This window comes from Vibrio sp. 1F263, assembly GCF_041439035.1.
Taxonomy (GTDB): Bacteria; Pseudomonadota; Gammaproteobacteria; order Enterobacterales; family Vibrionaceae; genus Vibrio; species Vibrio tasmaniensis_A.
On sequence record NZ_JBGONI010000008.1, the window covers coordinates 115,343 to 200,095 of the forward strand.

The following is an 84,753-nucleotide window of genomic DNA, read 5'->3' on the forward strand; positions in this document are numbered from 1 at the left end:
TGGGCGTGATTTTAGCTTCGAACCTCAATACTATTTTAGAGGCGATGGGTGTTGCTCTGTTTTCATTTGGTGGACAGTTGCCAATTTTAATTAACCCAATTCAAATCGCCGTTGTTGTGGTTCTGGCTATTGCACTTAGCTTGATTGCCACTGTCTTCCCTTCTTATCGTGCATCGTCTGTGAAACCTGCTGAGGCCCTTCGTTATGAGTAATTTCCTTCAATGTAATGATATCCGTAAAACGTACCGTGAAGGCTCGTTAGATACTGAGGTTCTCAAGGGCGTCAGCTTCGAAATAGAAAAGGGTGAGCTAGTAGCAATCATTGGTACCTCCGGTTCAGGTAAAAGTACGCTATTGCATATTTTAGGGGCGTTGGATGATGCTTCTGATGGTAGTGTCAGCTTTCTCGGACAAGACTTAGCGTCTTTGAGTTCGAATAAGCAGGCTAAGCTTCGCAACCAGCATCTTGGCTTTGTTTATCAATTCCATCATCTTCTTTCTGATTTCTCAGCGTTAGAAAACGTAGCAATGCCGTTGTTGATAGGTGGAGAGAAGCCAGCGAAAGCTAAACAAGAAGCACAGTTGCTACTTGATAAAGTGGGGCTAAGTCATCGTGTTGACCACCGACCTTCAGAACTTTCAGGTGGTGAGAGGCAACGAGTGGCAATTGCTCGTGCATTGGTGAACAAGCCTGCGCTAGTGTTGGCGGATGAGCCGACTGGTAACCTAGACCACAACACAGCACTTTCTATTTACGACTTAATGCGCGAACTGAACCGTGAGTACGATACTGCCTTTTTGGTTGTGACTCACGATGGTGAACTTGCCGGTAAGATGGATCGTCAACTTCACATGCAAGATGGCTTACTGGTCAACGTAGAAAAAGAGGAGAGCTAAGTGTTTTCTTCTTTATCTCTATTGATAGGTGGCCGATTTAGCCGGGCGAAACAACGAGACAAAATGGTGTCGTTCATCTCCTTGTCTTCGACAATTGGTATTGCTGTTGGTGTCGCGGTAATCATCATTGGTTTGTCGGCCATGAATGGTTTTGAGCGAGAGCTTCAATCACGAGTGCTTTCTGTCATTCCTCATGGTGAGTTTGAGGGCGTGAATAAACCAGTAACTCGCTGGGAGCACGTGATTGAGGAGTCGGTAAAGCACGATAAAGTCGTTGCTGCAGCCCCTTATGTGAAAATTACCGCGCTTGCCGAAAAAGGCAAAGAGCTGAAAGCAATTGAAGTTCGCGGTGTTGATCCACAACTTGAGCAACAAGTATCGAGCCTATCGAGTTTTATCGATAAGCAAGCCTGGAGCGATTTTAAAGCAGGGCAACAACAGATTATCTTGGGCTCTGGTGTGGCTAATGTACTCGGCGCGAAAGTGGGTGATTACTTAACTCTGATGATCCCAACGGTGAATGGGTCAGTGAAAGTTCAAGCACCTAAACGTGTTCGAGTCAAAGTCGTTGGCTTGTTGACGCTTAATGGCCAAATAGACCACAGCTTGGCTCTAATCCCGATTGGCGATGCGCAAGTTTACGCTAACTTAGGCGAGGCAGTGACAGGGGTTTCTTTAAAAGTGACCGATGTTCTGAATGCAAACTCAATTGTACGTGAAGTTGGCAATCAGCTTGATGTGTACGTGTATCTACGAAGCTGGCAACAGAAGTTTGGTTTCCTGTATCGAGATATCCAGTTGGTTCGCACCATCATGTACCTAGTGATGGTACTGGTTATTGGCGTGGCTTGTTTCAATATTGTCTCGACGCTAATGATGGCAGTAAAAGACAGAGCATCAGAGATCGCGATTTTAAGAACCATGGGCGCATCGGACGGCCTTGTGAAACGCATTTTCGTTTGGCAGGGCGTATTCTCAGGCGTGTTAGGTAGTTTGGTGGGCAGTGCAATAGGTGTGTTAGTCGCGCTTAATCTCACGACACTTATCAAAGGGCTTGAAAAGTTGGTCGATCACCAGTTCTTGTCCGGTGATATCTACTTTGTCGACTTCTTGCCTTCGCAACTCGATATGACGGATGTTGTTGTAGTTTCTGGTACTGCTATTGTTCTGAGCTTACTTGCTACGTGGTACCCAGCATCACGAGCAGCCAAGTTAAACCCTGCCTCGGTGCTTAGCTCGAAGTAATGCGCTGAGTAATACGTCATGTAGCATGATAGACAAATGGCATACACAAAAAAGGATCCCTGATGGGATCCTTTTTTTTGAATTCAATCTGCATTCTTTACGACTGTGGTTACATCCCAATATTGCAGAGTTCTGTGGTCCATCTGACTTTAACTTGTGTGCGGTTTAAGTGAAGCGCATACAAAGATAGATTGAACGACAAGGAAAAGTTGTCAGTACCTTGCTTGACGCTTCTTCCAACTTCTTACTACTGAGTAACGCCATAACCCACGAATACCAAAGTAGCCAATCATTGCTGAAACCACGCCACAAATCAGGCAACCCAGTAAGAAAGGAGGCCCGATCGTATTCATTTGCGCCAAGATGAAGTCCCAAGACAATTCGAAATGGAAGGCTTGAGGTGGTACATGCATAACAAACGCCCCAACTTTATAAGCAAAGTAGAAGAGAACGGGCATAGTGACCGGGTTACTGATCCAAACAAGTGCGACAGCCAAAGGTAGGTTAACGCCACATGCGACAGCAAGGCCTGCAGACATAATCATTTGGCTTGGTAGAGGGACAAACGCCATGAATAACCCAACAGCGAATGCGCCAGCCGCAGAGCGACGATTAAGGCACCATAAGTTGGGGTTGTACAAAACATTGCCAAAAACTTTCAATGCTTTCTGACGCTTGATTAGCTCATGGTCAGGCATAAATCGTTTGATAAACTTTCTTGGCATAGGAGGAAGCTACTCTCTTGTTTAACACTTGGTTCTTGATTTCATTTGCTGCGACAGTTGTGTCTGCCAGCTTCTGGCCTGTGATGCCTCATTGGGTTTGGGCACCATTGATGCTGTTGTTACTACTAGCATCAACAAAGTATAGCGTTTTCCGGAGTGCAAGAGGTCTAGCAACAGCATTGATACTAGTTATCTGCCTAGGGAATGTAATTGAAATACAAACGAGTCGCTTATTTCAATCAGGGCAGAATACTACCATAAATGCTTCGGTTGTTAGCCTTTTTAGTGAAAATAGCCACGGTTTTGAAAGCGTAATAGTAGCTAGATCAATTGGCGGCGAAAAATTAATCTTTCCTCAATTAATAAAATTACGTTTGTTTACTCCTTTTAAGTTAACACTCGGAGATGATGTCAATTTATCTGTGTATATAAAGCCTGTATGGGGCAAACTCAATGAAGCAGGCTTTGATTTAGAAAAGTATCTGTTTAGCGCAGGTGTGGTTGCCAATGCAATTTACAGATCTAATACAAAGTATCGCATTCATACCAATAGCAACTTACGGTCCTATTGGTTTGAAAACAGTCTTGAAAGGTTAAGTCAACTGGCAAATCAAGACCTCATTATGGCTTTGAGTTTTGGTTATCGAGACCTTATTCACTCTCAGCGTTGGGACTTACTTAAAAGCAGTGGTTTGATTCACTTGATGGCTATTTCGGGGCTGCATATTGGGATTGCCTTTGGTATCGGCTATCAAGTAGGAAAGGTATTCAGGTTACTATCATCTTCACTTCTTTGGTTGCCCACAATATTCGGAGTCGGCTTAGCCTATTTCTACAGTTGGTTTGCTGGGTTCACGCTGCCCACCTTGAGAGCTTTGGTGATGTGTATTATCGCCAGCTATTTCTTGTGGCGTGGGCAAAATATCAGTTTGTTTCGGTATGTCGCCTTAAGTCTGTGCGTGGTTCTGCTAACTTGGCCATTTTCAGCATTGTCGAGTAGCTTCTGGTTGTCTTTTGGTGCGTTAGGTGCCGTTCTTTACATTGCGTTAAATAGTCAGTCATCCGATTCAAACTCAACATTTATCGACCGAGCACTGCAGCTCTTCAAGATTCAGTTAATGCTGACATTCCTGATTGCTCCCTTTTCGATGCTGTTCTTTAATGGGGTCAGCTTAGTCTCTGTTTTCTACAACTTGCTCCTTTTACCTTGGGTGTCGATGGTGGTTATTCCACTATTGTTCCTGGCAATGTTCTTTAGCTTAATATTGGCGCCAGTATCAGGTGGCGTTGGCTTAACTACATTCAACAATGGTTTGTCTGAACAATTATGGATGTTGGTCGACTTATCGCTTGAGCCTCTCGTATTTAGTCTTCCTTTCTCTGAACGATTTTGGTTTCAAGTGGATAATCACACGATTGAGTTGTCTGTATTCCTCATCTTGTTTTTCGGTTTTGTCAGTCGATATTTCAAGCGAGCACTATCTATATTGATTATTACCGTGTTTGTACTGTGGTGGGAGTTCGGCAAGCCTCAACAAGACAAACTAACTATCGATATCTTGGATGTTGGTCACGGGTTGTCTTTGCTCTTAGAAAAGAACAATCAGATTGTTGTTTACGATCTTGGTAACGCATGGCCAGGAGGTTCCATTGTCGAATCCTTACTTATTCCTACTTTGAATCAGAGGGGAATTCATGAGTTGGAGGGTGTAATAGTGAGTCATTTCGATTCTGACCACGCTGGTGGCTATCCGTCGTTACTTGAAAATTACAACCCTAAGTGGGTAAGAGCCAGTCAGAATATCAGTCAACAAGGACAATCTACGATTCAAGAATCGTCAAATATTCGAGCATGTATTTTAGGAGAAGTATGGACTTGGCAAGGGGTTGCTTTTGAGGTCTTGTGGCCTCCCAAACAAGTGAAGAGGGCGTATAACCCACATTCGTGCGTGGTCAGGCTTTTTGACCCCGATCTAGAGTTCTCGATGTTACTTACTGGTGATATTGAATTGGTCAGTGAGTGGTTACTTGCACGCGAAGGCGAACGGCTTCGAAGTGACGTAATGCTTGTTCCTCATCATGGTAGCAATACGTCTTCGATCGCCAGTTTTATTGAGGCCGTTTCACCTCAGTTAGCGATCGCTTCTTTGGCCAAAGGCAATCAATGGGGGATGCCGAGTGAATCCGTTATTGAACGTTATCACGACGCAGGGAGTGCTTGGCTTGATACTGGAGAAAGCGGCCAAATAACCATCAGTATTGGTCAAGAAGGTTGGCAATATCATGAGATTAGAGAACAACAAGGCAGACAGTGGTATAGGCAGATGCTTCGTAAGGGAGTAGAATAGGAAGATTATTGTGAGAAAATTAAGCGATTCTATGTCAACACAAACAGATGAAACTACCTGGGTCACATTTAAAAGACTTTGGACTTATATTCGACTATATAAGGCCGGCCTTGGTGTTGCGGTTATTGCGCTTATTATAAATGCTGTCACTGATACCTACATGATTTCCTTACTAAAGCCGTTACTTGATGAAGGCTTTGGTAATGCAGAATCTGACTTTTTACGTACGCTCCCTCTCATTATCTTTGTCATGATGTTCGTTCGTGGCATCAGTGGCTTTGTTTCAACTTATTGTTTGAGCTGGGTTTCAGGCAATGTGGTCATGGAAATTCGACGTAAAATATTCAGCCATTTTATGCATATGCCAGTTTCTTTTTTTGATAAAGAGCAGACTGGTGCGCTGCTATCTCGAATTACTTACGATTCAGAGCAAGTCTCTGCGGCAACCAGTAAAGCACTAGTCAGTATTGTCCGTGAAGGCGCAAGTATTATTGGCCTGTTGACGCTGATGTTCTGGAATAGTTGGCAGTTGTCTTTGGTGTTGTTCGCTGTCGCCCCTCTTGTCGCGTGGGCAATCAGTATCGTATCGAAGCGATTCAGAAAGATCTCTAAGAACATGCAAACCAGTATGGGTCACGTCGCCTCTTCTGCAGAACAAATGCTGAAAGGACATAAAGTCGTTCTAACGTATGGCGGACAAGATCTAGAAAAACACCGCTTTGACCAAGTTAGTAACCAAATGCGCCAACAAAGCATGAAGCTAATCACTGCTCAAGCGGCCGCTAACCCAATTATTCAGATGATTGCATCACTTGCAATCGTAGTTGTTCTATTTCTTGCTAGTGTTGATTCAATTAAAGCAGAGCTTACTCCTGGTACGTTCACTGTTGTGTTCTCGGCGATGTTTGGTTTACTACGCCCACTAAAAGCTCTGACTAACGTAACGTCTGAATTCCAACGTGGTATGGCAGCGAGTACGACCCTATTTGGTTTGATGGATCTAGATACGGAACAAAATAAAGGTACGTTGAAGCCTGAAACCGTAGCGGGTGAAGTTGAAGTAAAAGATGTGACATTTACTTACCAAGGAGCAGAGAAAGCAGCGCTTGATAAGGTCAGTTTTAATATACCGAAAGGCAAGACAGTCGCACTTGTCGGCCGTTCAGGTTCGGGTAAGAGTACCATTGCGAACCTGTTTACTCGCTTTTATGACGTAGACTCTGGCTCTATTGAGCTTGATGGTCACGACATTCGTGATTATGAATTAAGAAATCTACGTGAGCACTTCGCTCTTGTTTCCCAGAATGTGCACCTATTTAACGATACGGTTGCGAACAACATCGCTTACGCAGCTGAAGAACAGTATTCACGTGAACAGATCGAACACGCGGCTAAACTTGCGCATGCAAGCGAGTTTATCGAAGGCATGGAAAATGGCATCGATACGGTTGTTGGCGAAAATGGCGCGAGCCTGTCTGGCGGTCAAAGACAGCGTATCGCGATTGCACGTGCTCTATTGAGAGATGCACCTGTTCTGATCCTTGATGAGGCGACATCTGCATTGGATACCGAGTCAGAAAGAGCGATTCAATCTGCGTTAGAAGAGCTGCAGAAAGACAAAACAGTACTTGTTATCGCACACCGACTATCTACTATCGAGCAAGCTGATGAGATTCTGGTGGTTGATGATGGGCATATTGTAGAAAGAGGTGCACATGCCGAGCTCATCGCCCTTGATGGCGCTTATGCACAACTACACCGAATTCAGTTCAGCGGATAAGATTAGGTCTTGTTGTGATCGAAAAAATTTGGTTTAACAATCACCCATTAAAATACTTTCTCTGGCCGCTATTGTGGCCATTGAGTCTGCTGTTCAAAATGATCAGCGGTCAACGTCGTGATGCTTATCTATCGGGGAAAAAAGAGACCTATCGCCCGCCTTTACCCGTGATTGTTGTTGGTAATATTACCGCTGGCGGCAATGGCAAAACACCGGTTGTGATTTGGTTGGTAGAGATGCTTCAGGCTCACGGCTTTAAGCCAGGTGTTGTTTCTCGAGGTTATGGGGCGAAAGCACCAAACTATCCGTTAGTGTTGGATGAAAACACGCCAGCAGAGCACTCTGGTGATGAGCCTCGTTTGATTCGTAAGCGAACTGGTGCGCCTGTAGCGGTTGACCCTGTGCGCGCAAACGCAGTAAAGGCTTTGCTGAGCGAAGGGGTTAATGTCATCATCACTGACGACGGCCTTCAGCATTATGCACTTGAACGCGATATTGAATTTGCTGTTATCGACGGTGCGAGACGCTTTGGTAGTGAGTGCCTAATTCCTTTGGGCCCATTAAGAGAGCCTATATCTCGTTTAGATGACGTAGACTTTTTGGTTAATAATGGCGGTAAAGCGCACGGGCGAGAGTTCTCGATGTCTTTGCTTCCAAGCCAAGCGGTTAACCTGAAGACGGGTCAGAAAAGGTCTGTGGCAGAATTACAGAAGCTGGTGGCTTTTGCTGGTATCGGTCACCCACCACGCTTTTTCAAAACATTGGAAAACCTTGATGGTGACGTGGTTTACACGCAGGGCTTCGCTGACCATCAAGATTTTGATAAAGATGAACTTCATGCCTTGGCAAAAAAAGGTATGAATATGATTATGACAGAAAAAGACGCTGTAAAATGCGAAGAATATGCGCAAGATAACTGGTGGTATCTTCCAGTTTCTGCGCAGTTTGATGAAGATTCGCAACAGCAAATTTTAAAAAGAATAAAAGAGGTTATGGAATACTATGGATCACCGTCTACTTGAGATCGTTGCTTGCCCTGTATGTAAAGGTAAACTAACTTTTGACAAGGATAAGCAAGAGCTTGTTTGTAAAATTGATCGCCTTGCTTACCCAATTAAAGAGGGTATTCCTGTTCTTTTGGAACCTGAAGCTCGCACCGTTTCAATGGATGAGGGTAAGTAATGTCTTATACGGTTGTTATACCTGCGAGATACCAATCGAGCCGTTTACCAGGGAAGCCACTGGCTGACATTGGTGGAAAGCCGATGATTCAATGGGTATACGAACAGTCAATGAAGGCGGGTGCCGATAACGTTATTATCGCTACCGACGACGCTCGAGTTGAAAAAGCGGCCAAAGCATTTGGCGCGACCGTTTGTATGACATCACCGAATCATGAATCAGGCACTGAGCGCCTCGCTGAAGTGATTGAAGTTATGAAGATTCCAGATGATCATATTATCGTGAATGTTCAAGGTGATGAGCCACTGATTCCACCTGCGATCATTAATCAGGTTGCGAATAACCTTGCGAACAGTACAGCGCCGATGGCAACACTCGGTGTGGAAATTACTCATGCTGACGAAGTGTTTAATCCTAACGCCGTAAAAGTTGTGACCGACAAAGATGGGTATGCCCTGTACTTTAGCCGAGCTACTATTCCTTGGGATCGTGATGCTTACGCGAACAATGGTACAGCTGCTGAATCTCCACTGCTTCGTCACATTGGCATTTACGCTTACCGTGCGGGTTTTATTAATACCTATATCAATTGGGAACCAAGTACCCTTGAGCGTATTGAGTGCCTAGAGCAGCTACGTGTACTCTGGTACGGTGAAAAAATCCATGTAGACGTTGCGGCAGAAGCACCTGCAGCTGGTGTTGATACGCCAGAAGACCTAGAAGCGGTTCGAGCTATTATTGGCTAAGCGTCTTTTAGCGACTACTTCTTTGCTCTACAAAAATGCAAAATCATGAGCCTTGCTTATCGCGAGGCTTTTTTATGCCTAAAGAGAAGCGGATGACAGCCTTATTTATCTAAGTTAACGGATATTGAGTTGGTTGCATGGGTTTCTGTAGCATCACCCCGGAATTATCTGAGATTTACCTCGCTCGACTTGCAAATTTTCTCTATAATATGCCGCCTATAAAGTAGTGGCGAATCGCTAGTACAGAATAAAACTTACGACAAAACGTGGAGTAAAAGATGCCTTCTCAAAGCCCAGTGATTACGGTTGATGGACCAAGTGGTGCAGGTAAAGGTACCCTGTGTATGTTACTAGCAGATAAGCTAGGCTTTCATCTTCTAGACTCAGGCGCGATCTATCGCGTATTGGCTTTAGCGGCAATTCACCATGGCGTGGATACTGAATCAGAAGATGCTTTAGTACCGCTTGCAACTCACTTAGATGTTCAGTTTATCGCTGAAGGTGAGCTAGTGAAGGTTATCTTAGAAGGCGAAGATGTGTCTGGTGAACTTCGTAAAGAAGAGACGGGCATGGCGGCTTCAAAAGTCGCTGCTTTACCTCGCGTTCGTGAAGCACTGTTACGTCGTCAACGTGCTTTTAGCGCAGCTCCTGGTTTAGTTGCAGACGGTCGTGACATGGGAACCGTTGTATTTGTTGAAGCTGAAGCGAAAATATTTTTAGATGCAAGTGCTGAAGAGCGCGCGAGTCGTCGCCTTAAACAGTTGCAACAGAAGGGGTTAGATGTTAAATTTGACGACCTTTTGAGCGAGATCCAAGAGCGAGACGATCGAGATCGTAATCGCCCAGTGGCGCCACTTCGCCCTGCAGAGGATGCTCTAGTGCTTGATTCCACCTCAATGAATATTGAGCAGGTAGTCGAAAAAGCACTACACTATATTGAATCGAAACTGGCTGGGTAATTTCGCCGAGCTAGTACGAACGTTGGTCGCAAGGATGATGACCGGCGAATTTATCAACCCCATGCGGTAGGATACCCATGGACGTTTAATTATTGAAGATTAAATAATGACTGAATCTTTTGCTCAACTCTTTGAAGAGTTTCTATCTGAAACTGAATTCCAACAAGGCAGCATCGTTAAAGGTACTGTAGTAGCTATCGAGAACGGTTACGTTCTTGTAGACGCTGGTCTTAAGTCTGAATCTGCTATCCCTGCTGAACAATTCAAGAACGCTGCTGGCGAACTTGAAGTTGAAGTTGGTGCTGAAGTAGACGTAGCTCTAGACGCTGTTGAAGATGGTTTCGGTGAAACTCAACTTTCTCGTGAGAAAGCTAAGCGTCACGAAGCTTGGATCGTACTTGAGAAAGCTTGTGAAGAAGCTGAAACTGTTGTTGGTATCATCAACGGTAAAGTTAAAGGCGGTTTCACTGTTGAACTTAACGGTATCCGTGCTTTCCTTCCAGGTTCTCTAGTAGACGTACGTCCTATCCGTGACACTGCTCACCTAGAAAACAAAGAGCTAGAGTTCAAAGTAATCAAGCTAGACCAGAAGCGTAACAACGTTGTTGTTTCTCGTCGTGCTGTTATCGAATCTGAAAACAGTGTTGAGCGTGACGAACTTCTTGAAACTCTACAAGAAGGTACTGAAGTTAAAGGTATCGTTAAGAACCTTACTGACTACGGTGCATTCGTTGATCTTGGCGGTGTTGACGGTCTTCTACATATCACAGATATGGCTTGGAAGCGCGTTAAGCACCCATCAGAGATCGTTAACGTTGGTGACGAAATCCTAGTTAAAGTTCTTAAGTTCGATCGTGAGCGCACTCGTGTTTCACTAGGTCTTAAGCAACTAGGCGAAGATCCATGGGTAGCAATCGCTAAGCGTTACCCAGAAGGTCACAAGCTTTCTGGTCGTGTTACAAACCTAACTGACTACGGCTGCTTCGTTGAAATCGAAGAAGGCGTTGAAGGTCTAGTACACGTTTCTGAAATGGATTGGACTAACAAGAACATCCACCCTTCTAAAGTTGTTAATGTTGGCGACGAAGTTGAGGTTATGGTTCTTGATATCGACGAAGAACGTCGTCGTATCTCTCTAGGTCTGAAACAGTGTAAAGCTAACCCATGGCAGTCATTTGCAGAAATGCAAGCTAAGGGCGACAAAGTTACTGGTAAGATCAAGTCTATCACTGACTTTGGTATCTTCATCGGTCTAGAAGGCGGTATCGACGGTCTTGTACACCTATCTGACATTTCTTGGAACGCTGCCGGCGAAGAAGCTGTACGTGAATACAAGAAAGGCGACGAAATCTCTGCTGTTGTTCTAGCAGTAGATGCAGAGCGTGAGCGTATTTCTCTTGGCGTTAAGCAAATGGAAAACGACCCGTTCAACGCATACGTTGCTGACAACAAGAAAGGTGTTCTTGTAAACGGTACTGTAACTGCAGTTGACGCTAAAGGCGCTACTATCGAGCTAATCGAAGGCGTTGAAGGCTACCTACGTGCTTCTGAAGTTTCTCGTGACCGTATCGAAGATGCATCTCTAATCCTAAGCGTTGGCGACAGCGTTGAAGCGAAGTTCACTGGTGTAGACCGTAAGAACCGCGTAATCAACCTATCTATCAAAGCTAAAGATGAAGCTGATGAGCAAGAAGCAATGGCTTCACTGAACAAGTCTGATGAAGGCGCGTTCGGTAACGCAATGGCAGACGCATTCAAAGCTGCTAAAGGCGAATAATAGCTTCTCATTAAGAGAATTATAGCTATCTAGCCAAGAAAGGAGCCGTAAGGCTCCTTTTTTTTTGCTTATTTTTCCTATAGGTCTATAATTTCTAAAAAGAAAACCAACGAGGGTAACTATGACTAAGTCTGAATTGATTGAAAGACTGTGCGCTGAGCAAACGCATCTTTCTGCAAAAGAAATTGAAGACGCTGTAAAAGACATTTTAGAGCACATGGCTTCAACACTAGAAAGTGGTGATCGAATCGAAATTCGCGGCTTTGGCAGCTTTTCTCTGCATTACCGTGAACCTCGTGTTGGACGTAATCCTAAAACTGGTGACAAGGTTGAGTTGGAAGGTAAATACGTTCCTCACTTCAAACCAGGTAAAGAGCTACGCGAACGAGTAAACTCAGGGTTGTAGGCTACTTATCGGAATTAAGAAAAGCGGCATACTATAATGTATGCCGCTTTTTTATGACCATAATATGGTGGTCTGATTAGTAATTTTCCTGCATAATCGTACAGCTAACTAATCAATGAGTGATGAACTATGAAAATTATAAAAATAGTCGCTGTTATCGCACTTTTCCTAATGGCACTGGCTTTAGGCTCTCAAAACCAAACAATTGTGAATTTCAATTATTTGCTAGCGCAAGGTGACTTCCACCTGTCAAGCTTGCTAGGTGTTGTATTCGTTTCAGGTTTTGCTCTTGCTTGGTTAGTCTTTGGAAATATGCACATGCGATCTCAACTAAAAATTCATCGCTTGAAGAAGCAACTCAATAAGCAATCAAAGCAGGTCGCTGCTGAAACTAAAGCTTAAAGGCCATATTTGATGTTAGAGTTACTGTTCTTACTTTTGCCCATCGCAGCCGCTTATGGTTGGTATATGGGTAATCGTAATGCTCAGCAAGAAAAACAAAAGCAATCACACCAGATCTCCCGCCAATACGTGACGGGTTTGAACCTATTACTGTCAGACCAATCTGACAAAGCGGTTGATCACTTCATTGAGTTACTTCAAGTAGACAATGAAACCATCGATACTCACTTGGCTTTGGGCAACTTGTTCCGCTCAAGAGGCGAAGTCGACCGCGCTATTCGTATTCACCAAAATCTTATCTCTCGGTCTGGGCTTACTCTCGATCAAAAAAACCTCGCATTGCAACAATTAGCTAAAGACTATACGGTCTCAGGCTTTCTTGATCGCGCAGAGAAAATTTTTGAACAGCTTGTAGAAGAGCCTGATCATAAAGAAGGCGCTTTACAGCAGTTGGTTGCCATTTATCAGCAAACGCGTGAGTGGAATAAAGCGATTCATTACGGGAATATCTTAGTTAAGCTGAGCAAGAAGAAAATGAAGACGCGTGCGATGGTTGCACACTTCTGGTGTGAGCTTGCGATGCAAGAACAAGCCGACGGCAACCGCCCTAAAGCGCTTCAGCACTTCAAGAAGGCCCTTTCAGAAGACCCTAAATGTGTTCGAGCCAGTATTGCTTTAGGAAAATTCTATTTAGCCAATGAAGATTATCACAAGACAATTACTTATTTAGAGTCAGTTCTCGAGCAAGATATCGACTTCATTAGTGAAGTCCTGCCAACGCTTGCTGAGTGTTACCACAAACTTGGACAAGAAGCGCAGTTGGTCGAGTTCCTTAAAGCGTGTATTCAGAAGAAAGCCGGTGTTTCCGCTGAGTTGATGCTGGCTCAACTCGTTGCCGACCATGAAGATGTTGGCTCTGCTCAAGAGCTACTGACAAAGCAGCTTGTTAAAAACCCAACCATGAAAGGTTTTTATCGATTAATTGATTATCACCTAGAGGAAGCGGAAGAAGGTAGAGCCAAAGACAGCTTAACAACGCTTCAATCTATGGTTGGTGAACAACTCAAGGTTAAGCCTCATTACCGATGCCGTCAGTGTGGTTTCTCAACTCACTCAATGTATTGGCACTGCCCTTCATGTAAGGGGTGGGGAACGATCAAGCCTATTCGTGGGCTTGATGGTGAATAGATTTGTGGTCATTTTAAGACCAAATTATTAATTGCAGCTTTCGGGCTGCATTTTTATGACTGTTATTTATGGCCTGATTGGTATAAATATTTTGTAGAAAGTTAACTGCGTTAGGAGATGAAATGAACGACCAAAAAATCATTGTAGCATTGGATTATGATAACCAAGCGGATGCGTTAGCCTTTGTCGATCGTATTGACCCAGCATCTTGCCGCCTAAAAGTTGGCAAAGAGATGTTTACTCTGTTTGGCCCTGAATTTGTTCGTGAATTACATAAACGTGGTTTCTCTGTGTTTTTGGACCTTAAGTTCCACGATATCCCGAACACATGTTCAAAGGCGGTACGTGCTGCCGCTGAGATGGGCGTGTGGATGGTGAACGTGCACGCGAGTGGTGGCGAGCGTATGATGACGGCTTCTCGTGAAATTTTGGAACCATATGGTAAAGATCGTCCATTGTTAATCGGTGTGACGGTACTAACCAGTATGGAGCAATCTGACTTAGCGGGTATCGGTCTGGATCTAGAGCCACAGCAACAAGTGATGCGCTTAGCGTCTTTGACTAAAAACTCAGGCCTAGACGGTGTTGTATGTTCTGCACAAGAGGCTTCTTTGCTCAAAGGTGCACTTGGTCAGGAGTTCAAACTAGTAACTCCAGGTATTCGTCCTGTAGGAGCTGATGTTGGTGACCAGAAGCGTATCATGACGCCTTCTAAGGCGATTGAGTCAGGTTCTGACTATCTTGTTATCGGTCGTCCAATTACTCAAGCAGCAGACCCTGCATCAGTACTTGCTGAAATCAACGGCACGCTAGCTTAAGCTTATCATTAAGTCGTAATTCCAATAAAGAAGGCCAGCAATTTGCTGGCCTTCTTATAGGTGTACTAAATACAGAATTGGTCTGGAGTAGACTTGTTCTAAACGGCTTAAACCGGAGCGCCACTATGAAACTTAAAGTCGCTGTCTTCTGAAGTGATAAGTTCTGCTTCAACTTGCGCAAAATGAGCAATACGCTCAGAGATATCTTTACCGGCGATTTGTTCTGCGAGTTCAAGATAGTCTTGATAGTGACGAGCTTCTGAACGAAGTAGAGATACGTAAAACTTTTCCATGTCTTCTTCTAAGAAAGGAGCCAGTTTAGCAAAGCGTTCACAAGAGCGAGCTTCAATAAATGCACCAATAATAAGCTTATCAACCAGAGCATCAGGTTCGTAAGTTTTAACTTGCTTGATTAAACCTTTAGCGTAGCGGCCCGCCTCGATCGGTTGATAAGTCACGCCTTTTTTTACCATCAATTCCATCACTTGGTAGAAGTGATGCAGCTCTTCTTTGATCAGCAATACCATTTTATCGATCAAGTCAGCACCGTAATTACAGCCTTCTTTCGCTGTAATTTGCTTTGATACATTACTTTTACCACGTAGAGACTCCAAGTCTCCAATACGACGGTAAGCAAATTGCTCGTAGGGCAAAATCCACTCATTCAGTTGCTTCGCGCTTTCTTTATCTACCGCATATTTACGGATAAGGAACAAAGCACTTTGAGCTGCTTTAAGTTCACAAAGCATGTGATCGCGTAGAATGATATGAAGGTTTTCAGGCTTCTTGGCTTCATCTATCCATGAATCTGGCGTTTCAGCTTTAAGAAAAGAGTGTATAGGGGCTAATAATTCTTGATACATGGTAAGGGCAAGTTTGTTGATAATGCGGGATTTTATCACAGCTTAAGAGATCCCCCTATACGGAGAAAGGAAATTCCACAGGTACAAAAAAGGCCGCTAATTTAAATAGAGCGGCCTTTAAGTGTTGAGTTAGAGCGTTACCATTTTTTCTTCTGACCGAATAGAGCATCCATGTCATCTTCACGCTCTTTCGATTCCATCTGCTGTAAATCTTCTGCGTTTTTATTTAGGCGCTTCTGATCAAGATCGTCAAGCATCTGTTGTAGTTTGTCTTTCGCTTGATTGGAGTATGCGTCGTTTTTAGTGGCTAATGCATCGATGCCTTTGCGCAACAGTTGAATCGCTGTGCCAGGCTGTCCACGAGATATCGAGTCATTTGCACGTTTGATAACATTCTCGATGTTGATGCGAATTTGGATTGTTTCTAAGCGAGCGTTTTCAACCACAAAAGCTTGAGTATTAAAACGTCCTTTATTGTGCTCGTTACGAACCGTGTCACGCAAGCGTTTAACTAGCTTAAGCATCATGATTGCTTGTTTGTCACTACTAGGCATGCGAAAAGCGGTGCTTTCGCCCCCTTGGTGGTTCTCTTTAAGCTGCGTGATTTGTTGCTTTACGCTTTCGATGCGTTGGGCAAGCTGCTTATTTTTAGGATCGAGTTCATACATATTAACTAATGCATCAAGAATTCGATTGTTTAAGCATATAAGAAGATCTTGGCTAAACGGCATGTGGTGAGCATTGCCAATTAACTCTTCTGTTCCATCTATAATGGTTAGATAACGAGAAGCTTCCTGTTTCTTCGTTGTTTCTACCTTAACTTTGTATTGAAGCATGATGTTGTAGCCTAAAACCAACACCAAAAGCACGGCTACCAAGGCGATTATTAAACCAATATTCATATATTTGTGTCTGCTTATTGTTTTCTATAGCTAACTAGAGAGGATACACGATTCCATTGTGTATAGGCACTTGTAAATTACAATTTTTGATTATCTCTTGTTGAGCGCAATCGGCAATCAAAATTTACTAACTAATGTGTGAGAATGAGGAGTGGCTTACAAAGCGTCAGTGATATTTTTATTTGTTACGCTTTAAAAGCTCGATATTTCTGTCATTTTAGTTCTCGAAGCGTTATAACTATTAATTATATTACACGAGACTATAACGCTCTATTTGCAAATAAGTTAGCGCAGAAATGAGTAAAGGATTACGAGGTTAGATATGAAGTTACAGCAACTGAAGTACATTGTTGAGGTTCTAAACCATAACCTAAATGTTTCAGCGACAGCAGAGAGTTTGTACACATCTCAGCCCGGCATAAGTAAACAGGTTAGATTACTTGAAGACGAGCTAGGCATTCAAATATTTGAGCGTAGCGGTAAGCATTTAACTCAGGTTACACAAGCCGGTGAGGATATTATTCGTATCTCTCAAGAGATTTTGGCTCGTGTTGAGAGTATTAAAGCGGTTGCGGGTGAGCACACTCATCCTGAGATGGGCACATTGAATATTTCAACCACTCATACTCAAGCTCGTTATGCACTCCCTGATGTGATTAAAGGTTTCACGGCGCGTTATCCAAAAGTGTCGCTTCACATGCATCAAGGCACGCCAAGCCAGATGTCAGAAGCGGTAGCTAAGGGTACAGCGAACTTTGCGATTGCAACGGAAGCGCTACACCTTTATCAAGATGCAATTATGCTGCCTTGTTATCATTGGAACCGTTCGATCGTGGTAACGAAAGATCACCCTCTTGCACAGAAACGAAATATCTCGATTGAAGATCTTGCCGCTTATTCTCTCGTGACTTATGTATTTGGTTTTACTGGCCGTTCCGAGCTGGATACAGCATTTAACAAAGTAGGCTTAACACCGCGTGTTGTGTTTACCGCGACGGATGCTGATGTGATTAAAACTTATGTTCGGATGGGAATCGGGGTGGGTGTAATTGCAAGCATGGCGATTGACCACGAGCAAGATACAGACTTGGTTGCTATTGACGCGAGCCACTTGTTTGGTGCGAGTACCACAAGTATTGGCTTTAGAAAGGGTACTTTCTTACGTTCTTACATGTTCGATTTCATGGAGCGTTTTGCACCGCACTTAACTCGCCCAGTAGTTGAGCAAGCTATTTCTTTGAAATCGAATGAAGAGATCGAAGAGATGTTTAAAGACATCGACTTACCCGTTCGCTAAGGGTCATAGTCTTACCTAGATTCTCAATTCGGCCTGTTTACAGGCCGTTTTCATTTAAGCTCATTTGTGGTTTTATTGCTGGTAGGTTGTCTTTATACAACCTCAATTTGTAACCTTCCTTTCCATTTAGGCCTCTTACCCCTACAATCATCGCACCATAGGGGGAAGCATGCATTCACGATTCAAAATACTCGATTCATTTTTGCTAGAGCACCAGATTTACTGGCGTTCAGAGCCTTTTCACCTATGCCAAACTCACGATCAGCCATGGACAGACGTGAACCTTCCACTTGTCGATTGGTTAGATGGTTTGAGTATTGAACGCATTCAAACGCTAAAAGAACAGCCTCAAGTTCTGATTTCGGAACTTATGCGTTTTCTCCCAGAGTTAGGGAATGCCAATCAACACATCCAGTTTGATAATTCGGCTTTAGTTGGGCTTGATCTTCCGCGCGGTACTGCCGATGGTATCCCCGGCAGAAAGCTGCAACAAATTGTCGCGATGGGAGAGGCTTCATTAAAAGAGCATCATGGTAAAGAGTGGCTTGAATGGTGTTCTGGCAAAGGCTTTCTCGGTCGAATCTTATCTCAGCAATCAGATCAAAAGGTCACTAGCTTTGAGTGGCAACAGTCACTGTGTGAAAGCGGGCAAAAGATTGCAGATGACCAGAAACTAGAGATGGACTTTGTTCAAGGTGACGCGTTTTCAAAAGATGCAGATCGGGTGTTTAACTCAAACCAACATGCTGTTGCTCTTCATGCTTGTGGTGACCTTCATGTCGAATTAGTGAAAAAATCTGTTTCACATGGGCTTCCTGCAGTCACCATTTCTCCATGTTGCTACCACCTTATTCGCGATGAAAGCTACCAAGCGATGTCATCCGTTGCGAAAAGCTCAGCATTAACGTTGAGCAAGAGCGACTTAAGAATCCCGCTTCAAGAAACTGTCACTGGTGGTGAAAGAGTAAAAAGACACCGTCAGTTAGAAATGAGTTACCGATTAGGCTTTAGCCAACTACTTAAGGGTGAGCTTGGTGTCGACGAGTACATTCCTGTACCAAGCATCAAGAAATCGGAGCTATCCGCAGGCTTTGAATCATTTTGTTGCTGGGCATCTGAAGTGAAAGATATATCGCTGGGTTCAGATATTGATTTTGACTCTTATTTAATTCAAGGCGAAGCGCTTTTCTGGGAAATGGAAAAGCTGAGTTTAGTTCAACAAGTCTTTAGAAGACCTTTAGAGGTATGGTTGGCCTTGGATCGTGCCATTTATCTGCAAGAACAGGGTTATCAAGCTTCGATTGAAGAGTTCTGCGAACGTAGTGTAACGCCAAGAAACCTATTGATTCATGGGGTTAAGATCGAGCGCTAGCGGTAAACAGCACTGGTACGTGTTTTGACGATCTAGCATCATGAATGCAAAATAAAGTTATAAATACAAAAAAATGATAAATACAAAAAAGCCAGCGCGACATAATGTCGTACTGGCTTTTTGTTTAATGTGTCTGAATTAACTGAACGCTTCAACGAGAAGGTTATTGCGTTCAGTTAGCCATTACATCATTAGTTAAACATCGCGATTGCTTCTGCAGGCGCTACGTATTCTAGGTCAAAGCTTTCTGCAACTTCTTTACAAGTCACTTTACCGTGGATTACGTTTAGACCTTCTAGGAAACCTTCATCAGATAGAAGTGCTTCGCGGTAACCTTTGTTCGCTAGCTTAACAATGTAAGGAAGTGTTGCATTGTTTAGTGCGTAAGTAGAAGTACGAGCAACGGCACCTGGCATGTTAGCAACACAGTAGTGAACTACGTCATCAACGATGTAAGTTGGATCGGCATGAGTTGTCGCGTGTGAAGTTTCGAAACAACCACCTTGGTCGATTGCAACGTCAACAACTGCTGAACCTGGCTTCATCTTAGCGATGTGATCTTTTGTAACAAGTTTAGGAGCGGCTGCGCCTGGGATTAGTACTGCACCAATCACTAGGTCTGCTTCTAGAACATGCTTCTCAATAGCGTCTTCAGTAGAATAAACCACTTTTGCGCGACCTTGGAATTCTTCATCAAGACGACGAAGCGTATCTACGTTGCGATCAAGAATGGTTACGTCTGCACGAAGGCCAACAGCCATACGTGCTGCGTTAGCACCAACAACACCGCCGCCAACAACAACAACTTTTGCTGGCTCAACACCTGGAACGCCGCCAAGAAGAAGACCACAACCACCGTTAGATTTCTCTAGTGTTTGTGCACCTGCTTGAATAGACATGCGACCAGCGACTTCAGACATTGGTGCTAATAGTGGCAAGCGACCCATATTATCTGTTACAGTCTCATAGGCTACGCAGACAGCTTTGCTCTTGATTAGCTCTTCCGTTTGTGGAAAATCTGGTGCAAGGTGTAAATAGGTAAATAATATTTGCCCTTCGCGAAGCATAGCTCGCTCGACAGCTTGAGGTTCTTTAACCTTTACAATCATTTCTGCTTTCGCGAAAACGTCAGCAGCAGTAGGAAGAATGGATGCGCCTACAGCGATGTAATCATCGTCTGAAAAACCGATACCATTACCGGCATTGGTTTCTACAAAAACTTGGTGGCCGTGTGAGATTAGTTCTCTCACGCTAGCTGGGGTCATACCAACGCGGTATTCGTGGTTCTTGATTTCCTTAGGTACGCCAATGATCATCCTGACTCCTCATTTTATTTTGGTTGTTTTATCTATGTGTAGGGTAATTCTGTCGAATTAATATCTAGTATAGATATGTTTAAGTAAAATTTGATACTGAATATTAAAAAGTTGTAGTATATTTTTTTGCAAGGAAGTAATAAGGTGGAATAAAAAATGGCAGACAATTATAAGAAGCCGTCCAAGGAACTAGATCGTATTGACCGCAACATTCTTAATGAGTTGCAAAAAGACGGTCGTATCTCAAACGTTGAACTCTCAAAACGAGTAGGACTTTCTCCAACTCCATGTCTTGAGCGTGTTCGTCGTTTAGAGCGTCAAGGTTACATTACTGGGTACACAGCATTGCTGAACCCACAGTACCTTGATGCTTCACTTTTAGTGTTTGTTGAAATTACGTTGAACCGTGGTGCGCCAGATGTGTTCGAACAATTCAACACCGCTGTGCAGAAACTGGATGACATCCAAGAGTGTCATTTAGTGTCGGGTGATTTTGACTATCTTCTAAAAACACGTGTATCTGATATGGGTGCTTACCGTAAGCTACTGGGTGATACGTTACTTCGTCTACCAGGCGTAAACGACACTCGAACTTACGTTGTAATGGAAGAAGTGAAACAAACCAATCAACTTGTGATTAAAACTCGTTAATCACAATTGGTGAAATGAAAGAAAGCGGACATTTGTTCCGCTTTCTTGCTTTCTGGAATTGGGTTTTTCTGTTTGATATGGTTAAATCAACAGTAGTTTCATTGAAACGAGCGGCTATTGCCGCTCGAGATGTTTTTATCCCGTTTAATTATTAAGTTGGTTTATGTTCAAGCAGAGCAGTAATAAAGTAGAAACAATCATTAAAACGAGTGAAGAGCCTCAGTCTCCTCGTTTAAGTGGTTCTCAACGTCTAAAAGAGTGCAGCCTAATTCTAGGTGTTCTCTTCTCTATTCTACTTGCCGTTGCGTTATTAACTTTTAGCCCTGCTGACCCATCATGGTCGCAAACGGCTTGGGGTGGTGATATTCAAAATGCAGGAGGCTACGTAGGTGCATGGTTGGCGGATACGCTTTTCTTTGTGTTTGGTTCTTTAGCTTATCCTTTACCTATCTTGGTGACGGTTGCTGCGTGGGTATTATTCCGTAAACGTAATGAAGATGAGCAGATCGATTTCATGCTGTGGGGTACTCGTTTACTTGGACTGACTGTCCTTATTCTTACTAGCTGTGGTTTAGCGGATATCAACTTCGATGATATTTGGTACTTTTCATCTGGCGGTGTAGTCGGTGATGTATTAACAAGTCTTGCGCTTCCAACGCTGAACGTTCTGGGCAGTACGTTGGTTCTTCTTTTCTTATGGGGAGCTGGCTTTACCCTATTAACGGGCATTTCTTGGTTAAGTATTGTTGAATGGTTAGGCGAGTGTGCAATCAAATTCTTTACGTCAGCCGTTAATAAGGCGCGCGGCCAAGATCAAGAGCTGCTTGAACCTCAGTTAACAGAATCGGCAGACCGCGATTTAATCGAAGAACGTCATCAAGAGCCGAGTTACCGTGATGTTCCTGCTTTAGAAGATAACAAAGAATCAAAAGAGCATGATCTACTAGATCCTGCGATGAGCTTCTCAGCGACCAATGAGTCTTCAGATAAGACTGAAGAGTCGTTGGACAATACAGCAACACCGAAGCGCCATTATAATATTCATATGCCAATAGAAGCGGCCGTTAAGCAAGATGCTTCTGTTCATGAACAACCTCAGGTTCAGCCTCAAGCTATAATTGAGCCAGAACAGTCGATCTCGGCAGTTCCTACTTACCAACAGCCAGAAGAGCCTTTGGAAGAGGGTGTTGAGCGCTCGAAGCAGTTGAATGCAACGATAGAGCAGCTAGAAAATGCAGCAATGTATGAAGATGATCTAGCGGCTCAAGAGCAAGTTGACGCACATGAATCTCAGGTTGCGTATCAACAATACATGCAAAACGAACAAGCGGAAGTTAGTCCAACTCATAGTGACTTTGATAGTGCTGAAACAGCAACGGATAGTTCCTCTGAAGTCGAGGGTGAACTCGGTGCAGAAGACGTTCAGCCTGAATCTTTATATGCTTCGCCAGTGGATGAAACAGAAGAAACAATCGAAGACGATTCTTCTGTGCAAGCATCTCCGTTTGATATGGCGGAAGAGCAAGATGAACAAGCTTCAGTGTTCCAACCTGTATCGATTGAAGATGTTAATACTGAGCAACAAGAGCCTTTCTCTGCCCAACAAGGTAATGCTGAGTTTGAGCAAACTAACGAACAAGCTCAAGAGCAGGCTGTTGAGCTTCCATGGGAAGAGGTCACGGAAGATGAGTCTGTGCACCAAGACCAAGATGTAGCAGCATTCCAAAATCTGGTATCTGAAGCGCAAGCGAATATGGCGGCGACACAAAACCCGTTCTTGGTACAGCAAGATGTGAATTTGCCCAAACCTGCCGAGCCATTGCCAACACTTGAGCTGTTGTTCCACCCTGAAAAACGTGAAACCTTTATTGACCGCGATGCACTAGAGGCGATTGCTCGTCTTGTAGAATCGAAGCTAGCGGACTACAAGATAAAGGCAGATGTGGTTGATATCTTCCCTGGCCCTGTCATCACTCGATTCGAACTCGATCTGGCTCCTGGCGTGAAAGTGAGCCGTATTTCTGGTCTTTCTATGGACTTAGCGCGTTCACTTTCTGCATTGGCAGTACGTGTCGTAGAGGTAATACCGGGTAAACCTTATGTTGGTTTGGAATTGCCGAATATGAGCCGTCAAACCGTATTCTTCTCCGATGTGGTAGGTAGCCCTCAGTTCCAAGAAGCGACGTCACCAACGACCGTTGTTCTAGGACAAGATATTGCAGGTGAAGCGGTTATTGCTGATTTATCGAAGATGCCACACGTACTGGTTGCAGGTACCACCGGTTCTGGTAAGTCGGTGGGTGTGAACGTGATGATCTTGAGTATGCTTTACAAGGCATCGCCTGAAGACGTTCGTTTCATCATGATTGACCCGAAAATGTTGGAATTGTCTATCTATGAAGGTATTCCACATCTATTGTCTGAAGTCGTTACCGACATGAAAGATGCGTCTAACGCCCTTCGTTGGTGTGTTGGCGAAATGGAACGTCGTTATAAACTGATGTCGGCACTCGGTGTTCGTAACATTAAAGGCTACAACGACAAATTGAAGATGGCTGCGGAAGCGGGTCACCCAATTCATGATCCTCTGTGGAAACCGGGCGACAGCATGGACCCTGAAGCACCATTATTGGAAAAACTGCCTTACATCGTAGTTGTCGTCGATGAATTCGCCGATTTAATCATGGTAGTGGGTAAGAAAGTTGAAGAATTGATTGCTCGTTTGGCACAAAAAGCACGTGCGGCGGGTGTTCACTTGATCCTAGCGACTCAGCGCCCGTCAGTGGATGTTATTACGGGTCTTATTAAAGCCAATATCCCGACACGTGTAGCCTTTACTGTATCAACCAAAACGGACTCTCGAACGATTCTTGACCAAGGTGGTGCAGAATCATTATTGGGTATGGGTGATATGTTGTACTTGCCACCGGGTTCAAGCCACACAACTCGTGTACACGGCGCATTTGCATCTGATGATGATGTACATGCGGTCGTGAATAACTGGAAAGCACGCGGTAAGCCAAACTATATTGAAGAGATTACTAACGGCGACCAAACCCCAGAAACACTGTTACCAGGTGAGAAAATGGAAGGCGATGAAGAAGTCGATCCTCTGTTTGATCAAGTTGTCGAACACGTTGTCCATTCACGTCGTGGTTCAGTTTCTGGTGTGCAACGTCGATTTAAGATCGGCTACAACCGTGCCGCACGAATTGTTGAGCAATTAGAAGCTCAAGGTATTGTCAGTGCTCCAGGACATAACGGTAACCGAGAAGTCTTGGCGCCCGCGCCACCAAAAGATTAGTTCCAATAGGAACTCATAACTATTCAGTCGGTCAAAACCAAAACATAACCGACTTATGTTCTAACAGGATTATTGATGAAAAAAGTATTCGCACTTTTATTTATGAGCTTCTCAGTATTTGCTTCTCCGAAAGAAGAGTTGAGTAGCCGCTTGTCTCTGAATGCAGGTTTTAGCGCTGACTTTAAACAAGTTGTCACCAGCCCTGACGGTGATGTTGTGATGGAAGGCGAGGGCACAGTAGAGATTGCACGCCCTAGCTTGTTCCGTTGGGAAACGACTTTCCCTGATGAAAACCTATTGGTCTCTGATGGTCAAAGCTTGTGGTACTACAGTCCGTTCATTGAACAAGTGAGCATTTACTGGCAAGAACAAGCCACATCGCAAACGCCATTTGTATTGCTGACTCGTAACCAAGAAAGCGATTGGGACAACTACAACGTCGCGCAAACGGGTAACCAATTTACGCTAACGCCAACGGCTGTGGACTCTAATCAGGGCGATTTCCAGATTAACATCACCGAGAAAGGCATTGTTCAGGGCTTTAATGTGATTGAACAAGACGGCCAAAAAGGTGAGTTTACCTTTAACAATGTTGACTTAGGTAAACCTGCTGCTGACCGCTTTACTTTTGTGGCGCCGGAAGGTGTCGAGGTCGACGACCAAAGAAACTGATCCAAACTGGCAGATCGTTTGGTAGTAAGTCGATAGGTATTGATGCCATCAACGAATCAAGAGATTGCAATTGAGTAATTACAGCTTAGATTTTGCAGGGGACGAAGATTTTCGTCCCCTTGCTGCTCGTATGAGACCTGAAACTGTTGAACAGTATATTGGTCAGCAGCATATATTAGGTCCAGGTAAACCCCTTCGCAGAGCGTTGGAGGCGGGCCATATCCACTCCATGATTTTATGGGGGCCTCCGGGCACCGGTAAAACCACGCTGGCAGAAGTGGCAGCTAATTACGCCAATGCAGAAGTCGAGCGCGTGTCAGCAGTGACTTCGGGTGTAAAAGACATTCGTATCGCCATTGAAAAAGCGCGTGAGAACAAGCAAGCAGGGCGTAGAACGATTCTATTTGTGGACGAAGTCCATCGCTTTAATAAAAGTCAGCAAGATGCGTTCTTACCTCATATCGAAGATGGCACGGTTACGTTTATCGGCGCGACCACAGAAAACCCTTCTTTTGAGTTAAACAACGCTTTGTTATCACGTGCGCGTGTCTACAAACTGACTTCGCTTAATACTGAGGATATCTCCCTCGTCATTCGCCAAGCCATTGAAGATAAACAGCGTGGCTTGGGTGATGTGTCGGCTGATTTTGCTGATAACGTATTAGATCGTCTTGCGGAGCTGGTCAACGGTGATGCACGTATGTCGCTCAACTATCTAGAGCTGCTGTATGACATGGCGGAAGACAACGACAAAGGCGAGAAAGCGATAACATTGCAGTTGTTAGCTGAGGTGGCTGGTGAGAAGGTTGCTCGTTTCGATAACAAGGGTGATATTTGGTACGACCTAATCTCCGCCGTTCATAAGTCGATTCGAGGCTCTAATCCCGATGCTGCGTTGTATTGGTCGGCGCGAATGATTGCAGCGGGTTGTGACCCTTTGTATATAGTAAGACGCTTGCTGGCGATTGCTTCTGAAGATATTGGTAATGCTGATCCAAGAGCAATGCAGGTCGCAATGTCGGCTTGGGATTGCTTCACGCGTATTGGCCCAGCAGAAGGGGAGCGTGCGATTGCGCAGGCGGTTGTCTATCTAGCGTGTGCGCCAAAGAGTAACGCTGTTTACACGGCTTGGAAGCAAGCCTTAACGGATGCTCACAACCTTCCTGAATATGAAGTCCCTCATCATTTACGTAATGCACCCACAACTTTGATGAAGGACATGGGCTACGGGCAAGAATACCGTTATGCTCATGATGAACCAGGTGCCTACGCCGCTGGAGAAAAGTATTTGCCGCCTGAAATGGGCGAAACACAATACTATTTCCCAACAAAACGAGGCTTAGAGACCAAAATTGGCGAGAAGCTAGATTATCTGGCGGATTTGGACGCAAAAAGCCCACAAAAACGCTATGAAAAGTAGTCTTTTTTGGATATCGTTACCTAGTCATAAAAATTCAATTAAATCGTTACAAATTGGTCGAAATAGCACCAGTTTTAGGGGTTTAGCAGTGATTCAGTAGCAATCTACTGAATATTCAAATAACTAAAGCATAGGATTAGCAATGCTGGATTCTAAATTACTTCGAGCTGAGCTGGATGAAACAGCGGCAAAATTAGCACGTCGAGGCTTCACCCTTGATGTAGAGACAATTCGTGAACTTGAAGAAAAACGTAAGTCCCTTCAGATGAAAACTGAAGAGCTACAAGCGTTACGTAACTCTCGATCGAAGTCCATTGGTCAAGCGAAAGCAAAAGGCGACCATGAAGAAGCTGAGCGTATCCTTGCAGAAGTAGGCAACTTAGGCGCAGAACTAGACCAAGCTAAAGTAACATTGGCTGAGCTTCAATCTGAGCTAGAAACGATCACAATGTCGATTCCTAACCTACCTGACGCAGAAGTGCCAGATGGTAAAGATGAAGACGACAACGTAGAAGTTTCTCGTTGGGGTCAACCTAAGACTTACGACTTCGAAGTGAAAGATCACGTGGATCTTGGTGAAATGTCTGGCGGTCTTGATTTTGCTAGCGCAGTTAAAATCTCTGGTTCTCGTTTCATCGTGATGAAAGGCAAATTCGCGCGTCTACACCGTGCTATTGCTCAGTTCATGCTGGACCTTCACACTGATGAGCACGGCTACACAGAAATGTACGTACCGTACCTAGTGAATCACGATAGCCTATACGGTACTGGTCAACTTCCTAAGTTCGGCGAAGACTTGTTCCACACAAGCCCGCTAACTGAGCAAGTAAGTGATGTACCTCTTAAGACACTATCGCTTATCCCTACTGCGGAAGTACCGGTAACGAACATGGTTCGTTACACGATTACTGATGAAGCTGAACTGCCACTTAAGATGACAGCTCACACTCCATGTTTCCGTTCTGAAGCGGGTTCTTACGGTCGTGACACTCGTGGTCTTATCCGTATGCACCAATTCGACAAAGTTGAATTAGTACAAATTACTAAGCCAGAAGACTCAATGGCAGCGCTTGAAGAGCTAACAGGTCACGCTGAGAAAGTACTTCAACTTCTAGAGCTTCCTTACCGTAAAGTGATTCTATGTACGGGTGACATGGGCTTCGGTTCTGCGAAAACTTACGACTTAGAAGTCTGGGTTCCAGCACAAGAGACATACCGTGAAATTTCTTCTTGTTCAAACATGTGGGATTTCCAAGCGCGTCGTATGCAAGCTCGTTTCCGTCGTAAAGGCGAGAAGAAACCTGAACTTGTACACACACTTAACGGTTCTGGTCTTGCTGTTGGTCGTACTATGGTTGCTATTCTTGAGAACAACCAAGAAGCAGATGGCCGTATTGCTATCCCAACAGTACTTCAACCATACATGGGCGGCGTAACGCACATCGGTTAATACCAATTTAGGTTCATCGAATTTAGATTAGTCTATCTCGTTAGAATTGTTAAAAGGCTTTGCTGTAATGGCAAAGCCTTTTTTGTATGCGGACGTTGTTTAAATAGAAGCTACATATATGAGAAGGCAGCCTCGGAAGTATTGTTTGCTTGTTTCCAGGCCAAATCTGCTTGCTTACATGCCAGAAGCGCCTTTCGGTAATAGTTTTGATAGTTGTTTTGTGTCAGCTCATCAATCGTATAAAGCTGCGTGATCACTTCGTCACATTGCTTGATGATGGTTAGCACTTGTTTTGCACCCATTGAGTCAGGCCAAATAACAGAGAGCAGTTTTATCGTATTCATACATACGTTCTTGATCATCGGACATCGTTTATGAATATCTAAGTAAGTCACAAGCACCTGTTTGTAGTCTGACTTTGCTAGTTTGATGCCGATATTCTTCTCTTTGAGCCAGTTCATTTTTGCGGTGTTGCGATGTTTCAACTCAGTGCACATCGTTATCTGACTTGAAACCACTGTCTCGCTCGCTGTTTTCACTATCAACATGCTGCAACGGTTTTCCGCAATTTTAAACTCGTTTTCACAACTCATCCTATCCAATAACCATGCATGGTGATAAATCACAGGGAAGGCATCAAAGTCATTCTTGTCGTGCAATGCGGTTAGTATAGTGACTGCTTTTTGATATTGGTTAGCTTCCATCGCGATGTGAGCTGCGATAAGTGCTAAGTCAGTTTGAAGCCCTGATCTTGCCTCGGTAGGGATCTTCGAAATTAAGTAGTTGACGTGACCCAAATTTGCTTGCTTATCGATGCCATCTGAGGCGCAATAGAGCAAAAATCGTATATGATTTAGCTTCATATATAGGTTGTCTCGAAAGGTGTCCTTATTGATTTGCACATGGTTTTGGTAGTGGAATAGCGCTGTTTTAGTATCATTAACCGATAAGCATAGATTTGCGATTGCCAGTTCTCTCTCAGAGTTACCTGGTGTTAGTTTACTCGCTAACTTGAAGTGAGCAATGGCTGCCGGAACCTTATTGCTGATCAGGTTTACTTGAGCTGCTTGGTCTCGATACAAAGTGCAGGTTGGCGCAGAATTGATCAAACTTTCAATCATCGACTGTGCTTCGCTAAGCTGCCCCAAATTCGCAAGGCTGTTTGCTAATCCTGCTTGAGCCCAATCAAAACTGCCTTCATCTATCGCTTTCTGATAGACATTCTTGGCTTCCTCGTAGAGCTCTAGTTTTGATAGAAAGCTCCCTCGAAATTGCTGGATTGTTGCGAAGTATTCGGGATGAAACGCGGCAAGCCCTTCGCAATGCTCTAGGCCCGCTTCATAGTTATTTTCTCTCTCAGCCTTATAAATGTCTTGTAAAATCAGCTTCTTCCTTAAGGAACTGGTGATGCGCTGTTTTAGAGTTTCGCGGTTAAACGGTTTTAACAAATAGTTGTCAGGTCGTAGTTCAAGGATAGGGCGTATCGATAGAGCTGAATTTTCACCTGTAACAAGAATAAATATTCCGTCATCTTTTAATCTGTTGGCTTGCTTCAATTCTTCAAATAGCTGTTTGCCGTTGATCGTGTTACCAAAGTTGTAATCACAAATGATGACATCAAAAGTTGTGTCATTCGTGATGGTCATTGCAACACGAGGTGATTTCGCAATGGCAATCAAACGTTCTGAAAAACCAATATGAACCAGCATGTTACGAATAGTTGATAACACTATCGTTGAGTCATCAATGATAAGTGCATTTAGTTGGGTTAATTTCATGCTTACTTTAAATTATTTACTGACGTGAATTACGTAGCTATTGCGGATTGTCTTGATGTCTTGCACGACCGACAAAACAAGAAGCGTTAGGTTTCTACGAAGTTGATATAAGCCTTCGCTAGAATTGGATTCTTTTTTTGCGAATATTTTTATCTAATAGGAGTTAAAAATATTGGCTAATTTGATTCTGAGATGAACTCGAATAAGGAAGGTCATTCATTATATTCAGTACCAAAATGGCGCGTATTTTATGACGGCTTTTTACCCGATAGGTAACACTCTTTTGCTAATTGTTTTTATGGAGAGGATTAAATTTATTTGTGGGGTTTTTCGAGTTCAAATCAAAGATAAAACAATGGCTTGGGGTGTGTTTGTTGGCTGGTTTTTCACGTGAAGGATAAGCCGCCATTAGTATTTTATGGGCGGCTTATAGGTTTTCTAAATGATGTTTGTTAAATCAACTTGGTTTGAAGCAAGCAGATTGTTGGAGGGCTTTATCAATAGATGAAACAAGTTGTTCGATGTGCTCAGCCTTGCTAATGAAAGGAGGCATCATATAAATCAACTTCCCGAACGGACGTATCCAAACGCCTTGTTCAACAAAGTGAGCTTGGATGGTTTCCATATCGACAGGTGTGTGGGTTTCAACGACGCCAATAGCGCCCAACCAGCGAACATCTTTGACAAGAGCATGCTTGAGTAGAGGCGGTAGTAACTCAGAAAAGAGTTGTTCAATCTGATGAGTCTGATTTTGCCAATGACCTTGCTCTATGATGGACAAACTTGCCGCACCTACTGCACAAGCTAAAGGGTTGCCCATGAAGGTTGGCCCGTGCATAAAGCAGCCTGCTTCACCGCCACATACCGTGTCAGCAACTTCTTTACTCGCAAGCGTCGCTGACAATGTCATATAGCCACCAGTTAAAGCCTTGCCTACGCATAAGATGTCCGGTTTGACATCGGCATGCTCACAAGCGAACAGTTTCCCTGTGCGGCCAAACCCGGTTGCAATCTCATCCAAAATAAGTAATACGTTGAATTCATCACACAGTAGGCGAACTTGTTTTAGGAACTCAGGGTGGTAGATGCGCATGCCGCCAGCGCCTTGAACGATAGGCTCTAAGATTACGGCGGCAACCTCTTCATGATGGGCTGTGAGTTTCTCTCGAAAGCTATTGATGTCACTTGAATTCCAATCATCCCAAAAGCCTGTTTTTGGCGAATCAGCGAAAATATGTTCCGGTAAAAAGCCTTTGTAGAGGCTGTGCATCGAGTTGTCAGGGTCGGTCACTGACATCGCCGCAAAGGTATCACCGTGGTAGCCATCTCTTAGTGTGAGGAACTTTGAACGAGGTTGTCCTTTAGCGTGCCAATATTGCAGTGCCATCTTGAGACTAACCTCTACGGCTACTGAACCTGAATCAGCCAAGAATACGTGCTCGAGATTATTTGGTGCTAGGTTCAAAAGTTTCTTACATAAATCGATAGCAGGCTGGTGGGTGATACCTCCAAACATAACATGCGAAACCTTATCGATTTGGCTGTGAGCTGCAGCATTGAGCTCTGGATGATTGTAGCCGTGGATGGTTGACCACCAAGAGGACATACCATCAATAATTCGTTTTCCGCCCTCTAATTCTAGGTAAACGCCGTCTGCGTTAGTGACTGGGTAGCAGGTCAGAGGTGTCAACGTTGATGTATAAGGATGCCAGATATGCTGGCGGTCAAAGGCGAGATCCATAGTAACTTCCATTCTTGGTGCGGTTAAAAAATAACCACATGTAAACTTTTGATATTATCAATGTGTTGACAGTCTAAAGCTTGTCGGTAGACTATCCAAGCATAAATACAATCTCTATTGATAGAGATGTAACATCAAATAATAAAAAAGGATCGACACGTGGAAGTTCGTCATGACTGGACAGTTGCTGAAGTAAGAGCACTGCTTGAAAAACCGTTTATGGATTTAATGTTTGAAGCTCAAGTGGTTCATAGACAGTACCAAGAGCACAACCACGTGCAGGTGAGTACACTGTTATCGATTAAGACAGGTGCTTGTCCTGAAGACTGTAAGTACTGCCCTCAGAGTGCTCACTACCGAACGGATGTCGACAAAGAACGCTTAATGGAAGTCGAGCGTGTTTTGGATGCGGCGCAAAAAGCTAAGAACGCGGGCTCGACTCGCTTCTGTATGGGCGCGGCATGGAAAAACCCGAAAGAACGTGATATGCCTCACCTAACTGACATGATCAAAGGTGTGAAAGGCATGGGCCTAGAAACATGTATGACACTAGGCATGTTAACGCCTGATCAAGCAGGTGAGCTAGCGGACGCAGGTTTGGATTACTACAACCATAACCTTGATACGTCTCCGGAGTTCTACGGCAGTATTATCACCACTCGTACTTACCAAGACCGTTTAGATACGCTATCTCATGTGCGTGATGCCGGTATGAAGATCTGTTCTGGTGGTATTATTGGTATGGGCGAAAGTACTAATGACCGTGCAGGCCTGCTTGTAGAGCTTGCGAACCTTCCTGTTCACCCAGAAAGTGTACCAATCAACATGCTCGTAAAAGTCAAAGGCACACCGATGGAAAACGTCGATGATGTTGAGTCTTTCGACTTCGTCAAACTGATAGCGATTGCTCGTATCATGATGCCAATGTCTGCGGTTCGTTTATCAGCAGGCCGTGAGAACATGAACGAACAGATGCAAGCGATGTGTTTCATGGCGGGTGCGAATTCTATCTTCTACGGCTGTAAGCTACTGACTACGCCAAACCCAGATGAAGACACGGACATGCAGCTGTTTAAGAAGTTAGGTATCAACAGCCAACAGGTGGCTCAGAAGCCTGACGAAATTCAAGAAAATGAACTGTTAGATCAAGTGGTGGAGCGCGTTGCTGCTCGTCCAACGAAAGGTGACATGTTCTACGATGCCACTGTTTAAATCTCGCATCAAAAGTGCCCTTGCCCATCGTCGTGAGCAGGGGTTAACTCGTCAACTTAAGGTACTCGAAAACAGTAATGGCCCTTTGCTTACTAGCGAAGGTTCTAGCTTCATTAATTTTTCGAGTAATGACTATTTAGGTTTGGCAAACGATCCTGAACTGGTCGATGCATGGCAAACCGGACTTTCCCAATATGGTGCCGGCAGTGCGGCATCGCCATTGGTCACGGGTTTTAGTCCTGCTCATCAAAATTTAGAGGCTCAGCTGTGTGAATGGCTTGGCTTTGAACGCGCCATTCTCTTTAACTCTGGTTTCAGCGCTAACCAAGCCTTATTGTTTTCTCTGCTCGAAAAAGACGATTTTCTACTGCAAGATAAGCTCAACCACGCCTCTTTGATGGAAGCGGGGATGCTTTCACCTGCAACCATGAAACGCTTTAAGCATAACGACACGCAACATTTAGAGTCGCTATTGAGTCAAACTCCACAATCCTTGGTTGTGACTGAGGGTGTGTTCAGCATGGATGGTGATCAAGCGCCTCTCAGCCAGATATCTAGCCTGACTAATCAATACGACAGTTGGTTGGTGGTTGATGATGCCCACGGTATTGGCGTATTAGGTGATAACGGGGCAGGGAGTTGCAACGCCGCACAAATCTCACCTGATATCTTGGTGGTGACCTTTGGTAAAGCATTTGGCCTTTCTGGTGCTGCGATTCTTTGTTCGTCAGAAGTGGGTGATTATTTAACTCAGTGTGCGCGTCATCATGTGTATTCGACGGCAATGCCACCTTCACAAGCGGTGGCTTTGTCTCATGCATGCCAGATGATTCAAACGCAAGAGTGGCGTCGTGAGAAACTCACGGAGTTAGGCGCTCTCTATGCAGAGCAGATGAATGATGTGAAAGGTTTTATTGATACTCAGACGCCGATCAAGCCATTTTTAATCGGCGAAGCCCAAGCAGCACTATCTATTGCTGAAGAGTTAAAGCGCAACCAAGTTTGGGTAACGGCAATAAGGCCACCAACGGTGCCTATTGGGACTGCTCGTTTGCGTATTACCTTAACGGCGAACCACAGTCAGAAACAGATTCTTCAGTTAACTGACTCGTTGCTTCAAGCAATGGAGCGACACGACGAATTAAATATCAAACCAAGCTTAGAATCGAACTTTGAATTAAAGAAAGAGGCTCAGTAAATGTCACAAGAAGCAGTAGTGGATAATTACGTAGGCCAAGACAAGAGTGCGATTGCCGAAGCCTTCGGAAAAGCAGCAACAACCTATGACAAACATGCTGAATTCCAGCGCGATGTCGGCCACCGACTGCTGGGTAAGCTACCGAGTGACCTCTCTGGGTTAAAGGTGCTCGATCTAGGTTGTGGTACTGGCTATTTCTCACAGCAATTGGTGGAACGAGGCGCTGAAGTGGTATGCGCAGACCTTTCTATTGGAATGCTGCAAAAAGCCGAACAGCGCTGTGGCGCAATGATCTCTTTATATCGACAAGCTGATGCCGAGCTATTGCCATTCGAAGATGGGGCTTTTGATATTGTTTTCTCTAGCCTTGCGTTGCAATGGTGTGACGATTTATCGTCGCCTTTGAGGGAGATGAAGCGTGTCACCTCGCTTGGGGGACGCGTTATTTTCTCAACTTTGCTTGATGGGTCACTGTTTGAACTGAAAAAGTCATGGTCAAAAATTGACACACATCAACACGTTAACCATTTTATTACAATCAATCAGGTAAAAATTGCGTTAGCGCAATCTAGCTGTACTGCTCATCAACTAGACTTGCCCACCATCACCGTTTGGTACGACACTGCGTTTGAACTGATGCGCGACCTTAAAGGTATCGGCGCTAATCACGTAAGTGGTCGCTCACAAGGTTTAACAAGTCGCCGAATGTTGCGGCTTGTTGAGCGGGAATATAGAGAGTTTAAAAACCATCAAGGTTTCTTACCAGCAACATATCAAGTTTGTTTAGGGGTTATTCAATTATGATTGATGCATTATTCATTGCAGGTACGGATACCGAAGTGGGAAAAACTGTGGTTTCAAAAGCGATTCTTCAAGCTTTAGCCGCACAAGAGTTATCAACAATAGGCTACAAGCCAGTTGCCGCAGGGTGTGAACAATCCCCTGAGGGATTACGTAATAGTGATGCACTGCATCTTCAAGAAGCTGCGACGCAAGATATCGCCTACGAAGACGTTAACCCGTATGCGTTGTTGCTACCATCATCACCACACATTGCAGCAAAGCATGATGGTGTCGTGATTGATGAAACCGTATTATCAGCTAAGTTGGCAGAGCATAAGCGAAACTCTGACATCGTGTTAGTTGAAGGTGCTGGTGGTTGGCGTGTACCGGTTTCTGATGAAGAATATTTGTCTAGCTGGGTCAAAAAAGAGCAGCTGCCAGTGGTATTGACGGTCGGTATTAAGCTTGGCTGTTTGAGTCATGCACTGCTAACCGCAGAAGTAATTCGTGCTGATGGACTGAACCTAGTGGGTTGGGTTGCAAACCGCATTAACCCAGGTACTGAACATTACGCTGAAATTATAGCGATGCTTGAAGATAAGCTAGGTGCACCGAAGTTAGGTGAAATTCCGTATGTGCCAAGAGCAAAGTCTAAGAACATTGGTAAGTACATTGATGTGCAGCCTTTGCTTGCGCTTTAATTCTCACCTTGTGTACTAAATAAGAAAAGGGCTGCGATTGCAGCCCTTTTGCTATGTTAAGCCTTTTGGCCATAAGTTTATAAACAACTGGCCTTTGAACAAGTCGCTATGGGTTAGTGTTCTTTTGTAAGTCCCATTAGTGCTTGTTGTGTCTCTGTGATTTTTGTCTGTGCCGCTTGCGGTGTTAGGATCCCAATCTGCTTTTTTGCTTCTTCTTCAGTAATCCCTAGGTGACAGCACAGTAAATCGATAGCCATTTGAGTGTTAGTACCTTCAACCATGATTCTTCCCTTTTTGTACATGGACTAGCCAATAAATCATCTGAAGCCACTGTAAACGGATTGTTATACCGACACCATACGACTTAGGTCTAATAGACTGGAGGTGATTCGAATATGGTCTCGTAATCAAATGTTGCAATTTAATGCTTAACCTTGTTTTCTTAATCTAAGACTATATGTATAAGTAAGTATAAGTCTTCAAGGTTGGAATAAATTGCTGTCTGCCTTGTCTATAATAATAAGTTTTATAAAAACAGCTTTCATGCGGAGATAAGTAATGAAGCGAGTAATGTTGTTCCTTGCAACCAACCTAGCGGTTGTATTGGTACTAAGTGTTGTTCTTAACATTGTATACGCAGTTACAGGTATGCAACCTGGTAGCCTATCAGGCTTATTGGTGATGGCTGCAGTGTTTGGTTTTGGTGGCTCATTCATTTCATTGATGATGTCAAAGAAAATGGCGCTACGATCGGTAGGCGGTATGGTCATTGAAAGTCCACGTAACGAAACCGAACATTGGTTGATGGAGACAGTAAGCCGTCAGTCTCAACAAGTTGGTATTGGTATGCCAACGGTGGCGATTTACGATTCGCCAGACATCAACGCGTTTGCGACGGGCGCTAAGCGTAATGATTCATTAGTAGCAGTCTCTACGGGTCTGCTACACAACATGACGCGTGATGAAGCTGAAGCAGTGTTAGCGCATGAAGTGAGTCACATCGCGAACGGTGATATGGTGACCATGACGCTAATGCAGGGCGTGGTGAACACGTTCGTTATCTTCCTATCTCGTTTCATCGCCAACATTGTTGCGTCGAATGACAACGAAGAAGAGGGTGGCAGCAACATGATGGTGTACTTTGGTGTGTCTATGGTGCTGGAATTAGTATTTGGTTTCTTAGCAAGCTTCATTACGATGTGGTACAGCCGTCATCGTGAATTCCATGCCGATGCAGGTGCTGCGCACTTAGTAGGTAAAGAGAAGATGATAGCAGCGCTAGAGCGTCTTAAGGTGAGCCATGAGCCACAACTAGAAGGTTCTATGATGGCATTTGGTATCAACGGCAAGAAATCGCTTACTGAGCTTCTGATGAGCCACCCACCACTAGACAAGCGTATTGCGTCTCTACGTAACATGTAATCGCTACGTAATTCTCGTCGCTAGACGACAAGAGACCTTTGAAAGGCTTCCTTCGGGAGGCCTTTTTTGATCTTGGTATTCAAGACAGTAAGTATCCGAGGGATATGTGTCTGGTGATAGAGGGTTACTAGTGATGAAGCGTTGCAATATTTATTGGTTGATATCGCACGGACTGACATGTGTAGGGTAATTAGGAGGGGGGCTATGTTCTTTTGATAACAGCGCGTACTAAGCACACTTTCTTCCGCCCAACAAAAAGGCTTCCACATGGGAAGCCTTAGTCTATTCTGTGATTCGAAATTCGAATCTTACAGCTTGTCAGTTAGCTCGATAGCTTGACCGATGTAGTTCGCTGGAGTCATCTCTTTCAGACGAACTTTCTCGTCTGCAGGGATTTCAAGGCCGTCGATGAATGCACGCATGCCTTCGCCATCTACACGTTTACCACGAGTTAGCTCTTTTAGCTTCTCGTATGGCTTCTCGATGCCGTAACGGCGCATTACTGTTTGTACTGGTTCTGCTAGTACTTCCCAGTTCTTGTCTAGTTCAGCAAGTAGCGCTTCACGGTTAACTTCTAGCTTGCTAATACCTTTCAGAGTCGAAGTGTATGCAATGATAGCGTAGCCAACACCAACACCTAGGTTACGAAGAACCGTAGAGTCAGTAAGGTCACGCTGCCAGCGAGAAACTGGAAGTTTTTGTGCAAGGTGGCTGAATACTGCGTTTGCTAGACCAAGGTTGCCTTCAGAGTTTTCGAAGTCAATTGGGTTAACTTTATGCGGCATTGTAGAAGAACCGATTTCGCCAGCAATAGTCTTCTGCTTGAAGTGACCAAGAGCGATGTAGCCCCAAACGTCACGGTCGAAGTCTAGAAGGATAGTGTTGAAACGAGCAACAGCGTCGAATAGCTCAGCGATGTAATCGTGAGGTTCGATTTGAGTTGTGTACGGGTTCCAAGTTACGCCAAGAGATTCAGTGATGAACTCTTCGCTGAACTGGTGCCATTCAACTTCTGGGTATGCAGAAAGGTGTGCGTTGTAGTTACCTACAGCACCGTTGATTTTCGCTAGGATCTCAACGTTTTCGATTTGCTTGTATTGACGTTCCATACGGTACGCAACGTTAGCCATCTCTTTACCCATAGTAGAAGGAGAAGCAGGCTGACCGTGTGTACGAGACAGTAATGGAATGTCACGGTACTCGTTCGCAAGCGCTTTGATAGCATCAATTACGTTACGGATTTCTGGAAGAATCACTGTGTCACGAGCTTCTTTAAGCATAAGCGCGTGAGATGTGTTGTTGATGTCTTCAGAAGTACATGCAAAGTGAATAAATTCGTTTACAGCGTGAAGTTCAGGAACGCCAGCAACTTTCTCTTTCAAGAAGTACTCAACCGCTTTAACGTCGTGGTTAGTCGTGCGCTCGATCTCTTTGATACGTAGAGCATCTTCTTCACTGAAGTTAGCAGCTAGTTCATCAAGAAACTGGTTAGCTTCTGCACTGAACGCTGGTACTTCTTTGATTGCATCTGTAGCTGCAAGCTTTTGTAACCAACGAACTTCAACGATAGAGCGGTACTTTAGTAGGCCAAACTCACTAAAGATGCTGCGTAATGCAACAGTCTTGCTTCCGTAACGGCCGTCTACTGGTGAAACAGCAGTCAATGCTGACAGTTCCATGGTGTTCTCCTGAATTGAGTTTTCTAAATTTTGAGAGGTTTATACCAGTAACAATCTCAATTGTCACGCATATTGCGCAATCGTTTGCGTGAGAGTTGTGTTGGTACAAAAAACAAGCTCGCGACGAGGCGTGAGCTAATAAATCACATGCGAGCTAGCAGGATTTGAGCCTGCTCGATCATCTTCTTGCGACCGAAGATAAGGTGGCGACGTTTACCGCCAACTTGACGCCATAACACAGCGCTTCGAATTCCTGATAGCAGCAGGGCACGAACCTTATGCTGGCTCGATGTCTGTTGAAGTACAGCTGGCGTACCAGAAACCTGAATACGCGGGCCGATAGGGCTCACAACATCAAGGTAGATACTGGCTAGGTTGCTGATCATTTGCTCGTCAAACAGATCAAAGTGTTCAGTTTGACGTTCTGCAGTTTGAATACGATCGCCAAGCTGAGACATAGAGTCGTTACGAGAAGATAGCTTACGCTCAAGTGCCATCAAGCTGATGATGTAGCGAGTAATATCGCTACCAGCGGGAGTACTATCGATACCTTTTACTAAGCACTCAAGGCCAAGCTTTAGGTTCGCTTCACGTCCAAAGACACCCACGGTGTTCGCTGGATTGGTATTTAAAATGGCACTGAGTGAAGCTTCGAAGGCATCTTTATCACAATGGCCGTCTTTCGCTACTTGTTGAACCAAAGCCACAGCTTGGCAAATTCCAGCGAAAGCAATAGTACGGTCATAAAGTGTATTAGCCACGTAGTAACTCCTAGTTGTCTTCTATTGTTTGTCGTTCGATTATTGGTTAGATGCGCTTTTCAATGATACCACCACCAAGACATACGTTGTCTAGGTAGAACACTGCTGATTGACCTGGGGTCACCGCAATTTGTGGTTCGTCAAAAATAACCTTAATGTTCTCATCATCAATTGGGATGATTGTACAAGGAATATCGGTCTGACGGTAACGTGTTTTTACCGTGCACGTCATAACTTCAGTAATTGGTGTGCGATTAACCCAATGAAGCTGAGAAGCGATCAAACCTTCTGATTTTAAAAGAGGGTGGTCTTTACCTTGTACCGCGATCAGAACATTACGTTTAAGATCTTTTTCACCAACAAACCATGGTTCTTCATTACCGCCGCCACCTTTGGTGCCACCGATATGCAGGCCTTTACGTTGGCCTAGTGTGTGGTACATCAAGCCTTGGTGTTGCCCAATAACTTGGCCTTCAGGTGTCTCGATGTTACCTGGTTGAGCCGGTAGATATTTGCCAAGGAATTCTGTGAACTTACGCTCACCAATAAAGCAGATACCTGTTGAGTCTTTTTTCTTCGCTGTGATCAGGTCTTGCTCTTCAGCAATGCGTCGCACTTCAGGCTTCTCTAATTCACCAACTGGGAATAGGCTGCGTGCCACTTGATCTGAACTTAGCGTATATAGGAAATAGCTTTGGTCTTTGTTGCCGTCTAAGCCACGCAGCATTTCTGGTTTTACGCCAGCATCGAGCTCTTCTTGTGTTGGGAAAGTACGACGAACATAGTGACCCATCGCGATGTAGTCTGCGTCTAATACTTCATCCGCAAACTCTAAGAATGCTTTGAATTTGATTTCTTTGTTACAAAGGATATCTGGGTTCGGTGTACGACCCGCTTTGTATTCTTCAAGAAAGTACTCGAATACATTATCCCAGTACTCTGCTGCAAAGTTGATAGTGTGAAGGTGGATACCTAGTTTGTCACATACCGCTTGAGCATCAGCAAGGTCTTCAGCTGCCGTGCAGTATTCTTCGTTATCGTCTTCTTCCCAGTTTTTCATGAAAAGGCCTTCTACCTGATAGCCTTGTTGCTGAAGAAGATACGCCGATACTGACGAATCTACACCGCCGGACATACCGACAATTACTTTCTTTTCGCTGTTTCCAGAGCTGATATCTGACATGTCTAAACACCGTTACTATTACTTGGTCGCAGATTCTAACAGAAAGAGAAACACCGCGACAGATCCGAGACCGGAATCACAGTTTCATTTGCACAAATATTGCGCTGAATTCGTTAGAGAATCGCATGAACGCGAGGAGACTCGCTAGGATGTCAGATCTATATGTGGCATAGTCGCTCGAAATCCAAGACCTGAGATAAAAAATGTCTGAACAAAATGAGTTTATGCAAGAAGAACAGTTGATCGAGATTATCGAAAACCAACTTGAAGATGGCCAACCTGTGAAAGTGAAAGAGACGCTGATGCGTTTAATGATGACAGGAACTCCTCGTGAAGAGGCGATTGCGGCTATGGCATGTGCACTGGCTATTGAGGTATTTGATGTAATGAAAAACGGCGCTGAGTTTAATCAAAAACGTTACGCCGAGCATTTGGGTATGCTACCTGACTTAAGCTTTATGGAAGGCGAATAAAAAAATAGCCTCGCAAACGTTTGCTATAGTTTGAAAGATTGCCGCGTTAAATATAGCGCGGTAGAATCCGCCACCTATTTCCCCTTGACTTAGACTAGCCTTATGAAATTCCCTGGACAACGTAAATCAAAGCACTATTTTCCGGTTCACGCTCGTGATCCTTTAGTAAGCCAAGCTCAAACTAGCAAAAGAATGTCACGTACTCATATTATCGGTATTGACCAAACTTTGGTGGATATTGAAGCGAAAGTGAGTTCTGAGCTAATCGAAAAATACGGCCTAAGTAAGGGACACTCACTGGTTATCGGTGATGAAGCTGCTGAATCCTTATATCAAGAATTAAAAGAACAGTGCCTGATCACCAATGAATACGCTGGTGGTACGATCGGTAACACATTACACAATTACTCAGTATTGGCGGATGACCGTTCAACACTGTTAGGTGTAATGAGCCAAGATATTAAGATTGGTAGCTACGGTTACCGCTATTTATGTAATACATCAAGCAGAATGGATCTGAACCATTTACAAGGGGTAGATGGCGCAATTGGTCGTTGCTTTGCATTAATTACAGAAGATGGTGAACGTACTTTCGCAATTAGCGAAGGACAAATGAACCAATTAAAACCAGAAAGCATTCCTGAGAAAATCTTCAAAAGTGCTTCTGCTTTGGTATTAACAGCGTATCTAGTTCGTTGTAAGCCAGGCGACCCTATGCCTGAAGCAACAATGAAAGCTATTGAATACGCGAAGAAATACGATGTACCTGTTGTTTTAACACTTGGTACTAAATTCGTTATTCAAGATGACCCAGAGTTCTGGAAAGATTTCCTGGAACAGCACGTAACCGTTGTTGCAATGAATGAAGATGAAGCTGAAGCTTTAACAGGTGAAAGCGATCCTCTTGCTGCTTCAGACAAAGCACTAGAGTGGGTAGACTTGGTTCTATGTACGGCAGGCCCTGTTGGCTTATTTATGGCGGGTTATACTGAAGACGCGGTTAAGCGTGAAACTTCATTGCCGTTGTTACCAGGCTCGATTGCAGAATTTAACCGCTATGAGTTTAGCCGTCCTGCACATAAAGAGTTATGTGACAACCCAACGAAAATCTATTCGCATATCGCGCCTTACATGGGTGGTCCAGAAAAGATCAAGAATACCAATGGAGCAGGGGATGCGGCGCTGTCGGCTTTATTACATGATATGGCAGCAAATAAATATCATAAAGAAAATGTACCGAATTCTAGCAAGCACCAACATGCATTTTTAACGTATTCATCTTTCTCACAAGTTTGTAAATATTCAAACCGTGCAAGTTATGAAGTGTTGGTTCAGCACTCTCCTCGCTTGTCTCGCGGCCTTCCTGAAAGAGAAGATAGTCTAGAAGAAGCGTACTGGGAAAGATAAGATATTTTTATCTTTTTCATTTATATTTCTAATAGTGAAATATAAAAAAGGCTCCGAAAGGAGCCTTTTTTGTTTCTGAATATATTGAAGCCGTAAATAATACTTTAGTCGACTTAAATATTAATTCTATTGCTTAGTGGGTTATTGATTATTCACTTAGCAAACTCGATGCCTTAAAGAGCAAACTCTTCTAGAGATTTACCAGCATCTAGTTGTTCTTGGATAGCTGAAGGCGTACGGCCTTGACCTGTCCAAGTTTTTTCGTCGCCATTCGCGTCTACGTATTTGTATTTCGCAGGGCGAGGAGCACGTTTAGATTTTGTTGTTTTAGATTTTGCTTCACCAGAAAGTGCAGCAATAAGATCGGCAACATCGATTCCGTCTTTTGCAATTTGTTCTGCGATAGCAGAAAGCTTAGCTTCTTGCTCTGCTTTTGCTGCGCGTTCTTCAGCTTCAGACTCTTGACGTTCTTGTACAACAATAGTCAGCTTGTCTAGCGCTTCTTCAAGTTGCTCAAGAGTTAATTCACGTGAGAACGCACGAAGGCTACGGATATTTAATAGAGTTTTTGTTAATTCAGACATGATATTTCCCATCAAGGTAAACTAAATAATCCTCCTAATAATAAACAGAGCCTAAGAATAAAACAAATAGTATTTCTTCTATTAGTTATTTAAATAAGAAAATGAGACGAGTGTTTTAAGATGAAAAGATAGACTTCTAATGAACTTATAATAACTATTAAGAATATCTTAAAAAAAACAGGTGATATCTGATATGTGTTAAGTGGAGTAATCCGTAAAAGTTGACTATTCTTCTATTGATTACTTCATTAACAAAAAGCTTATTTTTCTCGGAATGATATGTTGCATTGTTGCTCTTGATGGGTACAATTGCGGCTACCTGATGCGGTGCTTTGGTTAATCTGTTGTTAAACTCTGGTTTACACGGTTAATAATGTTACCGCACGTAGAGGTGCAATTATAAAGAGTAGTTTTCGTTGGGGTGATGCCAATGAACGGGAATGAAAGGTGTAATTGCCGAAGTAAATTGTATATCTAAGCAATTTGCTGGGGTTGTGCTCAATAGGTACAACACTGCCATAGTCTTAATTTTAAACTATGGAGCGCTACTGTAGGGTTGGGTGAAGTGTTCACTTCCCTTTCGCTTAGTTCAACATGAGCTTGATAAGCCGTATCAAGTTTATCTGCAGTAGATCTCTAGCCAAATAAAAAACTGGTTTTTGAAGATCATGAATTTAATAGATTTTGCAACATCGCCTTTATCGCTGCTTCCTCCCTTGGTTGCCTTGACTCTTGCTATTGTTACCCGTCGTGTATTAGTTTCCTTGGGTGTCGGTATCGTCATGGGTGCGATTCTACTTGCTGACTACTCAGTAGGTAACGCAGCTAGCTACGTCTTTACTAAAGTATCTGGTGTTTTCATCGAAGATGGTGGTATTAACACTTGGAACATGAGCATCGTTGCTTTCCTAATTATCCTTGGAATGACAACGGCATTATTAACACTGTCTGGCGGTACTCGCGCATTCGCTGAGTGGGCACAGTCTCGTGTTAAAAGCAAACGTGGTTCAAAACTACTTGCTGCCTTCTTAGGCGTATTCATCTTTGTTGATGATTACTTCAACAGCTTAGCGGTAGGTGCCATCTCTCGCCCTGTAACTGACCGCTTCTACGTATCTCGCGCTAAGCTAGCTTATATCCTAGATTCAACTGCTGCTCCTATGTGTGTGATCATGCCGGCTTCTAGCTGGGGTGCTTACATCATCACTATCATTGGTGGCATCTTAGTGACACACGGTGTGACAGAGTATTCTGCACTGGGTGCTTACGTTCGCCTTATCCCAATGAACTTCTACGCTGTGTTCGCACTATTAATGGTGTTTGCCGTTGCGTGGTTTGGTTTAGATGTTGGCAAAATGCGCGAGCATGAGATCGAAGCCTCTCAAGGCCGTGGTTTTGAAGGTGATAATGATCAAAAGAAAGCGCACGATCTAAACGAAGAGCTAGATATTCAAGAGAGCGAAAACGGTTCTGTTTCTGATCTCGTTATGCCAATCGTAGCGTTAATCGTCGCGACGGTTGCAGCAATGCTTTACACCGGTGGCCAAGCGCTTACTGCTGATGATCAAGCATTCAACTTGCTTGGTGCATTTGAAAATACAGATGTAGGTAAGTCTCTGGTTTACGGTGGTGTTATTGGTTTACTCGTTGCGCTAGCAACGGTATTCAAACAGAAACTGCCTATGGCTGATATCACAAGAACAATGTGGATTGGTGCAAGCTCAATGTTTGGCGCTATCCTTATCCTTGTATTTGCATGGACGATTGGTTCTGTTATTGGCGACATGAAAACAGGTTCGTACCTATCCTCTCTAGCAACAGGTAACATCGATTACCACTGGCTACCGGTTATCTTGTTCCTTCTTGCTGGCCTAATGGCGTTCTCGACAGGTACATCTTGGGGTACGTTCGGTATCATGTTACCGATTGCGGGTGACATGGCTGCTGCCTCTGACATCGCGCTAATTCTTCCTATGCTAAGTGCGGTTCTTGCGGGTTCTGTATTTGGTGATCACTGCTCTCCAATCTCGGATACAACGATTCTGTCTTCTACAGGTGCGCGTTGTAACCACATTGACCACGTATCGACTCAGCTCCCTTACGCGCTGTCTGTGGCGTTCGTATCGTGTATTGGTTTTATCACCCTAGGAATGACATCATCAACTGGCATTGCATTTGGCGCAGCGTCTCTAACGTTTGTTGCGGTATGTTTTGCATTGGCTTATTTCTCTCGTTGCAAGATAGCAACGTGTAAAAGCTAATCATCATTTGATTGAATAATGAGAAGGGAGGCGTTTGCCTCCCTTTTTTTGTGTTCGTTAATTTAATTTTAAATTTCGTGAAAAAAGTTCGAATAAATGGTTGAAAAAGGGTGTCAGCTTAGTTAGTGTGGAGACAAGACAGCAAACAACCTAAGAGCTGATAAGTATGCGTAAATTAGTAATGAACATTCATCACCATCATCACCCTATCTAGTCTTTCGGGGAGATTTACGTATACCCGGGAGCAAGAATTCTCCCGGAGGTTAAGTCAAAGAATTTAGATTTAAACCCTCGGGACGACAAAGTCTTCCGAGGGTTTTTTAGTTTTAGCACTTTTAAATAATCAATAAATTCAAATATTTGCACAGGGATACAGCAATGCAGACACAACGCCTAAGAATCGCAATTCAAAAGAAAGGTCGCTTAAGTAAAGAGTGCCAAGATCTACTTAAAAAATGTGGTGTGAAATTTAACATCATGGGTGAGCGCTTAGTTGTTCATTCACTAAATATGCCAATCGACTTGTTACTCGTTCGTGATGACGACATCCCAGGCCTTATCATGGATGGTGTGGTTGACCTTGGTTTTATCGGTGAGAATGAACTAGAAGAAGTTCGCCTAGACCGTGTCGCTCTAAAGGAGCCTTCAGAGTTTCGTACACTACGTCGTTTAGACTTCGGTGGTTGCCGCCTTTCTATCGCAATCAACAAAGATGAAGAATACAACGGCCCACAAGACCTAGCGGGTAAACGTATTGCGACAACTTACCCACAATTACTAAAAGCCTACATGGACGAGCAGGGTGTTGAATTCAGCGCTTGTATGCTAACTGGCTCAGTTGAAGTTGCCCCTCGCGCAGGTCTAGCAGACGCTATCGCAGATTTAGTTTCTACAGGTGCAACGCTAGAAGCAAACGGTCTAAAGGAAGCAGAGGCTATCTTCCAATCTAAAGCAACACTGATTCAACGTGTTGGTGATTTCGATGCAGACAAAACGGCATTGATTGAAAAACTACTGACTCGTATGCAGGGTGTTCAACAAGCGAAAGAGTCGAAGTACATCATGCTTCACGCACCAACGTCTCAGCTAGAGCAAATCAAAGCTCTACTACCTGGGGCTGAAGATCCTACGGTTCTTCCTCTATCTACAGACAAAGACAAAGTTGCCGTTCACCTCGTAAGTACAGAGAACTTGTTCTGGGAAACTATGGAACAGCTGAAAGAGTTGGGTGCAAGCTCGATTCTAGTATTACCAATCGAAAAAATGATGGGGTAGTGACGATGAGAACCGTTGTTTGGCAATCTTTAAGTGAATCACAGCAAGACTCGGTATTAGAGCGTCCAGCTATTACTGAAGGTGCAAACATCACAGCGACTGTTTCTGATGTTATTGCAAAAGTACGAAATGAAGGCGATGCCGCACTTAAGGAACTGACTGAAAAGTTCGATGGTGTGACTCCAGAATCTATCCGAGTTAGTTCGGGTGAGATCGAAGAGGCATGTGCTCGTCTAACACCAGAGATGAAGCAAGCGTTGGAGCAAGCTTACAGCAACATTGCTAAGTTTCACGAAGCTCAAAAGCCACAGCCAATTAAGGTTGAAACACAGCCTGGTGTTGTGTGTGAGCAGGTGACGCGCGCGATTAATACTGTTGGACTTTATATTCCGGGTGGCAGCGCGCCACTTCCGTCAACGGTTCTTATGTTAGGTGTACCTGCTCAAATTGCGGGTTGTCGTAAGGTTGTGCTTTGCTCACCTCCGCCAATTGCTGATGAAATCTTGTATGTCGCTAATCTTTGTAAAATCGATGAGGTTTACAATGTTGGTGGTGGTCAAGCGGTTGCTGCAATGGCGTACGGGACCGAGAGCGTGGCTAAGGTTGATAAGATCTTCGGCCCAGGTAACGCTTACGTAACGGAAGCTAAACGCCAAGTAAGTAACGACTTCCGTGGCGCTGCGATTGATATGCCTGCTGGCCCGTCTGAAGTGTTAGTGATTGCAGACGAAACTGCGGATGCTGACTTCATTGCTGCTGATCTACTGAGCCAAGCTGAACACGGGCCAGATTCACAGGTTGTATTAGTAACACCATCACCAGTTATTGCCGACCAAGTAACCGATGCGGTTCAGAAGCAATTGAAAGAGCTGTCTCGTGCGAACATCGCTCAGCAAGCATTGGCTTCAAGTCTAATCATCATTGCTGAATCGATCACTCAAGCGATTGCGATTTCGAATTTCTATGGTCCTGAGCACTTGATTGTTCAGACCAAGAGTCCACGAGAATTACTGCCGTTACTAGACAATGCTGGTTCAATCTTCTTGGGTGACTGGTCTCCAGAATCTGCAGGTGACTACGCATCAGGCACAAACCACGTTCTTCCGACTTACGGCTATACCAAGACTTATTCAAGCCTAGGTTTGGCGGATTTCTCTAAGCGTATGACGGTACAAGAGTTAACAGCTGATGGCTTACAAGGCCTAGCGCCAACGGTAGTCACAATGGCGGAAGCCGAAGGTTTGGACGCACACAAACGTGCGGTGACCATCCGAGTTGAAAAATTAAATCGATTTGAACAGCTAAATAAAGCGAAATAAGGGTAGGGCATGGAAAAGTTAGCAAGAAAACAAGTTCAGGCTCTAACACCTTACTTGTCTGCAAGACGCATTGGTGGCAGCGGAGATGTATGGTTGAACGCCAACGAATCTCCGTTTGATAACGAGTACACCTTAAATCTGACTCGACTTAATCGCTACAGCGAGTGTCAGCCTAAAGAGCTAATCGATGCTTACGCTCAATATGCGGGTGTTGCACCAGAGCAAACGTTGACTACTCGTGGTGCTGACGAAGGCATTGAACTACTGATTCGTGCTTTCTGTGAGCCGAACGAAGACGCTATTCTTTACTGCCCACCCACTTACGGTATGTACGCAATCAGTGCAGAGACGATTGGTGTTGAGCGTAAAGTGGTGCCTCTGACTTCTGAATGGCAATTGGATCTTCCTGCTATTGAAGCTCAACTTGACAACGTAAAAGTGGTGTTTGTTTGTAGTCCAAATAACCCAACAGGTAACTTAGTTAACCGTAAAGACATCGTTAAACTGCTTGAAATGACACAAGACAAAGCGATTGTGGTGATGGATGAAGCGTATATCGATTTCTGCCCTGAAGCATCAACGGTGGATTTGCTTGCTCAGTATCCGAATCTAGCGATTCTTCGAACTCTCTCGAAAGCATTTGCTTTAGCGGGTTTACGTTGTGGCTTTACGCTAGCGAACAAAGAGCTTATCGATGTATTGTTAAAGGTGATTGCTCCTTATCCAGTGCCAATCCCTGTTGCTGACATTGCCGTTCAAGCACTTTCAGAGCAAGGACTAGCGCGTGCTAAGTTCCAAGTTCTGGATTTAAGTGCTAACCGAGCGTATTTACAAGCAGGTCTATTAGGTATGCCTCAAGTGACGGTATTTGATGGTTGGGGTAACTACCTACTGGTTAAATTCCCGAACGGCGATGAGTTATTTAAAGCGGCTTGGGATACGGGCATCATTTTGCGTAATTCACCAATTGAAGACTGTGTTCGTATTAGTATTGGTAATCGCGAAGAGTGCGAAAAGACACTTGGATTCATTCGTAACTTTTATCAGTAACGAAAGGTTTACCAGTAATAACATTTGCCAGTTTGAGTGGATTAATTGCAGGCTGGCAAGTGAAACCAATATTTTGGGTTAGCGTTGATTTTAGCTAGGCCAGCAGATTTAAAATTAAAAGGAAGTTCAAGTGAGTAAACAACAGAAAATACTTTTTATAGACCGTGACGGCACCTTAATTGTTGAGCCGCCAGTTGACTTTCAAGTAGACCGTTTAGACAAACTAAAATTCGAACCGTTAGTGATCCCTAGCCTACTTGCACTGCAAGATGCAGGTTATCGCTTAGTGATGGTGACTAACCAAGATGGTCTAGGCACAGATAGCTACCCGCAAGAAGAGTTCGATGCTCCACATAATATGATGATGGAGTTCTTTGAGTCTCAGGGCGTTAAGTTTGATGATGTTCTAATCTGCCCTCACTTTGATGAAGACAACTGCTCTTGCCGCAAGCCTAAGCTGGGTATGGTTAAAGAATACCTACAAGGCGGTAAAGTTGACTTCCAAAAGTCAGTCGTGATTGGCGATCGAATGACGGATCTTCAACTTGCTGAGAACATGGCAATTCGTGGTATCCAATACGGACCAGATGCGCAAACTGAAGGCACGCTTAACTGGCCACAGATCGTTAAAGATCTGACGGTTAATGCTCGTGTTGCTGAAGTGGTTCGTACCACTAAAGAAACCGACATTAAGGTAGCCGTAAACCTTGATGAAACCGGTGACAACAAGATTGATACTGGCATGGGTTTCTTCGATCACATGCTTGATCAAATCGCGACACACGGCGGTTTCCAAATGAACCTGACTGTGAAGGGCGATCTACACATTGATGATCACCACACAGTAGAAGATACCGCACTTGCTTTAGGCCAAGCATTGAAAGATGCATTAGGCGATAAACGTGGTATTGGCCGCTTTGGTTTCAGCCTACCAATGGATGAGTGTTTGGCTCAGTGTGCGCTAGACCTTTCTGGCCGTCCATACCTGAAGTTCGATGCTAAATTCAGCCGCGAGCAAGTGGGTGACCTTTCAACAGAGATGGTGGTTCACTTCTTCCGTTCTCTAACCGATACATTGGCTTGTACGCTACACCTTTCTTCTGACGGTAATAATGATCACCACATCATTGAGAGCCTATTCAAAGCGTTTGGCCGTACTCTTCGCCAAGCAATCAAAGTTGAAGGTAACGAGTTACCAAGCAGCAAAGGCGTTCTGTAAGGCTAACGTTAGCAAGGAAAAACAATGAAAGATCAAAAAGTCGTTATTATTGATACTGGTTGTGCCAATGTTTCCTCGGTGAAGTTTGCGATTGAACGTCTAGGCTACGCAGTTGAAATTTCAAAAGAACCAGAAGTTGTTCTTGCTGCCGATAAGCTATTCCTACCCGGTGTAGGCACAGCAAGTGAGGCAATGAAGAACTTGCAAGAGCGCGACCTTGTTTCTCTTGTGAAGCAAGTAGAGAAGCCCCTGCTAGGTATTTGTTTAGGTATGCAGTTGTTAGGCAAATTGTCTCAAGAGAAAGGCCAAAAAGCTGACGAGTTAGTTGAATGCCTAGGATTGTGTGATGGCGAAGTTCGTTTACTTGAAACGGGTGATTTGCCATTACCACACATGGGTTGGAACACAGTAACCGCGACACCTAACCACCCTCTATTCAAAGATATTGAAGAGGGCGAGTACTTCTACTTTGTACACAGCTTCGCAATGCCAGTGGGTGACTACACAGTCGCACAATGTGATTACGGCAATCCGTTTACTGCCGCAGTGCAAAGTGGCAACTATTATGGTGTTCAGTTCCACCCAGAACGTTCGTCAAAAGCTGGCTCTAAGCTGATTCAGAACTTCTTGGAATTGTAATAAGGATTTGGCAGCGGCTAACGTTGCCCTATAAGGAATGTAAATGATTATTCCCGCGTTAGATTTAATTGAAGGCCAAGTAGTTCGCTTATTCCAAGGGGACTACGGGCAAGTAACAGAATACAAAGTAGACCCAGCAGAGCAGTTTAATCTGTATCACCAAGCTGGCGCTGGCTGGCTGCACCTTGTTGACTTAACGGGCGCAAAAGACACAACGGCTCGTCAGTTAGACTTGATTGCTAAGCTCCTTGCTAGCACGCCTGCGAACATCCAGATTGGTGGTGGCGTGCGTAACGAACAAGATGTCGTTGATCTACTAGAAGCTGGCGCACAGCGCGTTGTGGTTGGTTCTACGGCAGTTAAGCAACCTGAGTTGGTTAAAGGTTGGATGGAGAAGTACGGTGCGGAAAAAATCGTGCTGGCTCTGGACATCAATATTGACGAAAGCGGCACACGTAAAGTCGCGATTTCAGGTTGGCAAGAAGATTCAGGCGTGACCATTGAAGCGCTAATTGAAGATTACCTCACGGTTGGCCTTAAACACGTTCTGTGTACTGATATTTCACGTGATGGCACGCTAGAAGGGTCAAACGTAGAGCTCTATGTTGATCTCTGTAAACAGTACCCACAAGTGCAATTCCAATCATCGGGTGGCATTGGCAGCCTAGCTGATATCGAAGCACTTAAAGGCAGCGGCGTTGCGGGTGTGATTGTTGGTCGTGCACTGCTTGATGGCAAGTTCACCGCAGAGGAGGCATTTGCATGTTGGCAAAGCGAATAATCCCTTGTTTGGATGTCCGTGATGGACAAGTGGTTAAGGGCGTTCAATTCCGTAATCACGAAATTATTGGTGACATCGTTCCGCTAGCACAACGCTACGCAGAAGAGGGCGCTGATGAATTAGTATTTTATGACATCACCGCATCAAGTGATGGCCGTGTGGTCGATAAAAGCTGGGTGAAACGTGTAGCAGAAGTGATTGATATTCCTTTCTGTGTGGCTGGTGGTATTAAGTCTGCGGAAGATGCAGCACGCATTCTTGAGTTTGGTGCAGATAAAGTATCCATCAACTCGCCTGCATTGGCTAACCCACAGCTAATCACTGACCTAGCTGATAAGTTCGGCGTACAGTGTATCGTTGTCGGTATCGATTCATACTTCGATAAAGAGACGGGTAAATATCAGGTTTACCAATTCACAGGCGATGAAGCGCGTACCAAAGCAACCAAGTGGGAAACCAAAGATTGGGTGCAGGAAGTACAGAAGCGTGGCGCCGGTGAGATCGTGTTAAACATGATGAACCAAGATGGCGTTCGCAACGGCTATGATATCGACCAGTTAAATATGGTACGTTCGGTGTGTAATGTACCCCTGATTGCATCAGGTGGCGCAGGTGCAATGGAACACTTTGCTGAAGCTTATAAAAAGACCAACGTGGATGGAGCACTTGCGGCTTCGGTATTCCACAAACAAGTCATCAATATTGGTGAACTTAAACAGTATTTAAAACAACAAGATGTAGAGGTGCGACTATGAGTTTTGAACCCGTAAGCTTATCAAAAACAGAAGTAGGCGCATTGTCAGAGCGTATTGATTGGGAAAAAGTCGATGGCTTAGTGCCAGCGATTGTTCAAGATTACCAGTCTAGCCAAGTGCTGATGATGGGATACATGAACCCAGCAGCACTAGAGAAAACAGGCGAGACTGGCCAAGTGACGTTTTTCTCTCGCACCAAAGAGCGCCTTTGGACGAAAGGTGAAACGTCAGGCAACGTATTGCAACTGCACAACGTCGCCTTGGACTGTGACAGCGACACCTTACTGGTTAAAGTTAATCCCATTGGTCCAACGTGCCACACAGGTACAACAACGTGTTGGGATGGAGACAAGCAAGAAGAGTCTCAGATGGTGTGGCTTCATCAGCTTGAGCAGCTATTGGCTGCCCGCAAGGACGCCGATCCTGAATCTTCTTATACTGCCAGTCTATATGCCCGTGGCACCAAGCGTATTTCGCAAAAAGTGGGCGAAGAAGGCGTTGAAGTCGCGCTTGCGGCGACGTCGGGCGATAAGGCGGAGTTAGTGTGTGAATCAGCAGATTTGATTTACCACCTAATGGTTCTTCTTCAAGATCAAGGCTTATCGATGGATGATGTGGTAAACAAGCTGAAAGAGCGTCATAAGTAAGCTCTCTTTAGATTAATAGAACCGCGTAAAAGACAGGCAAAAGCCCCGCAAACAAACATGTTTACGGGGCTTTTTAGTTTTTTAATTTTCAAGATTTCAAGATTTCAAGATTTCAAGATTTCAAGATTTCAAGATTTCAAGATTTCTAAGCCCTACGTCACTTTTCTAACCTCTGACTTTGCGTCATTCCGAGGAGCCTAAGCGACATCAGGAATCTCTTCTCTTAATCTGACTTCTTAGTCGAACGAGTTACCCGCAGCACTTCTTGTATTTCTTACCACTGCCACAAATACACGGATCATTACGGCCGATTTTAAAGCTCTCAACGGTTTGATTTAAGCGTGGGTCAATTTCTGGTTGTGTAGTTTGTTCCTGCTCTGGGAAGGTACCATCAATGTAGTACCAAAGACCGTCTTGACGTATAAAGCGAGAGCGTTCTTGCATGCAGTATTGTGCGCCTTCTTCATTGAAGTAAGCTTTAAACTCAACAAAGCCTTCGTCTTGGTGCGAGCCTACCGCAGTATCGATGACTTCTAGTCCTGCCCAATCACTGTTGATAGATTCGGCAATACCTTCTCTTTGCGCTTCTGCGTTGCAGCTAGGGTGGTAAGTCGCAACAACATAATCCACCAAACCAAGTACATGTGCAGAATAACGTGAGCGCATCAATTGCTCGGGTGTTTCAACGGCACTGTGGTTAAGGTGTGCTGATTTACAGCACTGTTGGTAAGTGTTTTTGCTACCGCATGGGCATAAAGACATGGTTAAATCCTGTAAAAATGGCCTCTGTTAAGAGGCCATAAATGAATGTGTTGGAGTTTATCAAGAAACGACTGCTCACCAAAGCTGAGTTTCGATTGAAGTAGCTGTGTGATGTGAACTATTTCAAAGTAGGAGACAGCAGGTCTTGGGCCCAAGAAGTTGCTTCGTCATAAGCTTGACCTAGCTCTGCTTCGTTGAGTTTGAGCAGTTTACGAATGCGCGTTGCTTCATCCCAGCGAGCTTGTTCATAAGCTATGACCATCGCCAAAATGGCACCTAATACGCCTTTACGTTGAATCAAGGCTTGTTTAATCTCATCATCGATCGGCACCGAGTCCAGTACTTTTACTAACGGCAGATCGAATAGGGAGTCGAGCAGCGAGAACATGCCAGTTAAAAAGGCTTGCCCGGGCTCAACCTTAACGTTCATTTTCTCGACCAACAGTTCACATTGGCGCGCGCGTATCACGGCTAAACCATAAAGTGAGTCTGGTTTATCTTCTTTCGCGGATGCGATAGCAACCAGTGACACTAGCTTACGTAGTTTTTGTTCACCAAGATAAACAAGCGCTTGGTGGAATGAACGAATCGGTGTTGATGAGCCACCAGCGGAGTTTACGTAAGAGAGCAGCTTATACGACATAGTCATATCAAGGGTAATCAAACGCTCTACTTCGGCAAAGTTGATAGGATCGTTGGCAATCTCTTTCAACAGTTGAACAATGGTTAAAAAAGCAGGGTTTAATGCGCGAGTTTGGATCATCTCCGGCTTACTGAAAAAGTAGCCTTGAAAGTAGTTAAACCCGGCTTGGATTGCTTCTTGGTATTCTTCGTGAGTTTCTACTTTCTCCGCTAGAAACTCGATATTCAAGTCTTTCAGAGTGTTCATGAACATCGCAGCTTTAGCGATTGAGATCAAACGTATGTCGAATTTGATAATTGATACGTAAGGTAAGAAGCGTTTCCATGCTTTGCTAGGCACAAAATCATCTAACGCGATCGTGTAACCCGCATCATAAATTGTGATGATGGCTTCTAGCAGTTCGTCTGTTGGCTCACAGTCTTCCAGTACCTCGACAACTAAGCTCTCTTTCGGAAATAGAGTCGGGACTAGGTTAACCAAGCTTGCATATGGAAAATTAACGAATCCAAGCTTATCGCCCAATGTATTATAGTGGGTAGATAAGAAGTGGTCGGAAAGCAAACGGCTAGTAGCGAGCTCCGGCTCTACTTCAGGGAAAGTGTTCTTAGGACCATCCCTAAATAGCAACTCGTAACCTATGGTCTTCTTGTCTGCATCGAGTATTGGTTGACGCGCTACGTATGAATATTTCAACTTGGTACTGTGTTCGGTTTATTTTTGATAGACAAATAATAGCTAATTCAGGAGAAATTACCATATACAAGTGAAGAAAATCTGACCGATGATAATAATAAAAGTGAAAGTTTAAGCGTGATGCTAAAAGCGATTGCTAAACTCGCGATTCTGTAGTTCAAAACTTTGCGGAGTGAACACCAGAACTGATCCTTGGGTATACCAATCACCCAATACGATACGGGTTTTAGTGCAATTGTTAGCACTGAAGGAGTGTATGTCTGGACGGTGAGTGTGACCGTGGATCATCAAATCGACGTTGTGTTGTTTCATCACATTTTCGACTTCTTGCTGTGTTACATCCATGATGTCGAGTGACTTTGTCTGCTTATCATCTTTGATATCAGACTGAACCTTGGAGACAATTTTCTTTTTGATAAAAAATGGAATTCTATTAAAGACCCATTGTAACCAGGGCTGATGAACTTTTTCACGAAAGGCGAGGTACTTTATATCTTCGGTACACAGAGTATCACCATGCAATACCACTGCTTTTTGTCCGTAGATATCGATAGTAGAAACTTCATCTAGAAGCTGTACGCCTGTTTGTTTCGCAAATTTTTTGCCAACTAAAAAGTCCCGATTGCCTTGTGTGAAATAACAAGGTACGCCAGTGTTAACTAAGTCTATAAACGTTTGGCGAATTGAATTCGCGAACTCGCTTGTATCGTCGTCACCAATCCAGAATTCGAAAAGATCACCCAACACGTAGAGTGCATCCGCTTCTACGGCCTCGTTCTTCATGAAGGTTAAGAAGCAGTCTGTGATGTCTTGTCGCGACGGAGCAAGGTGTAGATCTGATATAAAATATGTTTTCATAGGTCTAAAAAAAGGGAGCGATTCGCTCCCTATATCCTGATTTTATCGGCTCATCAATTATTAATACTAACCGAAAGCAAGTGATTAAGCTTCGATTGTAGTACCAGTGATGATCACTTCTTCTAGAGGTACGTCTTGGTGCATACCCATAGAACCAGTGCTAACACCTTTGATCTTGTTTACGATGTCCATGCCTTCAACAACTTCTGCGAATACACAGTAGCCCCAACCGTCTAGGCTTTCGCTACGGAAGTTTAGGAAAGAGTTGTCGTTGACGTTGATGAAGAACTGAGAGCTCGCTGAATGCGGTTCCATAGTACGAGCCATTGCTAGCGTACCCACTTTGTTCGCTAGGCCGTTGTTTGCTTCGTTCTTGATAGTCGCGCGAGTTGTTTTTTCTTTAAGGCCAGAAGTCATGCCGCCGCCTTGAACCATGAAACCATCGATAACACGGTGGAATAGCGTGTTGTCGTAAAAACCGTCACGGCAATACTGTAGGAAGTTTGCGCTTGTTTCTGGTGCTTTTTCTTCGTTAAGTTGAACTTTGATGTCACCAAAATTTGTGTGAAGGATGATCATGATTGTTACCTTACTGTCTTTTTAATATGAAGTTCGAATTCTAGCGCATGTTGGCGGACTTTCAAATCACCAAATCATTAACTTAACTCGGATGTTTGAGGTAATTCCTGCTTTGGGGGATTACCTATTAAGGTATGACTTGTTATACTGCGATCTTATTTTTGATTAATCCATAAAATAGATAGAGATCATGCTGAAGATATATAACACGCTCACAAGACAGAAAGAGGAATTCAAACCAATTACAGCTGGCAAAGTCGGTATGTATGTCTGTGGGGTAACCATATACGATCTCTGTCATATTGGTCATGGCCGTACGTTCGTTTCATTTGACGTGGTAACTCGTTACCTGCGTTACCTTGGTTACGATTTGAATTTCGTTCGTAATATCACTGATATCGATGACAAAATCATCAAGCGCGCTAATGAAAACGGCGAGTCTTGTGACTCTCTGACTGAGCGTCTGATCGGTGAAATGCACGCGGACTTCGATGCATTGAACATGAAACGCCCAGATGTCGAGCCTCGTGCGACTGAATTCATCACAGAGATCATTGAGTTAGTAGAAAAGCTAATTCAACGTGGCTTTGCTTACGTTGCAAGCAACGGTGACGTGATGTTCGAAGTTAAGAAGTTTGACGAATACGGTAAGCTTTCTAAGCAAGATCTTGAGCAGCTTCAAGCTGGCGCCCGTGTTGACATCGATTCTGCAAAACGTAGCCCGTTAGACTTTGTTCTTTGGAAGATGTCTAAGCCTGGTGAGCCGACGTGGGAATCGCCATGGGGGCCAGGTCGTCCAGGTTGGCACATCGAATGTTCAGCAATGAACTCGTCTATTCTTGGCAATCACTTCGATATTCATGGTGGTGGTTCGGATCTACAGTTCCCGCACCACGAGAACGAAATCGCACAATCTTGCTGCGCACATGGCACCCAGTATGTGAATACTTGGATGCACAGTGGCATGGTGATGGTAGACAGAGAAAAAATGTCTAAGTCACTGGGTAACTTCTTCACTATCCGTGACGTACTTCAGCATTACGATGCAGAGACAGTTCGTTACTTCCTAATGTCTGGTCACTACCGTAGCCAACTAAACTACAGCGAAGATAACCTAAATCAGGCTCGTGCATCACTTGAACGTCTCTATACATCACTTCGTGGTCTAGACGTTACCGCAGCCCCTGCTGGTGGTGAAGAGTATGTGACTCGTTTCTCTACAGCGATGAACGATGATTTCAACACACCTGAAGCTTATTCAGTGTTGTTTGAAATGGCTCGTGAAATCAACCGTATCAAGACTGAAAGCATAGAAAAAGCAAGTGCACTAGGTGCGTTGATGCGTGAACTGGCAGACATCATCGGTATTCTTCACCAAGATCCAGAAGCTTTCTTGCAAGGCGATGCAGCAGGTAACGATGACGAAGTCGCTGAAATCGAAGGCCTAATTAAGCTACGTAATGACTCTCGCGCTTCGAAGGATTGGGCAAATGCCGATCTTGCACGTGATAAGCTGAACGAGCTAGGTATTGTTCTGGAAGATGGTCCAGAAGGTACGACTTGGCGTCGTAAGTAAATCTTATAAAAAGGGCTGATTTTCAGCCCTTTTTTCTAGCAAAAATTCTCTAATTTCACCTTTTTATCTTCAACTTTTAATTAACAGGAATATTTCTGTGGCTCAGATGTATTTTTATTACTCGGCAATGAACGCGGGTAAATCAACAACGCTTCTTCAATCTTCATTCAACTACCAAGAACGTGGTATGACACCAGTGATCTTTACGGCTGCATTAGATGATCGCTATGGTATCGGTAAAGTGAGTTCACGAATTGGTCTTCAATCTGAAGCTCAATTGTTTAAAAACGACACCAATATGTTTGAGGCAATTCAAAAACTCAACGAAGAAGAAAAGCGTCATTGTGTATTGATCGATGAGTGTCAGTTTTTGTCGAAAGAGCAGGTTTACCAACTAACAGAAGTGGTTGATAAGCTGCACATCCCTGTACTTTGCTACGGTTTGCGCACTGACTTCTTGGGTGAACTGTTTGAAGGTAGCCGCTACTTGTTGTCTTGGGCTGACAAATTAGTAGAACTTAAAACAATTTGCCACTGTGGCCGTAAGGCCAATATGGTAATTCGTACAGATGAGCACGGTGTGGCAATTGCTGAAGGTGACCAAGTCGCTATTGGTGGCAATGACCAATATGTTTCGGCTTGCCGTTTACATTATAAAGAAGCGTTAGGTAAATAAGCAGCCTATAAGTCGGCATTGCTAAAACCAATAGCGTTCAAATTAGAAAACGGTGACCTAGCGTCACCGTTTTTGTTTATTGAGCCGAGCTTTTGTTTTATTCCAAGCCGAGCTTCTATTTTATTCTTAGTCGATCTTTTGCTTTATTCGAAACCGAGCCTCTTTAATGCTTGATAGGCATGGTCAACGTCGTCAGGGATGGGCATCTCAATTTGAAAGCCCTGAGCGGGGTAGGATTTGATTCGCTCATAATCAGCAATCAACGCACCTAACACCATGTCTAACGGCAAATCTTCGTTAAAGTAATCATCCCAATTCTGCCATTGTGATGTCACTGTTATCTCGGAAGTTTCGTCAGGCCATTGCTTACAGAACGTTGCGTAAGTGCGTTTCTCCATAAAGGGCTTCTGAACTAGGGTCAGCCGTTTCGGTGATAATCCTCGCTGAGCCAGTAGCTCGTAGGTAAACCGTACATTTTCCCCAGTGTTTGTCGCGTGCTTCTCAATGATAATGTCTAAGTCAGGCACACCACTGTCTCGTGCGATAGAAGCGAATGTTTCTGCTTCTGAACGTTCAAAGCTTCCTTCTGTAAAACGTCCCATACCACCAGAAAAAACGATGTATGGCGCTATCTTTTGGTGATAAAGCTCGGCTGCATATTCAGCGACGCGAGTATCGTTACTGCACAACACAAATATACAATCTGAAGGCGTGATGTCATGACCCATCGACATGAAGTTCCAAAGGGTGTCGATCGAGTGATATAGCTTACCCTTTGAGTTCTTTGTTACAGGTTGCTTAGCTATGGATTGCTTAGTCATAAAGAGCGTCCAATGTGGAATCGAATTTAAACGAGTAACCTAAACCGAGGATCTTTTTAGAAGAGATCAGCTTGTCTGGGGTATCGACAATAGGAGGGAGTGGCTCGCTGCTATTGGCACTTTTTAGTGCTGCGGCATAGAACTCTGCTTTGCTCACAGTATTCGGAGTGGTGACGTTGACCACTTCGTTGTGCAGTTGACTGATAGCGAAATCGACTGCGCCAATCGCGTCGTTAAGGTGAAGCATGTTGGCAGGAGCTTGAGTGCTCACTTGCTTCAATTTACTTGCAAACCTCGATGGGTGACGGTTCGGACCAATCAATCCACTAAAGCGAAGAATGGTGTAGTCGATGCCAGAATCAATCACTGACTGTTCCGCTTGCAGCATAACACGCGCGTTATCGGAAAATGAAGACGCGAGCTCGTTGCCTGAGGTTGAAAGGGGGAGTGAAGCATCCAGTTCGTTCAACACGCCAGGTTTAGTTGGGTATACGGTTGTTGAACTGACCATGATGAGCTTCTTAACGTTGGCCTTTTGACATGCATTGGTGAGTTGCTGCCAGTAGTCGGCGTACTCTTGTCCTGCTCCCTTTCTAAAGCCTGGAGGGAAGCTACCAATCACTATCTCAGTGTTGTTTTCGAGTAACAACGAATAGAGTTCACCGATTGTCTCATCTGGCTTTGATGAGTCAAAACTAAACACTTCACATGGAACTCGTTTGTTCCCAACAGCGTCTGCACCTGCTTGGGTCGTTTTCGTGACCACAACTTGGTTACCATGTTTTTCTAAATGTTCAGATAAAGGTGCACCGACCCATCCTGCACCAACAATAAATATAGAAGCCATGTGTTCCTCACAACTGCAAATGACGAATTTACAATAAGCCTAACAAACCTTTGGCCAAAAATGAAAAAACTCCACGGCCGAAGCGAGTGGAGTTTTTACTAGAACCGTGGAGTTTTAGTTCAGTACGCGAAGTAACTTGTCTGCGCGCTCTGCCATCTGGATACCTTCATCTGTTAGGTAACCACCGTCTGGCTGAGTGCAAAGATTCTTTTCGAATAGGCGCTTAACAGCGTCTTGAGTTTCTTGAGCAGCCTCTTGATGAACTTTAATTCCAGTAGCGGCGCTACTTACATCAAATTGAAGAAGGAGGTTTAAATCAGCAATATGTTCAGCGTTGTACTTCATAATTAACCTATATATTCATAACGTTCTCTACCTTCACCTTAGTGCGCATTCACGGCTCAAGCAATAGCAAATAAATAGAATTGATAAGTGATACCAAATTGAATGATTAATCGTCGTATGGTGGGTTTATTTTAGTTAGATTGCGTGATTTGCAGCCACTTAAATTCTGAACGATGTTTATTGGGAAGTGGTTGTAATATATTGTGTTACTAGAAATATATTGCATCCAGCTAATATTGTATAAAAAGGAAACGCATCAGTGAGAGTGAACAAAGTAGCATTAACGATCAGTATGCTATTTGCTATCTCAGGTTGTCAAAGTACACCCTCAGAGCAGACAGGCGCGAACCAAACCACAAATGACAATGAATCAACAGTAGAGGTCCGTTCATTTCAGTCTGTCCAAAGTGTTTACTCCGAGTGGGAGACTAAGCTTGAAGAACACGCTCAATTGTCTCTCTATGCTCCAGAGAATTACAATGAACTATTAGACGCTTGGAATGATGCTGAAAGCATTTATGCGGACTTACTGAAAGATCAAACACGGTTAACCAAGAGTTACTCGATTTTTTCGACATTAACTTACGCCGAAGCCTTTGATGAAAAAATTGCGTTGATTCGATCAAATTATGACTCGATCTTAGTGCTAAAGGAAAAGGCTGACAGAGTATTAGCCGACTCGATAGTGCAAATGGATTACTTAAAGTTTCTTGGTGCCGACACTATGTTTGCATCGAGCTACAAGCGCTTGTATTCAGAATACAGCGAACTGTTTGAGTATGTGCTGGTCGACGAACTTGAAGATGCTCAGGAAGCACAGGTAGAGTTTCTTAATAACGCGAGTTTGTTAGAAGTTAAAGTGGCCCACAAGAAGTACATCGAACCTTTGAAGGATGAGTTGGAGTTCTTGGAAGATGAAGATTTCGATGACGTTGTTCCACTGACGTTTGCTAAAGCGGCATCTCAAATTGCTTTGGCAGAAAGCCAAGTGAAAGCCAGTCCCCGTGAAAAGTCGATCATTGAAGACGCAGTTCACGCTGCGGAGTTCGAATTAAACCACGTACGCAGTGTTGCTCATGAAGTCAAAGTGCTGGCGAGCGTAAAAGGTGACCAGTTCGAACAGTCGGTTTTGAATGCAGAGAACCAGTTATTGAGCATTTCACGAGTGGTTAATGATGAAGATCACCGTGATGTTGTATTGCGTCTTCAGTCTCAAAAAATTGTAGCGAGTGTTAAAGCGTTAAAAAGCTCTGATATGACAGGGCTTTTAAAGTCAGAGATTGAAATTTTGACTGAGCAATTGGCTAAGCTGGAGTCTGAAAACCAGAAGCAAGCGCAGCAATTGTCTGAAGCAACCAAGCACAGTGAGTTGCTCGGTGAGCAGATTACCAAGAGTGATGCTCACATAAAGAGCCTAGAAGAGTTAGTGGATAGTTTGAAAAGCTTAGGTGGTAAAGTTGCCACCGAAAGTGACTCTGATGTGATTCTTCCTAGTATTGAATCTAGCCTAGAGGATGCATCTCTCGAACAATCATTAGAAGAAGTGGTTGAACCTTCGGTTTAGCATCACTAATTTCTTTATTTGTGATTGAGTTAAAAGCGCCTAAGGGCGCTTTTTTACGTTCTGTTGATCTATGTCAAAATCTGAAAACAAAAGTGTCCATTGAGTCATTATAGTGTACGTTATTCTTTGAACTTTAACGTAACTTGTTGATATTTATAGATGTGTTGTTTTCTATGCTGATAACTAATCATTCAGCAGAGTTTTATTTTTACTACTAAAGTCGTATGAATTTGGAATAACTTGGACTAATTTCTTTCAACAGGATTGTGAGAGGCATTTCGAGCTTAAAATAGCTCTTGAATTCAGAAATGAAAGAGAGGATTATCGCGCTCCCGACGACATGTTTCAAAATGTAAATCATCATGAATCTAAACCAATTCGACTCATTATTACCGCCACAAATGGCTGAGCGCGCTGCAGATATTGGCGTAGGTAAAGCAACCAAAGATCCAATCAAATCTTTTCTCCTAGCGATTTCTGCTGGCATACATATTGGTATCGCGTTTGTGTTCTACACAATCGTGACTACCGGTGCTGGTGATTTACCGTGGGGTATTACTCGCTTATTGGGTGGTCTAGCTTTTAGCTTAGGATTAATCCTTGTTGTTGTTACTGGTGGTGAACTGTTTACCAGCTCGGTGTTGACGCTTGTTGCTCGCGCAAGTGGCAAGATTACCTGGCGTACATTAGTTAAGAACTGGACCACGGTTTATGTCGGTAACTTAATTGGTGCATTGCTGCTGGTGGCCTGTATGCTTCTGACTAAACAGTACATGTTCGATCATGGACAAGTGGGTTTGAATGCCATGGCGATTTCCCAACACAAAATGCACCATGATTTTATCCAAGCTATCGCGCTTGGCATCATGTGTAATGTGTTGGTTTGTATCGCGGTATGGATGACGTTTAGTGGACGTACACTGACTGACAAAATCGCAGTTATGATTTTACCTGTTGCGATGTTCGTATCAGCCGGTTTTGAGCACTGTATTGCCAACATGTTCCAAGTCCCTTTAGCTATCGGTATCAAAACATTTGCTCCCGCAGAATTTTGGACAATGACAGGCGCTAACCCTGCGGACTATGTTGATCTGAACATGATGGACTTTTTGATGAACAACTTGCTGCCCGTTACCATTGGTAACATCATTGGCGGTGGTATCTTTGTTGGTATGTGGTACTGGTTGATCTACCTACGTGACTAATAAGGGTGGCGTGATCCACCAAGCAAAGGTTTCGTGATTAATCCAGTTTACGAGTTAACTGGGTAACTTGGACTCAGTGAAAACACTGAACTGACTTATGACATTTACAAGACGGCCTGCATTGCAGGCCGTTTTTATTTGTGGAAAACCTACTTATTCATTTCTTAAATTATCATGTGAACGCTCAATAGCGATGATCACCGTGTGTGTATATGTCTTTGAAAACACCCAAAGATCAAAGGTAATGATCTTTCCCTAGGTGGGAATGGACAAAAAAGGATCTATATTGATTTGGTTATCCACAATTTCTGTGGATAACCTGTCTCAAATTCAGTGAGTAACCAGATCTAAGTGGAGTAGGGAGGCTATTTCGAAGGCTGTATTTGCGCGAGAACTCGGCCTTCTTTAGTAAGAGATGTCTTCAATGAGAGCTGAAGTGCAAGTGCTAAAGAGCAGCTCATCATCACGAAGATAGCTAACATGATCATCAACTGATACTTAATCGCGATCATTGGTGATGCACCACCTAAGATCTGTCCTGTCATCATTCCCGGTAGCGTGACTAAGCCTGTAGTTGCCATAGAGGCCATAATTGGTGACATCGCTTTCTGTATCGCATTACGAACAAAAGGCGCGGCTGCATAGGAAGGAGACGCGCCCAAAGCGATAGCCGCTTCGTACTCTGATTTCTGCGTTTCAAAAGCCCCAAACAAATTCTGCAATGCCACGATATTACTGCTTAAGCTATTACCTAACAGCATCCCTGCAATAGGGATAAGGTACTGTGCGTTAAAAACCGGTGTCGGTTTAATGATGAAAAAGCAGATAAACAAGACAATAGGTACACAAGTTACAGCAAGGCTAACGGCTATAGGAACTAAAAGTAGATTTTTTGGGAGCCTAGATTTTTCAACAATTGAGCTTGCCCCAACGATGATCATTGCAAATAGCCACAGCAAATTGACCCATAAGCTATTCAAGGTGAACAAGTATTCTAGGTAAAGTCCCACTAGAAATAGCTGAATAACCATACGAATGATGCTGACAGAAGCCTCTTTTCCAAGGCCGAGTTTTAACTTGTGGTTGATGGTAATAGGTAGCAAGAGAAGTGAGCTGAAGAACAATAACTGCCACCAAGATATATCAATAACGTCTTGCATAATGATTCCTTTTAAGTGGTCTCCATCATATCTGAAAGTGCCAAATGATGCATTTCAACTGTAAAGTCACCAATTCTAAAAATGATCAATCATTTAACAAACAAAACACAAAATAGTGGTTGTTTGAGGCTTTTTTAGCTACTACTTAGTAGGTAAAAAGTTAAAATTGGTTGTCATATGGTTGCGTATATGTTGGTTTTTAACATTTGTGAAATATACTTAATTCTTCACATTTGTTAATACTTTTTAATAACTTTGTTTAACTGAAAACAAGTTTGGATGACCTCAAAAAAGTATTGATTAGCAAGGGTTATAACGGGGGATTTGATTGAACCCTACTTTGTGTATGGTCTAAAATTTGTTGTTAGATACTCAAGAACTTTAGCCCCATAGAATGGGTTACTCGAAATTACTAAATACAAAATAGGCAAAATGTATGAGTGATGTTAATAAAATTGAAACTGGCGAAAAACGCTCGTTGGAGTGGAAGTCTTTCCTCTTCATCGCGGTGGTTCTCTTTCCAATATTAAGTGTGGCTTTTGTAGGCGGTTACGGCTTCCTAGTTTGGGCACTGCAAGTGTTTGTATTCGGACCTCCTGGTGCTCACGGCGGCATGTAATGCCCTCTAGTAACAACATTTTTTAAAATCAATATTTAAGAGAGCTAAACATGAAATCATTTTTAGTTAAATTATGGCGCACAATGACTCGCCCTGCAGTACACATCAGTCTTGGTGTACTAACTATGGGTGGCTTTATCGCCGGTGTTATTTTCTGGGGCGGTTTTAACACAGCTCTAGAGCACACAAATACAGAAGAGTTCTGTGTAAGTTGTCACACCATGCGTGACAACGTGTACGTAGAACTACAAGAAACGGTTCACTGGAAAAACACTTCTGGTGTACGTGCTACTTGTCCTGACTGTCACGTTCCACATGAATGGACAGCAAAAATCGCTCGTAAGATGCAAGCATCTAAAGAAGTATTCGCTCAAGTATTTGGTGACTTAGATACACCTGAGAAATTCGAAGCTCGTCGTATCGAACTGGCTAAACACGAATGGGATCGTTTCTCTTCGAACAAATCTCTAGAGTGTAAAAACTGTCACAACTACGATTCAATGGACTTCGAGAACATGCGCCCAACAGCGCGTATCCAGATGAAGAATGCAGCAGAACGTGATCAAAGCTGTGTTGACTGTCATAAAGGTATTGCTCACAACCTTCCAATGGATATGGCATCAGCAAGCGGTATTGTTGGCGAGCTAGAAAATGTAGCAAGCAGCACATCTTACGCAAATGGTTCTGACGTGATCTCTATTCGTCACCTACCAATGTACACAGATGAAACAGCAACGGTTGAAGCGGGTCTACTAAGTCCTGCAAGTAAAGTTGCGGTTATCGACGAAAAAGGCGACATGATCAAGATTCAAATCGATGGTTGGCGTAAAGCGAAAGGCTTCGGACGTGTAATCCAAGAAGACTTCGGTATGAACATCTCAACTGCAATCTTGACCAAAGAAGTATCTCAAAGTGACGTTATCACTGTTGGTGAGAAGAAAGAAGATGAGCTTACTGGCCTTCCATGGGAAGAAGTTAACCTAGCACTTTGGATGAAGAAAGAGTCTATGGTTGATAACTTCGATCCAATTTGGAACGCAGCGGGTCAAGCGTACCAATCTAACTGTTCAACGTGTCACTCACAGCCAGATGAAGCTCACTTCAGCGCTAACGGTTGGGTAGGCATGTTAGATGGTATGATTGCATTCGTTAACTTCGATACAGATACAGAAGCACTTGTTCTTAAGTATCTACAGAAGCACTCATCAGATTTTTCTGAAGGCCATCACTAATTAGACGTCAATTGGAGTAACACAATGGCAATTACAAGAAGAAGTTTTCTGAAAGGTGTCGCTACTACAAGTGCGGCATCGGTTATCGGTCCAAGCTTATTGGCGTCGGCATCAGCGTCTGCAGCAGAAACAGACGGCGCGTGGAAAGTCTCTGGTTCTCACTGGGGTGCATTCCGAGCTCGCGTTTATGCGGGTAAAGTACAAGAGATTAAACCTCTAGAAATCGATCAACACCCAACTGAGATGTTGAAAGGTATTAAAGGTATTATCTACAGCCCATCACGTGTGCGTTACCCAATGGTTCGCCTAGATTGGTTGAAGAAGCATAAATACAGCGCAGACACGCGTGGTAACAACCGTTTTATTCGTGTGACTTGGGATGAGGCACTAGACCTTGTTTACCGCGAACTAGAGCGCGTACAGAAAGATTACGGTCCATGGGCGCTTCACACAGGTCAAACTGGTTGGAGACAAACGGGTCAGTTCCACAGCTGTACTAACCATATGCAACGTGCAATGGCACTTCACGGTTACTCTGTGAAGAAAATCGGTGACTACTCAACAGGTGCTGGTCAAACGATCATGCCTTACGTGCTAGGTTCTACTGAAGTTTACGCACAAGGTACATCTTGGGAACTTATCCTAGAAAACAGTGACAACATTGTTCTTTGGGGTAACGATCCAGTTAAAAACCTGCAAGTAGGTTGGACATGTGAGACTCACGAGTCATTCGCATACTTAGAACAGCTGAAAGAAAAAGTTGCTAAGAAAGAGATCAACGTTGTTTCTGTTGACCCTGTTAAAAACAAAACAGGCCGTTACCTAGAAAACGAGCAAATGTACATCAACCCACAAACTGATGTGGCGTTCATGCTTGGTGTTGCTCACGTTCTTTACAACGAAGATCTATACGACAAGAAGTTCATCGAAACTTACTGTCTAGGTTTTGAAGACTTTATCAAGTACGTTCAAGGTGAAACGAAAGATAAAGTTGAGAAGACACCTGAGTGGGCTTCGGCTATCTGTGGTGCAAGCGCGGACTCTATCCGTGAATTCGCTAAGATGCTGGTTAACGGTCGTACGCAGATTCTTGTCGGTTGGAGTATCCAACGTCAACAACACGGTGAGCAGCCTTACTGGATGTGTGCCGTTATCGCAGCAATGGTTGGCCAAATCGGTCTACCTGGCGGTGGTATCTCTTACGGTCACCATTACTCTGGTATCGGTGTTTCTTCAACTGGCTTCGCTGCTCCGGGTTCATTCCCGTTGAACATCGACCAAGGTCAATCGCCTAAGCACACTAACACTGATTACAACGGTTACAGCCGTGTAATCCCTGTTGCTCGTTGGGTAGATAGCTTGCTAGAGCCAGGTAAGAAGATCAAAGCGAACGGTTCAACGGTTACACTACCGGATATCAAGATGATGGTATTCAGTGGTAATAACCCGTGGCACCACCACCAAGATCGCAACAAGATGCGTAAAGCATTCAAGAGCCTACAAACTGTAGTGGCTGTTGATTTCGCTTGGACTGCAACTTGTCGTCACTCTGATATCGTGCTTCCTGCATGTACTCAGTGGGAACGTAACGATATTGATGGTTACGGCGCGTACTCTGGTCGTGGTTTGATCGCGATGCACAAACTAGTCGATCCTCTGTTCCAGTCTAAAACTGACTTCGAGATTATGTCTAGCCTAACTAAGCGTTGGGGTCGTTACGACGATTACACGCGTGGTATGGACGAAATGCAGTGGGTTAAATCTCTGTATGACGAATGTCGTGCATCAAACGAAGGCAGCTTCGAAATGCCTGAGTTTGCTGAGTTCTGGGAGAAAGGTTTCCTAGACTTCGGTAAAGGTAAGCCATGGACTCGCCACGCATCATTCCGTGAAGATCCAGAGATCAACGCACTAGGTACGCCTTCTGGTTTCATCGAAATCACAAGCCGTACTGTTGGCAACATGGGTTACGAGCACTGTCAAGAACACCCTATGTGGTTTGAGAAATCTGAACGTTCACACGGTGGTCCAGGCTCTGACAAACATCCGTACTGGCTACAATCTTGTCACCCAGACAAGCGTCTTCACTCTCAGATGTGTGAATCTGAAGAGTGGCGTGCGACTTACGCGGTACAAGGCCGTGAGCCAATCTACATCAACCCAATCGATGCTAAGAAGAAAGGCATCAAAGATGGCGACGTAGTACGTGTGTTCAATGACCGTGGTCAACTACTAGCAGGTGCTGTTCTAATGGATAGCTACGCACCTGGTGTTGTTCGTATCGAAGAAGGCGCTTGGTATGGCCCGATCAACGAGAAAGTGGGGGCGCTAGATACATACGGCGATCCAAACACACTAACTCAAGACATCGGTACGTCTGAACTTGCTCAAGCAACGTCAGCAAACACATGTTTGGTTAACTTCGAGAAGTTCCAAGGCAAACTGCCTCCAGTAACTTCATTCGGTGGTCCAATCGAAGTTTCTTAAGTCTTGTACTTAAGAACCAAGATTAAAGCTTGAATTAAAGCCCCTGTAAGCACTCTTACAGGGGCTTTTTGTTTTTCTAGCCTGTGTGCGGGATTTGTAATTAAGCATTGTCATAGCGCCAACAGGGGGCGTTTTTGAGACAGGCTATAACGACGTGCCGTTTGAGATAGGCTGTAGAACTATGAACTATGAACTATGAACTATGAACAATGAAACAGGAAGGGAATGTAAAAAGAATCTGTTGTAAGGGCTTAGGCAGACGGAAACAAAAAGGCCGATACAAAGTATCGACCTAATAGAGACCTATGGAATTGAATCAGCTTGAGTTAAATTTCGAACATAAACCAATAACCGTATGCACAGATTAATGCGGGTATGCCTGAATATAATGTGGCCACAAGAGCCGCTTTCGGTGCCATTGCGATAGCAGGGAATAAAGCATCACCATCATTTGAAATTGCGTTACCGACCTGAGCTGAAAGTGGCAGTGCACCTGAAAGGTAAAGGCTAGTGACCAACAATTGTGGACCACACCCCGGCAGTAAGCCCATCAACACACCCGCCAGGGGGAGCATCATCCCCCAGCTTGAGAATAGCGTCGCAAAATCGACATTTGCAAGCACAGAGCCAAACTCGAAGAAAAGAAAAGCCACCACCACCCATGCAGTGACAAAGTTTGTATCTTGAGCTGTTTTTTGTAGTGGGTGAGAACCTATACATTTTTCATCTTCACTTACGGCCGATTTGTAATCCTCAATTTCACGAGTAAGCCCCCACAAAAACATCGAGCTGATCAGTAAAATCGTTCCCGTCCATTCCATAGACATCTCAGGCAGTGTCAGCAACTGGTTTACATCGATTTGAAAAGAGCCAAGCAGGGCAACAGCGGCTCCCGGAATAATAAGCACAGACCATAGGTAACCCTGAAGGTTTATCGCTTTTTTAGAGACAGGGCTTTGACCTTGAGGTTGTGAGGTACAGCTGTTTTCCGCTTCATTTCTCTCTGCCTGTTTCGGGCGTAAAAAGTCGTCTGCGTGAAACAAGTTTATGATTCGTCCTGAGGCGGTACCCACGATTACACCCATCGCCATCATGGCTAAACCTGTTTTGGGTTCGCTAGCAATTAACAGGAAGGCCGCGTCACCCATAGTTGAGACGAGTACAGCCACAACCGCACCAAATCCGAGTTTGCCTGAAATAAATTGTGTGGTGACTACAATCGCTCCCCCACAGCCTGGCAATGCCCCCATTAGCGCGGCGAATACAACTTGGTTTGAACGAGATTGATGGACGAGCTTATTGAAGACGTTATCTTTGTTGATGTATAGACTTAACCAGTGGTAAATCGCTAGGGTTAGAGCAACGTAACATGACACTGCCCAGAAGGCGTCAGACAAGGTAGTGACCGTCAATTCTCGCGTAGCAGGAGCTGCAACTAACGCCGCAAGTGAAATAGGTAAAAGCAGGCGCTTAAAAGACAGTGAAAACTGAGTTGTTTTCGCAGCACTGCTGCTTGGCAAAAAAGAGATTAGTCGATCCATAAGTATCACTCAAAATTTGTGTATTAAGATAATCATATACGAATGATAATAATTATCAATTGCATTCGTTGTTTTTTTATCTTTTGTTACCATTGGCCAAACCCACGAAACATGACCAATCTAAAAAAATGAGGTAAAGTATGCCTAATAAAGAGAGACTCTAAAGGTAGAGTCATAATTGTTAGTGTAATAGGAAGAAACATGATTTTAGTTGTTGGTCACAAAAACCCTGATAGTGACAGTATTTGTAGTGCGTTAGTTGCAACTGAGCTTCTTAAAGCTCGTGGCGAGGAAGCGACACCAATTCGCCAAGGCGAGATCAACCGCGAAACTCAACACATTCTAGAAGTCGCTGGTGCTGAAAAGCCAGAACTTCGTACTTCTGTTGCTGGTGAGAAAATCTGGCTAGTAGACTACTCAGATCTAGCACAGGCACCAGACGATGTTGCTGAAGCAGAGATCGTAGGCATTGTCGATCACCACCGTCTAGGTGACGTGATGACAGTTAACCCTATGGAAGCTTGGATCTGGCCTGTTGGCTGTACAAATACAGTACTTTTCAACATGTTTAAGATTGAAGGTCACGCTATCTCTCAACAAATCGCTAAACTGATGATGTCTGCAATTCTTTCAGACACAGTTGGTTTTGCTTCTCCAACATGTACTCAAAAAGACAAAGACGCGGTTGCTGAGCTTGCTGAAATCGCTGGCGTGACTGACGTTGATGCATTTATCAAAGCGCTTCTAATCGCTAAGACAAACATCGAAGGCCTATCTGCTGCACAGTTAGTAGAAAAAGACCTTAAAGGCTACCCATTCAACGGTCGTGATGTTGTTGTTGGTCAAGTTGAGCTTGCGACTCTTGAGCAAGTAGACGGCATGATCGAAGCTCTAGAAGCTGATCTTGAAGCGCGTTGTGAGAAAGATGGTCTAGCATTCGCTGCAGTAATGCTGACAGATATCACTACAGCTCAAACTCGTCTTCTATACAAAGGTGAGTGGGCTGATAAGCTGGTTAAATTCGAGAAAGACGGTGTATTGATGATGGAAAATACATTGAGCCGTAAGAAGCAAGGTTGGCCTTGGCTTCAAGGCGAGCTTGTTTAACCAAGTCGCTTAATTATAAACGCCTGCTAATTTAGCAGGCGTTTTTCTTTGAAGTAGGCTTTCTTCTTCATCGATAGTGTTTGAAGTTAAAAACACTCGGCATAAAATAGCTTTAAGAACATAGTTACTGACTAAAGTAGGAAATTGAGATGACTACACAGCTAGACGATAAAAAAATCGCTGAAATCAATAAGTATACGGGTGAGCAACGCCTGAAGTACTGTGTGAAAGAAATCGTAGCGAACCGTGAAGTATGGATCTTAACCGATGAACACGGTTGTGTAATGCTGAACACAGAAGATGAAGACTGTGTTCCTGTATGGCCAAATCAAGAGTTTGCGGAGTCTTGGGCGACGGGTGATTGGTCTGAGTGTAAAGCTGAGTCTATTTCACTAAACAAATGGCATAGCCGTTGGACTAACGGTCTAGAAGACGACGAGCTTGCAGTTGTTGTGTTCCCGAACGAACAGGAAGAAGGTGTTATCTTGTTCCCGGATGAGTTCGATTTTGAATTGAAGAAACAAGCCTCTAAGCGCTAATACTTTTTGTTTAATACCAATCACAGTAAGTAAGTGATCATTAATTGCGAAGGAAAAAAGCTTAAGAACAAGGCTGAAATTTTCGATAAGTAGTTATTCTACAATCAAAATTTCTAACGCAGTTATTGAGCGTTTTAACCAGCTAGGATGAGCAGTTATTTACTACGAGTGGTATAAGTAACACAGTAACATTCTAATTCAGCGTTGCCTTTGAGGCGGCGCTATATTCCTACTGCTCCTGTCTAAGCTATTTTCAACGCATTTTCGTCAGTACCCAATCAATTGATACAAGGGTGCTTGTTGAGCTGCTTCTGAAGCTTGCTGAAGTACACCTGTTTTGCTGTATCTTTTCAGTATTTTTCGCACAACTGGTTTTGCCTGTTCTTTTGTCATTCCCACTTTCAATTGAGGTTCATACAGTAGCTTTAGCAGCACTACATCTAAGGGGGATAACAAGTCTTCTGGCGTGTGATCATTGAAAATAGAAGGGTAGGCTTTATCTGAGTCATTGGGTAACCCAAGTACCTGTGTGATCTCTTCAACAATACATGCGACCAGCTTTCCTCTTGCTCTCGCTTGATCTACTGGGATCACAATTCCTGCATATACAATCTCCCCTTTGGAATTAGTTCGATAACCTGCAGTACAGATAGCGCTGTTTAGATGCTGTGTCGATTTCAGTTTGAGTACAGTTTTGGCTTCAGCTATCCACTGACTCTGCCTTGTGTATATCCATTTAACGTTTGCATCCGATTCTCGTGTGACGATTTTAATCGGATGTTGGGTGACTTGCGATAGGTGCTGGACGTGCAATTCGGTGAGTTCTTGATGAAGCTCTTCGTCGCCGACTCGGTGATCGATCCATATCTTAATAGGTTGTTTCCATTTAGCGAGGAGCTTGTCGCCTTGTGAATATTCGTGTTGAAGTGCGACGTGATAAAAGGCAGTTTCGACGAAGGTTCTATCTAGCCATGTGAGTGTTGTGCTTGCTGCATTAAAGGACAGCAGCGCCAACAAGAGGGAAAGCATTGAAGCTCTTGGTAACATATCTTTCCCCTTTGCGGAATATAGCGCGATCACCGATTAATGGCTTGGTGCTTTATAGAAGTGGCTCTCAACTAACCTTTGTGTGATTTGGTGAGTTGGGTTAGTCAGTACTTCATGTGTTTCGCCACTTTCAACCACATTGCCTTCGTGCATGACGATGATCTTATCTGTGATGTGTTTAACAATGCCGATGTGTTGGGAAACATAAACGAACGATACGCCCATCTCTTCTTGAAGTTCTAGGAACAGATTGATGATTTGCGAACGCATCGCCATATCCAAACCATTCAACGCTTCATCAGCAACAATGATGGAAGGCTGAAGTATCAAAGCGCGAGCCAAACAAACCCTCTGCTTCTGGCCTGCAGCAAGCATCTGAGGATAGAAGTAAGCATGTTCTGGTAGAAGCCCAACACGTAATAATGTGTCCTTTACGCGGCGCATGCGGGCTTCTGGTGGCATGTTGGTATTTCGCTTCAACGGTCCTTCAAGGATTCGACCAATCTGGATGCGTGGGTTTAGCGAGGTGTTCGGATCTTGGAAGATCATTCGAATCAGTTTACAGCGAGTTGAGTAGTCTTTGTGTTCTAGCTTTTCACCGTTCACTCGGATCTCACCTGCTGTTGGTTCCACCATACCCGCTAGCATTCTAGCTAATGTCGATTTCCCCGACCCATTCTGACCGATAAAACCAATAGTCTGTCCCGCTTCAAGGGAAAAGCTGACTGGCTTCACTGCCTGATGAATCTTTTTACGGAAAAGACCAGAGCGAGTCGTAAAGTCTTTAGATAAATCACTGACCTCTAATAATGCACTCATGATTTCTTTTTCTTCTCCATATTCAGAGGGAAATGACAGTTAAATTTGTGGGTCTTTATACGTTTAGTATGCGGGATCTCGACACACTGTCTTTGCGCGTATGGACAACGTGGTCCAAGTCGACAACCAATCGGAAGGTGCTGCAGCGGCGGAATTGACCCTGGTAAAGATTGCAGTTTTTCTTTATGGGGAATCCAGTCGTTAAAATCGGGCATCGCTTTTAGCAGTGCAACGGTGTAAGGATGCTTTGGTACATCCAACAGTTTTGTCGTATCTGCAGACTCAACGGACTGACCGCAGTACATCACGGTTATTCGTGTCGCCCATTGAGTGATAGTCGTTAAATCGTGCCCAATGAGGAGAATTGTCGTGTTATGAAGTTGATTCATTCGGCTCAATAAGCGCAATATTTGAGACTGCGTAATCGGGTCTAAATCGTTGGTTGGCTCATCGGCAATTAGCACTTTTGGCTTGGCAGCGATCGCCATGGCGATCATGACTTTTTGACACTCACCATCGGTCAACTCATAAGAATAACTGTCCATTAGGTGAGAGTGATTTTTGATCCCCACTTTATGCAGTAATGCTATTGCTTGCTTTTTTCGCCACTTAAACCGTTGCCACCATCGACCTTCAAATGAACGCGAAGGAATCGCCTCTATTAGCTGGCGTCCCACTTTTTCGGAAGGGTCAAGACATGTCGATGGTTCTTGGAAGATCATCGCGATATCGCGAGCGATCACACGGCGTCGTTCTTTGGGCGTCAGTTGTAGCAGGTCGATATTGCCAAGGCGCATTCGGTCGGCAGACACTTTCCAGTTTTCTTTGCAAACACCAACGATCGCTTTTGCAACCAAGCTCTTACCAGAACCTGATTCACCTACTAAGCCACGAATTTCTCCCTCATTGAGGGTAATACTCATTCGATCTACTGCTTTAACCATCCCTTGAGGGGTCTCAATCTCGATGGTTAGATGTCGAATATCAAGTAACGGCATTATTCGATTCCTGCATTTAGCGCTTGGCGAACACCTTCACCGACAAGGTTAATCACGATCACTGTAAACATAATGGCTAAGCCGGGTAGAGTTACTGTCCATGGCGCAAGGTAAATCAGCTCTACAGAATCACCCAAAATTGAGCCCCATTCGGTACTTGGTGCTTGAGCGCCAAGCCCTAAGAAACCCAAGGCCGTGATATCAAGAATGGCGACTGACAATGCCAGTGTAATTTCAAGTGCCACTACAGTAAGAATATTAGGAAGGATTGAATTCCATAACAGGTAGAAGTCATTCGCACCATCAAGGCGAGAAGCCAAAATATAGTCTTTTTCTACTTCTGCATGCACGGCAATGTATACCGAACGAATAAAGCGTGGAATCAATGCCAAACATAAGGCTAGCAAGATATTAAACTCGCCAAAGCCAAGAAATGCCACGAAGATAATCGCAAGTAGCAACGACGGAATAGACATTACCGTGTCAAGCAAGTGGTTTAGCGTACTTGATAGCAACCCACGAGTCATACCTGCAAGTACGCCAATCAGACAACCGATGACTGCTGCGATAAAGGTAATCACTACTGCGGCACCAAATGTCAGCTGAGAGCCAATAATCAGACGGGATAGAATATCTCGGCCTAAATCATCAGTGCCTAGAAAATACTCAACTGTTCCAGCCGGATCCCAAGAAGGAGGTGTTAGTAGGTGCCCCGTCTGCTCTTGAGCATCATGTGGTGCTAGCCATGGTGAAGTGATGGTGATCAAAATGATCAAGACCAAACACCATAGTCCAAACATTGCGAGATTATTGCCACGGAAGCTGCGCCAGAAACGCTCGAATTGGGTTGGAATCTGTTCTTCTTGGTAGACGTTATTTGTTAGCATACCATTCCTTCCTTACCAGAGGATTGACCATCGCGCCCAGTAGATCGGACAGTATATTCGCGGTCAAAACCAAGGTTGCTACCACAATTACACCAGCTTGAATTGAAACGTAATCTTGATTGGATAATGCATCCAGCAACCAGCGGCCAATACCTGGCCAGTTAAAGATAGACTCGGTGATGATAGCGAGCGTTAACATACTGGAGAGTTGAACGCCGACCTTAGGAATAATCGGTGGTATTGCATTTCTTAATACGTGTTGAGTGACGATCTCTCTTGTTGAAAGACCTTTGATTCGTGCGGCACGGATGTAGTTTTGAGCCATCACTTCAGCCACTGACGCTCTCATTAGTCGGATAACCTGGGTTGTTGGAGCGAGCGCCAAAACAAGACAAGGTAACGCCATATGGTCTATTACGCTCTGTAGGGCGTGTGCTCGATAGTTACCTTCGGCAAAGAACGCATCAATCATTGCAAAGCCAGTCACGTGTTCAATTTCGTAAAGTAGATCGTATCGTCCCCCAACAGGGAACATCTCGAAGTGCAGTGAAAACACCATGATCATTAGCAATGCGACCCAAAATATAGGTGCCGAGTAACCTGCCATTGAAGTAAACGATATGGTGGTATCAACAAATTTTCCTTGTCTCATACCGGCAATTGTGCCGAAAGGGATGCCGATAAACAGTGCGAGTAAAAAAGCAAAGAAGCACAATTCTAACGTCGCAGGGAATACCACGACAAGCTCTTCGATGATAGGAACACCGTGTTTGCTCAGGCCGAAATTCAGCGTCGATAATTCGGTGACATAGCTAAGCCAGCCGGGCCAAAAATCTTGAATTGCCCAAGGTGAGGTTTGGTCTAATCGAAGTAGAGCAAAGCCCACTAAAGTCAGAATTCCAAGTGTAATAATGAATAAGTTTACACGTCTTAATGTATACCAAAACATCAGTTCACCTCCCTTCTGACTTGATCAAAAGGTTGAGCATTAAAAGGACTGCGTTTAAAACCTGTTAGCGAACGATCGTGCACACGGAATTGCACGCCATGAGCGAGAGGTATCACAGGAACTTCTTCATTAAGAATGTTTTGGGCTTGTCGATACAAGTTCACGCGATGCCTTTGTTGATTAATCTCTAATGCCAAGTCGAGAAGGAAATCAAAGTCTGAGTTGCACCACATAGAGACGTTTAATCCCGCGCGTTCCGAACTACATGATAGAAGTGGACGCAAGAAGTTGTCTGGGTCGCCCGTACTGCCAATCCAACCTGTGAGTAACAAATCTGTTGAGGAAATTGAAGACAGCTGTGTTCGGTCAAATCGGTCGTCGGTATAGAGTTTCAATTCAATACCAATATCAGCCAAGTTTGCTTGGATCAGTTCTGCCGTTTTTCTTGGACTTGGATTGTATGCGCGTGGCTCTAGTGGCACCCACATTGAAAGCTCTAACCCTGGTTCTACACCGGCCTCTCTAAGAAGTGCGATCGCATAGTTTCGATCATAGCGAACTTGAACGCTGTCTTTTTGATAAGCCCAAGAAGTAGGGGGAAGTAACGTGTAGGCTTTTGTACCTGTACCGTAGTACACAGAATCAAGAATGTTCTGACGGTTAATAGCCAAGTTCAATGCTTTACGTACTCGTGAGTCACGCAATGCCGGGTGTTCTGTGTTTAGCGCGATGAAAGAGACGTTTACTGCAGGTGTGGCAGAAATCTTCAACTCTTCATGAGCTTGAATAATAGGGATCTGGCTAGAAATTGGTGAGTTCAACACGTCACACTCACTGCGGAGAAGCTTGGCAAGTGTGCCTGTACCGCGTTGTGAAGTATCAAATACGACTTGGTCCATTTGTACTTCACCCTTCCAGTAATGCTTGTTCTTTTTCAAGCGTACAAGATCATTAATTTGATATTCATCCAAGTAGAAAGGGCCTGTGCCTACGGGCTTGGAGTCTATTTCATTTTTTTCATCTGTGGTAATCAGCTTGTTGGCATACTCTTTGGAGTGGATAACCGCATAACTGGTGGCGATATTGTTAAGAAATGAATTATCTGGGCGACTTAACTGGAACTTCACCGTTAGGTCATCCACCGCTGTGATTTCAACAATCAGGTTTTGAAAGTCGATGCCAGCGAACCATGGATATAAACCGCCACCCACATAATGGAATGGGTTTGAACTATCAATAATTCGTTCAAAACTAAAGACCACATCCTGTGCATTCATGGTGCGGGTTGGGGCAAACCAATCTGTGGTTTGAAACGCAACATTTGGGCGCAGTTTGAAAGTGTACTCTGTACCTGATTTATCGACAGACCAGCTTGTTGCCAAGTTCTGTTTTGGTCGGTAAGTCATAGGATCAAGAGTGAGCAGGGTATCGAAAATTTGAGGGCTCAGCGATTCTGAGGTAATGCCACTATCAACCAATTGTGGATTGAAGGTACTAGGATTACCTTGGCCGCAATAAATGAAGCCTTTTTCACGGATTTGCTCGTGAGTGACACTTTCACCACATCCAGCTAAAAAGCCAAGCGTGCAGATGCTAAGTGATAGTCTTATTAGTGCTTTCATAAAAAGAAATACTTTTCGAAACGAGGCGTTAGAGGAGCCTCAAGATCCCGATAATTTAACATTTTATTTATTCGGCTCCAAATAATAATCAAGTGTGGACAGCTATTTATCGTTAGCTTGTCCTACAATCGCGTACTTCCTCACCATTCCACGTAATTGGTTGTAGGTTAACCCAAGTAATTCTGCTGCTTGTTTCTGGTTATACTTGCTCTGTTTTAGAGCTTGATTGAGTAATTTAATGTCTTGCTGTTCTTGCCATGCTTTGTAATCAAGCGGCAAAGAAAATGAGTGCTCTAATGGAGTATGGCTGTTGGACAGATCATTGCCAGTTTCGTGCGTGGAATGTTGATCTATTTTCCATGTTGGTTTGAAGGGGTTAAACACCAAAGATTCAATAGGATATGGATCTTTACCGTGCTGGTAGATAGCTCGTTCAACGACGTTTTTGAGTTCTCTCACATTTCCCGGCCAAGAATAATCCAATAGTGCCTCAACAGCAGATGGCGCAAAACCGACAAACAGCTCCAATTCTAATTCTCGACACATCTTAATGGCGTAGTATTCTGCTAGTAGCGTGATGTCTTCTTTTCTTTCGCGAAGAGGTGGGATAGTAATGACATCAAACGCCAGTCTATCTAATAAATCGGGTCTGAATTCGTCTTTTAACGCCATGTCTGGTAAGTCAGCATTGGTGGCACACACCAGTCTTACATTGGCACTTAGCGCCTTTTGTCCGCCAACACGCTCATATTGCCCGTATTCAATAACACGCAATAGCTTCTCTTGAACGGCAAGGGGGGTGGTCGCTAGTTCATCTAAGAACAGAGTTCCACCTTCAGCCCTTTCAAAACGACCTTGATGACGACCTTTTGAACCGGTAAAAGAACCTGATTCATGACCAAACAACTCTGAATCAATCAACCCTTCGCTAAGGGTTGAGCAGTTCAGTGAGATCAATGGCTGGTCCCAGCGCCTTGAAAGGTAATGCAGCCTTTGAGCGATTAACTCTTTACCTGTACCACGCTCCCCGATGATCAGAATCGGTCTTTCGATTGGTGCGAGTTGAGACACTTTATCCAAAACAGAGAGAAAACTAGGGGATTCACCAATGAGATTCTGCTGCATAATGGGTCCTTGTATGATCTGATTTCCAATGGGCAAGATATAGAGAGCTTTATTTACATCACTTGATGTAAATAGCATTAATCACAAAGCTGTAGTGGTGAAAAATACCAATACTTGGCTAAATTCATCATAGCATGGTTCGGGTTAATCACCATTTTATTGTAAGTATTTGATAAACAATGGCTTAAAAGTTGGCACGCTACTTGGATTACTTATGGTAGGTTTAACAACAGACGTAGATTTTTGAGCAAGTGGATTGAGAAATCGAAAACGATTTAAAACCTATTTGCCATTATTGCAATTAAGGAGTTTCTTATGGGTATTTTTTCTCGCTTTGCAGACATTGTAAATTCAAACATCAGTGCACTATTAGATAAGGCTGAAGATCCTGAAAAGATGATTCGCCTCATTATTCAAGAAATGGAAGACACGCTGGTTGAGGTTCGTACTAACTCAGCAAAAGCCATTGCAGACAAGAAAGAGCTAGCACGTAAAGTTGAAGCTATCGAAACTCAGATTCTAGATTGGCAGAATAAAGCGACATTAGCCCTGACTAAACAACGTGAAGATCTGGCTAGAGCGGCGCTAATCGAAAAGCAAAAACTTGAAGATATCATCAAGAGCCTTCATACCGAACAAACCTTGGTTCATGAAACCATCGAAAAACTAACCAGTGAGATCGGTAAGCTTGAAACCAAAATCGCCGAGACACGTGCAAAACAGCAAGCACTAATGATTCGTAATAACGCAGCAAGCAATCGTCGCGATGTTCAAAAACATCTGCATTCAAGCAAAACCAACGAAGCAATGGCGAAGTTTGAGCAATTCTCACGTAAAGTGGATGAATTAGAAGCTGAAGCTGACGTTTACGCAAAAACCGGTAACGCAAAATCTTTAGACCAAGAGTTTGCAGAGCTACAAGCTCAAGACGAGATTGAAAAAGAGCTGGCGAAACTGAAGCAACAAGTTGAAAACCGCGATAAATAATTTTAGGAGTTGTCTATGTCAACATTTCTAATTGCAGGTCCACTGATTGTCTTTTTGATCTTCGTGGCACCGCTATGGTTATTCTTACACTACCGCAGCAAGAAGAAATCCAGCAATGGTCTTTCAGAAACGGATCTTCAGCGTCTGCATAAGCTTTCTGAGCAAGCTGAGTCGATGCAAGACCGAGTGAAAACGTTAGAAAAAATACTGGATGCGGAGTCACCTAACTGGAGACGGAACTATGAGTAGAGAACTGTATCGCGATCCGATTAACGGTAAATTGTCTGGCGTGTGTGCCGGATTAGCGAACTATTTTGGCCTTGAAGTTTGGTTGGTTCGTATCTTAGTGATCTCAGCCGCACTACTAGGTGGTAGCTTTCTGGTGTTATTAGCGTATTTAGCTTTGACATTTATGCTTGAAAAACAACCACCTCAATATGTCGATCAGATGAAAGCTAAACAAGAGCACACACTCAAGCAAAAACCCTGGGAAAAAGGGCAAACAGCAGAGTCTTTGTTGGGCACTTTAGAGGGTGATTTCCAGACGTTAGAGACCAGTGTACGCAATATGGAAGCTTATGTGACTTCGGACACTTTTAAAGTCGACCGTGCATTTAAGAACATGTAGTGGTTAAGCCTTAAAAAGATTAGATAACGGTTTAGGAAAATTTATCCCAAGCCGTTATTTTTTTTAATAATTTTGTCTAAATAAATCTTACGATAACTGGTAAGTTACATGTGATTAATCTATGTTAATAAAATATTTATAGATATGGATGATCGCAATGTACAAAGCCTCCCTAGTCCTATTGGTGACCTTATCCGGGTTATCTGGGTGTGGTAAGGAGCTCCCTCCGGTTCCAGAACCCGAATCACGACCAGCCAAACTCTTCACCGTCTCGGTCGGTAACAATGCCTTCGAACGAAATTTTCCTGCGACTACTGAAGCGGGCGATAAAGCCGTATTGGCATTTCGAGTCCCCGGTTTACTAAAAACGATCGATGTCACTGCGGGGCAACAGGTCTCCAAAGGTGATGCATTGGCAACGCTTAATCCTGATGAGTATCAGTTGCTAGAAAAGCAGGCAAGAGCTAACTTCAAACTTGCCGATGTGCAATACCAACGTTCCATCAAGCTACGTAAGGATAGAGTGGTTTCTGAGCAAGATTTTGACCAAGCGAAAGCAAATCATAACTCTGCGAGAGCGGTTTTAAATCAAGCAAAAGCTAATCTTCGCTACACCACACTTGTTGCGCCTTATGAGGGTACTATTTCTATTATTCCTGCTGAAAACCACGAATACATCGCGGCTAAGCAAGGTGTAATGAATATCCAAACAAATCAGATCCTCAAAGTTGTCTTCTTATTGCCTGATCAATTAATTGCACGCTTTTCTGCAGGGTTTGAGACAGACGCAACTATGGTATTCGATGCCTTCCCTGAACATTCTTATGTCCTCACCTTTCAAGAAGTCGATACCGAAGCCGATCCTAAAACCGGTTCATACAAGGTCACTATGGTAATGGAGAGACCGACTGATATAGGCATCCTGCCGGGTATGTCTGGCACGGTTAACCTTGTTTCTTCACAAGCAGCGGCGACAAAAATTCCAACCTCAGCAATGATGACCAATGGAGATGATGTATCAGTATGGCGCGTTAACAACGATGGTATCGTCGAAGAAGTCGCGATAGTCATTGATGAAAAACGTCATATTATTTCGGGTCTTAACGACGGAGATCGCGTTGTGACCTCGGGCGTTAATGGATTAGAAACTGGTGTCAAAGTTCGTGAGTGGATCAAGGAAAGGGGGCTCTAACATGAAGACAGTATCAAAAGCCATCGGCCTATCATGTTTGGCGTTGTTGACAGCCTGTAAAGACAAAGGTGTCACTGAAGTCGAAAAGCTTCCTCTTGTTAAAGCCATTGAAATCTCCGTCTTAGACTTTAACGATAAACTCTATTTTCCAGCAGTGGCTAATGCTGCTGAGAAAGCGCACCTAAGTTTCCGTGTCGCTGGTGAGATTTTTAAACTTGATGTCAAAGAAGGTGAACAAGTTAAAAAGGGTGATGTTCTTGCCGAGTTAGATCCAACAGATTATCAGTTGGACGTTGATAACGCTCAAGCTAGATACACAGTGATTAACAGCCAATACAGACGTTCAAGTCCGTTGGTCAAAAAGGGGTTATTGGCTAAGTCTCAATTCGATGAGATTGCCGCTCAGCGTCAAATCGCTTATGCCGAGTTAGAATTGGCAAAACTGCGTTTGTCATTTACCAAGCTTCGCGCACCGGTTGATGGAATTATCTCTCGTGTCAGTGTTGACCAATACGAAAATATTCAGGTTGGCCAACAGATTGTGAATATTCACAGTGTTGAGGATGTTGAAGTTGTTATCCAATTGCCTGACCAAATCTATGTAAATCAACCAAATGAAGCGACTATCTCGAATATTGAGGCAGTAGTTAGAGTTCCAAGTGGGAATGAATACAGTGCGGGGATAAAAGAGTTTACGACTGAACCCGATCCAAGCACAGGTACATTTACCGTCACGCTTGCTTTACCTATGCCAGAAGATGATTTGATTCTTGACGGTATGGCCGTTGAGGTCACGTCAAATGGGCGTGATATCGGGTTGAAATTAAAAGCCGGCGTACTTATTCCTATTGAGGCTGTGTTCAATGCCGATGGGGATGAGTTAACTCGTCAAAACTCTTACGTGTGGATTCTTAATGACGACAATACAGTATCTAAACAGCAAGTCGTATTAGGCAAAGCGAATCAGAAAACATTGCAGATAATCAAAGGATTAGAAATGGGGCAGCATGTCGTTGTTGCAGGCGTATCGCGATTGCGAGATGGGATGACAGTGGAAGTATTGTCTCAGGAGACGAACAATGAGTGAAGTCAATAACAAGCCCCAAAGTGATGATCAACAGGGTGATGACCAAATCACTGGAGTGGCGGCTTATTTTATACGAAATAAGGTCATTAGCTGGATGCTATCACTGATCTTTCTTATTGGTGGTGTGTCTGCATTCTTTGGTTTGGGCCGTTTAGAAGATCCTGCCTTTACCATCAAAGATGCCATGGTAGTGACCTCTTATCCGGGAGCGACGCCTCAGCAAGTGGAAGAGGAAGTGACTTACCCATTAGAGAAAGCGATTCAACAGCTTACCTATGTTGATGAAGTTAACTCTATCTCTAGTCGTGGCCTGTCTCAGGTTACGGTAACGATGAAGAATAATTACGGCCCTGATGATCTTCCACAAATTTGGGATGAACTTCGACGTAAAGTGAATGATTTGAAAGGTCAACTTCCACCCGGGGTAAATGACCCTCAAGTCATAGACGATTTTGGTGATGTTTACGGTATTTTGCTTGCCGTAACGGGGGACGGTTACAGTTACAAAGAGTTACTTGATTACATTGATTACCTAAGGCGAGAGCTAGAACTTGTTGATGGGGTCAGTAAAGTCTCGGTATCCGGCCAACAGCAAGAGCAAGTGTTCATTGAGATATCGATGAAACGGATCAGCTCTCTGGGTTTGTCTCCAAATACTGTATTTAACCTTTTATCCACTCAAAATATTGTTTCAAGTGCAGGTGCTGTAAGGATTGGTGACGAGTACATTCGAATCCATCCAACAGGAGAGTTCCAGAATGTTGAACAGCTCGGTGATTTGATTCTTACGGAAGGTGGCGCTCAAGGGCTTATCTATCTAAAAGATGTGGCGAATGTAACTCGTGGTTATGTTGAAGTGCCTACTAACATCATTGGCTATAACGGGAAGCTCGCACTTAACCTTGGTGTTTCTTTTGCACAAGGCGTGAACGTGGTCGCAGTGGGTGAAGCCTTTGATCGAAGGCTCGCCGAGCTGAAATACCAACAGCCCGTAGGTATTGACATATCTGAGGTTTATAACCAACCCAAAGAAGTCGATAAGTCAGTTAGTGGATTTGTAGTGAGTTTAGGACAAGCGGTTGCGATCGTAATCGTAGTGTTGCTGTTCTTCATGGGATTACGATCGGGTTTGTTGATTGGTTTGATACTGCTATTGACCGTTTTCGGTACCTTCATTTTCATGCAGTACTTCAAAATCGATCTTCAACGTATTTCATTGGGCGCGTTGGTTATCGCGCTGGGGATGCTGGTGGATAATGCCATTGTGGTGGTGGAAGGGATATTGATCGGCACGCAGAAGGGGCGAACCCGAATGCAGGCCGCCACAGATATTGTGACCCAAACCAAATGGCCACTGCTTGGTGCAACGGTTATTGCGGTCACCGCTTTTGCCCCAATCGGTTTGTCTGAAGACTCAACGGGCGAATATTGTGGAACCTTGTTCACGGTTCTACTTATCTCCTTGATGCTGAGTTGGTTTACGGCCATCTCACTCACGCCATTCTTTGCCGATATGTTCTTCAAAGGCCAGAAAGTCGATCCAGATAGTGAAGGTAAAGACCCATACAAC

At 43.9% G+C, this 84,753-nt stretch carries 79 protein-coding genes, 1 riboswitch and 1 other annotated feature (1 of these 81 running past the window's edge); of the genes, 52 read left to right on the forward strand and 27 right to left on the reverse strand.

Going from position 1 to position 84,753, the window contains the following annotated elements; translation table 11 throughout:
* The 3 genes in view from lolC to lolE are tightly spaced (each overlapping or abutting the next) and all read left to right on the forward strand, a layout consistent with a single transcriptional unit that may run on beyond the window.
* On the forward strand, positions 1-212 hold the 3' portion of the coding sequence (gene lolC / locus ACED25_RS07925) for a lipoprotein-releasing ABC transporter permease subunit LolC (RefSeq protein WP_269336029.1). The gene continues 997 nt to the left of window position 1, outside the view; 212 of the gene's 1,209 nt are visible here — the last part of the coding sequence; the start codon falls outside the window, past its left edge; its stop codon occupies positions 210-212.
* Positions 205-897: a lipoprotein-releasing ABC transporter ATP-binding protein LolD gene (gene lolD, locus ACED25_RS07930; RefSeq protein ID WP_009847148.1), complete on the forward strand. Its 693-nt coding sequence runs from the start codon at positions 205-207 to the stop codon at positions 895-897. The genes lolC and lolD overlap by 8 nt, the downstream gene beginning before the upstream one ends.
* Positions 898-2,142, forward strand: a complete 1,245-nt coding sequence (gene lolE, locus ACED25_RS07935; RefSeq protein WP_122046376.1) for a lipoprotein-releasing ABC transporter permease subunit LolE — start codon at positions 898-900, stop codon at positions 2,140-2,142.
* Between the two features lie 212 nt (positions 2,143-2,354).
* Here lolE and ACED25_RS07940 read toward each other — a convergent pair whose 3' ends face one another.
* Entirely contained in the window at positions 2,355-2,867 is a 513-nt protein-coding gene (locus tag ACED25_RS07940; RefSeq protein WP_009847146.1) for a DUF2062 domain-containing protein, read from the reverse strand.
* Between the two features lie 215 nt (positions 2,868-3,082).
* Between ACED25_RS07940 and ACED25_RS07945 the strand changes: the two genes are divergently transcribed.
* The 11 genes from ACED25_RS07945 to pyrF all read left to right on the forward strand — a co-directional run bounded on the left by ACED25_RS07945 (position 3,083) and on the right by pyrF (position 14,473).
* The gene (locus ACED25_RS07945) at positions 3,083-5,215 is read left to right on the forward strand and encodes a DNA internalization-related competence protein ComEC/Rec2 (protein ID WP_371695059.1); all 2,133 of its coding nucleotides are present in this window, start codon (positions 3,083-3,085) and stop codon (positions 5,213-5,215) included.
* A gap of 31 nt (positions 5,216-5,246) precedes the next feature.
* Entirely contained in the window at positions 5,247-6,995 is a 1,749-nt protein-coding gene (gene msbA, locus ACED25_RS07950; protein WP_009847143.1) for a lipid A ABC transporter ATP-binding protein/permease MsbA, read from the forward strand.
* Between the two features lie 14 nt (positions 6,996-7,009).
* On the forward strand, positions 7,010-8,017 hold the full coding sequence (gene lpxK / locus ACED25_RS07955; RefSeq protein WP_017101615.1) for a tetraacyldisaccharide 4'-kinase: 1,008 nt from the start codon (positions 7,010-7,012) through the stop codon (positions 8,015-8,017).
* The gene (locus tag ACED25_RS07960) at positions 7,998-8,177 is read left to right on the forward strand and encodes a Trm112 family protein (RefSeq protein ID WP_004736429.1); all 180 of its coding nucleotides are present in this window, start codon (positions 7,998-8,000) and stop codon (positions 8,175-8,177) included. Before lpxK ends, ACED25_RS07960 begins: the two co-directional genes overlap by 20 nt.
* Positions 8,177-8,923: a 3-deoxy-manno-octulosonate cytidylyltransferase gene (gene kdsB, locus ACED25_RS07965; protein WP_009847141.1), complete on the forward strand. Its 747-nt coding sequence runs from the start codon at positions 8,177-8,179 to the stop codon at positions 8,921-8,923. Before ACED25_RS07960 ends, kdsB begins: the two co-directional genes overlap by 1 nt.
* Before the next feature lie 278 nt (positions 8,924-9,201).
* Positions 9,202-9,882, forward strand: coding sequence for a (d)CMP kinase (gene cmk, locus ACED25_RS07970; RefSeq protein ID WP_009847140.1), 681 nt, complete (start codon positions 9,202-9,204; stop codon positions 9,880-9,882).
* A 106-nt stretch (positions 9,883-9,988) separates the two neighbouring features.
* Positions 9,989-11,659, forward strand: a complete 1,671-nt coding sequence (gene rpsA, locus ACED25_RS07975) for a 30S ribosomal protein S1 (RefSeq protein ID WP_012604398.1) — start codon at positions 9,989-9,991, stop codon at positions 11,657-11,659.
* Positions 11,660-11,780: 121 nt separating this feature from the next.
* On the forward strand, positions 11,781-12,065 hold the full coding sequence (gene ihfB, locus ACED25_RS07980) for an integration host factor subunit beta (protein WP_010439923.1): 285 nt from the start codon (positions 11,781-11,783) through the stop codon (positions 12,063-12,065).
* A gap of 129 nt (positions 12,066-12,194) precedes the next feature.
* Positions 12,195-12,467, forward strand: coding sequence for a LapA family protein (locus tag ACED25_RS07985; protein WP_012604397.1), 273 nt, complete (start codon positions 12,195-12,197; stop codon positions 12,465-12,467).
* A gap of 12 nt (positions 12,468-12,479) precedes the next feature.
* Positions 12,480-13,655 carry a lipopolysaccharide assembly protein LapB gene (gene lapB / locus ACED25_RS07990; protein ID WP_009848862.1) on the forward strand — a complete coding sequence of 392 codons (1,176 nt, stop codon included), beginning with the start codon at positions 12,480-12,482 and terminating at the stop codon, positions 13,653-13,655.
* Between the two features lie 122 nt (positions 13,656-13,777).
* Positions 13,778-14,473 (forward strand): orotidine-5'-phosphate decarboxylase, encoded by a 696-nt coding sequence (gene pyrF / locus ACED25_RS07995; protein ID WP_009848861.1) that lies wholly within the window; start codon positions 13,778-13,780, stop codon positions 14,471-14,473.
* A gap of 107 nt (positions 14,474-14,580) precedes the next feature.
* On the opposite strand, the gene ACED25_RS08000 is transcribed toward pyrF, so the two are convergent.
* Both ACED25_RS08000 and ACED25_RS08005 read right to left on the reverse strand, forming a co-directional pair.
* Positions 14,581-15,375 (reverse strand): tRNA-(ms[2]io[6]A)-hydroxylase, encoded by a 795-nt coding sequence (locus tag ACED25_RS08000; RefSeq protein WP_012604394.1) that lies wholly within the window; start codon positions 15,373-15,375, stop codon positions 14,581-14,583.
* 98 nt (positions 15,376-15,473) lie between these two features.
* A complete protein-coding gene (locus ACED25_RS08005; RefSeq protein WP_009848859.1) occupies positions 15,474-16,238 on the reverse strand; it encodes a hypothetical protein in 765 nt (254 codons plus the stop codon).
* A gap of 322 nt (positions 16,239-16,560) precedes the next feature.
* On the opposite strand from ACED25_RS08005, the gene cysB reads away from it, so the two are divergent.
* Both cysB and ACED25_RS08015 read left to right on the forward strand, forming a co-directional pair.
* Positions 16,561-17,535, forward strand: a complete 975-nt coding sequence (gene cysB, locus ACED25_RS08010) for an HTH-type transcriptional regulator CysB (RefSeq protein ID WP_009848858.1) — start codon at positions 16,561-16,563, stop codon at positions 17,533-17,535.
* 169 nt (positions 17,536-17,704) lie between these two features.
* Complete coding sequence (locus ACED25_RS08015; RefSeq protein ID WP_122046369.1) at positions 17,705-18,907, forward strand: methyltransferase; 1,203 nt, start codon at positions 17,705-17,707, stop codon at positions 18,905-18,907.
* 191 nt (positions 18,908-19,098) lie between these two features.
* Here ACED25_RS08015 and ald read toward each other — a convergent pair whose 3' ends face one another.
* Positions 19,099-20,223 (reverse strand): alanine dehydrogenase, encoded by a 1,125-nt coding sequence (gene ald / locus ACED25_RS08020; protein ID WP_012604392.1) that lies wholly within the window; start codon positions 20,221-20,223, stop codon positions 19,099-19,101.
* Positions 20,224-20,379: 156 nt separating this feature from the next.
* Between ald and lrp the strand changes: the two genes are divergently transcribed.
* The 5 genes from lrp to serS all read left to right on the forward strand — a co-directional run bounded on the left by lrp (position 20,380) and on the right by serS (position 27,720).
* Entirely contained in the window at positions 20,380-20,874 is a 495-nt protein-coding gene (gene lrp / locus ACED25_RS08025; protein WP_004734558.1) for a leucine-responsive transcriptional regulator Lrp, read from the forward strand.
* Between the two features lie 163 nt (positions 20,875-21,037).
* The gene (locus ACED25_RS08030; RefSeq protein ID WP_371695039.1) at positions 21,038-24,178 is read left to right on the forward strand and encodes a DNA translocase FtsK 4TM domain-containing protein; all 3,141 of its coding nucleotides are present in this window, start codon (positions 21,038-21,040) and stop codon (positions 24,176-24,178) included.
* A 75-nt stretch (positions 24,179-24,253) separates the two neighbouring features.
* Complete coding sequence (lolA, locus tag ACED25_RS08035) at positions 24,254-24,850, forward strand: outer membrane lipoprotein chaperone LolA (RefSeq protein ID WP_029222615.1); 597 nt, start codon at positions 24,254-24,256, stop codon at positions 24,848-24,850.
* A gap of 64 nt (positions 24,851-24,914) precedes the next feature.
* On the forward strand, positions 24,915-26,270 hold the full coding sequence (locus ACED25_RS08040) for a replication-associated recombination protein A (protein WP_017098146.1): 1,356 nt from the start codon (positions 24,915-24,917) through the stop codon (positions 26,268-26,270).
* Between the two features lie 142 nt (positions 26,271-26,412).
* A complete protein-coding gene (gene serS, locus ACED25_RS08045) occupies positions 26,413-27,720 on the forward strand; it encodes a serine--tRNA ligase (RefSeq protein WP_371695040.1) in 1,308 nt (435 codons plus the stop codon).
* A 110-nt stretch (positions 27,721-27,830) separates the two neighbouring features.
* Here serS and ACED25_RS08050 read toward each other — a convergent pair whose 3' ends face one another.
* Together ACED25_RS08050 and bioA are read right to left on the reverse strand one after the other, a co-directional pair.
* On the reverse strand, positions 27,831-29,498 hold the full coding sequence (locus ACED25_RS08050; protein ID WP_371695041.1) for a response regulator: 1,668 nt from the start codon (positions 29,496-29,498) through the stop codon (positions 27,831-27,833).
* Positions 29,499-29,955: 457 nt separating this feature from the next.
* Complete coding sequence (bioA, locus tag ACED25_RS08055; RefSeq protein WP_371695042.1) at positions 29,956-31,239, reverse strand: adenosylmethionine--8-amino-7-oxononanoate transaminase; 1,284 nt, start codon at positions 31,237-31,239, stop codon at positions 29,956-29,958.
* A 159-nt stretch (positions 31,240-31,398) separates the two neighbouring features.
* On the opposite strand from bioA, the gene bioB reads away from it, so the two are divergent.
* The 4 genes from bioB to bioD are packed head-to-tail and all read left to right on the forward strand — an operon-like array spanning position 31,399 to position 35,133.
* The gene (bioB, locus tag ACED25_RS08060) at positions 31,399-32,451 is read left to right on the forward strand and encodes a biotin synthase BioB (RefSeq protein ID WP_371695043.1); all 1,053 of its coding nucleotides are present in this window, start codon (positions 31,399-31,401) and stop codon (positions 32,449-32,451) included.
* On the forward strand, positions 32,438-33,649 hold the full coding sequence (gene bioF, locus ACED25_RS08065; protein WP_371695044.1) for an 8-amino-7-oxononanoate synthase: 1,212 nt from the start codon (positions 32,438-32,440) through the stop codon (positions 33,647-33,649). Before bioB ends, bioF begins: the two co-directional genes overlap by 14 nt.
* Positions 33,650-34,453, forward strand: a complete 804-nt coding sequence (gene bioC / locus ACED25_RS08070) for a malonyl-ACP O-methyltransferase BioC (protein ID WP_371695045.1) — start codon at positions 33,650-33,652, stop codon at positions 34,451-34,453. It abuts the gene before it with no gap.
* Positions 34,450-35,133 carry a dethiobiotin synthase gene (gene bioD / locus ACED25_RS08075; protein ID WP_371695046.1) on the forward strand — a complete coding sequence of 228 codons (684 nt, stop codon included), beginning with the start codon at positions 34,450-34,452 and terminating at the stop codon, positions 35,131-35,133. The genes bioC and bioD overlap by 4 nt, the downstream gene beginning before the upstream one ends.
* 113 nt (positions 35,134-35,246) lie before the next feature.
* Here the strand turns inward: bioD and ACED25_RS08080 are convergent, their stop codons facing one another.
* Complete coding sequence (locus ACED25_RS08080; protein WP_009848816.1) at positions 35,247-35,414, reverse strand: hypothetical protein; 168 nt, start codon at positions 35,412-35,414, stop codon at positions 35,247-35,249.
* Positions 35,415-35,691: 277 nt separating this feature from the next.
* On the opposite strand from ACED25_RS08080, the gene htpX reads away from it, so the two are divergent.
* Positions 35,692-36,555: a protease HtpX gene (htpX, locus tag ACED25_RS08085; protein WP_017098153.1), complete on the forward strand. Its 864-nt coding sequence runs from the start codon at positions 35,692-35,694 to the stop codon at positions 36,553-36,555.
* A gap of 308 nt (positions 36,556-36,863) precedes the next feature.
* Here the strand turns inward: htpX and purB are convergent, their stop codons facing one another.
* The 3 genes from purB to mnmA all read right to left on the reverse strand — a co-directional run bounded on the left by purB (position 36,864) and on the right by mnmA (position 40,178).
* On the reverse strand, positions 36,864-38,234 hold the full coding sequence (purB, locus tag ACED25_RS08090) for an adenylosuccinate lyase (RefSeq protein WP_009848814.1): 1,371 nt from the start codon (positions 38,232-38,234) through the stop codon (positions 36,864-36,866).
* A gap of 143 nt (positions 38,235-38,377) precedes the next feature.
* On the reverse strand, positions 38,378-38,995 hold the full coding sequence (gene hflD / locus ACED25_RS08095) for a high frequency lysogenization protein HflD (protein WP_009848813.1): 618 nt from the start codon (positions 38,993-38,995) through the stop codon (positions 38,378-38,380).
* A gap of 46 nt (positions 38,996-39,041) precedes the next feature.
* Positions 39,042-40,178, reverse strand: a complete 1,137-nt coding sequence (gene mnmA, locus ACED25_RS08100; RefSeq protein WP_371695047.1) for a tRNA 2-thiouridine(34) synthase MnmA — start codon at positions 40,176-40,178, stop codon at positions 39,042-39,044.
* Positions 40,179-40,381: 203 nt separating this feature from the next.
* Here mnmA and ACED25_RS08105 point away from each other — a divergent pair, with 203 nt between their 5' ends.
* Entirely contained in the window at positions 40,382-40,651 is a 270-nt protein-coding gene (locus tag ACED25_RS08105; protein ID WP_004734567.1) for a hypothetical protein, read from the forward strand.
* Between the two features lie 102 nt (positions 40,652-40,753).
* Positions 40,754-42,058 carry an inosine/guanosine kinase gene (locus ACED25_RS08110; RefSeq protein WP_004734568.1) on the forward strand — a complete coding sequence of 435 codons (1,305 nt, stop codon included), beginning with the start codon at positions 40,754-40,756 and terminating at the stop codon, positions 42,056-42,058.
* Between the two features lie 173 nt (positions 42,059-42,231).
* Here ACED25_RS08110 and ACED25_RS08115 read toward each other — a convergent pair whose 3' ends face one another.
* The gene (locus tag ACED25_RS08115; protein WP_012604381.1) at positions 42,232-42,642 is read right to left on the reverse strand and encodes an H-NS family nucleoid-associated regulatory protein; all 411 of its coding nucleotides are present in this window, start codon (positions 42,640-42,642) and stop codon (positions 42,232-42,234) included.
* 378 nt (positions 42,643-43,020) lie between these two features.
* Positions 43,021-43,198: riboswitch (Lysine riboswitch) on the forward strand.
* Between the two features lie 112 nt (positions 43,199-43,310).
* Between ACED25_RS08115 and ACED25_RS08120 the strand changes: the two genes are divergently transcribed.
* The 9 genes from ACED25_RS08120 (at position 43,311) to hisIE (ending at position 52,588) form a co-directional block, all read left to right on the forward strand.
* Positions 43,311-44,903 carry a Na+/H+ antiporter NhaC family protein gene (locus ACED25_RS08120; protein ID WP_371695048.1) on the forward strand — a complete coding sequence of 531 codons (1,593 nt, stop codon included), beginning with the start codon at positions 43,311-43,313 and terminating at the stop codon, positions 44,901-44,903.
* Between the two features lie 189 nt (positions 44,904-45,092).
* Positions 45,093-45,228: a sequence feature (His leader region), on the forward strand.
* A gap of 53 nt (positions 45,229-45,281) precedes the next feature.
* Complete coding sequence (gene hisG / locus ACED25_RS08125) at positions 45,282-46,178, forward strand: ATP phosphoribosyltransferase (protein ID WP_029223133.1); 897 nt, start codon at positions 45,282-45,284, stop codon at positions 46,176-46,178.
* A complete protein-coding gene (hisD, locus tag ACED25_RS08130) occupies positions 46,178-47,497 on the forward strand; it encodes a histidinol dehydrogenase (RefSeq protein ID WP_017098157.1) in 1,320 nt (439 codons plus the stop codon). Before hisG ends, hisD begins: the two co-directional genes overlap by 1 nt.
* Before the next feature lie 9 nt (positions 47,498-47,506).
* Positions 47,507-48,547 carry a histidinol-phosphate transaminase gene (hisC, locus tag ACED25_RS08135; RefSeq protein ID WP_017098158.1) on the forward strand — a complete coding sequence of 347 codons (1,041 nt, stop codon included), beginning with the start codon at positions 47,507-47,509 and terminating at the stop codon, positions 48,545-48,547.
* A gap of 130 nt (positions 48,548-48,677) precedes the next feature.
* Positions 48,678-49,766, forward strand: a complete 1,089-nt coding sequence (gene hisB, locus ACED25_RS08140; protein ID WP_017098159.1) for a bifunctional histidinol-phosphatase/imidazoleglycerol-phosphate dehydratase HisB — start codon at positions 48,678-48,680, stop codon at positions 49,764-49,766.
* 24 nt (positions 49,767-49,790) lie between these two features.
* Entirely contained in the window at positions 49,791-50,405 is a 615-nt protein-coding gene (gene hisH / locus ACED25_RS08145; RefSeq protein WP_371695049.1) for an imidazole glycerol phosphate synthase subunit HisH, read from the forward strand.
* A gap of 43 nt (positions 50,406-50,448) precedes the next feature.
* Positions 50,449-51,186 carry a 1-(5-phosphoribosyl)-5-[(5-phosphoribosylamino)methylideneamino]imidazole-4-carboxamide isomerase gene (gene hisA / locus ACED25_RS08150; protein WP_012604374.1) on the forward strand — a complete coding sequence of 246 codons (738 nt, stop codon included), beginning with the start codon at positions 50,449-50,451 and terminating at the stop codon, positions 51,184-51,186.
* Positions 51,168-51,941: an imidazole glycerol phosphate synthase subunit HisF gene (gene hisF / locus ACED25_RS08155; protein ID WP_004734577.1), complete on the forward strand. Its 774-nt coding sequence runs from the start codon at positions 51,168-51,170 to the stop codon at positions 51,939-51,941. The genes hisA and hisF overlap by 19 nt, the downstream gene beginning before the upstream one ends.
* Positions 51,938-52,588 carry a bifunctional phosphoribosyl-AMP cyclohydrolase/phosphoribosyl-ATP diphosphatase HisIE gene (hisIE, locus tag ACED25_RS08160; protein ID WP_017098160.1) on the forward strand — a complete coding sequence of 217 codons (651 nt, stop codon included), beginning with the start codon at positions 51,938-51,940 and terminating at the stop codon, positions 52,586-52,588. The genes hisF and hisIE overlap by 4 nt, the downstream gene beginning before the upstream one ends.
* Positions 52,589-52,837: 249 nt before the next feature.
* Here the strand turns inward: hisIE and ACED25_RS08165 are convergent, their stop codons facing one another.
* The 4 genes from ACED25_RS08165 to ACED25_RS08180 all read right to left on the reverse strand — a co-directional run bounded on the left by ACED25_RS08165 (position 52,838) and on the right by ACED25_RS08180 (position 56,123).
* Positions 52,838-53,350 carry a YchJ family protein gene (locus tag ACED25_RS08165; protein WP_017098161.1) on the reverse strand — a complete coding sequence of 171 codons (513 nt, stop codon included), beginning with the start codon at positions 53,348-53,350 and terminating at the stop codon, positions 52,838-52,840.
* A 118-nt stretch (positions 53,351-53,468) separates the two neighbouring features.
* Positions 53,469-54,686 carry an EAL and HDOD domain-containing protein gene (locus ACED25_RS08170; RefSeq protein WP_017098162.1) on the reverse strand — a complete coding sequence of 406 codons (1,218 nt, stop codon included), beginning with the start codon at positions 54,684-54,686 and terminating at the stop codon, positions 53,469-53,471.
* Positions 54,687-54,809: 123 nt separating this feature from the next.
* Positions 54,810-55,544 carry a UDP-2,3-diacylglucosamine diphosphatase gene (gene lpxH, locus ACED25_RS08175; RefSeq protein ID WP_017098163.1) on the reverse strand — a complete coding sequence of 245 codons (735 nt, stop codon included), beginning with the start codon at positions 55,542-55,544 and terminating at the stop codon, positions 54,810-54,812.
* Positions 55,545-55,628: 84 nt separating this feature from the next.
* Complete coding sequence (locus ACED25_RS08180; RefSeq protein WP_004734582.1) at positions 55,629-56,123, reverse strand: peptidylprolyl isomerase; 495 nt, start codon at positions 56,121-56,123, stop codon at positions 55,629-55,631.
* Between the two features lie 190 nt (positions 56,124-56,313).
* Here ACED25_RS08180 and cysS point away from each other — a divergent pair, with 190 nt between their 5' ends.
* Positions 56,314-57,699: a cysteine--tRNA ligase gene (gene cysS / locus ACED25_RS08185; protein WP_009848796.1), complete on the forward strand. Its 1,386-nt coding sequence runs from the start codon at positions 56,314-56,316 to the stop codon at positions 57,697-57,699.
* A 97-nt stretch (positions 57,700-57,796) separates the two neighbouring features.
* Positions 57,797-58,375, forward strand: a complete 579-nt coding sequence (locus ACED25_RS08190) for a thymidine kinase (protein WP_009848795.1) — start codon at positions 57,797-57,799, stop codon at positions 58,373-58,375.
* Positions 58,376-58,518: 143 nt separating this feature from the next.
* Here the strand turns inward: ACED25_RS08190 and ACED25_RS08195 are convergent, their stop codons facing one another.
* The 3 genes from ACED25_RS08195 to ACED25_RS08205 form a co-directional block, all read right to left on the reverse strand.
* Positions 58,519-59,196, reverse strand: a complete 678-nt coding sequence (locus ACED25_RS08195) for a YdcF family protein (RefSeq protein ID WP_371695050.1) — start codon at positions 59,194-59,196, stop codon at positions 58,519-58,521.
* A complete protein-coding gene (locus ACED25_RS08200; protein WP_371695051.1) occupies positions 59,189-60,043 on the reverse strand; it encodes an NAD(P)H-binding protein in 855 nt (284 codons plus the stop codon). Before ACED25_RS08200 ends, ACED25_RS08195 begins: the two co-directional genes overlap by 8 nt.
* A 114-nt stretch (positions 60,044-60,157) precedes the next feature.
* The gene (locus ACED25_RS08205) at positions 60,158-60,388 is read right to left on the reverse strand and encodes a TIGR02647 family protein (RefSeq protein ID WP_009848792.1); all 231 of its coding nucleotides are present in this window, start codon (positions 60,386-60,388) and stop codon (positions 60,158-60,160) included.
* Between the two features lie 259 nt (positions 60,389-60,647).
* On the opposite strand from ACED25_RS08205, the gene ACED25_RS08210 reads away from it, so the two are divergent.
* A complete protein-coding gene (locus ACED25_RS08210) occupies positions 60,648-61,952 on the forward strand; it encodes an ATPase (RefSeq protein WP_371695052.1) in 1,305 nt (434 codons plus the stop codon).
* A 362-nt stretch (positions 61,953-62,314) separates the two neighbouring features.
* Positions 62,315-63,157, forward strand: coding sequence for a formate transporter FocA (gene focA / locus ACED25_RS08215; RefSeq protein WP_009848790.1), 843 nt, complete (start codon positions 62,315-62,317; stop codon positions 63,155-63,157).
* Positions 63,158-63,522: 365 nt separating this feature from the next.
* On the opposite strand, the gene ACED25_RS08220 is transcribed toward focA, so the two are convergent.
* Positions 63,523-64,317, reverse strand: coding sequence for an ABC transporter permease (locus tag ACED25_RS08220; RefSeq protein ID WP_371695053.1), 795 nt, complete (start codon positions 64,315-64,317; stop codon positions 63,523-63,525).
* A 436-nt stretch (positions 64,318-64,753) separates the two neighbouring features.
* On the opposite strand from ACED25_RS08220, the gene torE reads away from it, so the two are divergent.
* From torE to torA, 3 genes are read left to right on the forward strand one after another with little or no spacing between them, the layout of a single operon-like run.
* Positions 64,754-64,936 (forward strand): trimethylamine N-oxide reductase system protein TorE, encoded by a 183-nt coding sequence (torE, locus tag ACED25_RS08225; RefSeq protein ID WP_008222628.1) that lies wholly within the window; start codon positions 64,754-64,756, stop codon positions 64,934-64,936.
* A 50-nt stretch (positions 64,937-64,986) separates the two neighbouring features.
* Entirely contained in the window at positions 64,987-66,168 is a 1,182-nt protein-coding gene (torC, locus tag ACED25_RS08230; RefSeq protein WP_009848788.1) for a pentaheme c-type cytochrome TorC, read from the forward strand.
* A gap of 24 nt (positions 66,169-66,192) precedes the next feature.
* Entirely contained in the window at positions 66,193-68,655 is a 2,463-nt protein-coding gene (gene torA, locus ACED25_RS08235) for a trimethylamine-N-oxide reductase TorA (protein ID WP_009848787.1), read from the forward strand.
* A 326-nt stretch (positions 68,656-68,981) separates the two neighbouring features.
* On the opposite strand, the gene ACED25_RS08240 is transcribed toward torA, so the two are convergent.
* Positions 68,982-70,196, reverse strand: a complete 1,215-nt coding sequence (locus ACED25_RS08240; RefSeq protein WP_012604363.1) for a putative manganese transporter — start codon at positions 70,194-70,196, stop codon at positions 68,982-68,984.
* A 201-nt stretch (positions 70,197-70,397) separates the two neighbouring features.
* Here ACED25_RS08240 and ACED25_RS08245 point away from each other — a divergent pair, with 201 nt between their 5' ends.
* Both ACED25_RS08245 and ACED25_RS08250 read left to right on the forward strand, forming a co-directional pair.
* Positions 70,398-71,303 carry a manganese-dependent inorganic pyrophosphatase gene (locus ACED25_RS08245; RefSeq protein WP_017104082.1) on the forward strand — a complete coding sequence of 302 codons (906 nt, stop codon included), beginning with the start codon at positions 70,398-70,400 and terminating at the stop codon, positions 71,301-71,303.
* A 149-nt stretch (positions 71,304-71,452) separates the two neighbouring features.
* Positions 71,453-71,842: a DUF2750 domain-containing protein gene (locus ACED25_RS08250; RefSeq protein WP_054541039.1), complete on the forward strand. Its 390-nt coding sequence runs from the start codon at positions 71,453-71,455 to the stop codon at positions 71,840-71,842.
* A 267-nt stretch (positions 71,843-72,109) separates the two neighbouring features.
* Here ACED25_RS08250 and ACED25_RS08255 read toward each other — a convergent pair whose 3' ends face one another.
* The 7 genes from ACED25_RS08255 to pspF all read right to left on the reverse strand — a co-directional run bounded on the left by ACED25_RS08255 (position 72,110) and on the right by pspF (position 79,289).
* Positions 72,110-72,889 (reverse strand): DUF2927 domain-containing protein, encoded by a 780-nt coding sequence (locus tag ACED25_RS08255; protein ID WP_371695054.1) that lies wholly within the window; start codon positions 72,887-72,889, stop codon positions 72,110-72,112.
* A gap of 36 nt (positions 72,890-72,925) precedes the next feature.
* Positions 72,926-73,708 carry an ATP-binding cassette domain-containing protein gene (locus tag ACED25_RS08260; protein ID WP_009848782.1) on the reverse strand — a complete coding sequence of 261 codons (783 nt, stop codon included), beginning with the start codon at positions 73,706-73,708 and terminating at the stop codon, positions 72,926-72,928.
* Positions 73,705-74,706, reverse strand: coding sequence for an oligopeptide/dipeptide ABC transporter ATP-binding protein (locus ACED25_RS08265; RefSeq protein WP_009848781.1), 1,002 nt, complete (start codon positions 74,704-74,706; stop codon positions 73,705-73,707). Before ACED25_RS08265 ends, ACED25_RS08260 begins: the two co-directional genes overlap by 4 nt.
* Positions 74,706-75,593 (reverse strand): putrescine export ABC transporter permease SapC, encoded by an 888-nt coding sequence (gene sapC, locus ACED25_RS08270; protein WP_009848780.1) that lies wholly within the window; start codon positions 75,591-75,593, stop codon positions 74,706-74,708. The genes ACED25_RS08265 and sapC overlap by 1 nt, the downstream gene beginning before the upstream one ends.
* The gene (locus ACED25_RS08275) at positions 75,580-76,542 is read right to left on the reverse strand and encodes an ABC transporter permease subunit (RefSeq protein WP_009848779.1); all 963 of its coding nucleotides are present in this window, start codon (positions 76,540-76,542) and stop codon (positions 75,580-75,582) included. Before ACED25_RS08275 ends, sapC begins: the two co-directional genes overlap by 14 nt.
* Complete coding sequence (gene sapA, locus ACED25_RS08280; RefSeq protein WP_371695055.1) at positions 76,542-78,164, reverse strand: ABC transporter substrate-binding protein SapA; 1,623 nt, start codon at positions 78,162-78,164, stop codon at positions 76,542-76,544. The genes ACED25_RS08275 and sapA overlap by 1 nt, the downstream gene beginning before the upstream one ends.
* Positions 78,165-78,266: 102 nt before the next feature.
* Positions 78,267-79,289, reverse strand: coding sequence for a phage shock protein operon transcriptional activator (gene pspF, locus ACED25_RS08285; RefSeq protein WP_371695056.1), 1,023 nt, complete (start codon positions 79,287-79,289; stop codon positions 78,267-78,269).
* Between the two features lie 315 nt (positions 79,290-79,604).
* Between pspF and pspA the strand changes: the two genes are divergently transcribed.
* The 6 genes from pspA to ACED25_RS08315 form a co-directional block, all read left to right on the forward strand.
* Positions 79,605-80,276: a phage shock protein PspA gene (gene pspA / locus ACED25_RS08290; RefSeq protein ID WP_010440091.1), complete on the forward strand. Its 672-nt coding sequence runs from the start codon at positions 79,605-79,607 to the stop codon at positions 80,274-80,276.
* Between the two features lie 15 nt (positions 80,277-80,291).
* The gene (gene pspB / locus ACED25_RS08295; protein ID WP_009848775.1) at positions 80,292-80,525 is read left to right on the forward strand and encodes an envelope stress response membrane protein PspB; all 234 of its coding nucleotides are present in this window, start codon (positions 80,292-80,294) and stop codon (positions 80,523-80,525) included.
* A complete protein-coding gene (gene pspC, locus ACED25_RS08300) occupies positions 80,518-80,904 on the forward strand; it encodes an envelope stress response membrane protein PspC (RefSeq protein ID WP_032499058.1) in 387 nt (128 codons plus the stop codon). The genes pspB and pspC overlap by 8 nt, the downstream gene beginning before the upstream one ends.
* Before the next feature lie 157 nt (positions 80,905-81,061).
* Complete coding sequence (locus tag ACED25_RS08305; protein ID WP_009848773.1) at positions 81,062-82,096, forward strand: efflux RND transporter periplasmic adaptor subunit; 1,035 nt, start codon at positions 81,062-81,064, stop codon at positions 82,094-82,096.
* 1 nt (position 82,097) lies between these two features.
* Positions 82,098-83,183, forward strand: a complete 1,086-nt coding sequence (locus ACED25_RS08310; RefSeq protein ID WP_371695057.1) for an efflux RND transporter periplasmic adaptor subunit — start codon at positions 82,098-82,100, stop codon at positions 83,181-83,183.
* Positions 83,176-84,753 (forward strand): efflux RND transporter permease subunit (locus ACED25_RS08315; RefSeq protein ID WP_371695058.1); only part of this gene is annotated, 1,578 nt, incomplete at its 3' end. The genes ACED25_RS08310 and ACED25_RS08315, both read left to right, overlap by 8 nt.

Bases quoted from the DNA above. Each gene is read 5' to 3' on its own strand.
- lolA (WP_029222615.1), top strand. From the start codon at position 24,254: ATGAAAAAAGTATTCGCACTTTTATTTATGAGCTTCTCAGTATTTGCT.
- bioC (WP_371695045.1), top strand. From the start codon at position 33,650: ATGTCACAAGAAGCAGTAGTGGATAATTACGTAGGCCAAGACAAGAGT.
- cmk (WP_009847140.1), top strand. From the start codon at position 9,202: ATGCCTTCTCAAAGCCCAGTGATTACGGTTGATGGACCAAGTGGTGCA.
- htpX (WP_017098153.1), top strand. From the start codon at position 35,692: ATGAAGCGAGTAATGTTGTTCCTTGCAACCAACCTAGCGGTTGTATTG.
- ACED25_RS07985 (WP_012604397.1), top strand. From the start codon at position 12,195: ATGAAAATTATAAAAATAGTCGCTGTTATCGCACTTTTCCTAATGGCA.
- bioD (WP_371695046.1), top strand. From the start codon at position 34,450: ATGATTGATGCATTATTCATTGCAGGTACGGATACCGAAGTGGGAAAA.
- hisA (WP_012604374.1), top strand. From the start codon at position 50,449: ATGATTATTCCCGCGTTAGATTTAATTGAAGGCCAAGTAGTTCGCTTA.
- ACED25_RS08205 (WP_009848792.1), bottom strand. From the start codon at position 60,388: ATGAAGTACAACGCTGAACATATTGCTGATTTAAACCTCCTTCTTCAA.
- sapA (WP_371695055.1), bottom strand. From the start codon at position 78,164: ATGAAAGCACTAATAAGACTATCACTTAGCATCTGCACGCTTGGCTTT.
- cysS (WP_009848796.1), top strand. From the start codon at position 56,314: ATGCTGAAGATATATAACACGCTCACAAGACAGAAAGAGGAATTCAAA.
- hisH (WP_371695049.1), top strand. From the start codon at position 49,791: ATGAAAGATCAAAAAGTCGTTATTATTGATACTGGTTGTGCCAATGTT.
- lapB (WP_009848862.1), top strand. From the start codon at position 12,480: ATGTTAGAGTTACTGTTCTTACTTTTGCCCATCGCAGCCGCTTATGGT.
- torA (WP_009848787.1), top strand. From the start codon at position 66,193: ATGGCAATTACAAGAAGAAGTTTTCTGAAAGGTGTCGCTACTACAAGT.
- ACED25_RS08080 (WP_009848816.1), bottom strand. From the start codon at position 35,414: ATGGTTGAAGGTACTAACACTCAAATGGCTATCGATTTACTGTGCTGT.
- ACED25_RS08030 (WP_371695039.1), top strand. From the start codon at position 21,038: ATGTTCAAGCAGAGCAGTAATAAAGTAGAAACAATCATTAAAACGAGT.
- ACED25_RS08220 (WP_371695053.1), bottom strand. From the start codon at position 64,317: ATGCAAGACGTTATTGATATATCTTGGTGGCAGTTATTGTTCTTCAGC.
- rpsA (WP_012604398.1), top strand. From the start codon at position 9,989: ATGACTGAATCTTTTGCTCAACTCTTTGAAGAGTTTCTATCTGAAACT.
- torE (WP_008222628.1), top strand. From the start codon at position 64,754: ATGAGTGATGTTAATAAAATTGAAACTGGCGAAAAACGCTCGTTGGAG.
- torC (WP_009848788.1), top strand. From the start codon at position 64,987: ATGAAATCATTTTTAGTTAAATTATGGCGCACAATGACTCGCCCTGCA.
- ACED25_RS08105 (WP_004734567.1), top strand. From the start codon at position 40,382: ATGTCTGAACAAAATGAGTTTATGCAAGAAGAACAGTTGATCGAGATT.
- pyrF (WP_009848861.1), top strand. From the start codon at position 13,778: ATGAACGACCAAAAAATCATTGTAGCATTGGATTATGATAACCAAGCG.
- ACED25_RS08050 (WP_371695041.1), bottom strand. From the start codon at position 29,498: ATGAAATTAACCCAACTAAATGCACTTATCATTGATGACTCAACGATA.
- ACED25_RS08195 (WP_371695050.1), bottom strand. From the start codon at position 59,196: ATGACTAAGCAATCCATAGCTAAGCAACCTGTAACAAAGAACTCAAAG.
- ACED25_RS08240 (WP_012604363.1), bottom strand. From the start codon at position 70,196: ATGGATCGACTAATCTCTTTTTTGCCAAGCAGCAGTGCTGCGAAAACA.
- ACED25_RS08180 (WP_004734582.1), bottom strand. From the start codon at position 56,123: ATGATCATCCTTCACACAAATTTTGGTGACATCAAAGTTCAACTTAAC.
- purB (WP_009848814.1), bottom strand. From the start codon at position 38,234: ATGGAACTGTCAGCATTGACTGCTGTTTCACCAGTAGACGGCCGTTAC.
- ihfB (WP_010439923.1), top strand. From the start codon at position 11,781: ATGACTAAGTCTGAATTGATTGAAAGACTGTGCGCTGAGCAAACGCAT.
- lpxH (WP_017098163.1), bottom strand. From the start codon at position 55,544: ATGAAAACATATTTTATATCAGATCTACACCTTGCTCCGTCGCGACAA.
- serS (WP_371695040.1), top strand. From the start codon at position 26,413: ATGCTGGATTCTAAATTACTTCGAGCTGAGCTGGATGAAACAGCGGCA.
- kdsB (WP_009847141.1), top strand. From the start codon at position 8,177: ATGTCTTATACGGTTGTTATACCTGCGAGATACCAATCGAGCCGTTTA.
- ACED25_RS08275 (WP_009848779.1), bottom strand. From the start codon at position 76,542: ATGTTTTGGTATACATTAAGACGTGTAAACTTATTCATTATTACACTT.
- cysB (WP_009848858.1), top strand. From the start codon at position 16,561: ATGAAGTTACAGCAACTGAAGTACATTGTTGAGGTTCTAAACCATAAC.
- ACED25_RS08110 (WP_004734568.1), top strand. From the start codon at position 40,754: ATGAAATTCCCTGGACAACGTAAATCAAAGCACTATTTTCCGGTTCAC.
- ACED25_RS08245 (WP_017104082.1), top strand. From the start codon at position 70,398: ATGATTTTAGTTGTTGGTCACAAAAACCCTGATAGTGACAGTATTTGT.
- hisIE (WP_017098160.1), top strand. From the start codon at position 51,938: ATGAGTTTTGAACCCGTAAGCTTATCAAAAACAGAAGTAGGCGCATTG.
- ACED25_RS08015 (WP_122046369.1), top strand. From the start codon at position 17,705: ATGCATTCACGATTCAAAATACTCGATTCATTTTTGCTAGAGCACCAG.
- ACED25_RS08005 (WP_009848859.1), bottom strand. From the start codon at position 16,238: ATGAATATTGGTTTAATAATCGCCTTGGTAGCCGTGCTTTTGGTGTTG.
- bioA (WP_371695042.1), bottom strand. From the start codon at position 31,239: ATGGATCTCGCCTTTGACCGCCAGCATATCTGGCATCCTTATACATCA.
- ACED25_RS07960 (WP_004736429.1), top strand. From the start codon at position 7,998: ATGGATCACCGTCTACTTGAGATCGTTGCTTGCCCTGTATGTAAAGGT.
- sapC (WP_009848780.1), bottom strand. From the start codon at position 75,593: ATGCTAACAAATAACGTCTACCAAGAAGAACAGATTCCAACCCAATTC.
- hisF (WP_004734577.1), top strand. From the start codon at position 51,168: ATGTTGGCAAAGCGAATAATCCCTTGTTTGGATGTCCGTGATGGACAA.
- ACED25_RS08265 (WP_009848781.1), bottom strand. From the start codon at position 74,706: ATGCCGTTACTTGATATTCGACATCTAACCATCGAGATTGAGACCCCT.
- msbA (WP_009847143.1), top strand. From the start codon at position 5,247: ATGTCAACACAAACAGATGAAACTACCTGGGTCACATTTAAAAGACTT.
- pspC (WP_032499058.1), top strand. From the start codon at position 80,518: ATGAGTAGAGAACTGTATCGCGATCCGATTAACGGTAAATTGTCTGGC.
- ACED25_RS08115 (WP_012604381.1), bottom strand. From the start codon at position 42,642: ATGTCTGAATTAACAAAAACTCTATTAAATATCCGTAGCCTTCGTGCG.
- ACED25_RS08255 (WP_371695054.1), bottom strand. From the start codon at position 72,889: ATGTTACCAAGAGCTTCAATGCTTTCCCTCTTGTTGGCGCTGCTGTCC.
- hisC (WP_017098158.1), top strand. From the start codon at position 47,507: ATGGAAAAGTTAGCAAGAAAACAAGTTCAGGCTCTAACACCTTACTTG.
- bioF (WP_371695044.1), top strand. From the start codon at position 32,438: ATGCCACTGTTTAAATCTCGCATCAAAAGTGCCCTTGCCCATCGTCGT.
- ACED25_RS07940 (WP_009847146.1), bottom strand. From the start codon at position 2,867: ATGCCAAGAAAGTTTATCAAACGATTTATGCCTGACCATGAGCTAATC.
- pspF (WP_371695056.1), bottom strand. From the start codon at position 79,289: ATGCAGCAGAATCTCATTGGTGAATCCCCTAGTTTTCTCTCTGTTTTG.
- ACED25_RS08260 (WP_009848782.1), bottom strand. From the start codon at position 73,708: ATGAGTGCATTATTAGAGGTCAGTGATTTATCTAAAGACTTTACGACT.
- ald (WP_012604392.1), bottom strand. From the start codon at position 20,223: ATGATCATTGGCGTACCTAAGGAAATCAAGAACCACGAATACCGCGTT.
- ACED25_RS08250 (WP_054541039.1), top strand. From the start codon at position 71,453: ATGACTACACAGCTAGACGATAAAAAAATCGCTGAAATCAATAAGTAT.
- hisG (WP_029223133.1), top strand. From the start codon at position 45,282: ATGCAGACACAACGCCTAAGAATCGCAATTCAAAAGAAAGGTCGCTTA.
- ACED25_RS08120 (WP_371695048.1), top strand. From the start codon at position 43,311: ATGAATTTAATAGATTTTGCAACATCGCCTTTATCGCTGCTTCCTCCC.
- ACED25_RS08305 (WP_009848773.1), top strand. From the start codon at position 81,062: ATGTACAAAGCCTCCCTAGTCCTATTGGTGACCTTATCCGGGTTATCT.
- lrp (WP_004734558.1), top strand. From the start codon at position 20,380: ATGGCAGACAATTATAAGAAGCCGTCCAAGGAACTAGATCGTATTGAC.
- lolD (WP_009847148.1), top strand. From the start codon at position 205: ATGAGTAATTTCCTTCAATGTAATGATATCCGTAAAACGTACCGTGAA.
- focA (WP_009848790.1), top strand. From the start codon at position 62,315: ATGAATCTAAACCAATTCGACTCATTATTACCGCCACAAATGGCTGAG.
- mnmA (WP_371695047.1), bottom strand. From the start codon at position 40,178: ATGTCAGATATCAGCTCTGGAAACAGCGAAAAGAAAGTAATTGTCGGT.
- pspB (WP_009848775.1), top strand. From the start codon at position 80,292: ATGTCAACATTTCTAATTGCAGGTCCACTGATTGTCTTTTTGATCTTC.
- pspA (WP_010440091.1), top strand. From the start codon at position 79,605: ATGGGTATTTTTTCTCGCTTTGCAGACATTGTAAATTCAAACATCAGT.
- ACED25_RS08165 (WP_017098161.1), bottom strand. From the start codon at position 53,350: ATGTCTTTATGCCCATGCGGTAGCAAAAACACTTACCAACAGTGCTGT.
- ACED25_RS08200 (WP_371695051.1), bottom strand. From the start codon at position 60,043: ATGGCTTCTATATTTATTGTTGGTGCAGGATGGGTCGGTGCACCTTTA.
- ACED25_RS08310 (WP_371695057.1), top strand. From the start codon at position 82,098: ATGAAGACAGTATCAAAAGCCATCGGCCTATCATGTTTGGCGTTGTTG.